The 114051-nt window shown below is 67.5% G+C and carries 109 protein-coding genes and 1 tRNA gene (3 of these 110 running past the window's edge); 39 read left to right on the top strand and 71 right to left on the bottom strand.

Annotated features, from left to right (window positions below; all coding sequences use genetic code 11):
• The 5 genes from pstA to MJO54_RS19970 form a co-directional block, all read right to left on the bottom strand.
• On the bottom strand, positions 1-457 hold the start of the coding sequence (gene pstA / locus MJO54_RS19950; RefSeq protein WP_046286419.1) for a phosphate ABC transporter permease PstA. 458 nt of this gene lie to the left of the window's left edge; only the first 457 of its 915 coding nucleotides appear in the window; its start codon is at positions 455-457; its stop codon lies off the left edge, out of view.
• Complete coding sequence (gene pstC / locus MJO54_RS19955; protein WP_396873654.1) at positions 454-1434, bottom strand: phosphate ABC transporter permease subunit PstC; 981 nt, start codon at positions 1432-1434, stop codon at positions 454-456. Before pstC ends, pstA begins: the two co-directional genes overlap by 4 nt.
• A gap of 49 nt (positions 1435-1483) precedes the next feature.
• Positions 1484-2602 carry a phosphate ABC transporter substrate-binding protein PstS gene (gene pstS, locus MJO54_RS19960; protein WP_046286420.1) on the bottom strand — a complete coding sequence of 373 codons (1119 nt, stop codon included), beginning with the start codon at positions 2600-2602 and terminating at the stop codon, positions 1484-1486.
• Between the two features lie 111 nt (positions 2603-2713).
• Positions 2714-3682, bottom strand: coding sequence for a mycothiol synthase (mshD, locus tag MJO54_RS19965; protein WP_240175375.1), 969 nt, complete (start codon positions 3680-3682; stop codon positions 2714-2716).
• Positions 3679-4458 carry a winged helix-turn-helix transcriptional regulator gene (locus tag MJO54_RS19970; RefSeq protein ID WP_046286422.1) on the bottom strand — a complete coding sequence of 260 codons (780 nt, stop codon included), beginning with the start codon at positions 4456-4458 and terminating at the stop codon, positions 3679-3681. The genes mshD and MJO54_RS19970 overlap by 4 nt, the downstream gene beginning before the upstream one ends.
• 61 nt (positions 4459-4519) lie before the next feature.
• Between MJO54_RS19970 and lmeA the strand changes: the two genes are divergently transcribed.
• The 7 genes from lmeA to MJO54_RS20000 all read left to right on the top strand — a co-directional run bounded on the left by lmeA (position 4520) and on the right by MJO54_RS20000 (position 8434).
• Positions 4520-5311, top strand: a complete 792-nt coding sequence (gene lmeA, locus MJO54_RS19975; RefSeq protein ID WP_434085418.1) for a mannan chain length control protein LmeA — start codon at positions 4520-4522, stop codon at positions 5309-5311.
• Positions 5308-5733, top strand: a complete 426-nt coding sequence (locus MJO54_RS19980) for a thioredoxin family protein (protein ID WP_240175376.1) — start codon at positions 5308-5310, stop codon at positions 5731-5733. The genes lmeA and MJO54_RS19980 overlap by 4 nt, the downstream gene beginning before the upstream one ends.
• Positions 5734-5741: 8 nt before the next feature.
• Positions 5742-5852: a putative leader peptide gene (locus MJO54_RS23785; RefSeq protein WP_350355691.1), complete on the top strand. Its 111-nt coding sequence runs from the start codon at positions 5742-5744 to the stop codon at positions 5850-5852.
• An 88-nt stretch (positions 5853-5940) separates the two neighbouring features.
• Entirely contained in the window at positions 5941-6405 is a 465-nt protein-coding gene (locus tag MJO54_RS19985; RefSeq protein ID WP_240175377.1) for a DUF4395 domain-containing protein, read from the top strand.
• Between the two features lie 41 nt (positions 6406-6446).
• The gene (locus tag MJO54_RS19990) at positions 6447-7280 is read left to right on the top strand and encodes a sulfurtransferase (protein ID WP_046286425.1); all 834 of its coding nucleotides are present in this window, start codon (positions 6447-6449) and stop codon (positions 7278-7280) included.
• Between the two features lies 1 nt (position 7281).
• The gene (locus MJO54_RS19995; RefSeq protein ID WP_046286426.1) at positions 7282-7584 is read left to right on the top strand and encodes a DUF1416 domain-containing protein; all 303 of its coding nucleotides are present in this window, start codon (positions 7282-7284) and stop codon (positions 7582-7584) included.
• A gap of 172 nt (positions 7585-7756) precedes the next feature.
• Complete coding sequence (locus tag MJO54_RS20000) at positions 7757-8434, top strand: heme-binding beta-barrel domain-containing protein (RefSeq protein ID WP_046286427.1); 678 nt, start codon at positions 7757-7759, stop codon at positions 8432-8434.
• Positions 8435-8499: 65 nt separating this feature from the next.
• Here MJO54_RS20000 and MJO54_RS20005 read toward each other — a convergent pair whose 3' ends face one another.
• Entirely contained in the window at positions 8500-9369 is an 870-nt protein-coding gene (locus MJO54_RS20005; RefSeq protein ID WP_046286428.1) for an aminodeoxychorismate lyase, read from the bottom strand.
• 35 nt (positions 9370-9404) lie between these two features.
• Between MJO54_RS20005 and ygfZ the strand changes: the two genes are divergently transcribed.
• Both ygfZ and MJO54_RS20015 read left to right on the top strand, forming a co-directional pair.
• Positions 9405-10484, top strand: a complete 1080-nt coding sequence (ygfZ, locus tag MJO54_RS20010; RefSeq protein ID WP_240175378.1) for a CAF17-like 4Fe-4S cluster assembly/insertion protein YgfZ — start codon at positions 9405-9407, stop codon at positions 10482-10484.
• Between the two features lie 136 nt (positions 10485-10620).
• Positions 10621-10788 (top strand): DUF3073 domain-containing protein, encoded by a 168-nt coding sequence (locus MJO54_RS20015; RefSeq protein ID WP_082108471.1) that lies wholly within the window; start codon positions 10621-10623, stop codon positions 10786-10788.
• Positions 10789-10876: 88 nt separating this feature from the next.
• On the opposite strand, the gene purM is transcribed toward MJO54_RS20015, so the two are convergent.
• The 8 genes from purM to MJO54_RS20055 all read right to left on the bottom strand — a co-directional run bounded on the left by purM (position 10877) and on the right by MJO54_RS20055 (position 18347).
• On the bottom strand, positions 10877-11962 hold the full coding sequence (purM, locus tag MJO54_RS20020) for a phosphoribosylformylglycinamidine cyclo-ligase (RefSeq protein ID WP_046286889.1): 1086 nt from the start codon (positions 11960-11962) through the stop codon (positions 10877-10879).
• Between the two features lie 57 nt (positions 11963-12019).
• Positions 12020-13249: an acyl-CoA dehydrogenase family protein gene (locus MJO54_RS20025; protein ID WP_046286888.1), complete on the bottom strand. Its 1230-nt coding sequence runs from the start codon at positions 13247-13249 to the stop codon at positions 12020-12022.
• On the bottom strand, positions 13246-14388 hold the full coding sequence (locus tag MJO54_RS20030; RefSeq protein WP_240175379.1) for an acyl-CoA dehydrogenase family protein: 1143 nt from the start codon (positions 14386-14388) through the stop codon (positions 13246-13248). Before MJO54_RS20030 ends, MJO54_RS20025 begins: the two co-directional genes overlap by 4 nt.
• 23 nt (positions 14389-14411) lie before the next feature.
• On the bottom strand, positions 14412-15266 hold the full coding sequence (locus MJO54_RS20035; protein WP_064889489.1) for a TauD/TfdA dioxygenase family protein: 855 nt from the start codon (positions 15264-15266) through the stop codon (positions 14412-14414).
• A gap of 41 nt (positions 15267-15307) precedes the next feature.
• Positions 15308-15643, bottom strand: a complete 336-nt coding sequence (locus tag MJO54_RS20040) for a hypothetical protein (protein WP_240175380.1) — start codon at positions 15641-15643, stop codon at positions 15308-15310.
• Entirely contained in the window at positions 15640-16875 is a 1236-nt protein-coding gene (locus MJO54_RS20045; RefSeq protein ID WP_240175381.1) for an aromatic ring-hydroxylating dioxygenase subunit alpha, read from the bottom strand. The genes MJO54_RS20040 and MJO54_RS20045 overlap by 4 nt, the downstream gene beginning before the upstream one ends.
• Positions 16872-17630, bottom strand: coding sequence for an SDR family NAD(P)-dependent oxidoreductase (locus MJO54_RS20050; protein WP_240175382.1), 759 nt, complete (start codon positions 17628-17630; stop codon positions 16872-16874). The genes MJO54_RS20045 and MJO54_RS20050 overlap by 4 nt, the downstream gene beginning before the upstream one ends.
• A 114-nt stretch (positions 17631-17744) precedes the next feature.
• Positions 17745-18347: a TetR/AcrR family transcriptional regulator gene (locus MJO54_RS20055; RefSeq protein ID WP_046285884.1), complete on the bottom strand. Its 603-nt coding sequence runs from the start codon at positions 18345-18347 to the stop codon at positions 17745-17747.
• A 99-nt stretch (positions 18348-18446) separates the two neighbouring features.
• Between MJO54_RS20055 and MJO54_RS20060 the strand changes: the two genes are divergently transcribed.
• Both MJO54_RS20060 and MJO54_RS20065 read left to right on the top strand, forming a co-directional pair.
• Entirely contained in the window at positions 18447-19601 is a 1155-nt protein-coding gene (locus tag MJO54_RS20060; RefSeq protein WP_240175383.1) for a spirocyclase AveC family protein, read from the top strand.
• Entirely contained in the window at positions 19598-20821 is a 1224-nt protein-coding gene (locus tag MJO54_RS20065) for a cytochrome P450 (protein WP_240175384.1), read from the top strand. The genes MJO54_RS20060 and MJO54_RS20065 overlap by 4 nt, the downstream gene beginning before the upstream one ends.
• Before the next feature lie 8 nt (positions 20822-20829).
• Here MJO54_RS20065 and MJO54_RS20070 read toward each other — a convergent pair whose 3' ends face one another.
• From MJO54_RS20070 to MJO54_RS20115, 10 genes are all read right to left on the bottom strand, one after another.
• Positions 20830-21282, bottom strand: a complete 453-nt coding sequence (locus MJO54_RS20070) for a MarR family winged helix-turn-helix transcriptional regulator (RefSeq protein ID WP_046285886.1) — start codon at positions 21280-21282, stop codon at positions 20830-20832.
• A 14-nt stretch (positions 21283-21296) separates the two neighbouring features.
• The gene (locus MJO54_RS20075; RefSeq protein ID WP_434085419.1) at positions 21297-22556 is read right to left on the bottom strand and encodes a metal-dependent hydrolase family protein; all 1260 of its coding nucleotides are present in this window, start codon (positions 22554-22556) and stop codon (positions 21297-21299) included.
• Positions 22553-22873 carry a hypothetical protein gene (locus tag MJO54_RS20080; RefSeq protein WP_240176013.1) on the bottom strand — a complete coding sequence of 107 codons (321 nt, stop codon included), beginning with the start codon at positions 22871-22873 and terminating at the stop codon, positions 22553-22555. The genes MJO54_RS20075 and MJO54_RS20080 overlap by 4 nt, the downstream gene beginning before the upstream one ends.
• A 15-nt stretch (positions 22874-22888) precedes the next feature.
• The gene (locus tag MJO54_RS20085; protein WP_105294643.1) at positions 22889-24154 is read right to left on the bottom strand and encodes an aromatic ring-hydroxylating oxygenase subunit alpha; all 1266 of its coding nucleotides are present in this window, start codon (positions 24152-24154) and stop codon (positions 22889-22891) included.
• A gap of 131 nt (positions 24155-24285) precedes the next feature.
• Positions 24286-25803: an amidophosphoribosyltransferase gene (purF, locus tag MJO54_RS20090; RefSeq protein ID WP_046285888.1), complete on the bottom strand. Its 1518-nt coding sequence runs from the start codon at positions 25801-25803 to the stop codon at positions 24286-24288.
• A gap of 51 nt (positions 25804-25854) precedes the next feature.
• On the bottom strand, positions 25855-26259 hold the full coding sequence (locus tag MJO54_RS20095) for a sterol carrier family protein (RefSeq protein ID WP_064889495.1): 405 nt from the start codon (positions 26257-26259) through the stop codon (positions 25855-25857).
• 3 nt (positions 26260-26262) lie between these two features.
• Positions 26263-27105, bottom strand: a complete 843-nt coding sequence (locus MJO54_RS20100) for an alpha/beta fold hydrolase (RefSeq protein WP_064889518.1) — start codon at positions 27103-27105, stop codon at positions 26263-26265.
• Between the two features lie 54 nt (positions 27106-27159).
• The gene (locus MJO54_RS20105) at positions 27160-28863 is read right to left on the bottom strand and encodes an alpha/beta hydrolase (protein WP_105295850.1); all 1704 of its coding nucleotides are present in this window, start codon (positions 28861-28863) and stop codon (positions 27160-27162) included.
• Between the two features lie 12 nt (positions 28864-28875).
• On the bottom strand, positions 28876-31170 hold the full coding sequence (purL, locus tag MJO54_RS20110) for a phosphoribosylformylglycinamidine synthase subunit PurL (protein ID WP_105295849.1): 2295 nt from the start codon (positions 31168-31170) through the stop codon (positions 28876-28878).
• 22 nt (positions 31171-31192) lie between these two features.
• Positions 31193-32461, bottom strand: coding sequence for a M18 family aminopeptidase (locus MJO54_RS20115; RefSeq protein ID WP_065153042.1), 1269 nt, complete (start codon positions 32459-32461; stop codon positions 31193-31195).
• A gap of 52 nt (positions 32462-32513) precedes the next feature.
• Here MJO54_RS20115 and MJO54_RS20120 point away from each other — a divergent pair, with 52 nt between their 5' ends.
• Together MJO54_RS20120 and MJO54_RS20125 are read left to right on the top strand one after the other, a co-directional pair.
• Complete coding sequence (locus MJO54_RS20120; RefSeq protein ID WP_275564471.1) at positions 32514-33533, top strand: Dyp-type peroxidase; 1020 nt, start codon at positions 32514-32516, stop codon at positions 33531-33533.
• The gene (locus MJO54_RS20125; protein WP_046285917.1) at positions 33530-34327 is read left to right on the top strand and encodes a family 1 encapsulin nanocompartment shell protein; all 798 of its coding nucleotides are present in this window, start codon (positions 33530-33532) and stop codon (positions 34325-34327) included. Before MJO54_RS20120 ends, MJO54_RS20125 begins: the two co-directional genes overlap by 4 nt.
• A gap of 28 nt (positions 34328-34355) precedes the next feature.
• Here the strand turns inward: MJO54_RS20125 and purQ are convergent, their stop codons facing one another.
• Both purQ and purS read right to left on the bottom strand, forming a co-directional pair.
• Complete coding sequence (gene purQ / locus MJO54_RS20130) at positions 34356-35030, bottom strand: phosphoribosylformylglycinamidine synthase subunit PurQ (protein ID WP_046285918.1); 675 nt, start codon at positions 35028-35030, stop codon at positions 34356-34358.
• A complete protein-coding gene (gene purS, locus MJO54_RS20135) occupies positions 35027-35266 on the bottom strand; it encodes a phosphoribosylformylglycinamidine synthase subunit PurS (protein WP_046285919.1) in 240 nt (79 codons plus the stop codon). The genes purQ and purS overlap by 4 nt, the downstream gene beginning before the upstream one ends.
• An 86-nt stretch (positions 35267-35352) precedes the next feature.
• On the opposite strand from purS, the gene MJO54_RS20140 reads away from it, so the two are divergent.
• Positions 35353-35991 carry an MBL fold metallo-hydrolase gene (locus tag MJO54_RS20140; RefSeq protein WP_046285920.1) on the top strand — a complete coding sequence of 213 codons (639 nt, stop codon included), beginning with the start codon at positions 35353-35355 and terminating at the stop codon, positions 35989-35991.
• 102 nt (positions 35992-36093) lie between these two features.
• Here the strand turns inward: MJO54_RS20140 and MJO54_RS20145 are convergent, their stop codons facing one another.
• The 6 genes from MJO54_RS20145 to MJO54_RS20170 all read right to left on the bottom strand — a co-directional run bounded on the left by MJO54_RS20145 (position 36094) and on the right by MJO54_RS20170 (position 43396).
• Complete coding sequence (locus MJO54_RS20145; RefSeq protein WP_105295848.1) at positions 36094-37749, bottom strand: FAD-binding dehydrogenase; 1656 nt, start codon at positions 37747-37749, stop codon at positions 36094-36096.
• A gap of 19 nt (positions 37750-37768) precedes the next feature.
• Complete coding sequence (locus tag MJO54_RS20150; RefSeq protein WP_065153040.1) at positions 37769-38482, bottom strand: DUF2334 domain-containing protein; 714 nt, start codon at positions 38480-38482, stop codon at positions 37769-37771.
• 61 nt (positions 38483-38543) lie between these two features.
• Complete coding sequence (locus MJO54_RS20155) at positions 38544-39887, bottom strand: DUF2254 domain-containing protein (RefSeq protein ID WP_064889507.1); 1344 nt, start codon at positions 39885-39887, stop codon at positions 38544-38546.
• Positions 39887-40375 (bottom strand): glutathione peroxidase, encoded by a 489-nt coding sequence (locus MJO54_RS20160; protein ID WP_046286064.1) that lies wholly within the window; start codon positions 40373-40375, stop codon positions 39887-39889. Before MJO54_RS20160 ends, MJO54_RS20155 begins: the two co-directional genes overlap by 1 nt.
• Positions 40376-40385: 10 nt before the next feature.
• Positions 40386-42503, bottom strand: a complete 2118-nt coding sequence (locus tag MJO54_RS20165) for a S9 family peptidase (protein WP_105295847.1) — start codon at positions 42501-42503, stop codon at positions 40386-40388.
• The gene (locus tag MJO54_RS20170) at positions 42500-43396 is read right to left on the bottom strand and encodes a phosphoribosylaminoimidazolesuccinocarboxamide synthase (RefSeq protein ID WP_064889669.1); all 897 of its coding nucleotides are present in this window, start codon (positions 43394-43396) and stop codon (positions 42500-42502) included. The genes MJO54_RS20165 and MJO54_RS20170 overlap by 4 nt, the downstream gene beginning before the upstream one ends.
• A gap of 130 nt (positions 43397-43526) precedes the next feature.
• Between MJO54_RS20170 and MJO54_RS20175 the strand changes: the two genes are divergently transcribed.
• Positions 43527-44162 (top strand): hypothetical protein, encoded by a 636-nt coding sequence (locus tag MJO54_RS20175; protein WP_064889667.1) that lies wholly within the window; start codon positions 43527-43529, stop codon positions 44160-44162.
• Positions 44163-44225: 63 nt separating this feature from the next.
• Positions 44226-45092, top strand: coding sequence for a PDDEXK-like endonuclease domain-containing protein (locus MJO54_RS20180; RefSeq protein WP_064889665.1), 867 nt, complete (start codon positions 44226-44228; stop codon positions 45090-45092).
• A gap of 39 nt (positions 45093-45131) precedes the next feature.
• Here MJO54_RS20180 and MJO54_RS20185 read toward each other — a convergent pair whose 3' ends face one another.
• The 3 genes from MJO54_RS20185 to MJO54_RS20195 are packed head-to-tail and all read right to left on the bottom strand — an operon-like array spanning position 45132 to position 48268.
• Complete coding sequence (locus MJO54_RS20185; RefSeq protein ID WP_240175386.1) at positions 45132-46355, bottom strand: cytochrome P450; 1224 nt, start codon at positions 46353-46355, stop codon at positions 45132-45134.
• Between the two features lie 5 nt (positions 46356-46360).
• Complete coding sequence (purB, locus tag MJO54_RS20190) at positions 46361-47779, bottom strand: adenylosuccinate lyase (RefSeq protein ID WP_065153036.1); 1419 nt, start codon at positions 47777-47779, stop codon at positions 46361-46363.
• 6 nt (positions 47780-47785) lie between these two features.
• Positions 47786-48268, bottom strand: a complete 483-nt coding sequence (locus MJO54_RS20195) for a hypothetical protein (RefSeq protein ID WP_131812797.1) — start codon at positions 48266-48268, stop codon at positions 47786-47788.
• 177 nt (positions 48269-48445) lie between these two features.
• Between MJO54_RS20195 and MJO54_RS20200 the strand changes: the two genes are divergently transcribed.
• Positions 48446-49117: a TetR/AcrR family transcriptional regulator gene (locus MJO54_RS20200; RefSeq protein WP_065153034.1), complete on the top strand. Its 672-nt coding sequence runs from the start codon at positions 48446-48448 to the stop codon at positions 49115-49117.
• Positions 49118-49157: 40 nt separating this feature from the next.
• On the opposite strand, the gene pntB is transcribed toward MJO54_RS20200, so the two are convergent.
• From pntB to MJO54_RS20215, 3 genes are all read right to left on the bottom strand, one after another.
• Positions 49158-50579: a Re/Si-specific NAD(P)(+) transhydrogenase subunit beta gene (gene pntB, locus MJO54_RS20205; protein ID WP_046286056.1), complete on the bottom strand. Its 1422-nt coding sequence runs from the start codon at positions 50577-50579 to the stop codon at positions 49158-49160.
• Between the two features lie 35 nt (positions 50580-50614).
• Entirely contained in the window at positions 50615-52138 is a 1524-nt protein-coding gene (locus MJO54_RS20210) for a Re/Si-specific NAD(P)(+) transhydrogenase subunit alpha (RefSeq protein ID WP_105295843.1), read from the bottom strand.
• A 138-nt stretch (positions 52139-52276) separates the two neighbouring features.
• Entirely contained in the window at positions 52277-52909 is a 633-nt protein-coding gene (locus tag MJO54_RS20215; protein WP_165604580.1) for a TetR/AcrR family transcriptional regulator, read from the bottom strand.
• A gap of 76 nt (positions 52910-52985) precedes the next feature.
• On the opposite strand from MJO54_RS20215, the gene MJO54_RS20220 reads away from it, so the two are divergent.
• A complete protein-coding gene (locus tag MJO54_RS20220; protein ID WP_046286853.1) occupies positions 52986-53828 on the top strand; it encodes an alpha/beta hydrolase-fold protein in 843 nt (280 codons plus the stop codon).
• A gap of 259 nt (positions 53829-54087) precedes the next feature.
• Positions 54088-55860, top strand: a complete 1773-nt coding sequence (locus MJO54_RS20225; protein ID WP_064889649.1) for a hypothetical protein — start codon at positions 54088-54090, stop codon at positions 55858-55860.
• Between the two features lie 18 nt (positions 55861-55878).
• On the opposite strand, the gene MJO54_RS20230 is transcribed toward MJO54_RS20225, so the two are convergent.
• From MJO54_RS20230 to MJO54_RS20290, 8 genes are all read right to left on the bottom strand, one after another.
• Positions 55879-56475, bottom strand: a complete 597-nt coding sequence (locus MJO54_RS20230) for a hypothetical protein (protein ID WP_052741372.1) — start codon at positions 56473-56475, stop codon at positions 55879-55881.
• 30 nt (positions 56476-56505) lie between these two features.
• The gene (gene purD / locus MJO54_RS20235; RefSeq protein ID WP_046286851.1) at positions 56506-57774 is read right to left on the bottom strand and encodes a phosphoribosylamine--glycine ligase; all 1269 of its coding nucleotides are present in this window, start codon (positions 57772-57774) and stop codon (positions 56506-56508) included.
• Between the two features lie 129 nt (positions 57775-57903).
• On the bottom strand, positions 57904-65415 hold the full coding sequence (locus MJO54_RS23675) for a PE family protein (RefSeq protein WP_275564472.1): 7512 nt from the start codon (positions 65413-65415) through the stop codon (positions 57904-57906).
• A 591-nt stretch (positions 65416-66006) separates the two neighbouring features.
• The gene (locus tag MJO54_RS20270) at positions 66007-66882 is read right to left on the bottom strand and encodes an SDR family NAD(P)-dependent oxidoreductase (RefSeq protein WP_046286452.1); all 876 of its coding nucleotides are present in this window, start codon (positions 66880-66882) and stop codon (positions 66007-66009) included.
• Positions 66879-67304, bottom strand: a complete 426-nt coding sequence (locus MJO54_RS20275; protein ID WP_046286453.1) for a carboxymuconolactone decarboxylase family protein — start codon at positions 67302-67304, stop codon at positions 66879-66881. The genes MJO54_RS20270 and MJO54_RS20275 overlap by 4 nt, the downstream gene beginning before the upstream one ends.
• Complete coding sequence (locus tag MJO54_RS20280) at positions 67304-68182, bottom strand: NAD(P)-dependent oxidoreductase (protein WP_046286454.1); 879 nt, start codon at positions 68180-68182, stop codon at positions 67304-67306. Before MJO54_RS20280 ends, MJO54_RS20275 begins: the two co-directional genes overlap by 1 nt.
• Before the next feature lie 47 nt (positions 68183-68229).
• Positions 68230-68982 (bottom strand): SDR family oxidoreductase, encoded by a 753-nt coding sequence (locus MJO54_RS20285; RefSeq protein ID WP_046286455.1) that lies wholly within the window; start codon positions 68980-68982, stop codon positions 68230-68232.
• A 31-nt stretch (positions 68983-69013) separates the two neighbouring features.
• A complete protein-coding gene (locus tag MJO54_RS20290) occupies positions 69014-70483 on the bottom strand; it encodes an aldehyde dehydrogenase (RefSeq protein ID WP_240175387.1) in 1470 nt (489 codons plus the stop codon).
• A 183-nt stretch (positions 70484-70666) separates the two neighbouring features.
• Between MJO54_RS20290 and MJO54_RS20295 the strand changes: the two genes are divergently transcribed.
• The 10 genes from MJO54_RS20295 to MJO54_RS20340 all read left to right on the top strand — a co-directional run bounded on the left by MJO54_RS20295 (position 70667) and on the right by MJO54_RS20340 (position 80013).
• The gene (locus MJO54_RS20295; protein WP_046286457.1) at positions 70667-71305 is read left to right on the top strand and encodes a TetR family transcriptional regulator; all 639 of its coding nucleotides are present in this window, start codon (positions 70667-70669) and stop codon (positions 71303-71305) included.
• Complete coding sequence (locus MJO54_RS20300) at positions 71302-72528, top strand: cytochrome P450 (RefSeq protein ID WP_105295456.1); 1227 nt, start codon at positions 71302-71304, stop codon at positions 72526-72528. Before MJO54_RS20295 ends, MJO54_RS20300 begins: the two co-directional genes overlap by 4 nt.
• Positions 72529-73356 carry an SDR family oxidoreductase gene (locus MJO54_RS20305; protein ID WP_105295457.1) on the top strand — a complete coding sequence of 276 codons (828 nt, stop codon included), beginning with the start codon at positions 72529-72531 and terminating at the stop codon, positions 73354-73356.
• Between the two features lie 62 nt (positions 73357-73418).
• Positions 73419-74774 (top strand): lanosterol 14-alpha demethylase, encoded by a 1356-nt coding sequence (locus tag MJO54_RS20310; protein WP_046284265.1) that lies wholly within the window; start codon positions 73419-73421, stop codon positions 74772-74774.
• A 19-nt stretch (positions 74775-74793) separates the two neighbouring features.
• The gene (locus MJO54_RS20315) at positions 74794-75003 is read left to right on the top strand and encodes a ferredoxin (protein WP_046284264.1); all 210 of its coding nucleotides are present in this window, start codon (positions 74794-74796) and stop codon (positions 75001-75003) included.
• 2 nt (positions 75004-75005) lie between these two features.
• Positions 75006-75551, top strand: a complete 546-nt coding sequence (locus MJO54_RS20320; protein ID WP_105295458.1) for a nuclear transport factor 2-like protein — start codon at positions 75006-75008, stop codon at positions 75549-75551.
• Between the two features lie 25 nt (positions 75552-75576).
• Positions 75577-76659, top strand: coding sequence for an NAD(P)H-dependent amine dehydrogenase family protein (locus MJO54_RS20325; protein ID WP_064889176.1), 1083 nt, complete (start codon positions 75577-75579; stop codon positions 76657-76659).
• A 46-nt stretch (positions 76660-76705) separates the two neighbouring features.
• Positions 76706-77446 (top strand): glucose 1-dehydrogenase, encoded by a 741-nt coding sequence (locus tag MJO54_RS20330; protein ID WP_046284273.1) that lies wholly within the window; start codon positions 76706-76708, stop codon positions 77444-77446.
• Positions 77447-77514: 68 nt separating this feature from the next.
• Positions 77515-78765: a cytochrome P450 gene (locus tag MJO54_RS20335; protein WP_396876899.1), complete on the top strand. Its 1251-nt coding sequence runs from the start codon at positions 77515-77517 to the stop codon at positions 78763-78765.
• Between the two features lie 120 nt (positions 78766-78885).
• Positions 78886-80013 carry an NDMA-dependent alcohol dehydrogenase gene (locus MJO54_RS20340; RefSeq protein WP_064889177.1) on the top strand — a complete coding sequence of 376 codons (1128 nt, stop codon included), beginning with the start codon at positions 78886-78888 and terminating at the stop codon, positions 80011-80013.
• 74 nt (positions 80014-80087) lie between these two features.
• Here the strand turns inward: MJO54_RS20340 and MJO54_RS20345 are convergent, their stop codons facing one another.
• Positions 80088-80618, bottom strand: a complete 531-nt coding sequence (locus MJO54_RS20345; protein ID WP_046284260.1) for a YceI family protein — start codon at positions 80616-80618, stop codon at positions 80088-80090.
• Positions 80619-80740: 122 nt separating this feature from the next.
• Here MJO54_RS20345 and MJO54_RS20350 point away from each other — a divergent pair, with 122 nt between their 5' ends.
• A complete protein-coding gene (locus MJO54_RS20350) occupies positions 80741-81145 on the top strand; it encodes an HIT family protein (protein ID WP_046284259.1) in 405 nt (134 codons plus the stop codon).
• 3 nt (positions 81146-81148) lie between these two features.
• Here MJO54_RS20350 and MJO54_RS20355 read toward each other — a convergent pair whose 3' ends face one another.
• Both MJO54_RS20355 and MJO54_RS20360 read right to left on the bottom strand, forming a co-directional pair.
• Positions 81149-82612, bottom strand: coding sequence for a sensor histidine kinase (locus MJO54_RS20355; protein ID WP_046284258.1), 1464 nt, complete (start codon positions 82610-82612; stop codon positions 81149-81151).
• Positions 82613-82675: 63 nt separating this feature from the next.
• Positions 82676-83395, bottom strand: a complete 720-nt coding sequence (locus MJO54_RS20360; RefSeq protein ID WP_046284257.1) for a response regulator transcription factor — start codon at positions 83393-83395, stop codon at positions 82676-82678.
• A gap of 108 nt (positions 83396-83503) precedes the next feature.
• On the opposite strand from MJO54_RS20360, the gene MJO54_RS20365 reads away from it, so the two are divergent.
• Positions 83504-84247, top strand: a complete 744-nt coding sequence (locus MJO54_RS20365) for a hypothetical protein (RefSeq protein WP_046284256.1) — start codon at positions 83504-83506, stop codon at positions 84245-84247.
• A 47-nt stretch (positions 84248-84294) separates the two neighbouring features.
• Here MJO54_RS20365 and MJO54_RS20370 read toward each other — a convergent pair whose 3' ends face one another.
• Positions 84295-84702: an HNH endonuclease gene (locus MJO54_RS20370; protein WP_046284271.1), complete on the bottom strand. Its 408-nt coding sequence runs from the start codon at positions 84700-84702 to the stop codon at positions 84295-84297.
• A gap of 46 nt (positions 84703-84748) precedes the next feature.
• A tRNA-Thr gene (locus MJO54_RS20375) sits at positions 84749-84824 on the bottom strand.
• Between the two features lie 291 nt (positions 84825-85115).
• Between MJO54_RS20375 and MJO54_RS20380 the strand changes: the two genes are divergently transcribed.
• Positions 85116-86366 carry a hypothetical protein gene (locus tag MJO54_RS20380; protein ID WP_065153259.1) on the top strand — a complete coding sequence of 417 codons (1251 nt, stop codon included), beginning with the start codon at positions 85116-85118 and terminating at the stop codon, positions 86364-86366.
• Between the two features lie 30 nt (positions 86367-86396).
• Here MJO54_RS20380 and MJO54_RS20385 read toward each other — a convergent pair whose 3' ends face one another.
• From MJO54_RS20385 to lipP1 (MJO54_RS20400), 4 genes are read right to left on the bottom strand one after another with little or no spacing between them, the layout of a single operon-like run.
• On the bottom strand, positions 86397-87257 hold the full coding sequence (locus tag MJO54_RS20385; RefSeq protein ID WP_105295459.1) for an alpha/beta fold hydrolase: 861 nt from the start codon (positions 87255-87257) through the stop codon (positions 86397-86399).
• 56 nt (positions 87258-87313) lie between these two features.
• The gene (locus MJO54_RS20390; protein WP_046284253.1) at positions 87314-88072 is read right to left on the bottom strand and encodes a glucose 1-dehydrogenase; all 759 of its coding nucleotides are present in this window, start codon (positions 88070-88072) and stop codon (positions 87314-87316) included.
• Positions 88072-88869 (bottom strand): SDR family NAD(P)-dependent oxidoreductase, encoded by a 798-nt coding sequence (locus MJO54_RS20395; RefSeq protein WP_105295460.1) that lies wholly within the window; start codon positions 88867-88869, stop codon positions 88072-88074. Before MJO54_RS20395 ends, MJO54_RS20390 begins: the two co-directional genes overlap by 1 nt.
• A 19-nt stretch (positions 88870-88888) precedes the next feature.
• Positions 88889-89872: a LipP1 family hormone-sensitive lipase gene (gene lipP1 / locus MJO54_RS20400; protein WP_234821592.1), complete on the bottom strand. Its 984-nt coding sequence runs from the start codon at positions 89870-89872 to the stop codon at positions 88889-88891.
• Positions 89873-90109: 237 nt separating this feature from the next.
• On the opposite strand from lipP1 (MJO54_RS20400), the gene MJO54_RS20405 reads away from it, so the two are divergent.
• Entirely contained in the window at positions 90110-91528 is a 1419-nt protein-coding gene (locus MJO54_RS20405; protein WP_105295461.1) for a wax ester/triacylglycerol synthase family O-acyltransferase, read from the top strand.
• On the opposite strand, the gene MJO54_RS20410 is transcribed toward MJO54_RS20405, so the two are convergent.
• Positions 91508-92554, bottom strand: coding sequence for an acyl-CoA dehydrogenase family protein (locus MJO54_RS20410; protein WP_133165013.1), 1047 nt, complete (start codon positions 92552-92554; stop codon positions 91508-91510). The two genes, MJO54_RS20405 and MJO54_RS20410, sit on opposite strands and share 21 nt — an antisense overlap.
• Positions 92555-92713: 159 nt before the next feature.
• On the opposite strand from MJO54_RS20410, the gene MJO54_RS20415 reads away from it, so the two are divergent.
• Positions 92714-93793, top strand: a complete 1080-nt coding sequence (locus tag MJO54_RS20415) for an acyl-CoA dehydrogenase family protein (protein WP_240175388.1) — start codon at positions 92714-92716, stop codon at positions 93791-93793.
• Between the two features lie 15 nt (positions 93794-93808).
• Here the strand turns inward: MJO54_RS20415 and MJO54_RS20420 are convergent, their stop codons facing one another.
• From MJO54_RS20420 to MJO54_RS20430, 3 genes are all read right to left on the bottom strand, one after another.
• Positions 93809-94660, bottom strand: coding sequence for an IclR family transcriptional regulator (locus tag MJO54_RS20420; protein ID WP_046284248.1), 852 nt, complete (start codon positions 94658-94660; stop codon positions 93809-93811).
• Between the two features lie 107 nt (positions 94661-94767).
• The gene (locus MJO54_RS20425) at positions 94768-95661 is read right to left on the bottom strand and encodes a type IV toxin-antitoxin system AbiEi family antitoxin (protein WP_105295464.1); all 894 of its coding nucleotides are present in this window, start codon (positions 95659-95661) and stop codon (positions 94768-94770) included.
• 144 nt (positions 95662-95805) lie between these two features.
• Positions 95806-96582 (bottom strand): glucose 1-dehydrogenase, encoded by a 777-nt coding sequence (locus tag MJO54_RS20430; protein ID WP_046284247.1) that lies wholly within the window; start codon positions 96580-96582, stop codon positions 95806-95808.
• Positions 96583-96714: 132 nt separating this feature from the next.
• Here MJO54_RS20430 and MJO54_RS20435 point away from each other — a divergent pair, with 132 nt between their 5' ends.
• On the top strand, positions 96715-98313 hold the full coding sequence (locus tag MJO54_RS20435) for a flavin-containing monooxygenase (protein ID WP_046284246.1): 1599 nt from the start codon (positions 96715-96717) through the stop codon (positions 98311-98313).
• Positions 98314-98496: 183 nt separating this feature from the next.
• Here the strand turns inward: MJO54_RS20435 and MJO54_RS20440 are convergent, their stop codons facing one another.
• The 3 genes from MJO54_RS20440 to MJO54_RS20450 all read right to left on the bottom strand — a co-directional run bounded on the left by MJO54_RS20440 (position 98497) and on the right by MJO54_RS20450 (position 101480).
• Entirely contained in the window at positions 98497-99207 is a 711-nt protein-coding gene (locus tag MJO54_RS20440; protein WP_350355692.1) for a 2-keto-4-pentenoate hydratase, read from the bottom strand.
• Between the two features lie 205 nt (positions 99208-99412).
• The gene (lipP1, locus tag MJO54_RS20445; protein WP_105295465.1) at positions 99413-100342 is read right to left on the bottom strand and encodes a LipP1 family hormone-sensitive lipase; all 930 of its coding nucleotides are present in this window, start codon (positions 100340-100342) and stop codon (positions 99413-99415) included.
• Between the two features lie 40 nt (positions 100343-100382).
• Complete coding sequence (locus MJO54_RS20450; RefSeq protein WP_105295466.1) at positions 100383-101480, bottom strand: histidine phosphatase family protein; 1098 nt, start codon at positions 101478-101480, stop codon at positions 100383-100385.
• Positions 101481-101657: 177 nt separating this feature from the next.
• On the opposite strand from MJO54_RS20450, the gene MJO54_RS20455 reads away from it, so the two are divergent.
• Positions 101658-103895: a molybdopterin-dependent oxidoreductase gene (locus MJO54_RS20455; RefSeq protein ID WP_105295467.1), complete on the top strand. Its 2238-nt coding sequence runs from the start codon at positions 101658-101660 to the stop codon at positions 103893-103895.
• Positions 103896-103904: 9 nt separating this feature from the next.
• Here MJO54_RS20455 and MJO54_RS20460 read toward each other — a convergent pair whose 3' ends face one another.
• Positions 103905-104759, bottom strand: coding sequence for an SDR family oxidoreductase (locus MJO54_RS20460; protein ID WP_105295468.1), 855 nt, complete (start codon positions 104757-104759; stop codon positions 103905-103907).
• Between the two features lie 61 nt (positions 104760-104820).
• Here MJO54_RS20460 and MJO54_RS20465 point away from each other — a divergent pair, with 61 nt between their 5' ends.
• Positions 104821-105696 carry an NAD(P)-dependent oxidoreductase gene (locus MJO54_RS20465; RefSeq protein WP_046284241.1) on the top strand — a complete coding sequence of 292 codons (876 nt, stop codon included), beginning with the start codon at positions 104821-104823 and terminating at the stop codon, positions 105694-105696.
• On the opposite strand, the gene MJO54_RS20470 is transcribed toward MJO54_RS20465, so the two are convergent.
• Both MJO54_RS20470 and MJO54_RS20475 read right to left on the bottom strand, forming a co-directional pair.
• Positions 105693-106514 carry an SDR family oxidoreductase gene (locus tag MJO54_RS20470; protein ID WP_046284240.1) on the bottom strand — a complete coding sequence of 274 codons (822 nt, stop codon included), beginning with the start codon at positions 106512-106514 and terminating at the stop codon, positions 105693-105695. The genes MJO54_RS20465 and MJO54_RS20470 overlap by 4 nt on opposite strands.
• A 91-nt stretch (positions 106515-106605) precedes the next feature.
• Complete coding sequence (locus MJO54_RS20475) at positions 106606-107535, bottom strand: enoyl-CoA hydratase (RefSeq protein ID WP_240176014.1); 930 nt, start codon at positions 107533-107535, stop codon at positions 106606-106608.
• Positions 107536-107634: 99 nt separating this feature from the next.
• Between MJO54_RS20475 and MJO54_RS20480 the strand changes: the two genes are divergently transcribed.
• On the top strand, positions 107635-107808 hold the full coding sequence (locus MJO54_RS20480) for a hypothetical protein (RefSeq protein ID WP_109403096.1): 174 nt from the start codon (positions 107635-107637) through the stop codon (positions 107806-107808).
• Positions 107809-109359, top strand: a complete 1551-nt coding sequence (locus MJO54_RS20485; RefSeq protein WP_239652112.1) for an alpha,alpha-trehalose-phosphate synthase (UDP-forming) — start codon at positions 107809-107811, stop codon at positions 109357-109359.
• 90 nt (positions 109360-109449) lie between these two features.
• Here MJO54_RS20485 and MJO54_RS20490 read toward each other — a convergent pair whose 3' ends face one another.
• Positions 109450-109989, bottom strand: coding sequence for a hypothetical protein (locus MJO54_RS20490; protein ID WP_240175389.1), 540 nt, complete (start codon positions 109987-109989; stop codon positions 109450-109452).
• 18 nt (positions 109990-110007) lie between these two features.
• Complete coding sequence (locus tag MJO54_RS20495) at positions 110008-110496, bottom strand: mammalian cell entry protein (protein ID WP_240175390.1); 489 nt, start codon at positions 110494-110496, stop codon at positions 110008-110010.
• Complete coding sequence (locus MJO54_RS20500) at positions 110493-111164, bottom strand: Rv1363c family protein (RefSeq protein WP_240175391.1); 672 nt, start codon at positions 111162-111164, stop codon at positions 110493-110495. The genes MJO54_RS20495 and MJO54_RS20500 overlap by 4 nt, the downstream gene beginning before the upstream one ends.
• Positions 111161-112858, bottom strand: coding sequence for an MCE family protein (locus MJO54_RS20505; protein ID WP_240175392.1), 1698 nt, complete (start codon positions 112856-112858; stop codon positions 111161-111163). Before MJO54_RS20505 ends, MJO54_RS20500 begins: the two co-directional genes overlap by 4 nt.
• A gap of 6 nt (positions 112859-112864) precedes the next feature.
• On the bottom strand, positions 112865-114051 hold the 3' portion of the coding sequence (locus tag MJO54_RS20510) for an MCE family protein (protein ID WP_047320551.1). It continues 1 nt past the right edge of the window; only the last 1187 of its 1188 coding nucleotides appear in the window; its start codon straddles the right edge of the window (only 2 of its three bases are visible, at positions 114050-114051); the stop codon is at positions 112865-112867.
• Positions 114049-114051, bottom strand: partial view of an MCE family protein gene (locus MJO54_RS20515; RefSeq protein WP_047320552.1) — the 3' end only. Its footprint extends 1332 nt past the window's final position; only the last 3 of its 1335 coding nucleotides appear in the window; its start codon lies beyond the right edge, outside the window — the gene reads right to left on this strand; it ends in the stop codon at positions 114049-114051. Before MJO54_RS20515 ends, MJO54_RS20510 begins: the two co-directional genes overlap by 4 nt.

Below are 114051 nucleotides of genomic sequence, written 5' to 3' on the forward strand. Positions count from 1 at the left end.
GGTGAAATCCCAAGGTGGCCACCCACAACGCGTAGACGAACAGCGCTGCGACGATCGACGGCACCCCGGTGAGGATGTCGACCATGAAGGTCGCGAGCTTGCCCAGTCGGGTGCCGGCACCGTACTCGACGAGATAGATCGCGACGAAGATCCCGATCGGGATCGAGATGGCCGCGCACAGCAGTCCTTGCAGCAGGGTCCCGATGATCGCATGGTAAGCGCCGCCGCCGGCCACGAACGCCGTCATGCCGGCCTGCGAGTGGGTCCACCAGGAACTGGTGCTGACGGCACCGAAACCGAAGTCGAACACCGAGTACATCACCCACACCAGGGGCACCAACGCCAACGCCATCGCGGCGGTGACCAGCACCGTCGCAATCGAATTGGCAACCCGGCGGCGCAGGCCTACCCCCGCAAACGTGCGCAGCTTGACGGGCCGGTCCAGCAACGCGGTCATGAATGCACCTTCTGGGTGATCGCGACGCGCGCCAGCGCGTTGACGATAAGCGTCAGCACGAACAGCACCAGGCCGGCCGCGATGTAGGCGCCCGCCTTGTACTGGTCGTTGAATTCCGATGCGGTGGCGGCGATCTTGGTGGCGAAGGTGGAACCGCCGTCGAACAGCGACCAGTTGAACGCCTTCTGGGTGGAGCGCAGGATGATCAACAGCGCGACCGTCTCGCCGAGCGCCCGACCCAAGCCCAGCATCGCGGCACTGATATAGCCGGAGCGGCCGAACGGCAGCATCACCATCTTGACCACCTCCCAGCGAGTCGCGCCCAACGCCAGGGCGGCTTCGACCTGGCCGCGGGGCGTCTGAGCCAGCACCTCGCGGGTGACCGCGGTGATGATCGGCAGGATCATCACCGCCAGCACGATTCCGCCGGTGAAGATGGTGCCGCCGCCCGCCACCGACGCGTTGCCGTCGGCGAACAGGAAGAATCCACCGAGGTGTTCGTTGAGCCATAGCGCGGTGCCGCGCAACTGCGGGGCCAGCACGTACAGGCCCCATGCTCCGTAAATGATCGACGGCACGGCGGCCAGCAGTTCGACCATGTAACCCAGGGGCCCGACGAGCCGCCTGGGCGCGTACTCGGCGAGATAGATCGCGACGCCCAGAGCAACCGGCATCGCCAGCAACAGCGCGAACAGCGAGACGAACACCGTCACCTGCAGCATCTCTGCGATGCCGAAGTGCATGGCGGAGGTGTTGGTGGTGACCCAACTGCCGCCGTAGGTGAAGAAGTTCTCCCGGTTGCGCTGCAGCGCCGGTATCGCCCGCAGCAGCAGAAAGCCTCCGACGGCGCTGATCAAGACGATGATCAGCACCCCGGAGCCTTCCGCGACCAGACGGAACAGCCGATCTTGCAGGCGGCTGCCGGTGGAACGCAGCGCCGTCGGGGTCACCGACGGCGTCGATGCAGGCGCAGACACAGACGAGTCGGCGATGCTTGACACCCCCTCATCGCTTGCACCACCGCGGCTACTGGATCGCGTCGATGGCGGCACTCAAGCGCCGTTTCAACTGGTCCGGCAGCCGGACGTAACCGGCGGACGACAGCTCGTCCTGGCCGCTGGTGGAGGCCGTCCTCAGGAAGGACTTCACGGCCGCCGACGTGTCGGGGTCGTAGCCCTTGGAGCAGACGATCTCATAGGTCACCAAGACTAGCGGGTAGGCAGCGGCCTGCTTGGTGCCGTAAAGCGACCTCAGGTCCAGCCGCATGTCGTTGCTGTCCTCGGAAACGAATCCGGCCGACTGAATCGCGACACCGGCCGATTCGTCGGTGGCGGCGACCACTCCAGAGCCCGAGTCGATCATCGCCGACCGCAGGTTGGCCTGGTCGGCGAAGCCCTTCTCGACATAACCGACGGCACCGGGCGTGCTCTGCACCGCCTGCACGACCCCGGCCGACTTCTGCGCGCCCTCACCGACGCCGCCCTGGAACTCGCTGCCTTCGCCCTTGGTCCAGGTCTGCGGCGCCGCGGCGCTGAGGTACTTCTGGAAGTTGTCGGTGGTGCCCGACGAGTCCGAGCGATAGATCGGCGTGATGGCGATCGCGGGCAGTTCCTCGCCCGGGTTGAGGGCCACCAACGCGGGGTCGTTCCAGCTGGTGATGGCTCCGCTGAAGATCCGGGCCAGCACGTCACCGTTGAGGACCAGGTTCTCCACCCCGTCGAGGTGGTAGGCGATGCTGACCGGCCCGAACACCAGCGGCAGATGCCATGCCGGGTTCTGGCCGCAGCGGTCGGCCGCCTCGGCGACCTGCGCCTCGCTCAGCGGCGAGTCCGAACCGGCGAAGTCGACGTGCCCGGCGATGAACTGCTCGCGCCCCGCCCCCGACCCGGTCGGGTTGTACGACAGGTTCTTGCCCGAGCACTCTTTGCCCCACACCTGGTTGAACACCGCGATCGCGTTCTGCTGAGCCGTCGACCCCTCAGCGGTCAGCGTGTTCTTGCCGGCGCACTCGGCGGAGTCGGCTTTGCCGGAGGTGGTGCCGGTGCCGGACGGGCTCGCGGTGTTGTCATCGCTGCCACAGCCACTGAGCGCCAGACCGGTCATCGCGGCCGCTACCAGCGCAAGACCCGCCTTTGTGCGTTTCATCAGTTCTCGCTTTCTCGCTTCCGGTTCAAATCTCTCCGGGAACGTATGCGGCACTTATGGATGGCAACCACATGGCAGATGAACGGGCGGTGAATAGATTCCAGTGCCCCATCAAGGCTGATCCACTGCGGCGTAAGCGGTGTCGACACTGTGCACCACAAAGCCCAACTGCTCGTAGGTGCGCAACGCCGCGGTGTTGTCCGCCTCGACGTAGAGCAGCACGATCGGCGCCTCGACCTCGGCAAGCCGATCCGCCAGATAGACCAGGCCAATCTCGGTCAGCACCCGGCCCAGACCGCGGCCCTGGGCGGCCGGGTCCACTCCCACCACGTAGACCTCCCCCAGCGGTTCAGCGAGCCTCGACGAAGGAGAGGCGAAGCTGGGATCGCTGCGTGCACCCAGCGGTTCAGCGCCCGGTTTGCCGGAGTGGATCTTGGTCCAGTGAAACCCCAGCAACACGGGTCCGTCGAACGCCAGAAAGAGTCCGGCCGGATCGAACCATGCCTCGGCGCGGCGCTGTGCCAGGTCCTCGGCCGTCCAGCCGCCCTGCTCGGGATGCCAGGAGAACGCGGCGTTGTTGACCCGCAGCAATTCGGCGTCGTCGCCGGGGCCCGCATAGGTGCGAATCGTCACCCCGGGCGGAACCTTCGTGCCAACGCGGAGGTCCCGCAGCGATCGGCGCATCTGCAGCAGCTCACGCACCGCGGTCAGCCCCAACGCCTCGGCAGTGGCTCGGGCGGCGGGCAGGGTGCCATGCGCCCAGAACCGGGCGCCGCCGTCGGTTCGGGCCAGTGCGGCGCTGGCCATCGCGGCCCCGATACCGCGCCGCCGGGCTTGCGGCGCCACCACCAGCTCCGCCATCGGCGCGGCGTCCTCCGAGCCCGCGGTCAGGTTCAGATAACCCAGTACCGTCGCGCCGTCATTGGCGACCAGATGGTCGGTGCGGGACGCGGCGAGCTCCCGCAGTACCTGCTCCCCGACCGGGGCGACGCCGTCATGGTGGCCGGCAGCGGTGATCAGCTCGCGGATCTGCCGCTGCTCGTCATCGGTCAGTGCGGCATGCCATTGCGAGGCGGTCACTGACTGGTCAGCGGCTCGGGCGCACCGCCGTCGGCGCCGTCGAGGTCGTCGACCATCTCGTCGTCGCCCTCGTCGCCCTCGTCGTCGGAGGCGGCCGAGGAGTGGCCCCGCACCGGCCGGACCGCTTTGTAGCCGACGTTGCGGACCGTGCCGATCAGCGACTCGTATTCCGGCCCGAGCTTGGCGCGCAACCGCCGGACATGCACGTCGACCGTGCGCGTACCGCCGAAGAAGTCATAGCCCCAGACCTCCTGCAACAACTGCGCCCGGGTGAAGACCCTGCCGACGTGTTGGGTGAGGTACTTCAGCAGCTCGAACTCCTTGTAGGTCAGGTCCAGCGGACGGCCCCGCAACCTCGCGGTGTAGGTGCCCTCGTCGATCACCAGCTCGCCGAGCTTGGTCTGTCCCGAGGCCTGCTCGGCGGCCGGCGCGCCGCGGCGTCCCGTCAGCAGCCGCAACCGGGCGTCGGTCTCGGCGGGTCCGGTACCCGGCAGCAGAATCTCGTCGATACCCCACTCGGCGTTGACCGCAACCAGTCCGCCCTCGGTCACGATCGCGACCACCGGGACCGATCCAGCGGTGGCGCTCAGCAGCCGGCACAGTCCACGTGCCGCGGCCAGATCGGTGCGCGCGTCGACCAGAACCACCTCGGCCGAACCGGCCTCAAGCAGCGCAGAAACCTCGGGCGCCGCTGTCCGCACAGTGTGCGCAAGCAGGGACAGCGACGGCAACACCCCGTCGGGGTGCAGGTCAGCGGTCAACAGCAGTAGCTCCAATAGAGGCCCTCCAGCGTCCCAGGTGATCTAACGATAGCGTGCGACCTGCCAGAATGACCGAGTGCGCAGGGTGCTTATCGGTATGTCGGCCGCGATCGCGGCCCTGGTCTTGGTGGCCGTCGGGGTCGATTTCGGAGCAAGCGTCTATGCCGAGTACCAGTTGTCACGGGCGGTACGCCGGGCCACGGACCTGCGCGCGGACCCGTTCGTGGCGATCCTGGGCTTCCCGTTTCTGCCGCAGGCGCGCCGCGATCACTACACCGAAGTGGAGATCAAGGCCCCGGCCGTCGAACAGCCGATGATCGGCAAGTCGATGCTCGAGGCCACCATGCACTCGGTCGACTTGACCGAAGCAACTTGGCGGTTCCGGCCGCACGCCCCGATCCCGGTGGCCAGGCTGGAGAGCCGGATAATCATCGGCTCCGTGCATTTGGGCCGCTACCTGGGCATCCGCGACCTCATGGTGGAGGCGCCGCCGGCCGAGACCAACGACAACACCGGCGGCACCACCGAATCCGGAATCTCGAGCAGCCACGGGCTGGTATTCACCGGCACGCCAGCGGGTTTCGGCAAGCGGGTGAGCGTGGCCGTCGACCTGTCCATCGGTGGGGCAGACCACAGCACGTTGGTGATCACCCCGACCGGCATCCTTACCGGGCCGGACACCGCCGACCAGACTGTGCCCGAGGAGCAGCGCGCCGCGGTGCTCACCGCGTTCAGTGGCAGCCTGCCTCAGCAGCGGCTGCCGTTCGGGTTGATCCCGACCAGTCAGGGTGCGCGCGGCTCCGATGTGATCATCGAGGGCATCGCCGATGGAATGACGGTCACCCTGCCGGAGTTCCGCCCACGATGAGCATCGTCGCGATCTTCGCCGCCCTGGTATTCGCCGGTGCGATCGGGTGGTGGCTGAACCGACGGGCCGGCGTGTTGCGACAACTGCCCGGCACCGAGACTGGCGACGGCGACGCCGCCGGTTCCGATGCCGCCTTTTTGGAGCTGGAACCGGGACGCCCGGCAGTGGTGCATTTCTCAGCGCCCTGGTGCGGACCGTGCGCCGGCGTGCGCCGGGTGGTGGAGAAGGTCTGCGATGATCTCGGCGGTGTCGCCCATCACGAAATCGACATCGACGCCAACCCCGATGCGGCGCGCAGGTTCTCGGTGCTGTCGCTGCCGACCACGGTGATTTTCGACGCCGAGGGGCGCCAGCGGTACCGCGCCACCGGTGTGCCGACGTCGGCGGACCTGCGTTCTGCGCTGGAACCTCTGTTGGCTTGACGGCCCCAATGTTGGGTAGTCTGTACGTCGTGTTCGCCCGCCTCGAGCTTGTGCTCACCAAGCGCCGCACAGTCGACCTGTGCCGCACCGCGGGCTGCTGTTGTTGTCGTTGTCGCTGAGACGCGCGTTTTCGCGTCGCTATCGGAGCGCCCGGGAAGCCGTGGCATGTCTCCACCAGCCACTCGCCACGACAGCCAGGAGCATTTCATGCGGGACATCCACACCGACACCGCCCAAATCCAACAGGTAGACGTCCGGGGTCCCCGGTTCACCGCCTGGATCACCACCGTCGTACTGGTGGCCGTCCTGCTCATCGCCGGGTCCAGCCCGATCGGCGCGGCCATTCTGCTGGCCGCCCAAGCCGTCGTCTTCGCGATCGGCGCGACCGCGGGCCCTCGCCGGCACCCCTACGGATTGCTGTTCGCCCGGCTGGTGGCACCGCGACTGGGGCCGGTCACCGAGCGTGAGCCGGTGGCGCCGCTGCGCTTCGCCCAGCTCGTCGGCCTGGTGTTCGCCGTGATCGGGATCGCCGGGTTCGCGTTCGCCCCGGCAGTCGGCCTGGTCGCGACGGCCTTTGCCCTGGCGGCGGCCTTCCTCAACGCCGCCTTCGGCATCTGTCTGGGCTGCCAGCTCTACCCGCTCGTCGTACGCCTGCGACCGGATACGGCGTAGCCACAGCATCTCCCCTGGAAGTAACCGGAAAGGACTCCCCCATGGCACGCTCTGACGTCCTGGTCTCCACCGACTGGGCTGAGAGCAATCTCGACGCGCCCAACACGGTGTTCATCGAAGTCGACGAAGACACCAGCGTCTACGACATCAACCACATCCCGGGCGCCATCCGGCTGGACTGGCGCAAAGACCTACAGGATCCGGTACGCCGCGACGTCATCGACGAGGCCGCGTTCTCCAAGCTGCTCTCCGAGCGCGGCGTCGCCAACGACGACACCGTGATCCTCTACGGCGGCAACAACAACTGGTTCGCCGCCTTCGCCTACTGGTACTTCAAGCTGTACGGACACGAGTCCGTCAAGCTGCTCGACGGCGGCCGCAAGAAGTGGGAGCTCGGCGGTCGTCCGCTGTCGAGCGAAGCCGTCAATCGGCCCGCCACGTCCTACACCGCCAAGCCGTTGGACGAATCGCTGCGGGCCCGCCGCGACGAGGTGGTCGCGGCGATAAACACCAAGAACCTCGTCGATGTGCGCTCCCCCGAGGAGTTCTCCGGCAAGATCCTGGCTCCCGCCCACCTGCCTCAGGAGCAGAGCCAGCAGCGCGGCCACGTCCCGAGCGCGATCAACGTGCCGTGGAGCCGCGCCGCCAACGAGGACGGCACCTTCAAGTCCGACGAGGAGCTGGCCAAGCTGTACGCCGACGCCGGCCTGGATGGTCAGAAGGAGACCATCGCCTATTGCCGTATCGGTGAGCGTTCGTCACACACCTGGTTCGTGCTGCGTGAGCTGCTCGGACATCGCAACGTCAAGAACTACGACGGTAGTTGGATGGAATACGGCTCCCTGGTGGGCGCCCCGATCGAATTGGGAAGCTGATATGTGCTCTGGACCCAAGCAAGGGCTCGCCCTGCCTGCCAACGTCGACCTGGAGAAGGAGACCGTGATCACTGGCCGCGTGGTGGACAGCTCCGGCGCGTCCGTCGGCGGTGCCTTCGTCCGACTGCTGGACTCCTCGGACGAGTTCACCGCTGAGGTCGTGGCCTCGGCCACCGGTGACTTCCGGTTCTTCGCCGCTCCAGGCGCCTGGAGGGTGCGTGCCCTGTCCTCGGCCGGTAACGGTGACGCCGTGGTGACGCCCTCCGGGGCGGGCATCCACGAGGTCGACATCAAAGTCGCCTGACGACTCGCACTACCCGATCGCGGCGTCCCGCTGCACCCGGCTTCGCCGGCCTTGCGAACGCCGCTAGACTTCCCCCCGTGGTGTTGTTCTTCGAGTTGATGCTGGTGGCGGCGACTGGCCTGATCACCTGGTTCGCGCTGTACACGCTGTATCGGCTGATTACCGACGAGATGTGAGTGCCTCCGAGGGGGGTACGCCGGATGCCGGCGAGCGCCAGGTCGACCGGGGTTCCGGCGACCGCGCGGTAGCGGCGGCCGCTGAGCGTGCCAAGCAGACCGCGGCACGCAACATTCCGGTCTTCGACGACCTGCCGTTCACCGATACCGCCAACCTGCGCGAGGGTGCGAACCTGCACGACGCCCTGTTGGCGCTGCTGCCGTTGGTCGGGGTGTGGCGCGGTGAAGGCGTGGGCCACGGCGCGCAGGGTGACTACCGGTTCGGGCAGCAGATCGTGGTGTCCCACGACGGCGGCGACTACCTGAACTGGGAAGCGCGGTCCTGGCGGCTGTCCGACGACGACGAGTCCAGCCAACCGGCCCTCCGCGAAACCGGCTTCTGGCGGTTCGTGGACGATCCGGACGACCCCGACGAGTCGCAGGCCATCGAACTGCTGCTGGCGCACTCCACCGGCTATGTGGAGCTGTTCTACGGGCGCCCGCACGGCCCGGCCTCCTGGGAGCTGGTCACCGATGCGCTGGCCCGCAGCAAATCGGGTGCGCTGATCGGCGGGGCCAAGCGGCTGTACGGGATCGTCGAGGACGGCGACCTGGCCTATGTCGAGGAGCGGGTGAACGCCGACGGCGAGCTGGTGCCGCACCTGTCGGCGCGCTTGTCACGCTTCATCGGCTGATCTTTTTGCGTTGACTCTGCGCCCACCAAGCAAAAGTTCGAGTGCGGCGCCTGGTGGACGCAGAGTCAGTGACCGATCGCGGTGTCGACCAGTCCGGCGAATTCCTGCTCGGACACCCGCGGTTGTAGCGCCCGGCCGTCCAAGGTGTGCACCCGTGCGGCCAAGGTGATGCTCGACACCAGCCAGAGATCTTGCGCCGCAGCGAGATCCGACAGTCGCAACGGGGCGTATTCGCATTGGTAGCCCGCGGCGCGGGCCACGTCGAACAGTGCCTCCTGGGTGGTGCCGCGCAGGATCGGGTGCGACAGCGGCGGGGTGATGAGCCGTCCGGGCTCCACCAGCACCACCGTCGAGCGCGGCCCCTCCAAGACGTAACCGTCGGAGCTGATGAAGATGACGTCGTCGGCGCCCTGTTTCGCGGCGTACCGCAGCGCCGCCATGTTCACCGCATAAGACAGCGTCTTGGCGCCGGCCAGCAGCCACGGCAGCTCCAGCCCCTGCGCCGACAGACCACGGTCCAAGGTGATCACCGCCACGCCCTCTCGGCGGGCCGCTGCGATGCGTTCCGGCAGCGGGGTCAGCATGACGTATGCGGTTGGTGCCGAACCGGTTTCTCGGCCCCGGCTGTAGATCATTCGCAGGGCGCCCTCGCCCGTTCCGGCCCACTGCTGCACCGCCTCGTCGACGGCACGACGCCAGTCGTCCAGGTTCGGCGCCGGCAGGTCCATCAGCTCGGCGGAGCGCGCCAGCCGGGCCAGGTGAGCATCGAGCAGGCAGGCGGCGCCGTCGCGCACCAGCAGCGTCTCGAAAACCCCGTCGCCGCGCAGCGCCGCCAGATCGTCGGCGTGCAATAGCGGCGAGCCGGCTGCGGCAAGCCCACCGCCCACGGTGACGATCGTCACGACGCTGTCTTCCACATCGGCCTCCGGTGCCATGGACCGTGAGCGTAGCGGCTCCGTAGAGTTGATCCGTGTCCGCCGTCCCCGCACCTGATTCCGGCCCCGACGCGGGCGCTGTCTGGCATTACGGCGACCCGTTCGGCGAACAGCGCAGCGCTGAAACCGCAGCCGTGTTGGTCGATCGGTCCCACCGGGCGGTGCTCGCGCTGAGCGGCGCGGACCGCAAGACGTGGCTGCACAGCCTGTGCACCCAGCACGTCGCCGATCTTGCCGACGGCGCCAGCACCGAGAACCTGACCTTGGACGCCAAGGGCCACATCCAGAACCACTGGGTCCAGACCGAGCTGAATGAGCGGACCTACCTCGACACCGAGCCATGGCGGGGCACGCCCCTGATCGAACACCTGCGCAAGATGGTGTTCTGGGCCGACGTCGCCATCGAGCCGGCGGACCTTGGGGTGCTGTCGCTGTTAGGCCCCGACCGGGATGCTCCGGCTGTCCTCGACGCGTTGGGGCTGGCCGCTCCGCTCGGGGCGACGGCGGTATCGGTCGGTGATTCCGGGGGTTTCGTTCGGCGGGCGCCGGGCCACGATGCGCTGGAACTGCTGGTGCCGCGCGCCGAGAAGAGCGAGTGGCAGCGGCGGCTGACCCAGGCCGGGGTGCGACCCGCCGGAATATGGGCCTACGAAGCCCACCGCGTGGCCGCCGGGCGCCCACGGTTGGGCGTGGACACCGACGAGCGCACCATCCCGCACGAACTGAACTGGATCGGCGGGCCGGGCGTCGCCGCGGTGCACCTGGACAAAGGGTGCTACAGCGGGCAGGAGACGGTAGCCAGGGTGCATAACCTGGGCAAACCGCCGCGGATGTTGGTGCTGTTGCACCTGGATGGATCGGTGGACCGGCCCTCGACAGGCGATCCGGTCACCTCAGGCGGGCGCTCGGTGGGCCGGCTGGGCACGGTGGTGGACCATTTCGAACTGGGTCCGATCGCGCTGGCGCTGCTCAAACGCGGACTCCCGGCCGATACTCCGCTGCTGACCGGCGCCGACTCGGAGGTCAGTGCGGTGATCGACCCGGAATCGATGCCGCCGCCGGACGAGCGCGGCGCGGGACGGCTCGCCGTCGACCGGCTGCGGGGCCGGCTTTGATAGTGGTCACACCGGCGCAGGGCAGGTCGGCAGCTCCGCGATCGGCACGGTAAGCTGTCGGCAGGACAATAAACACATTCAGATCGGAGCCGCCTGCTCGTTGGGCCGCTCCGTTATTGCGCGAGGGGGTCCCCCCATGGGCCGCGGCCGGGCTAAGGCGAAGCAGACCAAGGTTGCTCGAGAGCTGAAGTACAGCTCACCGTCGACCGATTTCTCCCAGCTCCAACGTGAGCTGGCTGGGTCTGAGGTCAACGACTCCGACGGTGACGACTCCTGGAATGGCGACGACGACTGGCGCCGTTGAGCGCCAGGCGTACCGCCGGTCCTGACTGGCCCCGATAGGGCTGGACTTGATGGGGCTGGGCAGACCCGCTAGGGCCTAGAACCTCGGCCTAGAACCTCGGGTGCTCCCCGACCAGCGTGGCCCCGTCTCCCGGTTCGGCGTTCTTCCCCGGCTTGGCAACTGTGCCGAGCGGCCAGCAGTCGACGTGGCGGGCAGTCAGGATGGCCAGCGCGCGGTCGGTGTCCTCCGGCGCGACGATGGCAACCATGCCGACGCCCAGGTTGAACGTCTTCTCCATCTCCGCGCGGCTCACCCGTCCACGCTGGGCGATCATCGCGAACACCGGAGCCGGCGTCCAGGTGCCACGGTCCACCTCGGCAATCAGCCCGTCGGGGATGACGCGGGCGAGGTTACCGGCCAAGCCGCCGCCGGTCACGTGGCAAAACGTCCGCACCTGAGTTTCGGCGGCCAGCGCCAGGCAATCCTTGGCGTAGATGCGCGTCGGTTCCAGCAGTTCCTCACCGAGGGTGCGACCGAACTCCTCGACGTGGCCGGCCAGGTTCATCCGGTCGATGTCCAGCAGCACCGCCCGCGCCAACGAGTAGCCGTTGGAGTGCAGGCCCGAGGAGCCCATCGCGATCAGCACGTCGCCGGGGCGGACCCGATCAGGGCCCAGCACGTCGTCGGCCTCCACCACGCCGACACCGGTCGCGGAGATGTCGTAGTGGTCGGGTTCCATCAGGCCGGGGTGCTCGGCGGTCTCCCCACCCAGCAGCGCGCAGCCAGCCTGCACACACCCTTCGGCGATGCCGGAGACGATCGCGGCGACGCGTTCGGGCACGGTGCGGCCGACGGCGATGTAGTCCTGCAGGAACAGCGGCTCGGCGCCGCAGACCACCAGGTCGTCGACGACCATGGCCACTAGGTCGATGCCGACGGTGTCGTGCTTGTCCAGTGCCTGGGCGATGGCCAGCTTGGTGCCCACGCCGTCGGTGGAGGACGCCAACAGCGGCTCACGGTAGTCGTTGCGCAGGGCGAACAGGCCGGCGAAGCCGCCGAGGCCACCCCGCACCTCCGGCCTGGTGGCCTTGGCGGCCAACGGTTTGAACAATTCGACGGCCCGGTCACCGGCGTCGATGTCCACTCCGGCCGATGCGTAGGTAACGCCCTGGGAGCTTGATTCTGCTGAGGTCATCGCGGTAAAGGCTACCGGTCGCCGACTGCGTTCGGTATTGCGCTCGACGTTACGGGCTCAGAGCCGGTTGTGGCGGACCTGATTGAACGGTACGCCGCGGTCGGCGGCGTACTCGCGAGGCAGGCCCAGAACGCGCTCGGCGATGACGTTGCGCGCCATCTCGTCGCTGCCGCCACCGAGGCCCACGGTCTGTCGTGACAGATACCGCCGGCCGGCTCTGAGCAGGTGCGCCTCGTCGTCCACCACGGCCAACGGACCGGCGACCGCCATGGCGGTGTCGACCTCCAGGTAGGTCACATCGGAATGGAACAGCCGGATGATCGAAGCCGCGGCCGGCGGAAGTTCACCGCTGCGCATGCCGCGCCCGGCGTAGTCGATGAGCTTGTCGCGCACCATGCGCCGGGCCAGCACCCGGCCGATCTGGTCCTGGGTCAGCGGGTCGTCGGCGGTGCCGGCGTCGTGCGCCAAGGTCAGGAAGTCGCCGGCAGCCATCTCGGTGCGCTCGGGGCCGCGCCCGCTGGCGAACTCCGAACCCTGCCCCACCGCCCGCCGCTCGTGGTAGAGCAGCCGCGACGCGACGTCCCAGCCCTTGTTGACCTCGCCCACCACCGTGTCGGGCCCGAGCCGCAACCCGTCGAAGAACTCTTCGCAGAACTCGTTGGAGCCGTCGACCTGCTCGATGCGGCGCAGCGTGACGCCGGGCGCGTCGATCGGCACCAGGAACATCGTCAGGCCGTCGTGCTTGGGCACCGTCGAATCGGTGCGGGCCAGCAGCAACCCGAAGTCGGCGGCGAACGCACTGGTGCTCCACGTCTTGGCCCCGCTGACCACCCAGTCGTCGCCGTCGCGCTCGGCGCGGGTGATCAGGCCGGCCAGATCGGATCCGCCGCTGGGCTCCGAGAGCAGCTGCACCAGCACCTCGTCACCGCGCAGGGCCGCGCTGATGTGGCGGCGCTTCTGTTCCTCACTGCCGGTGTCGAGCAGGGTGGCGCAGCAGATGGTGAAGGTCGGGACGTTGAGGATCAGCGGCATCTCGTAGCCGGCGGACACCGCGTCGAAGGCCTTCTGGTAGCTCAGGCCCAGGCCGAGGCCGCCGTATTCGCGGGGGAAGCAGATCCCGGCGAAGCCGCCGTCGTACAGCCGCCGCTGCAGTTCGCGTGCGCGCTGCCAGGCGCCGTCGTCGTCGCGACCGTTGCGCGGGGGGTGCTGCGGGTCCAGGCGCGGCATGTTGGCGGCCAGCCAGTCGCGTGCCGACGCGGCGAAGGCCTCAACGGTGATGTCGGTCATGCGGCGGGCTCCGTGCTGTTGGCGGCCGCGTAGATGGCCTGGTGGTGCTCGGCGGGAGTGCCGAGCAGATTCCGGTACAGGGTGGCCCGGCGCAGATACAGGTGCAGGTCGTGTTCCCAGGTGACGCCGATCCCGCCGTGCAGTTGCACGCACTCCTGAATCAGCCGGCCGGCATGTTCACCGAGATAGGACTTGGCCGCGCCGGCCCACATGGCGGCGTCGGGATCCCGCGCGGCGACCTTGTCCACCGCACCGGCGGTGATCGCGCGGCAGGCGTGCAGCCACATGGTCATGTCGGCGAGCCGGTGTTTGATCGCCTGATAGGACGCCAGCGGCCGGCCGAAGCTGTACCGGTCGCGGGCCCACGCGACGGTCATGGTCATGACGGCGTCCAGGATTCCGGCGGTTTCGGCGCACACCAGCACGATCCCGACCTGGGTCTGCCGGTCGATGAGCGCACCGGTCTGTGCCGCGGTGCCCACTACGGCGGACGCGTCGATTTCGGTATCGCTGAATTCGATCCGCGCGTACTGCTTCACCAGATCGATGCCGGGTTGCGGCGTGACCTGCACTCCGGCGCTGTCGGTGCGGACCAGGAACTGGCGCAACGCACCGTCGTCGGTACGCGCGCCGATCAGCACCAGATCTGCTCGGTCTCCGGCCTCCACCCGATCCTTGACCCCGTTGAGCCGGTAGCCGCCGGCGATACTGGTTGCGGTCAGGCCCGGCTGGTGAGGACGAAAGCCCCGACCGGGCTCGTCGGCAGCCCAGGTCGCTACCGCCTGCCCCGCAATCAGCGCCGCAATGACCCGCGCATGGGTGTCCCGGTTGTCGGCGTCGACGAGACCGGCCAGGACCACGCTCACCGGGTACAGCGGCCCGGGCGCCACGGTGCGCCCGATCTCGGTGGCGATCGCGGCCAGATCGCGCAGGCCGCAGCCCGAGACACTGCCGCCACCGAGCTCCTCGGGCACCAGCAGGCCGGCCCAGCCGAGATCGGCGGCCTGCCGCCACCATGCCGCGTCGTAGGAGCCGCCCCGTGCATGCAGGCCGCGGTAGTCGCTCAGCGCGGCGGTCTTGTCCAGAAATGCCCGCGCCGTGGCGACGAAAAGCTCGCTCTCCGTTGACAGATCGGTCATGTCCTCTCCTTCGAAAACCGCGGTCACCGGATGGGCTCGTCACCGAGCACCGTGGTGCGCAGCATTTCCCGCGGGGAATCCGGGTCATAGGGGGCGGCCCGGTGCAGGACGCCACGGTTGTCCCAGATGACGGTGTCCCCCACCGACCAGCGGTGACGATAGACCCGATCGGCCACGGTGGCGCGGGTGAGCAGTTCGTCCAGCAGGGCACGCCCCTCGTCCAGGTCCATGCCGACGACGTAATCGGCGGAGGCGCCGAGTACCAGTGATCGGCGCCCGTTGCGGTGCGTCCACACCAGAGGATGTTCGTGGGTGGGCCGGGCCCGCCACCGGGCCAGCTCTTCCGGGGACGGGTCGGGGGTGACCCGCCGCTGGGAAGCCTCTAGCGAGTGGACGACACGCAGTGCGCCATAGCGCCGCTTCTCGTCGTCGGCGAGTAGGTCGTAGGCGGCATACGAGCTGGCGAATTCGGTCTCGCCGCCCCGTTCGGCTACCTGCACCGCCGAGAGCACGGTGGCTTTCTGCGGGTATTCGTCGCCGGTCGGCGTGCACCCGTCGATGTGCCAGTCGAAGGTGGCGCGCAGGTAGCTCGCCGAGGAGTTCTTGGACCGGTTCAGTGTGACCGGGTAGATGCCCGCGACCTCGTGATGGCCGTCGGCGGAGTAGTCGACACTGCCCAGCAGGCCGCAGAACGCAACCTGGGCGCGGGGGTCGATACGCAGGCCCCGGAAGACCAGGACGCCGTTGTCTTCCAACGCCTCGAGCACCGCGGCCCCCAGGCTGTCGTGATCCTCCGCGGCAGCGAGCTGCCGCGGGTCGACGCCGAGCACCTCGGCACCGACTGAGGACGTCAGCTTGTTGATGGTGAGCAGACTCATCGGCCTGTCCTTTCTGACAGAGGATTTCGCGCTGGTGGCCGTTACGGGATGGGCCAGCCGGTGCGGATCATGACGGCGTCGGCGGCGTCGACGGGGGCGGGCTGCTGCATGATCTCCACCGCCATCGCCACCATCACCAGGGAATAGATCAGGTGCAGCAGGTTGAGCGCGTCCTCGGGAAGTTCGTCCAGGGCGAACTTGTCGCAGTGGTCGATCGCTTCTTCCAGCCGCGGAAAGAACGCGTCGTAGAACTGCCGCAGCTCACCGATAGTGCTGGACAGCCGCTGATTGAAGCGTTCGGTTTCGGTTGGCAAGCACCAGGTTTCAGCGAAGCGCTCGAGCTCGGCGAAGGCGCTGGGCAGCCGGGGAGCGCTCATTGCGCCGCTCCTACGCCGGCCTGCGAGCGCCGGTGGTCGTCCACCCAGTCAACGACTACCTTGTGCAGGTGACGCACCAGGATCTCCTGATCGTTGAGTGGGAAGTCGTCGACGATGCCGTACTCCAGCGCCGCCTGGGTGCCGCCGAGCATGCCGGCGTCTTGCAGCGCAAACTCCTTGAGTACCACCGACGCCACCTCGTGCTCGATGCGCTCGCGCACGCTGCGGGCCGGGTGGAAGTAGGTGTGGGCCTCGAAACGGTGGGTGTTGTGCGAGGTGGGCCAGTACCGGTAGAGCAGGTACCAGCCGCCGTAGAGGAGGATCTCGGTGTTGGGGAAGATCTGGAAATTGCTGATTCCCCACGGTTCGATGCCGCCCGGATTCAGCCCGGCCGGCAGTTCACCGATGTCGGGCGTCTCCCAGGGACCGACCAGCCCGCTGCGGGTGGCCCGCTCGATCGGGTACATGTACTCCGGGGGCAGCAGCCATCGGCGCCGGCCGGCGGTGGAGACCAATCGGTGCGGCCCGTCGAGTTGGAAATGGCCGCAGGTGAATCCGGCACCGGGCACCCGGACTTGGGGCGGCACTTGCTGGGAATGCAGCGCCGGAACGTGGTAGTACTCCTGGAACGCGTCGGCGAAGATCTTCCAGTTGCTGTTGTTGTGGGCCACCCAGTCATAGCGTTCGGTCAGCTTCTCGAACGGGTAGCCGTCGAGGCCGGTGATCATCGGCCCGAGGAATTCCCGCAGGCCCTGATGCGGCTCGGTGTCGAGGTTGACGAAGATGAAGCCGTTCCAGATGTCACAGTGCAGCGTCATCAGGACCGCGGTGTCTGCACCGTCGAATTCGTGCGTGCGGCGGCAGCGTTTGCAGGTGATCGCGTCGACCTGTCCGGCGATCTCGCGGTCCGGAAACTCGTGCCAGACGAGTTTGGTTCCGCACCGCGGGCAGACGTTGTGGAAGGCACGGATTCCTTGGCCGGTGTGGACGAGAAGCACCGACGCCCGGGCGGCTTCGATCTCCTTGGTGGCATAACTGCCGCGTTCGGGAAGTTCCTCGATGCGCCCGATGTTGAGCCAGGCACGTTTGAACACCGCTTCGCGTTCGAGTTCGAAGAACTCCGGCGAGGTGGAGTCGGCGAAAGAGATCGGGCCGGTGCCCAACTCCGGGTAATGCTCCGTCCACGAGCCCTGGGCGGTCCGGCCGGTTCGCACCGAATGTTGTTCTGTCACAACACCGCCCCTCCGTTGACACCGAGTACCTGACCGGTGATGAATCCGGCCTCCTGCGAACACAAGAACCCGACCGCCGCGGCGATGTCCGCGCCGGTGCCCAGCCGTCCCATCGGGATACTGGCCGCGATCTGCTCGTTCGGTGGCAGGTATCCGGCCGCTTGGCCCTGGTGCTGCATGGGCGTCTCGATGCCCGACGGCGGGATGTTGTTGACCGTGATGCCTTGGGTGGCGTATTCGCGAGCCAGCGATTTGGTCAGGGTGATGACCGCTCCCTTGGACGCGGCGTAGTGCGCGGCGAACGGCGATCCGCGCTGGGCGCTGGACGAGGAGATCATCACGATGCGCCCCCACCCGGCGGCGACCATGTCCGGCAGCGCGGCCTGGCAGCAGTGAAACGTCCCGGTCAGGTTGACGTCGATGATCCGAGCCCAAGCCTCGGGCGTGATGTCGGCGAAGGCCGAGTAACCGAAGAGCCCGGCGCTGGTGACCAGCGCGGCGACCGGGCCGAGTTCGCTGCGCACTCCTGTGAAGGCCTCGCCGACGGCGGCCCGATCGGTGACGTCGACCTCGACGCCCAGCGCGGTCGCGCCCTGGCCCAGCACGTCGTCGGCAACCCGCTGCGCGGCTTGGCCATTGACGTCGAGAACGGCGACGCGATAGCCGCGCCGGCCCAGTTCGTGGCAGGTGGCCTCGCCCATACCCGAGCCCCCACCGGTGACCACGGCGACCCGCTGCGGCACCTCTGTGGTCATTACATCCCCTTCGGCGTCGATCGGCGAATCGCGACCCTGGACGTCCCCGCCCGGAATATTATCAAGTACTTGTTATTGATCTCAAGTGTTGAACTTCGGATCTGCCGGGCGGCGTCAGGGCAGCTTGATCATCGAGACGTACATCGCCACCACCGGCCGGTAGAGGTCGATCCCGTCGAGTTCGCTGGCCAGTACGGCCGAGTCGCTGGTGGCGACGAGAACCTGCGCCAGGGTCAGAGCCGGGATCAACAGCGTTCCCCCGAGCCGTTCGACGCCCTCGACGATGAAAGTCGCCAGCTGCTCGACGACCTCCGCCCGCTTGGCGGCGACGCGATCTCGAGCTTCGGGGTTGCGCAGCAGGTACAGCGTGAACTCGTACCCGAGCGCGGCATGCTCCGCGCCCCGGTCCCGACTCAGCCGGTGCCAGCGCTCGGCGATCTCGTCGAGCTCGCGCACCCCTACCTGCGTCGCGTTCGCCATCACCTCGGCGAAGTTCTCGAAGTACCGGCGCCAGTACCGATCGCTGACCGCCAGGAAGAGCTCGTCTTTGGCCGCAAAGTGCTTGTAGATGGCGCCCTTGGTGTAGCCGGCGGCCTGGGCGATGTCATCGAGAGTCGCCGTGGTGAAGCCCTTTTCGGCGAAGACTTCCTCAGCGGCGTCCAGCAGCAGCGACCGCGTGCGCTCGAGCCGGCGCTCACGGGTCCACTGCTCCACCATGGGCCAAATTGTCCCACAGAATCTGCGCTACCCCTTGGCATCCTAGATACTGGTAAGTATATTTTGCCGGGCTGGGCCATCCCGGAAGGAGACCGCACCATGAGTAGCGGCTTATCGAGTCAAGAGGTCGAGTCCGTTCCCACTGGACCGGAGCCAAGCGGCCATGGAAGTGGCGGGCCCATCAAGGTATGGGCGACGGCCGGCGGCGCATTGCTGACGCTGCAGCTCTACGTGTGGACCCGGTGGATCACCGGGCCGTTTTTTGAGCGCGTCCCCGGCGGGCCGAACGATCCGCCGATGTACATGAAGGTGCCCCTGATGGCCAACGCCATCGTGCTCTGGGTCGGCCTGCCGGTGGCCGTGTGGTGGTTCTTCATCCGTCCGTGGCGCCGCGAACGCCGAATCACGTTGGACGGCTTGCTGTTTGTCTCGATGGGCCTGATGTTCTTTCTAGATCCGTTGCTCAACTACTTCAACACCTGGTGCACCTACAACACCTGGCTGTTCAACCGGGGTTCGTGGACATCGCACATCCCGGGTTGGGTGTCGCCCGAGGAGCCCGGCCGCCAGGTGGCCGAGCCGCTGCTGACGAACATTCCCGGGTACGCCTACGGCGTGCTGCTGATCACCATCGCAGGGTGCTGGATCATGGGAAAGATCAAGGCGCGCTGGCCCACTATCAGCAATCTGCGACTCATTGCGATCACCTACGCGATCTCGTTCATCTTCGATTTCGTCATGGAGGGCTTGGTCCTGCTCCCGATCGGTTTCTACACCTACCCCGGCGCCATCCGATCGGTGTCGATTCACGCCGACACCTACTACCAATGGCCCATCTACGAGGGGCTGATGTGGGGCGCGGTCCAGGCGGCGCTGTGTTCGCTGCGCTTCTTCACCGACGAGCACGGGCGCACCGTCGTCGAACGTGGTCTCGACCAGGTGCGAGGTGGCTTGGCCCGTCAGCAGTTCACCCGGTTCCTGGCGGTCTTCGCCGGGGTCAGCGCGTGCTTCTTCGTGCTTTATATGGTTCCGGCGCAATGGATCGCCCTGCACTCCGACCCGTGGCCGGCCGATCACCAGAAGCGGTCCTACTTCACTGGCGGGATCTGTGGCGACGGCACCGACCGGCCCTGCCCGAATCCTGTTCTGCCACTGCCCACCAACCGCTCCGGCTACATCGACGTCGACGGTCACTTGGTGATGCCCGACGGAGTCGCCGTGCCACCCGTGGTGCCGTTCGAGCGCGGAGAGTGAAGAACGCCGTGGCCGTCACCATCGCCCCGGACGTGTACTACGACCCCTGGGACGTCGGGCTCAACGCCGATCCCTATCCGATGTTCACGCGTCTGCGGGCCGAAGCACCGCTGTACTACAACGAAGTTCACGACTTCTATGCCGTGAGCCGGTTCGCGGACGTCAATGCGGCCCTGATCGATCACAAGACTTTCAGCTCAGCCCGCGGCGTGGTGTTGGAGATCCTCAAGTCCGGGATCGAGATCCCTTCGGGCATGCTGATCTTCGAGGACCCGCCGATCCATGACATCCATCGCAGCCTATTGGCCCGGGCGTTCACTCCGCGCAAGATCAATGCACTCGAGGCCGCCATTCGTGACTTCACCGCCCGGTGCCTGGACCCGTTGATCGGCGCGGACCGAATCGATTTCGTGAAAGACCTCGGCGCGGTGATGCCGCTGCGGGTGGTGGGCATGCTGTTCGGCATCCCCGAGGACTACCAGCGGCGCGTTCAAGAAGACGGCGACAAGCATGTGCGCACCCAGCGCGGCGGGCAGTTGACCGACAATCCCGACGGCGCGCTCACCGACGGACAGGTCTTCGCCGACTTCATCGACTGGCGCATCGACCATCCGGCCGACGACCTGACCACCGACCTGCTGCAAGTCGAATTCACCGATGAGACCGGCAGCACGCGGCGACTACGCCGCGAGGAATTGCTGATGTTCATGAACGTCGTCGCGGTGGCCGGCGCCGAGACCACCACCCGGCTGATCGGCTGGATGGGCAAGTTGCTGTCCCAGCATCCCGATCAACGCCGTCTGCTGGCCGAAGACCGCTCTCTGTTGCCGAACGCCATCGAGGAGATCCTGCGCTACGAACCGCCGGCACTGCAGGCAGCGCGCTACGTCACCCGCGACATCGAGTTTCACGGCCAGGTGATCCCCGAGGGGGCGGCCCTACTGACTCTGATCGGCGCGGCCAATCGTGATGAGCGCCGGTTCGGAGCGACTGCCGCGTCCTTCGACGTCAGCCGGGCACCGCGTCAACACCTCACCTTTGGGGTCGGCGCCCACTACTGCCTCGGCAACGCCCTCGCTCGTCTCGAAGGCCGGATCGCCCTCGATGAGATTCTCAATCGCTTCCGCGACTGGGAGGTCGATCTCGACGCGGCGATCTTCTCGTCCTCCTCAGCTGCCCGTGGCTGGGACACTATGCCCGCGCTGCTCCGCACTGCGTGACGGTGTCCTTAGGGCTCCACGTGGTCGGCGAACAGGGTGTGGCCGGTGCCCTGCTCGACGACCCGGGCCAGCAGCGCCCGCAACGTCTCCTGTTCTTCCGGGCTCAGCACACCGAACACCTGATCGTGCGCGGCGAGCGCGTCGGTGACGACCGCCGAGGTCACCGCGCGCCCCTCCTCGGTCAGGTAGGCCCGCAGGATTCGGCCGTGGTGGGGATCCTGCTTGCGCTCCACCAGTCCGCGGCGCTCGAGCGCATTCAGGGCCAGTTGCACACCCTGCGGAGTGATGAGCAGGCGACGTGCGAGTTCGGCGCCGGACAATCCCGGTTCTCCGGCGAGTTGGCGCAACAGACCGATCTGGGCGGTACTCACCCCGTGGTCGCTGATCGCCTCGTTCACGGTCGTCAGCGAGTAGTAGAAAGCCTGCTTGAGCAGCCACAGGATGTTGTTGGTGAGATCCATGTCCTGCTTCCCTATCAACTGCGTTTGCAGACTCGGCCGTCCTTCATGACAAATCGCACGTCTCCGGTTGTGCCGATGTCCCGGGTCGGGTCGCCCGGTACGGCGATGATATCGGCGCAGTAGCCGGGGGCCAGCCTGCCCAGTTCGTGGGCGGCGTCGATGAGATCGGCACTGACCACGGTGGCCGCCCGCAGTGCCTGGATGGGCGTCATACCGCGCTCCACCAGTGCGCACAGCTCTTTGGCGTTCTGGCCATGCGGGATTGCCGGCGCATCGGTGCCACAGGCGATGCGTACACCGGCCTCGATCGCCCGGGGCAACATGGCTTTGGCCCGCGGAAACACCTCGGCCGCCTTCTTGCGCAGTTCCGGAGCGATCCGGTCGACGGCCATGGCATCCGTCAAATAGGTGGTGGAGACCAGGAAGGTGCCGTGGTCCACCATCATCGCCAGGGTCTCGTCGGTGGCCAGGAACCCGTGCTCGATGCAGTCGATGCCGGCCCGGATGCACGCCCGAATCGCGGTGTCGCCGATGGCATGTGCGGCCACCCGCACCCCGGCCCGATGCGCCTCGTCGGCGATTGCGGCCAATTCGGCGTCGGAGTACTGCTGGGCGCCCGGGGCGGTGCTGTGTGACATCACCCCGCCGGAGGCCGACACCTTGATCAGCTTGGCGCCGTGGCGGATCTGGTAGCGCACGCAGGCGATCACATCCGGCACGCCGTTGGCGATGCCCTCGGCGACCGACAGCGGCATGACGCCGGGCGCGAGCCGTTGGAAGACCGTCGGATCCAGGTGGCCGCCGTAGGGCGTGACGGCATGGCCGGCGGGGTAGATCCGCGGACCCACGTGCCAGCCCTGATCGATCGCGCGCTGCAGCGCGACGTCAAGCAGGTAACCACCGGTCTTGACCATCAGCCCCAGGTTGCGGACGGTGGTGAAGCCAGCTTCCAGGGTGGTTCGTGCGTTAACCGCGGCTCGCAATGTGCGGTAGGCGGGATCGTCCTGCACGCCGTGCAGCGGGGTGGGAAGCCCCTCGGGACTGCCCGGCCCGCCGATGAGCAGGTTGAGCTCCATGTCCATCAGTCCGGGCAGTAGCGTGACGTCACCGAGGTCGAAGTCGTCAGCCGAAACCGGAAGGGGCGACTCGGGATTGACGGCGGCGATCCGCCCATCCTCGACTACCACTACGGCGGGTGAGTGCACCACACCGGCGTCGACGTCGAGCCATCGATCGGCGCGCACCACACACTTCTCGCGCACCGGTCGGCTCACGGGAACGGCTCGGCGATGCACTCGATGACCGCCGCACCCGAGTCCGGAACGCGCGGTTGTTTCCAGGCTTCGGCCGGGAAGGCCACCGTGATCATGGAATACAGCAGGTGCATCAGGTTCAGTACATCCTCGGGCATATCGTCGAGGCTGAACTTGTCGCAGTAGGCCAGCGCATCTTCGGCGCGTGCCGTGACGGCGTCATAGAACGCCTGCATGTCTGACATGGAACTGGTCAGGCGTTTGGCGTAGCGCTCTGGTTCAGATGGCAGGCACCACTGGTTAAACGGTTCGAGGTCGGCGAATTCCTTTGGCAGCATGGCGGTCACGATGTCTCAAACCTTGGCCGTAGTGCGCTCGTGCTCGGCGATCCACGCGGCAGTCTCGGCGTGAAAGTGCCGGATCAGCACCTCTTGGTCGTTGAGCAGGAAGCGATCCACCACCCCGGTACCGATCATCGTGTGGGTGGCCTCCAAGGTGCTGGCGTCCTGCAACCCGTACTCCTTGAACGACACCGCCGCGAGTTCTTGGGCGACCCGCTCGCGCGGAGTCCGCGGCTGCGGAAAGTACAGCGTGCCTTCGAAAATGTGTGAGTCGTGCCCCGTCGGCCAGTAGTGGTAGGTCAGATACCAGCCTTGGCCCCAGAACAGGATCGTGAAGTTGGGGAAGATCTGAAACGAATCCAGGCCCCACGGATCGCATTTCGCGGGATTGAGGCCGTCGGGCATCGGGCCGATATCCGGCGGATCCCAGGGCCCGAAAAGCCCGCTCTGGCAGATGTCCTCGATCGGCTTGCGCATCTCCGACGACATCTCCCAGGCTCGAACACCTGAGGTGCTCACCAGGCGGTGCGGGCCCTCGATCTGATAGTGCGGCGCCTCGAAACCGGCCTGTTCAGCCGCCACCCGAAAGGCCGTCGGCGTCTGGTTCCCGTGCAGTACCGGCGCGTGATAGAACTCCTGGAACGCGTCGAGGAACAGCTTCCAGTTGGAGTTGACCGACGAGCGGTATTGCCATCGGGATGTCATCTGCCCGAATGGGTAGCCCTCCAACGCCGTAACCATGGGCCCGAGGAAGTCGCGCAGCGACTGCTCCGGAGTGGCGGCGAAGTTGACGAAGATGAATCCCTCCCAGACGTCACAGTGCACGGCGACCAAGCCGTAGCGACTCTTGTCGAGGTCGAAGAACTCTTCCTCCTGCTGAACGAAGGCCAGATTGCCATCCAAGTCGTAGCGCCAAGCGTGGTACTTGCAGGTGAACTGGCGGCAGTTCCCGCTCGTCTCCTCCAACGGCATGGTGTCCCACACCAGCTTGTTGCCTCGGTGCCGGCAGACGTTGTGATACGCCTTGATCTCGCCAGATCCGGTTCGCACCAGGATGATCGAGGTGTTGACCACCTTGAGTTCCCGGGTGAAATAGCTGCCCTTCCGCGGAACCTGCTCTACCCGACCGACATTCAGCCAGGCACACCGGAAGATCGCCGCGCGTTCCTTCTCATAGACATCGGGACTGATGGAATCGCGGTACGACACCGGTTCGGTACCGAGCTCGGGGTAGTGCTGGGTCCAGCTACCTTCGGGCGGCTTGGGAAAACGCGCCACAACCACTCCTGTCCTCACGCCGGGTCACGAGTCTTGTTGGCGCCGACGCTATCGAGCGGCACGTTCAGTGTCAAGTAGTTGATACTTGGGCGGGAAGTCAGCTTCAGGAGTTTCCTGAAGCTGGCTTCGGGCTAGGGCTGGCTCAGCGCGGCGTCGTTGTCGCTCTCGGCTTTGCGCGCGGTGTTGCTCAGCATCTGCTCGACGACGTTCTTGCCCAGGGCACTGTCATCGGGCAGCTCGATCGGGTAGCTGCCGTCGAAACAGGCACAGCACAGCCGCGATTTGGGCTGCTCGGTGGCCGCGATCATGTCTTCCTGGCTGACGTAGCCGAGGCTGTCGGCGCCGATGGCGCGTCGCACCGCTTCGACCATCTCGGTCTCGTCCTCGACGGCGTTGGCGATCAGCTCGGCCGGCGAGGCGAAGTCGATGCCGTAGAAGCACGGCCACTTCACCGGCGGGGAGGCGATCCGCACGTGCACCTCGACGGCACCGGCCTCGCGCAGCATCCGCACCAGGGCGCGCTGGGTGTTGCCCCGCACGATCGAGTCATCGACGACGATCAGCCGCTTGCCGCGGATGATCTCCCGCAACGGGTTGAGCTTGAGCCGGATACCGAGCTGACGGATGGTCTGCGACGGCTGGATGAAGGTCCGCCCGACGTAGGCATTCTTGGTCAGGCCCTGTCCGTAGTCGATACCGGACTCCTGGGCGTAGCCCACCGCGGCGGGGATGCCGGACTCCGGCACGCCGATGACCAGGTCGGCCTCCACCGCGTGCTCACGGGCCAGCCGCCGGCCGATCTCCACCCGGGTGGCGTGCACCGACCGGCCGCCGATGGTGCTATCGGGCCGGGCCAGGTAGACGTACTCGAAGACGCAGCCCTTCGGGGTGGGGTTGGCGAACCGGGTGGAGCGCACCCCGTCGGCGTCGATCGCCAGCAGCTCGCCGGGCTCGATGTCGCGGACGAAGGAAGCGCCCACGATGTCGAGCGCCGCGGTCTCGGAGGCCACCACCCAGCCGCGGTCGAGCCGGCCCAGCGACAGCGGCCGCACGCCCCACGGGTCACGGGCCGCGTACAGGGTGTTCTCGTCCATAAAGGTCAGGCAGAACGCACCGCGCGCCGTCGGCAGCAGTTCCAGCGCCGCCTGCTCCAAGGAGGCGTCGGCGGCACCGTGCGCCAGCAGCGCACCCAGGATGTCGGAGTCGGTGGTGGCCACGCCGGGACGGCGGGTGTCGATCAGGCCCAATTCGCGGGCCCGGCCGGCCAGTTCGGCGGTGTTGACCAGGTTGCCGTTGTGACCCAGCGCCACGCCGGTACCGGCGGCGGTGTTGCGGAACACCGGCTGGGCGTTCTCCCAGGTGGTGTCGCCAGTGGTGGAGTAGCGGCAGTGCCCGACCGCCACGTGCCCGGGCATCGCCAACAGCGTCTGTTCCTCGAACACCTGGCTGACCAAGCCCAGGTCTTTGAAGACCAGCACCTGCGAGCCGTCGCCGACGGCGATGCCGGCGGCCTCCTGGCCACGGTGTTGCAGCGCATACAGGCCGTAATAAGTGAGCTTCGCTACTTCTTCGCCGGGAGCCCAAACTCCGAAGACGCCGCACTCTTCACGGGGTGCATTCTCGAGGTCTACTACCTGCTGGTCCGGCACGTTTCAGCTGCTCCAGGGGGACGGGCCACAGTGACGACGTTCAGTCTACGGTCAACATGCGTCAAGTTTCACCAACGGCAACCAATCGGCGATCTCGGCTGCTCGTGCACCCGATAGCCGCAGCTTTCCGGCCGCGGTCGCCGCGCTGGTCTCCAGCAGCCCGGCGGCCAGCAGCAGCCAGCTGCGCGGATCGGTCTCGACCACGTTGGGCGGGGTGCCGCGGGTGTGCCGCGGTCCGGCGATGCACTGCACCGCGACGAACGGCGGGATCCGCACCTCGACGCTGGCACCGGGGGCCAACTCGGCCAGGGTGCGCGCGGTCAGACGGACCGCGGCCGCCAGCTCGGCGCGGTCGGGGGCGGGCACGGTGTCGTCGTGCAGCCACGCCGCGAGCGCCAGTACAGCTGCGCGCGTCTGCGCGGGGTCGGGCTGTGAACGTGAGCGGGCGGCGGCCACGGGTCAATCGGTGGGGTGCGCGGCGAACCAGCCCAGCAGCAGATCGGCGAGCCGGTCCGGTTCGGTGTCGGGAATCCAGTGTGAGACGCCAGCCATGACCTCGAAGCGATAATCCGCGTCGACGTATCGGGCGGTGTTACGCGCCGCCTTGGGCTTCAGCGCGATGTCGTCGTCGCTCCAGACATACATGGTCGGCACCGAGATCTGCTGGTTGCTGTCACGCAGATTCGACAGCGGCAGGGCCCGGTACCAGTTGAGCCCGCCGGTCAGCGCGCCCGGTTCGATCATGGCCTGCGCATCCCGTTCGGCCGCGGCCGAACTCTGCCCGCTTCGCCGTAGCGCCTTGGCGGCCACGGCGCCTTTCCCGCGCGTGAGCAGCCACTCCGGCAGCCACGGCAGCTGGAAGAACCCCATGTACCACGACGCCAGACCTTGGCGGCTGGTGATGAACGACTTCAGGAAGGCAGCGGGGTGCGGTACCGACACCGGCGACACCGTGGCGAGCCGCTCGGGCAGTTCGGCCGCCACTCCCCACGCCACCGCGGCACCCCAGTCGTGGCCCACCAGGTGCACGCGCTGCGCGCCACTGGCGTCGATCAGCGCGCCGATGTCGGCGACGAGTTCGGACATGCGGTAGTCGCGCCGCCGCGGCGGCCGGGCACCGGGTGAATAGCCGCGCTGGTTGGGCGCCAGGCATCGGTAGCCCGCGGCGGTGAGCCGGTCGATGACGGCGTTCCAGCTGTCGTTTCGCTGCGGGAAGCCGTGCAGCAGCACCACAACGGGACCGTCGGGCGGCCCGGCGTCGCGAACGTCGAAGACCAGGCCGTCACGGGTGTAGCGCTGCATGGGTGAAGCATCCCGCATGCCGTTAGGCCGCGGTAGCTTGCCCCGGCCGATTGCCTATTCGCCCCGCAGCGCCGCGCGCACCCGCTCGGTGTCGCGCGGCGTCCAGCCGTCGGGTGGCAGCACCGCCACCCAGCCGTCCAGGATGGTGTCGGCGTAGTTGTGGCCGTGCCCCGCGGGCATCTGCTCACCGTGGAACAGGTCCGCGCTGACCTGCCAGAACGTCACCACCGGGTACCAGCGCATGGAGGCCGTACGGTCCGGGCCGGGCGCTTCGGTCAGCCAGTCCGGCCGCGCGAACAGCAGGTCCGTCGACCACCACACCACCGGGTCGGAGGCATGTTGCAGGAACAGCACCCGGGTGCCGTCCCACGGCGGCGCGGCGATCCGAGCGATCTCGGCCGGCACCGTGCCCTGCGAGAACCGCACCGTGCGGCCGTTGTCGTAGCGCGGCAACACGGCGGTGCTGCCGGGGTCGCGCCGCACCAGCAGCGCGTGCCAGAGCGGGCTGGCTTGCGGCGGCCCCACCCACAACACGGACTCATAGCCCATGTCGGCGATGTCGGGCAGCCAGTCGAACGCCGCCTGCCCGGCCATGGACCCCAAGCTCTCGCCGTAGAGCACCAGCTTGGGCCGGTGCCCGACCGGAAGACCTCGCCACCGCTCGGCGATGGTGCGCACCAGCAGCCGTCCGGAGTCCATCGATTTGCGCTGGTCGGCCAGGAAGGAGATCCAACTCGGTAGGTAGGAGTACTGGACGCCCACGATCGCGGTGTCGCCGTTGTAGAGCATCTCCAGCGCATCGGCCGCGGCCGGATCCACCCACCCGGTGCCGGTGGTGGGCACCACGACCAACACCTGCCGATCGAAGGCGTGGGTGCGGTCCAGTTCGTCGAGCAGCAGCTGCATTCGGGCCTGGTCGTCGCCGGCGCTGTGCAGCCCGGCATACACCCTGATGGGTTCGCGGGCGGGCCGTCCGTTGATCCGGGTGAGCTCGGCGGCGTGCACTCCCCCGGCGACGAAGCTGCGGCCCTGACTGCCCAGGGTGGCCCACGGGGCCAACGAGTCAGGGCTGCCGGATCGCTCCGGTTGCAGCGGCTGGATCGTCCCGGCCACGGTGGCACTGTCCTCGGGCTGGAACACCGCGCTGGCGCCGGCGAAGAAACCGCGGATCAGCACCCCGTTGATCAAAGTGGTCAGCAGCACGACGACGATCGCGCTGCCGATGAACATGGCGACTTCGCGGTGCAGGTGCCACCGCCGGATCAAGGCCCGCGCCAGCAGCCGACTCGCGTCGATCAGCACTCGCACAGTCGCCACCAGCGCGGCGGCGACCCCGATCGCCACCCCGAGGGTGCGCAGGTAGCCCAGTGTTGCCGGGCCTTCGATGCCCAGCAGCTCGGAGACCTGGCGCTGCCAGCCGGCAGCCGGGATCAGCATCAGAACGCACGCGGCCGGGGCCGCCACCACCACCGTTGCCTTGAGTGCGAGCAAGGCCGGGCGCGGGGGCGGCCACCAGCTGGCGCCACGCAGGAGGAACCGTTCCACCATGGCGCCGATCAGCACGCCCAGTCCGTAGCCGAAGGCTGCGTTGATCCCGCCGATCAGCCCCTGAAACACCCAGTCGCGCGGCAGCAGCGACGGGGTCAGCGACAGACAGAAGAACAGCGCACCGAACGCCACTCCGACGAACTTGAGCCGCAGCAGGCTCCACGCCCACACCAGCAGCGGGTGTTTCGCCGTTGCCTCGGCCGTTTCCATGCCGCTGGGGCTTTATCCGAACAGCCCCGGCAGCACCGCTTCGGAGGTGCTGCGCAGTTCGGTCAGCGACACACTGAACTGGCCCTGGACCTCGATCTCCTGCGAGGCCTGGTCCACAACGCCGACACGGGTGACCGGCAGACCGCGCGCCTCGCACATCGAACGCAACCGGCTCTCCTCAGTGCGCGGCACCGCCACCAGCGCCCTGCCCGCCGACTCGGAGAACAGGAACACGAACGGGTCGGCGTCTTCGGGAAGCAAGATGCGGCAACCGGTTTCACCGGCGATCGACGACTCGACGACGGCCTGGATCAGCCCGCCTTCGCTCAAGTCGTGGGCAGCCGAGATCAGGCCATCGCGCGATGCCGCGCTCAGCACCTCGGCGAGCAGCTGCTCACGTTCCAGATCGACCTTCGGCGGCAGTCCACCCAGGTGATCGCCGGTCACCTGCGCCCAGATGGACCCGTCGAACTCGTCGCGGGTGTCGCCGAGCAGGATCAGCGTCTCGCCCGGTTCGACGCCGAATGCCGTGGGAATACGGCGGCCGACGTCATCGATGACCCCGAGCACCCCGACGACGGGGGTGGGGTGGATCGGCGTGGCGCCGGTCTGGTTGTAGAAGCTCACATTGCCGCCGGTCACCGGAATCCCCAGTGCCGCACAGCCATCGGCCAGACCGCGAACGGCCTCGGCGAACTGCCACATCACCCCGGGGTCTTCCGGAGAACCGAAGTTCAGGCAGTTGGTGACGGCGATCGGCGTGGCACCGGTGACAGCCACGTTGCGGTACGCCTCGGCCAGCGCCAGCTGCGCCCCGGCGTAGGGGTCGAGCTTGGTGTAGCGACCGGACGCGTCGGTGGAGATCGTGATCCCGCGCCCGGAGTCCTCGTCGATGCGCAGCATCCCGCCGTCGGCGTGCTCGGCCAGCACGGTGTTGCCGCGCACGTAGCGGTCGTACTGTTCGGTGATGAACGCCCGGCTGCACAGGTGCGGGCTGCCCAGCAGCGCAAGCAGAGTCGCGCGCAGCTCCTCCCCGGTGGCCGGCCGCGGCAGCTTGTCCGAGCGGTCCGCGTTCAGCGCGTCCTGGGTGTCGGGGCGCGCGACCGGGCGCTGATAGATCGGGCCTTCGTGGGCCACGGTGCGCGGCGGCACGTCGACGACGGTCTCGCCGTGCCAGGTGATCTGCAGCCGGTCGCCGTCGGTCACCTCACCGATCACGGTGGCGAGCACGTCCCACTTGGCGCAGACCGCCATGAAAGCGTCCACGTTCTCCGGGGCGACCACAGCGCACATGCGTTCCTGCGACTCGCTGGACAGCACCTCGGCCGGGGTCATGTTCGCCGCGCGCAGCGGCACCTTGTCCAGCTGAATCGCCATGCCGCCATCGCCGGCAGACGCCAACTCAGAAGTGGCACACGACAGTCCGGCACCGCCGAGATCCTGGATGCCGACCACCAGCTTGGCGGCGTAGAGCTCCAGGCAGCACTCAATGAGCACCTTCTCGGTGAACGGGTCGCCGACCTGAACCGACGGAAGTTTCTTTCGGCCGGCACCACTCTCGTCACCGCCGAAGGTGTCCGATGCCAGCACCGACACGCCACCGATGCCGTCCAGGCCGGTGCGCGCCCCGAACAGGATGATCTTGTTGCCGGCACCGGAGGCGAACGCCAAGTGCAGGTCTTCTTTCTTCAGCACACCGACACACAGCGCGTTGACCAACGGGTTGCCGGCGTAGCAGGGGTCGAAGATGGTTTCGCCGCCGATGTTGGGCAGCCCCAGCGAGTTGCCGTAGCCGCCGATGCCGCGCACCACCCCGTCGAGCACCCGGCGGGTGTCAGGGGCGTCGGCGGCGCCGAAACGCAGCTGGTCCATCACCGCGACCGGGCGCGCGCCCATCGCCATGATGTCGCGCACGATGCCGCCCACCCCGGTGGCCGCGCCCTGGTACGGCTCGACATAGGACGGGTGATTGTGCGACTCCACCTTGAAGGTGACCGCCCAGCCGTCACCGATGTCGACGACGCCGGCGTTCTCGCCGATGCCGGCCAGCATGGCTTTGCGCATCTCGTCGGTGGTGGTCTCCCCGAAGTAGCGCAGGTGCACCTTGGAGGACTTGTAGGAGCAGTGCTCGCTCCACATCACCGAGTACATGGCCAGCTCGGCGTCGGTGGGGCGGCGGCCCAGGATGTCGCGGATGCGCTGATACTCGTCGTCCTTGAGACCCAACTCGGCGAACGGTTGCGGGTGCTCGGGCGTTGCAGCGGCGTGTTCGACGGTGTCCAGCGTGGTCGGGGGCGTCACGGGCACAGTCTATGGCACCGATTTCGGCTCAGTCCGGCGCCAGGAACGCCGCCAGGGCCGCCGCGTAGGAGGTCACGTCGCGCGCGCCCATCAATTCCCGTGCCGAATGCATGGCCAGCTGCGGAGCGCCCACGTCAACGGTGGGGATCCCGGTGCGTGCGGCGCTCATCGGGCCGATGGTCGATCCGCAGGGCAGGTCGGCCCGATGCTCGTAGCGCTGCAGCGCCACCCCGGCCGCCTCACAGGCCAATGCGAAGGTCGCGGCGGTGCGGCCGTCGGTGGCGTAGCGCAGGTTGGGCTGCACCTTGAGCACCGGGCCGGCGTTGACCGCGATCTGATGGCCCGGTTCGTGACGGTCCGGGTAGTTCGGGTGGGTGGCGTGCGCCATGTCCGCCGAGGCCAGCGTGGAGCCGGTCAGCCGGCGCAGGAAGTCCTCCCGGTCACCGCCGGCGGCCAGCGTGATCCGCTCCAGGATGGTCAACAGCAGATCGGACTGGGCGCCGTGATCCGACGTCGACCCGACCTCCTCGTGGTCGAACAGCACCAGCACCGGCAGGTAGCGGCCGGGCTTCGCGGCAATCAGAGCCTCGAGGCCGGCGTAGCAACTGGCCTGGTTGTCCAGCCGCGGCGCGCTGACGAATTCCCGGCCCAGCCCGGTCACCGCCGACGGCGCCAGGTCGTGGGTCATCAGGTCGAAACCCAGCACGTCGCGCGGTTCCACGCCGGCACGGTCGGCCACGTAGCCGAGGAAGTCCGGGGACCGGCCGTCTCCCCAGACCGCGTTGACGTGGCGCTGCGGATCCAGCTTGACCGCGGCGCGGTCGTCGGCCAGGTGGATGGCCAGCTGCGGCACCCGCAGGATGGGCTCGTCGATACGGACCAAGTGGTGGCTGATGCCGGAGCTTTCGGCACCGCTGCGCACCGAGAGCCGGCCGCTGATCCCCAGGTCGCGATCCAGCCAGGAGTTCAGCCAAGCGCCGCCGTAGGGCGCCAGGGCCACCATCTGCCAGCCGGCGACCTCGCGGGCGGGGTGCTGCTTGACCCGCAGGTTCGGGCTGTCGGTGTGCGCGCCGATGATCCGGAACGGGGTGTGGCCGCCGTGCTCCGGACTATTCCACGCAATCAGCGAACCGGCCCGGACGGTGAAATACCGTCCCGGCGCCTGCGGCCACCGGTCGGTTTCGGCGACCTCGGTGTAGCCGGCGGCACGCAGCCGTTCGGCGACCGTGGCGCAGGCGTGAAACGGCGACGGTGAGGCGTCGATGAACTCGCATAATCCGGTTGCGGTGGCCGCCATGGGGTTAAGTCTTTCGCATCCGGACGCCGATGGGGGCGTTAGGGTCGATAGCGTGCCGTCCGTTCAGCCAGTCACCGCTCCCCTGACCTGTGCGGCCATTTTTCTGGTGGCCACCATCAACGACGGCGGCGAGCAGGTGGTCCACGACGCGTTGCCCGACCTGGCGGGTTTCGCCCGGGCGATCGGCTTTCGCGACCCGTCCAAGCGGCTGTCGGTGGTGACCTCGATCGGCTCGGATGCGTGGGACCGGCTGTTCGCCGGGCCCCGGCCGGCCGAGCTGCATCCGTTCGTCGAGCTGACCGGTCCCCGCCACACCGCCCCGGCCACGCCCGGGGATCTGCTGTTTCACGTCAAGGGCGAGACCCTGGACGTGTGCTTCGAGCTGGCGGGGCGGATCGTCAAGGCGATGGCCGGTGCGATCACCGTGGTCGACGAGGTGCATGGCTTCCGGTTCTTCGACAATCGCGACCTGCTCGGGTTCGTCGACGGCACCGAGAACCCGGTCGACGATGAAGCGGTGGCGGCCACCGCGGTCGGTGACTCCGATCCCGACTTTGCCGGTGGCTCTTATGTGCACATCCAGAAGTACCTGCACGACATGGCCGCCTGGGAGGCGCTGCCGGTCACCGAGCAAGAACGTGTGATCGGCCGCACCAAGGCCGACGACATCGAGTTCGACGACGCGGTGAAACCGGCCAACTCGCACATCGCGCTCAATGTCATCACCGACGAAGACGGCAACGAGCTGGACATCGTGCGGCACAACATGCCGTTCGGCTCGGTGGGCTCCGGCGAGTCCGGCACCTACTACATCGCCTACTCGCGGACGCCCCAGGTCACCGAGCAGATGCTGCGCAACATGTTCCTCGGCGACCCGCCGGGCAACACCGACCGCATCCTGGACTTCTCCACCGCGGTCACCGGCGGACTGTTCTTCACCCCCACCGCCGACTTCCTCGACGATCCACCGCCGCTCCCGGGAGCCGCGGCACCCACCCCCTCCGAGCCCGTCGAGACCACCGGCGTTCACGGCTCACTGAACATCGGCAGCCTGAAAGGAACCTCGCAATGAACAACCTGTATCGCGATCTGGCCCCGGTCACCGAAGCGGCCTGGGCCGACATCGAGCAGGAGGCGACCCGGACCTTCAAGCGGCACATCGCCGGGCGCCGGGTGGTCGACGTCAGCGAGCCGGCCGGCCCGACGGCGGCCGCGGTGGGCACCGGTCGGCTGACCGGTATCAGCGCCCCGGCCGACGGCGTCGAAGCGCATCTGCGCGACAGCAAACCACTGGTGCGCCTGCGGGTTCCGTTCACCCTGTCACGGGAAGAGATCGACGATGTCGAGCGGGGCTCGCAAGATCCCGACTGGGACCCGGTGAAGGCCGCGGCCAAGAAACTGGCGTTTGCCGAGGACCGCATCATCTTCGGTGGATACCCGGGCGCCGCGGTGGAGGGCATCCGCAGCGCGAGCTCGAACCCGGAGCTGACGCTGCCGGAGGACCCACGCGGCATCCCCGACGTGATCAGCCAGGCACTGTCGGCGCTGCGTCTGGCCGGGGTGGACGGCCCGTACTCGGTGCTGTTGTCCGCCGACGCCTACACCAAGGTCGCCGAGACCTCCGATCACGGCTATCCGATCCTGGAGCACCTGCGCCGGCTGGTCACCGGCGACATCATCTGGGCGCCGGCGATCGACGGTGCGTTTGTGCTGACTACGCGGGGCGGCGATTTCGACCTGCGGCTGGGCACCGACGTGTCGATCGGCTACCTGTCGCACGATGCCGAGAACGTGCAGCTCTACCTGCAGGAGACGCTGACTTTCCTGTGCTACACCGCCGAGGCCGCGGTCGCGCTGACCTGTTGACGCTAGACGGTCTGAGGGGCCGAGCCCGTCAGACCGACAGCACCGCGTCCAGGGCGGAGTAGAACAATCCCAGCCCGTCATCGCTGGGCCCGGTCAGGGCCTCGATAGCGTGCTCGGGGTGCGGCATCAGCCCGACCACCCGGCCGTTGGCCGAGCTGACCCCGGCGATGTTGCGCAGCGAGCCGTTGATGTTGTCGAGGTAGCGGAACACCACCCGGCCTTCGCCTTCGAGCTCGTCGAGCACCGCTTCGGAGGCCACGTAGCGGCCCTCACCGGACTTCAGCGGCACCAGCAGATCGGCGTCGGCGTCGAACCGGGAGGTCCAGGCCGTCGAGGTGGAGGTCACCCGCAGCCAGACGTCGCGACAGACGAAATGCAGGCCGACGTTGCGGGTCAGCGCTCCGGGAAGCAGACCGGCCTCGCACAGCACCTGGAAGCCGTTGCAGATGCCCAGCACCGGCATGCCTTGGCCGGCGGCCTTGATGACCTCGCCCATCACCGGGGCGAACCGGGCGATGGCCCCGCAGCGCAGGTAGTCGCCGTAGGAGAAGCCGCCGGGCACCACCACAGCGTCGACGCCCTTGAGGTCGGCGTCGGCGTGCCAGAGGCTGACGGGCTCGGCACCGACGAACCGGACCGCGCGGGCGGCGTCGACGTCGTCGAGCGTGCCGGGGAAGGTGATGACGCCGATCCGGGCGCTCACGAGGTCTCCCGGCTGACGGTGAAGTCCTCGATCACCGTGTTGGCCAGCAGCGATTCGGCGATCTCGGCCAGTGCGGCGTCGTCGATCGAATCGTCGACTTCGAGCTCGAAGCGCTTGCCCTGCCGCACATCCGACACTCCGGCGTGTCCGAGCCGAGAAAGCGCTCCGACGATCGCCTGTCCCTGCGGGTCAAGGATCTCGGCTTTGGGCATCACGTGCACAACCACCCGGGCCACGGGTGCTCCCTACTGTCGACGGGGGAATCGGTCGGGTCAACAATACCGATGCCCGTCGGCGGCGCCGGAGAGCACAATCTTTAGGTATGCAACTGACCCACTTCGGCCATTCCTGCCTGCTCGCCGATTTCGGCGGGACCACGGTGCTGTTCGACCCCGGCAACTTCTCGCACGGCTTCGAGGGCATCACCGGTCTGGCGGCCATTCTGGTCACTCATCAGCACCCCGATCACGCCGACGTAGCGCGGCTGCCGGCCCTGATCGACGCCAACCCGGGTGCAGTGCTCTACGCCGATCCGCAGACCGCCGCCCAGCTGGGGCCGCCCTGGCGGGCGGTGCACGTCGGGGATGCCTTCGACGTCGGGCCGCTGCGGGTGCGCGGGGTGGGCGGGCAGCATGCGGTGATCCATCCGGAGCTGCCGATGATCGACAACATCTCCTACCTGATCGGCGATGACGCGCATCCGGCCCGGCTGATGCATCCCGGCGACGCGCTGTTCGTACCCGGCGAACCGGTGGACGTGCTGGCTACCCCGGCGGCGGCGCCGTGGATGAAGATCTCCGAGGCCGTCGACTACCTGCGCGCGGTGGCGCCGCGGGCCGCGGTGCCGATCCACCAGGGCATCATCGCCACCGACGCCCGCGGGATCTATCACGGCCGGCTGGCCGAGATGGGCCGCGCCGACTTCCAGGTGCTGCCCGAGGAGAGCGCCGTCACGTTTTGACCGCCGAGCAGTCCCCCGCAAGCGGGAGGTGCCCCCAGTGAAAGCCCCCATTTTCGGGGCGTTTTAGGGGCTTTCACGTCTGCTCGCCGGGAAGGACCCGCCTCAGGCGATATCGCTGGCGGCGCCCCGGCCGGCGGCCCGACCGGAGAAGATGCACCCGCCCAGGAAGGTGCCCTCCAGCGCCCGGTAGCCGTGCAGACCGCCGCCGCCGAAGCCGGCCACCTCGCCGGCCGCGTACAGCCCGTCGATCGGCTTGCCGTCCGCACCCAGCACCCGGGAGTCCAAGTCGGTTTCCAAGCCGCCCAATGTCTTCCGGGTCAGGATGTGCAGCTTGACCGCGATCAGCGGGCCGGCGGACGGCTCGGTCAGCCGGTGCGGGGCAACCACCCGGCCGATCCGGTCACCCAGGTAGGACCGGGCGCCGCGGATCGCGGTGATCTGGCCGTCCTTGCTGAATCGGTTCGCCACTTCGCGATCGCGCGCGGTGACCTCGGCCTCGACCGTCGCGTAGTCCAACGGCACCACGTCGGGCAGGTCGTTCATCGCGGCGACCAGGTCACGCAGCGACGAGGCGTGCACGAAATCCACCCCGCGGTCGATGAACGCCTGCACCGGCGGGGGCGGCCCGGACCGGGCTCGTGAGGCGGCCAGCTGACGCAGGCTACGGCTGGTCAGGTCGGGATTCTGCTCTTGGCCCGAGAGCGCGAATTCCTTCTCGATGATCCGCCGGTTGAGCACGAACCAGGTGTAGTCCTGACCGGAGCGCGCGATGTGTTCCAGCGTGCCTAGGGTGTCGAATCCCGGATACAGCGGCCCGGGCAGCCGCACGCCGGCGGCGTCGAGCCACAGCGGTGACGGGCCGGGGATGATGCGGATGCCGTGGCCCGGCCAGATCGGGTCGTAGTTGGTGATGCCCTCGGTGTAGTGCCACATCCGGTCCCGATTTATCACCCGGCCACCGGCTGCCTCGGTGATGCCGATCATCCGGCCGTCGACATGGGCGGGCACCCCGGCCAACAGTTGCGCGGGCACCCGGCCCATCCGCTCCGGCCAGTTCTGTTTCACCAGCTCGAGGTTGCCGCCGATGCCGCCACTGGTGACCAGCACCGCCGGAGCACGGAACTCGAACTGTCCCACGGTGTTCCGCGATGACGCCACGCCACGTTCGGCGGCCGAGGGTTCCAGCACACTGCCCCGAACCCCGGTCACCCGGCCACCCTCGACGATCAGCTCGTCGACCTGATGCCGGAAGGCGAACCGGACCTTTGAACGGCCCCGCAGCCGGCCCGCGAAGATCTCCACCAACGCCGGTCCGGTTCCCCAGGTGATGTGGAAGCGGGGCACCGAATTGCCGGGCCCGGTGGCGCCGTAACCGCCACGTTCGGCCCAGCCCACCAGCGGAAAGACTTTCAGCCCGCGGGCCCGCAGCCAGCTGCGCTTCTCACCCGAGGCGAAGTCCACGTAGGCGTGTGCCCATTGCCGCGGCCAGTGGTCGCACTCCCGGTCGAAGCCGGCGGTGCCCAGCCAATCCTGTAGCGCCAGTTCGTGGCTGTCGCGGACCCCAAGCCTGCGCTGCTCGGGGCTGTCGACGAAGAACAGGCCGCCGAACGACCAGAACGCCTGTCCGCCCAGGTTCGCGCTGTTCTCCTGGTCGACGATCAGGACACGCTGACCACGTTCCACCAGTTCGCAGGCCGCCACCAGGCCCGCGAGACCCGCCCCGACGACGATCGCGTCAGCGTCCGTCTTACCGCTCATGGCGTCCCAGGGTAACGACTCAGGCGCTCAGCTCCGAGGTCACATCGACCGGCGCCAGCGGCCAGCCGTAGCGCTCCGGCCGGCAACCGTGGCCCAGCGCGGTGTCCACCGCCTCCAGCATGGCCGCCGTCACGCCCGGCTTTGCCAGCTGCCGCGCACCTACCGACAGCCGCACCACCCCGCCGCGACGGGCGATGCGCTCGCTGCTGGCCACCACCATCCGGCACCACCAGGGCGCGCTGAGAAATCCCGCGCCGACGCCGAGCACCCGGGCCCGCACGGTGTGGTCCAGTACCAGGTCGGTGATGCCGTGCAAACCGGCCAGAAGCCGGAAACCATTGCGCGGCAATGCCCTAACGGTGCCTGGCGACACGGTCCAGCCAGGCGCGGCGAACAGCCGGGTGCGCAGGCCCAAGTGCTCCAGGACGCGGTCGGCGCCAAGCAGCCGCAGATTGGCCTCGTGGGCGGGCAGCGTGGCGAACTCGCCGCGGCGCTTCTTGGTGGCGGCCTCGTCGAAGCCGTGCAGCACGATCGCCGCACCGTCGGCACGCCGCTGGGTCAGCCACTCGACGGTGCCGGGGTCGCGGTCGAGCCGGTAGCCGCCACCCAATCGCGGGGCCACCAGCAGCGACACGTCGACGCCCCGGGCATCCAGTTGCGCACAGAAGGCCTCGGCGTCGGCCTGGGTGTGCGCCCCGATCCCGGAGACGGAGACGATCAGTTGTCCGGTCACGACACCAGTGTGACCAGCGCAGGTGTCCAGCCGGTGACATCGAGGAGGACGTCAGATAGCACTACGGAATCGCCCGCCGGCGGCTGTGGTCGGCCGGATCGGTGGTGTCGGCGGCGATCGCCTTGAGCCGGGCGAGATCACGGGGGTGCAGATCCGGCGCCATCTCCAGCGATTCCAGAAGCAGGTCGGTCTGTTCGCGCAGGGCGGGCAGGTGCTCCGGGCGGCCGTATTCCTTGACGTGCGCAACCAGCATCCGCAACACCCGCAGGATCGCCGCCGCCACCATGGGCTGACTGGGCGCAACCTGGCGAAGTTGGTCGAAACCGTGCCCGATGTACTCCTTGGGATCGAGATCCCAGGGCCGCAACAGTATTCGCCCGTCCGGCCCGGCCACCGCCCGCGGCCGCGGTTGTACTGTCAGCACCCGGCGCAGCAGGCTGCCCACCCGCAGCGTCGCCTCCACCGCGGTGGTCGGGTCGTTGATCGCCGAGCTGAGCGCACGCAGCCCGATATCGACCAGCTGCCGGAAGGCGAAGTCGACGTCTTCCTGCATGGTGCGGCTGTCACTGACGACGACGGCCCGGGACAGCTTGTCCCGCACCCGATCCGGATTGGCCGGCACCGGCCAAATGGTGACCAGCGGCTGGCCCAGGTGGATGTAGGCACCCACGCGGGTGTCCAACCGGATTGTGGTGCCGGCCGGGATGGCAGCCAACAGCCGCTGGGGGTCGACTTGGCTGACCCAGCCGTTGCCGGGTGAGGTCAGCCGCAACGCGTCCGGAGGAACATCCATGTCGGCTTCGTGGGCCGGTTGCTCGTGGGCGGCGGCGGCCGCGACGGCGTCGATCACCATCGAGCCCTCGGCCGCGATCTCGCGCACCACCTGTCCGACCTCCAGGCGGTGGGCCAGGTGATCGACGTGCGCGATGATCGTGATGACGGTGGCGATCGTCAGCACGACCGCGACCGTCACCGTCAACGGCGGCGCGGGCACCGGCGACGATCCATCGAGATCCGGCAGGCTCAGCACGCAGTACACGAACGTCGCGACCAGCAGGCCGATCACAACCTGGCTGAGCCGGTCCCGGATGAACCACCGCATCACGCGGGGTGAGAGCTGCGAACTCGCCAGCTGCAGACTGACGATGGTCAGCGAGAAGATGACTCCCGCAGTGGTGATGGTCGCGCCGGCGATGGTGGACAGCAGCGTGGTGGCCACGCCGCTGTCCATCTTCAGCAGGAAGCGCGGCGACGGGCCGATGTTGCGATCCGCCACCCGGGTGATGACGGCGAGCGCCATCCCGCCGAACACGATCACCAACGGCAGCGCGAACAGGCTCTCCCGGAACCGGTAGGCCAGCGCCGCCGCCCGCACGCTGGGGAAGCGTTCCGAGCGGGTATGCATCAGCCAGGCAGGACGGCTTCGATGGCGGCGATCACCTCGGGCGCGTCCGGCGCCGTGGTGGGCCGGAAGCGGTTGACCACGGTGGCCCCCGGGGCGAGCAGGAACTTCTCGAAATTCCACTGCACGTCACCGGCGGCGCCCTCGGCGTCGGCGGCCTTGGTCAGCTCGGCATACAGCGGGTGGCGGTCCGCACCGTTGACGTCGGTCTTGGCCAGCAACGGAAACGTCACCCCATAGGTGGTCGAGCAGAAGGTCTGGATCTCTTCGGCTGTTCCGGGCTCCTGGCCCATGAACTGGTTGCAGGGCACGCCCAGCACGGTCAGGCCGCGATCGCCGTAGTCCTGCGCGAGCTGCTCCAGCGCGCCGTACTGCGGGGTGAGTCCGCATTTGGACGCGACGTTGACCACGAGCACCGCGCGGTCGGCGTAATCGGCCAGCGAGGTGGAACGGCCGTCAAGGGTGGTCAGCGGGATTTCGGCGAGGCTCATGGCCGCGACGTTACCCGCAGCCGACAACCGCCAGCAGCCAGGCGTAGGAGAAGGCGATCTCTTTCCAGCGTTCATAGCGCCCGGAGATCCCGCCGTGGCCGGCGTTCATCTCGGTTTTCAGCAACACCGGGTTGGCGTCGGTCTTGGTGTGCCGCAGCGCCGCGACCCACTTCGCCGGCTCGACGTAGTACACCCGAGTGTCATTCAGCGAGGTCATCGCCAGGATCGGCGGATATTCCCGGCGGGCGATGTTCTCGTACGGCGAGTAGGACTTCATGTAGAAGTAGACGTCCTTGTCGTCCAACGGGTTTCCCCACTCGTCCCATTCGATGACGGTCAACGGCAGCGACGGGTCCAAGATGGTGGTCAGCGGGTCGACGAACGGCACCTGCGCCACCACGCCGGCGAACAGGTCCGGCGCCAGGTTGGTCACCGCCCCCATCAGCAGGCCGCCGGCGCTGCCGCCCATCGCCACCAGATGCCCGGGCCGGCAGACCCCCGCATCGATCAGGTGACGGCCCACAGCGACGAAGTCGGTGAAGCTGTTCTTCTTCTCCAGCAGCTTGCCGCGCTCGTACCACAGCCGGCCCATCTCACCGCCGCCGCGAACGTGGGCTACGGCGAACACCATGCCCCGGTCCAGCAGCGACAACCGAGCGATCGAGAACTGCGGATCCTCGCACGCCTCATAGGCCCCGTAGCCGTAAAGCAGTGTGGGAGCTGGGAGTTCGATACCGGCCCGGTGCACGACCGACACGGGGATCCGGGTGCCGTCCTCGGCGTAGGCCCAGTCGCGGTATTCAACGTAGTCGGTGCTGTGGTATTCGCCCAGCACCGGTTGTTCGCGCAGCAGGGTGCGTTCCCCGGTCGCAAGGTCGATGTCGTAAACCCGCACCGGGGTGATGAAGGACGTCGCACCGACCCGCAGTTTCGGGGCGTCCCAGTTCGGATTGGTGGCCAGACCCGACGACGTCAGCTCGGTGTCGAAGGTGATCTCCTGCGGCGGTTGGAGATCACCGTCCGCGCCGATCGGCCACAGTTGAATGCGGGGCAGGCCCTCGGCTCGGTACCCGACCACCAGGTGGTGGGCGAAGGCGTCTACCGCATCGAGCCGAACGTCGTCGCGTCCGGCGATCAGGGTCTGCTGCGCCGTTGGATCGTTCACCGGCGCCTGGACCAGCGTGAAGTTGACCGCTCCGTCGTTGTGCAGCATCAGGAATTGGTCCTGGCCGCCGATAATCGCGTGCTCTACGGCGTACTCGACGCCTTCGCGCCGAGGCAGCACCACGGTGAACTCGGCGTGCGAGTCGGCCGCGTCGGCGTAGCGCACCTCGGTGGTGATCGACGAACCGGCCGCGATCAACACGTAGGCGTCGCTGCGGGTGCGTCCCACCGACAACCAGAATCGTTCGTCGTCCTCGTGGTAGACCTGCTCGGAAGACCCTGCGGAAGCCCCGATTCGGTGGCGCCACACGGTATCCGGGCGCCAGGCCTCGTCGACGGTCGTGTAGTAGACAGTCTGGTTGTCGGTCGCCCAGGTCACCCCGGCGCCGATCCCGGCGATCTCGTCGGGAAGCAGCTCACCGCTACGAAGATCCTTGAACCGCAGCGTGTACCGCTCGTCGCCGACGACGTCGACGGAGTAGGCCAGGAGGTGACTGTCCGGGCTGACGCTGGCGGCGCCGAGCGCGAAGAAGTCGTGCCCTTCGGCCTCGGCGTTCTGGTCGAGCAGCACCTGTTCGCCGGGGATCTCGGTGGCCTCGTCGAGCTGGGGCGGATCCCAGTCATCGGGGCTGCTGATCGGACAGCGGCAGTGCACGCCGTACTGCTTTCCTTCGAAGGTGCGCGCGTAGTACCACCAGTCGCCGCGACGGGCGGGCACCGACAGGTCGGTCTCCTTGGTGCGGGCCTTGATCTCGTCGAAAATGGCCTGTCGCAAGGGTTCCAGGTGCGCCGTGGCGGCGTCGGTGTAAGCGTTCTCGGCTTCGAGGTGGGCGATGACGGCGGGATCAGACTTGTCGCGCAGCCACTCATAGGAGTCGACGAAGACGTCCCCGTGGTGAGTGCGGGTGCTGTCGACGCGCTTGGCCGAGGGCGGTCCCGGAAGGGTCTGCGACACGTCGGTCATGCTCCGGGGCCGACCCAGTCGTCGAACGAAAGACCTGAAATACGTTCGTAGGCCTCGACGTAGCGGGCTCGAGTCGCGGCGATGATGTCGTCCGGTAGCGCCGGGGGCGGTTGGTCTCCAGAGCGGTCCCAACCGGATTCCGGGCCGGTGAGCCAGTTGCGGACGAACTGCTTGTCGAAGCTCTGCTGCACGACCCCGGCGCGATAGTGGTCGGCCGGCCAGTACCGCGACGAGTCGGGCGTGAAGACCTCGTCGGCCAGCACCAGGTTGTCGTGTTCGTCGATGCCGAACTCGAACTTGGTGTCGGCGATGATGATTCCCTTGGTCAGCGCGTGGTCGGCTGCCTGCACATAGGTCGCCAGGGTGCGGTCGCGCAGCTGGCCAGCGCGTACCGGCCCCACCAGGTCGATCACCTGCGCGAACGAGATGTTCTCGTCATGCTCACCGATGTCGGCCTTGGTCGCCGGGGTGAACAGCGGATTGAGGAATTTGCTGGCTTCCACCAATCCGGGCGGCAAGGAGATACCGCACACGGCGCCATTGCTCTGGTAGTCCAGCAGGCCCGAGCCGGTCAGGTAGCCGCGGGCCACACACTCCACCGGCATCATCTTCAGCTGGCGCACGACCAGCGCGCGGCCGAGCACCTCGTCGGGGATGCGCGGGTCGTCGGGCGGCCCGGCCAGGTGATTGGGGGCGTCGACGAGGTCGAAGAAGAAGACACTCATCGCGGTCAGGATGCGGCCCTTGTCCGGGATCTCGCTGTCGAGGATGTAGTCGAACGCCGAGATCCGGTCGGTAGCGACGAACAGCAGATGCTGCTCATCGATCCGGTAGAGTTCGCGGACTTTGCCGCTGGCCAGGTGCTGGTAATCGGAGAGCGCGGGTCGCGACATTGCGTCAGCCTAGCGGGGACCGCAAGACCGGCGAAGCCGGGCGCAGCGGGTCACCGCCATCAACACAGCGGGGACCGCAAGACCGGCGAAGCCGGGCGCAGCACGCCGCCGGGTGTGTTGGGATCGGATGATGACCTCCCGGTTGCTGCCCTACGCCACCTCCCCCGGCCGCCTACTGGCCCAGCTGTTCAGCGACCTCGTCGTCGCGGCCTGGACCTCGCTGTGGGTACTGGTCGCGCTCGCCGTCCACGGCGCGGTCACCACCATCGCCGGTGTCGGCCGGCAGTTCGAGCGCGGCGCCAACGGTGTGGCCGACAGCCTGGCCTCGGCCGGCAAGAGCGCGGACCGTATCCCGCTAGTCGGCGACGCGGTGAGCAAGCCACTCACCGCGGCCGGGCACGCTGCGGTCGACATCGCCGGTGCCGGCCACAACCTCGACACCACCGCCGGCTGGCTGGCCTACCTCCTGGCGGTCGCGGTCGCGGCCCCGCCGATTCTGGCGGTGGCGATGCCCTGGGCCGCGCTGCGGCTGCGGTTCTTCCTGCGCAAGCGGGCGGTGCTCACGCTGGCCGCCACCCCGGCCGGTGAGCAGCTGCTGGCACTGCGGGCGCTGACCAACCGACCACTAGGCAAGCTGACCGCGGTCAGTCCCGATCCTGTTGGGGCATGGCGACACGCAGACCCCGCGGTGATCGGCGGCCTGGCCGCCCTGGAACTGCACTCCGCGGGCCTGGCCCGGCGATCTCGGCGCGGTCTGGCCCGCTGAGCGGGAGAAATCGCGCCGAAATCGCAGGGAACCGCGGACGGGTCAGGCTACGTCCGACCTGGTATGGACCACTATCTACGGCGTCATGACGGGGTGATCACCCGCTCGCAGGCTTTGGAATGCGGCCTCTCCAGCTCCGCCATCGGCCGCCGACTCCAATCCGGACGCTGGCGGCGCTGCGGGCCTGGTGTGTACTTCGCCGACGATCGTCCCTTCACCACCGCCGCACGCATTCGAGCAGCGGTGTGGAGCTATGGGCCCAATGCCGTCGCCAGCGGTTTGGCCGCGGCCTGGTGGCACCAGCTGACCACCACCTCACCGAATTTGGTCGAGGTCACGGTGCCTCGGAATTCCCATGGGCGGGCTCATCGAGGCACCCGGCTCCGGCGCCGGGACCTCTTTCCCGCGGATGTGGTCGAGCGCAGGGGGCTGTTGGTCACCGGACTGGACCTGACGACAGTCGAAGCCGCTGCCCGTCGTGGAGGGGGCCCCAAGGTGATGGATACCGCCCTGCAGCGTCACACCGAACTACCCCGGCTGTGGCGGGCCCAGCTGCGAAACGCAGGCCGGCAGGGATCCCCTGCGGCCCGGCGGATGCTGCAGGCAGCGCAGAGCGGCGCCCGTTCACAGGCCGAGCGAATACTGGTCCAGCTGTTGCGCGATGCCGGCATCACGGGATGGGTGGCGAACTATCGACTGGGCAGCTACAAGATCGACGTTGCCTTTCCCGATATCGCAGTTGCGATCGAAGTCGACGGCTGGGCTTATCACAGCGGCCCGGATGAATTCGAAGGTGACCGGGTGCGGCAGAACCAGATCGTGTTGCGCGGTTGGACGGTGCTCCGGTTTACCTGGCTGGACTTAGCCACTGCCCCGCACCGTGTCATTGCCGAGATTCAGTGGGCGATTCGGCGCGCTACTGCCCGCTGAGCGGGAGAAACCGCGCCGAAATCGCAGGCGATCAGCAGATCAGGGCCGCAGTTCCACCATCATGTGCCGCATCCCGGTGTGCCGGTTGCTGCGGGTCCACTCCACCGGTGCCACCACCGCCAATTCACCGAACCGGCCCAGCAGCTCCTCGTAGAGCACCCGCAGTTCCAGCCGGGCCAGGTGGGCACCCAGGCAGAAGTGGGCGCCGTGACCGAACCCGATGTGTGGGTTGGGTTTACGGGTGATGTCGAACTGTTCGGCCCGGTCGAAGACCGCTGCGTCACGGTTGGCTGAGCCCTCCCACACCAGCACCTTCTGACCGGCGTCGATGGTCTGCCCGCCGAGCACTGCGCGCCGGGTTGCGGTGCGCCGCTTCGACGGCGCCGGTGACGTCCAGCGCAGGATCTCTTCGATGGCGGTCGGCAGCAGATCGAAATCGCTACGCAGCAAACGATATTGGTCTGGGTACTGCGATAGCGCCAGCAGCCCGCCGGCAATGGCGTTGCGGGTGGTCTCGGCGCCGGCACTGAACAGTAACTGGAAGAACAGATACACCTCGAGATCGCTGAGCTCAGGGTCGGTCGAGTTGGCCACCACCGAGAGCATGTCGTCGGCGGGCTCGGCGCGCTTGGCCGCGATCAACTCCCGTCCGAAGGTGTAGACCCGGTTGCCGGCATCCTCGATGGACAGCCGCGACACCACCGCCTTGCGTGAGCCGCGAAAGTCGAAACTGGGCTCGATCGCCTCGAACAGCCAATGCCGGTCGGCCTCGGGAACGCCTAACAGGATGCAGATCATCTGCATCGGCACCTCGGCGGCGATGTCGACCAGGAAGTCGAAGGGAACCCCGGGCTCGACGGCGTCGAGCAAAGCCCGCGCCCGGCGCCGCAGGTCGGTCTCGACACGGCGGATCATCCGTGGAGTCAGTCCGGAGCTGACCAGCCGTCGGACCTGCGCGTGCCGCGGGTCGTCCATCATGTTCAGCAGCTGTCCGGCGATCGGCAGGTCCTGCAGCACGGTGCCGCCGAACGGCCGGTCCCCGCCGGTGACCGACGAATAGGTCTCGGCATCGCGCAACACCTCAAGCGTTTCGGCGTGCGTGGCAACCGACCAGAAGCCGTCGCCGTCGGGAGTGTGGGCGGTGGGTTCGTGCCAGTACACCGGGGCGACGCGGCGGTGCAGCGCGAACAGCTCGTGGGGGAAGCCGTCGGCAAAGTTGTCCAGATCGGTGAAGTCGATGCTCGCGAGTTCCTGGACTTCCATGGCGGTTACAGGATCGCGCCCGGGCTATAGGCAGCCCCGCCCGGATACCGCTCGACGAGTTCGGCCACCTCGGCCGCCACCCGATCAACCTGGTCGGCGGCCGCGCCGGTGAAGGCCTGCCGGTCGGCGACGGCCGCATCCAGCGCGGCCCGGTCCAGTGGCAGCCGGTCGTCGGCGGCCAGCCGGTCGAGCAGGTCGGGTTCGGCGCCCCGCTCGCGCATCGCCAGCGCGACGGCCACCGCGTGCTCTTTGATCACCTCGTGCGCGGCTTCGCGTCCCACCCCGGCACGCACCGCGGCGATCAATACCTTGGTGGTGGCCAGGAACGGCAGGTAGCGGTCCAGCTCGCGGGTGATCACCGCCGGGTAGGCCCCGAATTCGTCGAGCACGGTCAAGAATGTCTCGGTCTGCCCGTCGACGGCGAAGAAGGCGTCTGGCAGCGCGACGCGGCGCACCACCGAGCAGAAGACGTCGCCCTCGTTCCACTGCGCGCCGGCCAGTTCAGCAGCCATCGAGGCATAACCGCGCAACACCACCTGCAGCCCGTTGACCCGCTCGCAGCTGCGGGTGTTCATCTTGTGCGGCATCGCCGACGAGCCCACCTGGCCGGGCGCGAATCCTTCGGTGACCAGTTCGTGGCCCGCCATCAGTCGGATCGTCTGCGCCAGCGAGGACGGGCCGGCGCCCAGTTGCACCAGCGCGGAGACCACGTCGTGATCCAGCGAGCGGGGATAGACCTGCCCGACGCTGGTCAGCACCGCCGAGAACCCGAGGAATTCGGCGACTCGGCGTTCCAGCTCGCTCAGTTTGGCGGTGTCACCGTCGAACAGATCCAGCATGTCCTGCGCGGTGCCCATCGGCCCCTTGATGCCGCGCAGCGGGTAGCGGTCGATCAACTCACGCACCCGCCGCAGCGCGAGCAGGGTCTCCTCGGCCGCCGAGGCGAATCGCTTACCCAACGTGGTGGCCTGCGCGGCGACGTTGTGGCTGCGCCCGGCCATCACCAGGTCGCGGTAGGCCGCGGCGTGACTGACCAGGCGCGCCGCGACCGCGACCCCGTGGTCGTGGACCAGTTGCAGGGACTGGCGAATCTGCAGCTGCTCGACGTTCTCGGTCAGGTCCCGGCTGGTCATGCCCTTGTGGACGTGCTCGTGACCGGCGAGGGCGTTGAACTCCTCGATACGGGCCTTGACGTCGTGGCGGGTCACCCGCTCGCGGGCTGCGATCGACGCCAGGTCGACGTCACCGAGGACAGCCTCGTAGTCGGCGATCGCCTGTGCGGGCACCGGCACACCCAGCTCGGACTGGGCGCGCAGTACCGCCAGCCACAGCCGACGCTCGGCAATGATCTTGGCCTGCGGCGACCAGATGTCTGTCATGGCGGTACTGGCGTAACGGGTGGCCAGCACATTGGGAATGCTCACGAGCAGCTAGCTTACGGTCGTGCGCTCCGGTGGAGTCTGACTGGCCTGGGCAGCGGGCACGGCTTCCACGATGACCGGGCCTCGGCCCTCGGACAGCGATATCGCGGCATCGATCAGGTACTCGCCGACGACCTGGACGGCACGCCACGGGGGCAGCGGTTCGCAGATGAAGGCGGGATTGGTTCGGGTGGCCCGGCGCATCACGTTCTGACATCCCTGCGCGAACTGCACGCGCTGCACTGTCGCGTCGTCAGCCCGGCTGATCAGCGGGTAGGGATTCTGGGTGTAGCGAATGCACGCGCCGTTTCGGTCGATGCCGTAGCCGGCCAGCAGGCCGTCGTAGGGGTCGATGGTGAGCGGCCAGAAGGGCGACGCGAGGTCGAAGGAGCGCACGATCTCTCGCCGCGGCCCGACGGGGACGTGCCGGGTAAGGGATCGGGTGCGGCACCGGGTGGCGATGTCGTAGGGGCGCACTCGCTTGTTACGCATGAGTTCCAGAAAAACGTCGACCGCTATTCGAGCTGCCGGCGGCCACTCGCCGTGCGCAAACGCGGCATTACTCTCGTTGGCGCGGCCAACGGTCAACATGGCGACTCCACATGTCGAGAAAAACAGACAGGCTCGTAGTCTGACACAGACTGTCGGTCGGTGAGTACGCTTTGGCCGATGAGTAACGGGAGGCCGACCCGGCGGGACATGCACGCCGAGCTCACGCGGACCGCGGTGCTCGACGCCGCCCGGACCCTTTTCGTTGCCAAGGGCTTCGAAGCGACCTCGGTCGATGAGATCGCGCAGGCTTCGCACTCCAGCAAGGGTGCCGTCTACCACCACTTTCGCGACAAGCAGGCGATCTTCGCCGAGGTGTTCAGGCTCAGCCAAGCCGACGTCATGCAGGCCGTATTACCGGGCGCCCTGGAGTCCATGCCCGACGACGCCAGCCCGTGGGACCAGGCGCTGTTGGCGATCAGCGCGGTGCTGCGCTGCTACGTCCACAATCACGACGCACGGGTGTTGCTGCGGGAATCAGCCAGCGCATTGGGTTGGGACCGCAAGCAGACCGTCGACGAGGAGCTGGCGCTTCCGTTGCTGCGCGGGGTGCTCGGCGAGCTGATCGAGACCGGCCAGATCGTGGCCGTGCCGGTCGGCGTCACCGCCGAACTGCTGTACGCCCTGCTCAGCAAGACGGGGCCCATCATCGCCGCCGCCGCCGATCCCGCCCAGGCGGTCAACGAGATCGAGCCGGTGCTGTTCGCGTTGTTGAACGGCCTGCATCGCGAGCCGTCGCAGCCGGCCGGCCAAGCCAAACGCTTGGGTTTCGCCCGGCCGCAAACGCCCTGAGTACGGGCGCCGCGGCACTGGCTGCGCCGATGACGAGCCCTTACAGCGCGTGCAGGATGTCTTCGACCCGGTCCTTGGCGTCCCCGAACAACATCGCGGAGTTCTGCCGGAAGAACAGCGGGTTCTGCACGCCCGCGTAGCCCGAAGCCATGGAGCGCTTGAAGACGATCACGTTGTCGGCGTCCCACACGGTCAGCACCGGCATACCCGCGATCGGGCTGGACGGGTCTTCGGCGGCGGCCGGGTTGACGGTGTCGTTGGCGCCGATCACCAGGACCACCGACGTGTCGCCGAAGTCGTCGTTGATCTCGTCCATCTCCAGCACGATGTCGTAGGGCACCTTGGCCTCGGCCAGCAGCACGTTCATGTGGCCGGGAAGTCGGCCGGCGACCGGGTGGATGCCGAAGCGCACGTTGACGCCGCGGTCGCGCAGCTTGCGGGTCAGTTCGGCGACGCCGTACTGGGCCTGCGCGACGGCCATGCCGTAGCCCGGGGTGATGATCACCGAGTCGGCGCCGCCCAGCAGCTCGGCGACCCCTTCGGCGGTGATCTCACGGTGCTCGCCGTAGTCCTTGTCCTCGGCGGGGCCGGCTTCGATCCCGAAGCCACCGGCGATCACCGAGATGAAGGACCGGTTCATCGCCTTGCACATGATGTAGGACAGGTAGGCACCCGAGGATCCGACCAGCGCGCCGGTGATGATCAGCAGGTCGTTGGAGAGCAGGAAGCCCGAGGCGGCCGCGGCCCAGCCCGAGTAGCTGTTGAGCATCGAGACGACCACCGGCATGTCGCCGCCGCCGATCGAGGCCACCAAGTGCCAGCCCAGCGCCAGCGCCAGCAGGGTCACCACGATCAGCAGCCACAGCTTGGGCTCGTACACGAACCACACCGTCAAAGCGACGAATGCGACCAGCGCGCCGATGTTGAGGAAGTTCTTGCCGGGCAGCATCAGCGGGTTGGACTTCATCCGCGCCGAGAGCTTGAGGTTGGCCACGATCGAGCCGGTGAACGTCACCGCACCGATGAACACGCCGATGAACACCTCGGCCGAGTGGATGCCGAACAGCCCCTGGGCGGCCAGTTCGCGTGCGTCGGCGCTGCACGGGCTGTTCTCGACGTGCAGGTAGCCGTTCCAGCCGACCAGCACGGCGGCCAGGCCGACGAACGAGTGCAGCAGCGCGATCAGCTCGGGCATGCCGGTCATCTCGACGACCTTGGCGCGCCACAACCCGATCGCCGCACCGACCACGGTGGCCCCGATCAGCAACGCCAAGCCGACCGGATTGATGTCGTGATGCACCGCCAAGGTGATCGTCGCGGCCAGCGCCACCGCCATCCCGAGGATGCCGAAGCTGTTGCCGGCCTTGGACGTCTCGTGCTTGCTCAGCCCGGCCAGGGCCAGGATGAACAGCAAGGCCGCGACGATGTATGCCGCCGAGGCGGCGGTCTCAACTGAAAACATAAGCGGGGTCTACTCCAAGTCGGGGTGCGCAGCGCCTAGCTGCGAGAGAACATGGCGAGCATGCGGCGGGTCACCGCAAAACCACCGAAGATGTTGATGCTGGCCAGCAGGATCGCCGCGGCGGCCAAACTCGTGATGGCCGGGTCGCCGTGGCCGATCTGCAGCAGCGCGCCCACCACGATGATTCCCGAGATCGCGTTGGTCACCGACATCAGCGGGGTGTGCAGCGCGTGGTGCACATGGCCGATCACGTAGTAGCCGATCACGATCGCCAACGCGAAGACGGTCAGGTGCACCTGCAGCGCCGCCGGCGCCAGCGCGACCAGCGCGAACAGCACGGCGGCGGCAGAGACCACCACGCCCAGCCGACGCCCGGCCGACATCGGTTCCTTGTTCGTCTGCGCGACCACCGGAGCTTCGGCGACCTTGGCCGGGGCGGCCGAGACCTGCACCGGCGGCGGGGGCCACGTCGACTCGCCATCGCGCACCACGGTCATCGACCGCTGCACCACGTCGTCGAAGTCCAGCACCAGCTGGCCATCCTTGCCGGGTGTCATCAACTTCATCAGGTTGACCAGGTTGGTGCCGTAGAGCTGCGACGCCTGCGCGGGCAGCCGGCCGGCCAGGTCGGTGTAACCGATGATCGTCACGCCGTTGTCGGTGACGACGGCCTGGTCCTTGACGGTGCCCTCGACGTTGCCGCCGTTGGCCGCAGCCATGTCGACGATCACGCTGCCCGGCTTCATCGACGCCACCATGTCGGCGGTGATGATCCGCGGCGCGGGCTTACCCGGGATGAGCGCGGTGGTGACGATGATGTCGACGTCGGCGCACTGGTCGGCGTAGAGCTGCGCCTCCCGGGCCTTGTAGTCGTCGCTCATCTCCTTGGCGTAGCCGGTGGCCGATACCTCGGTCTCGGTCGATTCGATTGACAGGTATTCCCCGCCGAGCGAGCGAACCTGGTCGGCCACCTCGGGACGCGGGTCGGTGGCCCGCACGATTGCGCCAAGGCTGCCGGCGGCGCCGATCGCGGCCAAGCCCGCCACCCCGGCGCCCACGACCAGTACCTTTGCCGGCGGCACCTTGCCTGCGGCGGTGACCTGGCCGGTGAAGAACCGGCCGAAGACGTGGGCCGCCTCGATCACGGCGCGGTAGCCGGCAATGTTGGCCATGGAGCTCAGTACGTCCAGCGACTGCGCCCGCGAGATCCGGGGAACCGCGTCCATCGACAGCGCCGTGATGGGCCGGCGGGCCAGATCTTCCACCCGATCCGGGTTCAGGGCCGGGGCCAACAGGCTGACCAGCGTCGCGCCCGGCTTCATCCCGTCCAGCTGCTCGGTCGAGGGGGCGTTCACACCGAAGACGATGTCGGCGGCGCGCGCATCGCCGATGGTGGCGCCGGCCTCGGTGTACGCCTCGTCGGAGAAGGACGATGCTTCTCCGGCACCGGAATCCACTACGACGTCGTAACCGAGCTTGGTCAGTGCAGCAACCGTCGTCGGCGTCGCCGACACACGCGTCTCACCGGGCTGCGCCTCGGATAGGACACCGATATTCATGACGTAGCTCTCCACATTCGCATCTCTTCGCCGTCTTCCGGCGCTTACGGCGCATTTCCAAGCGCCTCCGAACCCTTCATTACCCGCCAGTAGCTAAGGAGCGACAAAGGGATCGAGGCAGCATACCGTGTGGGCTTCTCAGGCCGACACTGCGCGCTGGTCCAGTGGAGCGAGCATATCGATGACGTCGACGACCGCGGCCCGGGCGGCCGCCCGCGGGCCCTGCAGGTCATCGACGAGCGCCGCCATCACCGCGCCGTCGACCATGCAGACCAGGGAATAGGCCATCTCGACTCGCGTGATCCGTCCGGAGCGTTCGACTGCCTCGGCGACCGCATCGGACCGTTGGTGCAGGATCCGGCGCTGAATGTCACGCAGCGCCGGGTGGCGAGAGCACACGATGTAGCGCTCATAGCGGGAGATGAGCTGCTCGGTTACTTGCGGATCGCTCTCCGGGTTCTCTTGCGACCCCACCAACAGCTCCACGAGGATGTCCGCCGTGGTCTCGGCACTGCGCCGGCGGCGGGACAGCTCGGTGATGCGCGCCCGCAGTTGCGCGACCTCCAACATCCCGATGTGTTCCACCGCGTGGGCGATGAGGTCTTCCAGTGACGAGAAGTAATAGGTCGTCGACGCCAGCGGCAGGCCGGCCCGCTGCGCCACGGCGCGGTGGCGTACGGCATCGAACCCACCCTCACGCAGCAGCTCGGCGGCGGCGCTGATCAGCGCATACCGCCGCCGCTCGCCCTTGGGCGTCACTGCTGTCATCACGTCTAGAGATGCTGCCAGCCCAGGTAGCGCAGCATCATGCGTTTCCGCCTTTTCGGACAAACAGCGCCCCGCTGGCATGATGGCCGCCATGCCGGAGTTGAGCCGACGAGCGGTACTGCGCGCCGGGGCCATGCTGGGCACCGCGGGCGCACTGGGGGCGCGTTCACTGTTGGGTGCGCGACCGACGCAGGCCGCCCCGCCGCAAGCCGCACCCACGATGACGACGGGCTCGTTCGCCTCGGCGGCGCGCGGAGGAATCACCACCAACTGGGCCATCGCCCGGCCTCCCGGCCAGACTGGGGCCTTGCGTCCGCTGATCGCGCTGCACGGCAAGGGAAGTGACGCCGCGACAGTGATGGCCGGTGGCGTCGAGCAGGGCCTGGCCGAAGCAGTCGACGCCGGGCTGCCCCCGTTCGCGGTGGTCGCCGTTGACGGCGGCGGGAGCTACTGGCACCGCCGCACGTCCGGGGAGGACTCGGGGGCAATGGTGACCGACGAGTTGTTGCCACTGCTGGCCGAGCAGGGCCTGGACACCTCCCGGGTGGGATTCCTCGGCTGGTCGATGGGCGGCTACGGCGCCCTGCTGCTGGGGGGCCGGCTCGGCCCGCGCCGAACGGCGGCGATCTGCGCGGTCAGCCCGGCACTGTGGCTGACGCCCGGAGCGACGGCACCGGGTGCGTTCGACGGCGCGTCGGACTTCGCGGCCAACTCGGTATTCGGGATGCCGGCATTGGCCTCGATACCCATCCGGGTGGACTGCGGAAACGATGACCCGTTCTATTCGGCGACCCAGGCGTTCATCGCCCAGCTACCCAATCCCCCGGCGGGCGGTTTCTCCCCGGGCGGGCACGACGGCTCGTATTGGAGCTCTCAGCTGCCGGCCGAATTGACCTGGATCGCCCCACTGTTGACCGCCTAAGCGTTCTTCAGTCTCCGAACACCGCTGGGACGAAAAGCGAGCAACAACCCCGCGCTCGGCCGACCGCGAATCTGGGTTGATGTCCCCTAATTCGGCCGCATTGTCTCCTAAATCGTCGAATTTGTCCGGCATCTGAGCCGTGCAGAACCTTGTGTGACGCAGAACACGCGAGGTAGCGTCGAAAAGTACTCACCGGTAACTCAACTGATTCTGAGTGCCATTAAATGCCAGTCCAACCGAACCAATTGGAAGGCCTGTGATGACAAATCGACGACTCCAGACGGCCACCGTTGCTGCCACCGCCGGCGGTGGGCTGATCACCGCAGCACTCATGCAAGCCGCGCTGGGCGCTGCCGCCCCGGGCGACAACGCCTTCACCATCGACGGCACCGTCTTCGACCCGATCACCTCATCCGGCACCAAGGGCTTTGACCCGGTCGGCCCTCTCAGCCTGGCTCCCCCGCTGCTGGGCCTCGGTGGCGGGTCGGTGAGCATTGGACCCACCAGCTTGGACCTCGCCCCGCAGATCTTCGATTTGTACAACGGCACCGAATCGCTCGGCAGCATCAGCACCAACGAAACCGTCGCCAACCTGCTGGGCATGTCCAACACCGCATTCACCGTCCTCGACATCACCCCGGCCGATGGCGTCGAGGCCTCGGCGCTACCCGCGAAGGGAACGGTCTACGACGTCCTCAACCTGGGCAATGGCTTCTACAACGTCTATGTCGCCACCCCCGGCGCGAACGGCACCGTTACCGACACCCTGGTGACACCATTCGGCAACACCGACCTGAGCGCGCTGTTCGCCGACATGAACGCCGCCAACCCACTGCAGCCGGGTGACGCGTTCACCCCACTGCAGGTTGGAGACAGCAGTATCGGCGCCGACGCCTTCACCATCGGCGGCTTCACGTTCAACCCGTTCAGCACCGGGGAGGACGGCACGGTAACCGAGGGCTTCACGCCGGTCGATTCCCTCGCCGGCTTGCCGCCGCTGCTGAATCTCGGCGGCGGCCAGCTGGTGTTCAGCCTGGGCTATCCCGAAACCCAGCCGCAAGCCTTCGCCCCGCAGGACTTCGAGGTCTACGGGAGCAGCGGCAGCGAGCTCGGCAGCGTCCAGACTGCGGTGGACGTGGCGAATCTGTTGGGCATGACGAACACGCAGTTGATCATCCAAGGTGTAACCCCTGTCGATGGCGTGGAGGCCTCGCAGCTGCCGGTACTGGGGTCGGTTTACGACGCCTTCAACCTCGGTGGCGGCTGGGTCAATGTCTACACTGCGACGCCGGACGTCACCGTCGACGGCGTCGTCACCCCCGGGACTGTCCATGACACCTTGGTCACGCCGTTCGGCAATTTGAACCTGGACTCGCTGTTCGGCGGCATCAATGCCGCCAACCCGCTCGACCCGGGTGACGCGTTCACCGGGCTGCAGGTCGGCGACCCGAGCCTTGGCGATGACGCATTCAGCCTCGGCGGCTACATCTTCGACCCGACTCTGGGCTTGACCGGCTCGGACGAGGGTTTCAACATCGTGCCGTCGCTGCTCGGCGTCGGGCCGCTGCTGAGCCTCGGCGGAGCCTCGGTGGGCATTGGTGGCGGTACACCGATCGACTTCGCCCCGCAGGTCTTCACTGTCTACGACGACTCCGGTTCGAGCCCCACCGACCTCGGGAGCATCACCACCGGCGTGAATGTGTCGAACCTGCTGGGGATGGCCAACACCGAGTTCACCGTGGCAAGTGTCGCCGCTGCCGACGGGGTGGACGCCGCGCTGCTGCCCGCGGCCGGAACGGTCTACGACGTCCTGAACTTCGGCGGTGGTTGGCAGAACATCTACATCGCCACACCGGGCGACGACGGCACCATCACCGACACGTTGGTGACGCCGTTCGGCAACATCGACCTGAGTTCGCTGTTCGGCATCTTCAACGCCGCCAACCCGCTCGACCCGGGCGACGCCTTCACCGGTCTCGACGACGTCGGCGCCATGTTCGCAACGGACCCACTGGCCCTGTTCGGGCTCTGATCGGTAACCCCAGCAGGGTTACTGGCAGAGCTTGCCCAGCGCCGTGATGTGCGAATCGAGGTCATGCCCCAGCTGCTCGCGCTCCGTATTCGGTTGCCCGACAAGGTAGCTGAGGTTCAGACGCTCCAGCGCACCGGCCATCTTCTGGGTGGAGTCCACGATGTCTTGCGGCGTCGCGGGGTCCGCCTCGAGCCGGCCACGCAGGTAGGCCGCACCCGCAGTGAGCGACAACCGCGCGTTGGCGGCCACCGCGAGCTGGGCGACGGGGTTCTCCGGGTCCGGGTTCTTCATGTGCATGTTGTTGGCCACCGCTTGGCGAGCAAGCACGACCGCACCGCACACGTCCTTCTTGGCGTCGTTGACCTGCTCGCTGCTGAACTTGGCAGAACCCCCGGCGGACGAGCCACCGGACGGCCACAACGCAGCCACGGCCCCACCACCGATGAGGCCGGCAACCAGTCCGACCGCCGCAGCGATCAGCAGGGGACCGGTGCTCGACTGCGCCGGGGCCGGGGCCGGGGTGGGAGCTGGCCGCCGTTTCGCCGTGCCGGCACTTTTCGCCGGGGCATCCTGCTCTTCGGATCCAGTGGACTCCGGTTCATTTAGGTCAGCCATGGCACCCAGGATAGCGGTAGCCTCCTGCGGTCAGATCTGGATCTTCCCCTCGGCGGCAGCCGCGCCGATGTCGCTGCGGAAGTGGCTTCCCGGCAAGCGAATTGAGTCGAGGATCCGGTAGGCGTCGGCACGCGCGGCATTCAGGTCGTCTCCGACGCCCACCACCGACAGCACCCGCCCGCCGGAGGACACCACCGCCCCATCGTCACGGCGTGCGGTACCGGCGTGCAACACCCCGTCGCCCTCGGCGCCCACAATCACGTCTCCGACACGCGGCCGGCCGGGGTAGTTCTCCGCTGCCAGCACCACGGTCACTGCCGCCGCATCCCGCCAGCGCAACACCCCGAACTCACTCAGCCCGCCGGTAGCGGCGGCATGCAGCAACTGCCCGAGCGGCGACTCCAGCAGTGCCAGCACCGCTTGGGTCTCCGGATCGCCGAAGCGGCAATTGAATTCGACCACTGCCGGCCCGGTCGACGTCATCGCCAGACCGGCGTACAGCAATCCGGTGAAGCGGCTGCCGCGCCGGAGGAGTTCGGCCGCGACGGGCTCGACGACGTCGGTGACAATGCCGGCCGCAGCCTCGCGAGACAACCACGGCAACGGTGCGTAGGCGCCCATGCCACCGGTGTTGGGCCCGCTGTCGCCGTCGCCGACCCGCTTGAAGTCCTGTGCCGGCAGCAGCGGCACCACGGTGGCGCCGTCGACGATGCAGAACAGGGACAGTTCGGGGCCGTCCAGGAAGGATTCCAGTAGCACTGGATGCCCGCTGTCGAGCAGGCCGGCGGCATGCGCCCGGGCGGCAGCCCGATCCGCCGTGACGACGACACCCTTGCCGGCGGCCAGCCCGTCGTCCTTGACCACCCAGGCCGCCTCCCCGGCATCGGGACCGAACCGGGTCAGGGCGGCGTCCAGGTCAGCGGGGCTGTCGACGATCTCCGAGCGGGCGGTACGCACGCCGGCGGCGGCCATCACGTCCTTGGCGAACGCCTTGGAGCCTTCGATGCGGGCGGCATCCTGCGACGGCCCGAAGCAGGCGATCCCGGCGGCACGCACCGCATCTGCCACACCCAAGACCAACGGCACCTCTGGCCCGATCACCACAAGGTCGGCCTCGACGTCGCGGGCCAAGGCGGTGACCGCCGACGCCGAGGTGATGTCGATGTCTCGTTGCTCCGCCACCGCCGCAGTACCGGCGTTGCCGGGGGCGATCACCAGGTGATCGACCTTGGGGTCATTGCGAAGGGCTAGGAGTAACGCATGTTCCCGGGCGCCGGAACCGATCACCAGGACGCGCATGGGCGCTACTCCTCTCTGAGTTCGCCTCGCTTCGTCATCGGCGAGGCGCGAGACAAAGGATATATAGCGTCAATCCCTGCGGATGGCGCTGCATACCTCTGGCCGCGTACTGCCCGGCCGGTAAACGGGTCAGGCCGGGGCGCCCGATGCGCCAGCCTGGCCGCCAGAACCGGCCTGGCCGCCAGAACCACCTGTCCCAGCGGCTCCGGCCGTGCCGCCCGCGCCGCCCACTCCTGGGCTGCCGCCGTTGACCCCGGAGACTCCGTTGGCACCGTTACCGCCGACGCCTCCGTTGCCGCCGTCGCCGTTCTGGCTGCCCTGCGTAGTCGCACTCCGGCCGTCTAAGGCGTCCGGGCTGCTGGTGCCCGCGTCTCCACCGGCCCCACCGGCGCCGCCGATGCCGCCGGTGCCGTTGTTGCGATAAATATCGCCGTCCGCACCCGCTCCGCCGTCGCCGCCGTAGGCACCGTTGCCGCCGATTCCACCAGTGCCGATGCTTCCGGCGTTTCCGCCGTTACCACCGCGCCCGCCGTTACCGCCGTAGCCGTTGTTGGCGTCGATCCGGCCGGCCCGGCCGTTTCCACCGGTACCGCCGTTACCGCCGGAACCAGCCTGGCCAGTGGCAGCGCCGGCATTGCCACCGTTACCGCCACTGCCACCGTTTCCGCCGTAGCTGTTGTTGGCGGTCGAGGTGCTGTCAGCGCCGTTGCCTCCGTCGCCTGCATTGCCGCCACTGCTGACGATCGGTCCGGCAGTGCCGACCGATCCGTTCTGCCCGCCGTTGCCGCCATTGCCGCCATTGCCGCCGTAGCCGTTGTTGTAGCCCAGCTGACCGTCGTGGCCATGACCACCGTTGCCGCCGTTACCGCCGGCGCCGGCCTGGCCAGTGCTGTTCGCGGCGCTTCCCCCGGAGCCGCCGTTGCCGCCGTTGCCGCCGTAGCCGTTGTTGTAGCCGACTTGGCCGTCCGCACCGTCTCCACCGGCCCCACCGGTACCGCCGTTGCCCACCTGGCCGGCTGACCCCACCGTCCCGGCCAGCCCCCCGGTCCCGCCGCTTCCGCCGTTGCCGCCGTAGCCGTTGTTGTAGCCGACTTGGCCGTGGGCACCGGCGCCACCATCGCCGCCGACACCGCCGTTGCCGGCCGTACCGGTGCCGTTGCCAGCGTTGCCTCCGAGACCACCAGTTCCGCCCCTGCCGCCTTGGCCGTTGTCGTACGTCACGCTGCCGGCCGCGCCGGTTCCGCCCGCACCACCGTCGCCGCCGTTGCCGGCTACACCGCCGTGGCCGACAGTCCCGGCCACTCCACCGGTTCCGCCGTTGCCGCCCTGAGCTCCGGTGCCACCGTTGTAGCCGCGCACGCCGTCAGCGCCATCGCCACCGGTACCACCAGTACCGCCGTTGCCGACCTGACCGGCGACTCCTCCGGCGTTGCCGCCGTTACCACCGGTCCCACCGGTGCCGCCGTAACCGTTGTTGACGCCGAACTCGCCCGTGGCACCCGCGCCGCCGGCACCGCCGTTGCCGCCGTCACCGACCTCGCCGTCCGAGCCCATGACCGACCCGCCCAGGCCACCCTTCCCGCCGGTGCCACCGTTACCGCCGTTGCCGCCGCGGCCGCCGCCGGACTGCATGCTGGTGGCATCCGCGCCGTCGGCTCCGTTGCCGCCGGTGCCGCCCGTGCCGCCGTTGCCGTGATCGCCCCCGTTGCCGCCGTTGCCGCCGGCGCCACCGTTGGCCGCGGTCTGGCCCGCGGTGGCCGGCGGAGCCGGCGTGTAGCCAGCGCCGCCATCGCCGCCGTTTCCGACAATGACGCCGGAGGGGGCACTGCCGGAGGTACCGGCTTGGCCACTGCCGTTCGAGCCGACTCCCGCCGTACCTGCGGCGCCACCGTGCCCGACGTTGCCGCCGTTACCGCCGTTGCCGCCGGTGGTGTGGGTGGCGATCCCGGATGCACCGTTGCCGCCGTCGCCGGGGTTGGCGCCATTACCCCCGCTGCCGGCATTGCCACCTGTGCCCTGCGCTCCGGCGTTGCCGCTGCCGTTGTTCAGTGCGCCGGCCGCACCACCGTCGCCACCGTTTCCACCCTGACCGCCGGATCCGCCGTTGCCGCCGTTGCCGCCGTTGCCGGTCCCGCCGTTGGCGAAGCTGCCGGTAGCTCCGTCATTGCCCTTGCCACCGGCACCACCGCTAGCTCCGTGACCGCCGTTTCCTCCGGAACCCGCATTGCCGGCCTGGGTGCCGCTCGCACCGCCGGCGCCACCCTGACCGCCGGATCCGCCGGCGCCGCCGGCGTTTCCTGACGCCCCTGGATTCTGGGCGTCGGCGCCCTGAGCACCAGCGGTCCCATCGCCACCGTGGCCACCGTTACCGCCATTGCCGCGGTCACCGCCATTGCCGCCAGCACCACCGTTACCGCCGTTGGTGCTCGCTGCAGCGTGGTCGTCGCTGCCGGCGTCGTAGCCGTTTCCACCGTTGCCTCCGTTGCCGACGACATCGGTCACACCGCTACCGGCCAGCCCCTCTTGGCCCGCAGTGCCAGTACCGGCGCTGCCGCCGGTCCCGGCCGCGCCACGCTCTCCACCCGCGCCGGCCGCACCGGCGTTACCGCCATTACCTCCCTTACCGCCTGCGAGGTGAGCGGCGTCACCGGTCTTGCCATCGCCGCCATCGCCGGGCGTGCCGGCGCCGCCGCCATGACCACCATTGCCGCCGCTCCCGTTGGCGCCTGCCACGCCGCCGACTGCCGTGGAAGCTCCACCGTTGCCGCCATGGCCGCCGGCACCGCCGGCACCACCGTTGCCACCGTCGCCGGCATTGCCGCCGTGGGCACCCGCCTCGGCGTTCGCGTCGCCGGCTGCGTCGTAACCGTCGCGGCCGTCGCCACCGTTGCCACCCTGGCCACCGTTGCCGCCGTTGCCGCCGGCGCCGCCGACTGCACCGGTTCCCCCATGACCACCGGCCCCTGCTGCGCCGCCCCTGCCGCCTTCTTGACCGTTGTCGCCGAGGTTGACTGCGTTGAGGCCCTGATAGCCGTTGCCGCCATCGCCGCCGTCACCACCGTTACCGCCGTTGCCCTGCGTGCCGTCGAACCCGCTGGCACTGCCGTCGGCGTTCCGGCCGCCGGCTCCGGCCGCGCCACCGTTGCCGCCGTTGCCGCCGTTGGTCCCGGCGCCGCCGTTGCCACCAGGCGCGGTCGCCTGGGTGCCATCAACACCGTCAGCGCCCCGACCACCAGTGCCGCCGTTGCCGCCAACACCGGCGGTGCCGTCACTGCCGGCAGCGGCCTGGCCGCCCCGACCCGAGCCACCTACGCCACCAACACCGGCATCGCCACCAGCGCCACCCGCGCCACCGGCCTCACCATCAACCGAAGTGTTGCCATCACTTAGACCATCACGGCCCGCCGCCCCATCGGTGCCATCCGCACCACTGCCGGCGTTACCACCAACACCACCCAGGCCCGCCAAACCATCACTGCCGGCCGCACCATCAGCAGCCCGCGTGCCATCACCACCAACACCACCAGCGCCCGCAGTGCCCGCCACACCACCGGCACCACCATCGCCACCAGCACCACCAGCGCCACCATTGCCGCCATCAAGACCAGCACCGGACTGCTCAAACCCACTACCCCCGCGACCACCGGCACCACCATCGCCACCGTTGCCACCACTGCCCGCGTTACCACCCACGCCACCAACACCGGCAACACCACTGTTGGCACCAGTACCGGCAACACCACCAGAACCGCCCGCACCACCATTGCCACCACGCGTACCAGCAGTGCCATCGCCACCGTCGCCCCCGGCACCACCGTTGATCGAACCCGCCACACCCGCAGCACCCTCAGAACCAGCACCACCACTGGCGCCGACCCCACCATTAGCGCCATGACCGCCGGCACCACCGACACCACCATTGCCGCCATCACCATCAGCAGCGCGGCTAACCCCATCCGCGCTCAGACCACCCTGACCACCATTGCCACCAGCACCACCATTGCCCCCGGCAGTGCCATCGATTGCGCCGTTGGTGCCGTCAACACCGTCAGCACCCCGACCACCAGTGCCGCCGTTGCCGCCAACACCGGCGGTGCCGTCGCTGCCGTGGGCGGCGGTGGTGCCGTTACCACTGTCGCCGCCGGTACCGCCGGTGCCGGCGTTGCCGCCCTTGCCGCCGTCTTGTCCGGCATATCCGCTGGTGTGGTTGGCGTCGCCGTTGGCGCCGTTAGCACCATCAGCGCCGGCACCACCATTGCCGGCGTTGCCACCGACACCACCAACACCGTGGGCGCCGGTGGAGCTACCGGTGCCGCCGAGTCCACCGGCACCACCAGCACCACCATTGCCACCGCGGGTGCCATCGGCACCCGGGGTGGCCCCATTATGGCCGTTGAAGCCACTGCCCCCACGGCCACCAGCACCACCAGCACCGCCAGCACCCTGCTCGGCCGTGGTCACACCGTCAGCTTGCAAGCCACCCGCGCCACCGTTGCCGCCGGCGCCGCCGGCACCACCAGCAGTCCCATCAGGGTTTTGGGCGTTGCCGTTGAGACCATCGAGGCCGGTACCACCCAGGCCCCCGGCACCGCCCTTCCCGGCGGCACCGTCACTGCCGTTGGCGGCGGTGGTGCCGCCACCACTGTCACCACCGGCACCACCGATACCGGCGTTGCCGCCGGCGCCACCGTCTTGCCCGGCATACCCGGCCGTGTGCTCGGTGGTGCCGTTCGCGCCGTTGGCCCCGTTAGCGCCGTTGCCACCATTGCCGGCGTTACCACCGACCCCGCCAGCACCGTGAGCACCCTCGATCGTGCCGGTACCCCCGGCACCGCCGGCACCACCAGCACCGCCATTGCCACCACGGGTGCCCTCAGAGCCCGGGTCATCACCGTTAGCGCCGTTGAGGCCGTTACCGCCGCGGCCACCGGCGCCACCGGCACCACCATTACCGGTCGCGGCTTGCGTGGTGCCGTCGGCCTCTAGGCCGCCCTGGCCGCCGTTTCCGCCGGCGCCACCGGCGGCGCCGGCCGTGCCATCAGGGTTCTCGACGGTGCCATTGACCCCATCAAGACCCGTACCACCGCGGCCACCGTGACCACCAATCCCGGCGACCCCATCAGCACCACTGGCCGAGGCGCTGCCACCACCACTGTCACCGCCGGCACCACCTTTGCCGGCGTTGCCACCATGGCCGCCGTCTTGGCCGGCGAACCCGCCCGCATGCTCGGCATCACCGTTGGCGCCGTCGCCACCATCAGCACCGTGACCACCATTACCACCATTGCCGCCCAGGCCACCGACACCGTGAGCACCGTCGATCGAGCCGTGCCCACCGGCACCGCCGTTGCCGCCGGTACCCCCATCACCCGCATGGGTGCCGTCCCCACCCGGGACCGCACCGTTGACACCGTTGAACCCATTACCGCCGGCGCCACCATCACCACCAGCACCACCCACACCTTGGGCGGCCTGCGACCCATCCGCGAGCACACCCCCGACACCACCATCACCACCGGCACCACCGTGGCCACCCGCAGTGCCATTAATAGCCTCGGCGACACCATTAGTGCCCAAGAAACCGTTACCACCGGCACCACCATTGCCGCCGGTACTGCCCGCACCATCGAGCCCGTCAGCACCCGTGCCGGTGCCGTCACCGTTGGTGCCGCCGATGCCGCCGGCACCGAAGTCCCCACCCTTGCCGCCGGCACCACCATCACCGGCATCCGGGTGCTCGGCGCTGCCGGCCGCACCCGCACCACCGGCACCCGCGGTCCCGGCGTTGCCACCATCACCAGCCGCCCCGCCCGCACCCGCGCTACCGGCGGTGCCATGCGCCGCAGTACCGGCCGCACCCCCGGCACCACCATTACCGCCGGCCCCACCACTACCGGCGTCACCACCGGCACTACCCGTGCCATCACCGCCATTAGCGAACGAACCGGTGGCGCCATCAGCGCCGGAGCCCCCGCCTCCCCCGGCCGCGCCCTTACCCCCAGCACCACCGTTGCCGGCGTTACCGGCCACCGCACCACCGGAGCCGCCGGCACCACCATTGCCGCCATGGCCACCATTGCCACCGGAGATCCCCGAGCCACCCGCCGTGCTGGCATCAGCACCAGCAAGACCGGTGAAGCCATTACCGCCCACACCACCAGTGGCGCCGTTGCCGTGCGCACCACCATCACCACCGGCACCGGCATTGCCCCCGGATGCGCCCTCACCATTAGCCAACACCCCGGTACCGTGACCGCCGTTACCGCCGACCCCACCATGGCCACTGACCCCTGCCGGAACCAGGCCATCAGCACCCGGACGGCCCGCGTTGCCCCACATCCAGGACATGAACTTCTCACCGGCAGCACCACCAGCACCGGCGATCGTGCCGACCTGCCCACCCGCGCCACCATCGCCACCATTACCGCCACCAAGGGCACCGTCACCACCAAGGCCACCGGCGCCACCATCACCGGCCAGGCCCGCGTTACCGCCGACCCCACCATTGCCGGCCGCACCGAAGTGCCCACCCACACCACCAACACCGCCACGGCCGCCGGCGCCACCATCGCCACCCAGCCCACCGACACCACCATTGCCGCCCAGAGCATCGAGGCTGATCGCGCCGGCGCCACCAGCACCACCGGTGCCCCCGGTGCCCCCGGCGCCACCGGCCCCACCCACGCCGCCGATACCGAGGACGAAGCCGGCCGCACCGCCCGCGCCACCATTGCCACCCAGGCCACCAGTGAGGCCCTCGGCGCCCGCAGTGCCATTAAGGGCACCCAGCACCCCATCAACCCCGGCCACACCGGTCGTGCCCGCCGCGCCCGCACCCCCAGCACCACCAGTGCCACCAAACCCGAACAGGCTGATCACATCACCGCCGGCACCACCATTACCGCCAGCAACCAACACATCCAGTGACGCCCCACCCGCACCGCCGGTGCCGCCATCACCGAACAACCAACCCCCCGCACCCCCAGCGCCACCATCGCCACCATCGGCACCCACACCACCAGTGCCGCCATTGCCGAACAAGCCCGCAGCACCACCGGCACCCCCCACCCCGCCAGCGATCCCAGCCACCCCCGCAGCACCAGCACCACCATCACCAAACAAAAACCCGCCATCACCAAGGTTGCCGAACCACCCCGACGACCCCAACAACGAATCATTGGCCCCGGCGAAGCCATCAACACCGTTACCGATCAACTCCCGACCGAACAAGTCCACAAAAGGCTGATTGATCAAGTCCAAAAACTGCTGGTTACCAGCAATAAAGTCCTGCGTCAGGTTGTACAACGGCAGATACAAGTCATCGTGATAGAACGACGCCACCGCCACATCGAACTGCTCAAACGCCTCAAACAAGAAGCCGCCCGCATCCGCCGCCCCCGGATCGGCCCACCCCGACCACAACACCGAACCCGGATCCGACAACTCCGACCAAAACACCGGATCCAAGAAATCAAAACCATCCGCCGACGCCACCGGCACCGACCCTGCCCCAAACGCCAGAAACGCCGCCACAACACTCGACGCACCCACCACACGCCGACCAGACGAACGAAGAACATCGCCGCACACCTGCTGGCCCATCGAACGGCCAAGGGCCTTGCTGTTGTGCTGACGAGTCACGTCTTACCTGCTCCCGGAACGGCGTGTCCTCAACCTGAGGAAGCGGACAGATTCCGCGAAGACGGAAGCTACCGACGAGTAGCGGGACCCGCCACTCGAAAACGGAGAGAAGTGTCTTGTCGTGGAAAACTCGCGACCTAAACAGCCCTAAAACGCCTGGTCGCGTTCACATCGGGAATGAAGTCCATCACTATGGACTAAAAAAGTGAAATCACTCATAGGCTTACTAACGGAAACGTCAATTTAGCCCGAGAAAGGTGGCCCCGATCCTTCGAAGTCCGACAAATTCGGGCCGCGCCTGAGGCGCCGCGGTGACCCGGCGGCGACTTTCGTCCACTTGTGCGCCATCTTCGCCACCAGGGGATTCGGCCGCTGTTCCGGGCCGAGCAGCGAAGATGAGGCTGCCAACGTCACCGCTAGCACGCCCCTGCGCCAGCCACACCTGGCTCTCAGATCCCGCCGGGTCGCGCTTCGCAGTGGACCAGACAACCACGCCCCAGAAGCACCGAACGAGTCATGCCAGGTGCGATGACACACGAAAGCCGCTGTACATCCGTGGCGACAGCATCAAGAAGCGACGGCCCCGCTGTGTCAGCGGCTCGCCACCATGGTGTGCAGTTCGTCGACGGTCCAGGGCGAAAAACGCTGGTGATCGCGGTATCCGAGTACCGCGGGGACCGGCCGTTCGAAGCGGCCCAGGAAGCCTCCCGAGGCCAGGAACACCGATCCGCTCACTTCAGCTGACAGGTCGCTGGCCAGGTAGGCGTACAGCGGGGCGACGTAGTCGGCCGGGGCCGGGTCCAGTGAAGCCCGCATGCTGATCTCATCCAACAGGCCTCTGGCGTTCAGGTCGCGGATGTGGTTCTCATAGTCGTCTCCGGTGGACAACCGGGTCTTCGCACCGGGGCAGACCACATTCGCCCGCACCCCGTGGGGCGCGAGCTCCGCGGCCACCGCCACGGTAAGGCCGTTGATCGCGCCCTTGCCGGCGGGATACCCGGTGCCGCCGTAATCACCGAGAAACGCCACCGACCCGCTGTTGATGATCGAGCCGCGGCGCTGCTCGACCATGATCGGCGCGGCCGCCCGGCAGGTCTGAAAAGCGGTTCCCAAATGTGCGTCGAGCAGATCCTGGAATTGCTCGGTGGACACCGACAGGATCGAGGAGCCAGGGGGTTCGGCGACGCCGGCGCAGTTGATCAGCGCGTCGACGCTGCCGTACTCCTCCCGACAGGCCTGGACCAGCGCTCCGGCGGTCGCCTCGACATGGGCCGCACCGGCCAGGCCGACGGCGCGCCCACCCGCTGCGATGATCGCCTCGGTGGTGTCCTGCACCGCTCCCGGGTCCCGGCCGTTGACCACCACGCCGGCACCGCACGCCGCCAGCAGCTGCGCCACCGCTCGCCCGATGCCGCGGCTGCCGCCGACCACGACGGCTGCCCGTCCGGCGAGCAGGGTGTCGGTCACTCGCCCTTCTGCTTATCCAGCACGGCGGCGACGTTGGCCTTCTTGTCCTCGCCCTTGCCCGCGGCGGCGGCCTTGTTGCGCTTGGCAATCACCTTCTCCACCACGGCGTTCAGCCCGGATCCGCGTGGGAAGCCGACGTAGTGGGTGATGAAGATGGCCATCTCGCGCAGCTCGTCCTCGGTCAGCTCGCCGTTGTGCAGCGCGGCGTTGACCTGGATCTCGGCCAGGTCCTTCTCCCCCACCGCGGTGACCACCGTCAGCGTCATCAGCCGCTTGTCGCGCATGGAAAGCCCCGGGCGGCTCCAGATCCGGCCGAACAGGTGATCGGCGGTGAGCGCGAAGTACTCACCCGGCATGTCGGGCATATCCCAGGCGTAGACCTCGTTCATCTTGGCCAGCCCGGTACGGCGCAGTTCGTCCATCAGATCTCTCCTAGTCCTTCCGAGTGCGGCACGCCCAGACCGGCGGCGAGTTCGGCGAGCGCCACCTGGGCGAGCGGCAGGTCGACTCCGGTGGCCTGTCCCAATCCCAGTGCGAGGCTGAGGTCTTTCTCGCCGAGTCCGCGAGTGTGGCTGAGCGGTTGATACAGGAAATCTTCCGGCTGCAGAGGGGTGGTGGTGTCGCGGAACATGACCGCACCCGGACCACCGGTCAGCGCATCGGTGTGGCGAACCACCCGGCCCAGCGCTTGCAGATCGAGTCCGGCCGCCTCGGCCAATTTCATGGCTTCACCGGCCGCCGCGTACGCGGTGAACGTCAACATGTTGCGCGCCAGCTTCATTCGGGTTCCCGCGCCGGGCTCCCCGGCGTGGATCACCAACGATGCCCACTGCTTGAATGCCGGCTTGATCTGCTCGTAGACCGCGCGATCGGCACCGACCATGGTGGCTAATTGGCCCTTCTCGGCCGCCCCGGCACCACCGCTGACCGGTGCGTCGACGACGTGAATGCCCTGTGGCTTGAGTTCCTCGGCCAGCTCGGCGGCCGTGGTGTCGGCGATCGTCGAGTGGATCGCGATGACGGTGCCCGGCTTCGCCGTGGGCACCAGTTCGGCGACCACCTGGCGGACCTGGGCATCGTCGAGCACGGTGATGCTGATGATGTCGGCGTTCGCCCCGACCTCGGCGACGCTGCCGGCGACGCCGGCCCCGGCCTCGGCCAGTGGCGTCATCGCCTCGGTCCGCAGGTCGAATATCGTTACGCCACCAGGCCAGTCGACCAGACGCTTGGCCATCGGCGCACCCATATTGCCGAGGCCGATGTAGCCGAGGCGGGGTTGTTCTTCCGGGGCTACAGTCATAAGTTCCGATTCCTCCTCATCGCTTCGCTCTGCGTCGTCACCGGTGGCTATGAGCGGATGATCTGTCCGCCGTCGACGTTGAAGATCTGGCCGGTGATCCACGACGCCTGGTCCGACAGCAGGAACAGGCACATCGGGACGAGATCCTCCGGCGTGCCCATCCGGGCCAGCGGCAGCTGCTGGACCATCTGCTTGACGATGGCCTGCGGGGTGGTGACCCGGTTGGCCTCGGTGTCGATCGGGCCGGGTGCGATCGCGTTGATCCGGATGTTGCGCCAGCCCAGTTCGCGGGAGAGCTGCTGGGTCAGGCCGTTGACCCCAACCTTGGCCAGACCGTAGAAGTTCGAGTACACCCATGCCGCAGTGGAGGACTGGTTGACGATCGCGCCGCCGCCCCGCTTGGCCATGTGCTCGTAGACCGCCCGCGTGCAGATTAGTGCGCCGTCCAGATTCACCCGCATGAAGTTCTCGTAGTAGTCCCACGGCACGGTCAGCAGGCCGTCGAGCTTCATCCCGCCGAAGATCGCGGCGTTGTTGACCAGGTAGTCGATTCCGCCGAACTCGGCCACGGCCGCGTCCGCCATGGCCTGCGCCGATTCCAGGTCGGAGACGTCGACGCGCACCGCGATCGCCTTGCCGCCGTCGGCGACGATCTGATCCGCCACCGTCTTCGCGCCGTCGATGTTGATGTCAGCCACCACCACCGCGGCACCCTCGGCGGCGAGTGCCTGGGCGTAGGCCTGCCCGATACCGCCACCGGAGCCGGTGACGATAGCCACCTTGTCGTCGAATTGACCCATCTGCTTGTTCTCCTTGATCCGGTACTAGTCGTTAGTTCGCTGCTGTCGCAATAGCTTTGATTTCCAGGTACTCCTCGAACCCGGCGACGCCCATCTCGCGGCCATTGCCGGACTGCTTGTAGCCACCGAACGGCATATCCGCGGAGTACCAGACCCCGCCGTTGACGTTGACGGTGCCGGCCCGCAGTCGCGCCGCTACCCCCGCCGCCCGCTCGGCGTCGGCGCCATAGACGGTGGCGGACAACCCGTAGGGCGAGTCGTTGGCGATGCGCACCGCGTCGTCGTCGCCGTCATGCGGAATCACGGTGAGCACGGGCCCGAAGATCTCCTCGCGAGCCACCCGCGCCTCGTTGGTCAGCCCGGCGATCACGGTGGGCTCGATGAAGAAGCCGGCGGGCTGATCGGCGGGGCGACCGCCGCCGCAGGCGAACGTGCCGCCCTCGGCGATCGCCAGATCCAGGTAGCTCTGCACCCGGTCACGCTGGCGCGCGGAGATCACTGGGCCGCAGATGGTGCCGGCCTTCGACGGGTCACCGGCCTTGATCGAGCCCATGGTGCCGGCCGCGATGGCGACCGCCTCGTCGTAGCGGGCCCGGGGCACCACCAGACGGGTGGTGATCGCGCAGCCCTGCCCGGCGTGCAGGCAGACCGAGAATCCCGCCACCGAGCACGCCGCGGCCAGGTCGGCGTCGTCGAGTACCAGGAAGGCGGACTTGCCACCCAACTCCAGGAACACCTTCTTGATGGTGGCAGCGGCGTCGGCCATCACGCTGCGGCCGGTGGCGGTCGATCCGGTGAACGAAACCAAGTCCACCCGTGGGTCTTTGGCGAGCGTGGCACCCAGCGCGTGGTCGGTCGAGGTGACGATGTTGACCACACCCGGCGGAATGTCGGTCTTCTCCGCGATCAGCTCTCCGAGCACCGCGGCGACCCACGGAGTATCGGGTGCGGGTTTGAGCACGACGGTGTTGCCTGCGGCCAGCGCCGGACCCAGCTTGGCCAAGTTGATCTGATGCGGGAAGTTCCACGGCGTGATGGCGCCGACGACGCCCACCGCCTCGCGCACCACCGAGCGTCGCGTGGGGATACCCATCGGCGACGCCTGACCGAGATCCTGTGTCCACTCGTAGTTTTCGGCGGTGTCCGCGGCGAAGCTGAGGTCGTTGATCGGCCCTTCCAGCTGCGCGCCGGCAGTCAGCATCCGGGGCGCGCCCACGTCGGCGATCGTCAGATCGCGAAGCTCCTCGACATGCTCGAGCATCGCGTCTCGCAACTGACGTACGCAGCGCACCCGCAGTTCGGTGTTGGTCGACCAGTCGGTCTCGTCGAATGCCCGGCGCGCTGCGCCGATCGCGCGATCCATGTCGGCGGCGTCGGCGTTGGCCGCCTCACCGAGCACCTCTTCGGTGGCCGGGTTGATTGTGGCGAAGCCGCCGGCTCCGCCCGAGGTCAGCTTGCCGTCGATAAGCAGCCGGCTCACGCCGTCAGCCAGTAGCGCCATCGTCTCACTCCCGCAGCTTGGTCGCAGTCCCCCGTGAAGAAACACTGCGAAAATGGACACATGTCCGTTATCACCGGCTCGAACCCTAGACCCAGAGTTGGCGCCCCCGCAACCCTCTTGGCCTGAAACCGTTGTTTCCCAGGGGACTTGCCTAACAAATCCACCTTCAGCTACGTTGGACACGTGTCCAGCGAATCGGTGGCGGCAGTCACATCGACGAACGCTGCCTTTCCCGACCCCGCAACTCCTGGCGCCACACCCGCTCCCCGGAACCGGCGCCAGGAGGAGACCTTCCGCAAGGTGCTGCGCGCGGGCGTCGAAATGCTGCGGGAGAAGTCCTACGCAGACCTGACCGTGCGCGCCGTCGCTGCGCGCGCCAAGGTCGCCCCGGCGACCGCCTACACCTACTTCTCCTCCAAGAACCATCTGATCGCCGAGGTGTATCTGGACCTGGTTCGTCAGGTCCCGTACTTCACCGACGTCAACGAGCCGATGCCGAGTCGGGTCAACCAGGCGCTGCGGCACCTGGCACTGGTGGTCGCCGACGAGCCCGAGGTCGCGGCGGCCTGCACGGCGGCACTGCTCAGCGGCAACAGCGACCCAGCGGTCCGCACGGTGCGCGACCGGATCGGCGCGGAGATCCACCGCCGCATCGTCTCGGCGTTCGGCCCGGACGCGGACCCCCAGAAGGTCTCTGCCCTGGAGATGACCTTCTTCGGCGCTCTGGTCAACGCCGGCAGCGGCGCTTTCACCTACCACCAGATCACCGATCGGCTGGCCTACGTCGTCAGCCTGATCCTCGAATCAGGAGCACCACGATGAGCCTGCAGACGGAGACTTCCAAGCCACCGGTCCTCAACCCCTACGACTACGACTTCCACGAGGACCCGTTCCCCTACTACCGGCGGCTGCGCGACGAGGCCCCGGTGTACCGCAACGAAGAGCTCGATTTCTGGGCGATCTCACGTCACCAGGACGTGCTGCACGGGTTCCGCAACAGCGAAGCGCTGTCCAACCGGGACGGGGTATCCCTGGACCCGGTCTCCCGCGGCCCCCACGCCCAGCTGGTGATGTCGTTCTTGGCGATGGACGATCCGCAGCACCTGCGGCTTCGCACCCTGGTGTCCAAGGGCTTCACCCCGCGCCGGATCCGCGAGCTCGAACCCCAGGTGGTTCGGCTGGCGCGCCAGCATCTCGACAGCGCGATCCAGCCCGGCTCCGACGGCACCTGCTCGTTCGACTTCATCAATGACTTCGCCGGCAAGCTGCCGATGGACGTCATCTCCGAGCTGATGGGTGTGCCGGAGGCCGACCGGGCCCGCATCCGGGAGCTCGCCGACGGGGTGCTGCACCGCGAAGACGGGGTGACCGATGTGCCCCAGTCGGCGATCCAGGCGTCGGTAGATCTGATGACCTACTACAACGCGATGATCGCCGACTTCAAGAAGAACCCGGCAGACAACCTCACCTCCGCACTGCTGGAGACCGAGGTCGACGGCGACCGGCTTGGCGACCAGGAGATCCTGGCGTTCTTGTTCTTGATGGTGATCGCCGGCAACGAGACCACCACCAAGCTGCTCGGCAGCTCCGTCTACTGGGGCCATCGCAACCGCGACCAGCTGACGTCGGTGTTCGCCGACCGCTCCCGGATCCCGCTGTGGGTCGAGGAGACCCTGCGCTACGACACCCCGAGCCAGATCCTGGCCCGCACCGTCGCGGAGGACTACACGCTGCACGGCACCACCATTCCGGCCGACTCGGTGGTGCTGTTGTTGCCCGGTTCCGGAAACCGTGACGAGCGGGTCTTCGACGACCCCGACGCCTTCCGGATCGGACGCGACATCGGTTCCAAGCTGCTCAGTTTCGGCAGCGGCGCCCACTTCTGCCTCGGCGCACATCTGGCCCGGATGGAGGCCCGGGTGGCGCTCGACGAACTTTTCAGCCGGATCAGCGACTACCAGGTCGACGAGGCCAACGCCGTGCGGGTGCATTCATCCAACGTGCGCGGCTTCGCCGACCTCCCGATCACCGTCAAGGAGGCATAAATGCCACGTTTCGACCCATCCCCGGACCGGCGGCCCGCCATCGTCACTGGCGCATCCTCCGGTATCGGCGCCGCCACCGCAGAAGAATTGGCGCGCCGCGGATTCCCCGTCGCACTCGGTGCCCGACGTACCGACAAACTCGCCGACCTGGTCAGCAAGATCCGGGACAACGGCGGCGAGGCGGTCGCGTTCCCGCTCGACGTCACCGACGCCGACTCCGTGAAATCCTTTGTGGCGTCCAGCATCGATGCGTTGGGCGAGATCGAGTTGCTGGTCTCCGGTGCCGGCGACATGTTCCCCGGACGCATTCACGAGCTGCCCACCGAGGCGTTCAACGACCAGATCCAGGTACATCTGATCGGCGCCAACCGGCTGGCCACCGCGGTGCTGCCGGACATGGTCGCCCGCCAACGCGGCGACGTGATCTTCGTCGGCTCCGACGTGGCATTGCAGCAGCGTCCGCACATGGGCGCCTACGGCGCGGCCAAGGCCGCGCTGGTCGCGATGGTGCACAACCTGCGGATGGAGTTGGAGGGCACCGGAGTACGCGCTTCCATCGTCCACCCCGGTCCGACCCTGACCGAGATGGGCTGGAAGCTGTCCGCCGAGCAGGTGGGTCCGATGCTCGAGGACTGGGCCAAGTGGGGCCAGGCTCGGCACAGCTACTTCCTTCGGCCGCAAGACCTGGCTCGCGCCATCGCATTCGTCGCCGAAACTCCGCGCGGCGCGCACATCGTCGACATGGAGGTGCAGCCGGAGGCCCCGCTGCGCGACACCGACTCCGATCGCCAGAACCTGCAACTGGGCGAGGAAGGAATGCCGAAATGAGCCGCGACATCGACGATGCCGCCAGCGGAGCTCGCGTAGCTGGCGGAGGAGGAGTGGCGCCAATGGCGCTAGCCACTGAGGTTCCCCGGGTCTCCGGGGGCGAGGCCGAGCACGGCCACCTCGAAGAATTCCGCACCGACCCGATCGCGTTGATGCAGCGCGTGCGCGACGAATGCGGCGACGTCGGCTGGTTCGACCTGGCCGGGCGCAAGGTGGTGCTGCTGACCGGCGCCGAAGCCAACGAGTTCTTCTTCCGCTCCACCGACGACGAGCTCGACCAAGCCGCGGCCTACCCGTTCATGACCCCGATCTTCGGCAACGGCGTCGTGTTCGACGCTCCGCCGGAGCGACGCGCGGAGATGTTGCACAACACCGCACTTCGCGGCGAACACATGAAGCGTCACGCCAGCACCATCGAGCACGAAGTACGCCAGATGATCGCCGACTGGGGCGACGAGGGCGAAATCGACCTGCTGGAGTTCTTCGCCGAGCTGACCATCTACACCTCGACCGCGTGCCTGATCGGACGGAAGTTCCGCGAAGAACTCGACAACCGATTCGCCCAGCTGTACTACGAACTGGAGAACGGCACCGACCCGCTGTGCTACGTCGACCCGTACCTGCCGATCGAGAGCTTCCGTCGCCGCGACGAGGCCCGCGTCAAGCTGGTCGAACTGGTGCAGGGCATCATGAACGGCCGACTGGCCAACCCGGAGTCCGACAAGAAGCGCCGGGACATGATCGACGTCATGGTGTCGATCCCGGACGAGAACGGCAACCCGCGGTTCTCCGCCGACGAGATCACCGGGATCATCATCTCGATGATGTTCGCCGGGCATCACACCAGCTCGGGAACCAGCGCATGGACGCTGATCGAGATGCTGCGCCACCCGGAGGCTCACGCCGCGGTGATCAAAGAACTGGACGAGCTGTACGCCGACGGTGGCGAGGTGAGTTTCCATGCGCTGCGCCAGATTCCGAACCTAGAGAACGTGCTCAAAGAGACCCTGCGCATGCATCCGCCGCTGATAATTCTGATGCGGGTTGCCAAGGGCGAGTTCGAGGTCTGCGGCTACCCGATCCACGAAGGCGACATGGTGGCGGCTTCGCCGGCGGTCTCCAACCGGATTCCGGAGAACTTCCCCGAGCCCAACGACTTCGTTCCGGAGCGCTACAACGAACCGCGCGAAGAAGACGTCATCCACCGCTGGACGTGGATCCCGTTCGGGGCCGGTCGGCACCGCTGCGTGGGGGCGGCTTTCGCCACCATGCAGATCAAGGCGATCTTCTCGGTTCTGCTGCGCGAGTACGAGTTCGAGATGTCACAGCCGCCGGAGACCTACCGCAACGACCATTCCAAGATGGTGGTGCAACTGGCCCGCCCGGCCAAGGTGCGCTACCGCCGGCGCAGCAAGTAGAAGCCGAGGGAGCGCTGAAATGGGTAGCTACACAGTGAAGGTGGACCTGGACCTGTGCCAGGGCCACGCGATGTGCGAACTGGAGGCGCCCGACTACTTCCAGGTGCCCAAGCACGGCAAGGTCGAGATCCTCGACTCCGAACCACCCGACTCCGACCGCCGCCAGATCCAGGCAGCCGTACGGTCTTGTCCCACCCGAGCGTTGTCCATCGAAGAGAAACAGGATTGAACATGGCGTCTTTTTCCCGCGAACAGCTCGATGACTGGGTCGAGCGCTGGTTGCAGGCCAACCGCGACGCCGAAGCGGCCGGCGACTGGCGGCCGCTGGCCGACTTCTACGCCGATGACGCCACCTACGGCTGGAACATCGGCCCGAAAGAGGACGTCATGTGCGTCGGGATCGACGAGATCCGCGACATCGCACTGGGTCTGGAGATGGAAGGGCTGGACAACTGGCAGTACCCCTACCAAAAGGTGCTCATCGACGACAAACAGGGCGAGATCGTCGGGTTCTGGAAGCAGGTCGCGACGGACGCAGACGGTGTCGAGTCGGAGATCTACGGCATCGGTGGCAGCTGGTTTCGCCTCAACGCCGACGCGAAGATCGAATGGCAGCGTGACTTCTTCGACTTCGGTCACGTCCAGAAGCTCTACCTGGACCTGATGACCGCCGGCAAGCTCTCCAGCGGAATGCAGAAGCGAATCGAGCGCAGCCTGGCCGGCGAGAAGCTGCCCGGCTACTACCCGCTGGGAACAGCTCCGGTTCCACTCTGGTAGAACACCACTCACTCCAGGAGAACTCGTGGCCATACGCGTCGCCCTGATCGGTACCGGCAACGCCGGGCGCATCGCCCTGCGCGGCCTGATCACCAATCCCGCCTACGAGCTCACCGGAGTGTGGGTCTCGACGGCAGCCAAGGTGGGCAAGGATGCCGGCGAGCTCGCCGGTCTCGACCTTCGCACCGGCATCACCGCCACCGACGACTTCGAGACGATCATCGACGCCAAGCCCGAGGCCGCGGTCTACTGCGCGATGGGTGACACTCGGCTACCCGACGCTCTCAAAGACGTCTGCCGCCTACTGGCCGCCGGCATCAATGTCATCGGAACCGCCCCGGGGGTGCTGCAGTACCCCTGGGGCGTCATCCCGGACAAGTTCATCGCGCCCATCGAAGATGCGGCCCGACAGGGCAATTCGAGCGTCTACGTCAACGGTGTCGATCCCGGTTTCGTCACCGATATGGTCCCGCTGGCCTTCGCCAGCACCTGCCAACGCATTGAGCAGATCCGTTGTCTGGAGATCGCCGATTACGCGACCTACGACGGCGCCGAGGTCATGTTCGACGTGATGGGCTTCGGCAATTCGCTCGACAACGTGCCGATGCTGCTGCAACCGGGCATCTTGAGCATCGCCTGGGGCGCGACAATTCGCGAGCTGGCTGCCGGGTTGGGCGTGACCCTGGACGCCATCACTGACTCATCGGAGCGCGAGCCGGCGCCCGAGGCCTTCGATATCGCCGCCGGCCATATCCCCAAAGGCGGTGTCGCCGCACTCAAGTTCGAGATCAACGGCATCGTCGACGGCAAGCCGCTGATCGTGGTCGAGCACGTCACCCGGCTGCGCAGCGACCTGCGGCCGGACTGGGCTCAGCCGGCACAGCCGGGCGGCTCCTATCGCGTGGAGATCACCGGCGAACCCTCCTACACCGTCGACATCTGCCCCACCAGCGGGCACGGCGATCACAACTACGCCGCGATCGCGGTCGGTGTTGGCCGCGTGGTCAACGCGATTCCGGCCGTCGTCGCCGCACCGGCCGGCATCGTGACCACCCTCGACCTGCCATTGGTCGGCGCGCCCGCCGTCATCGCGGGAACCGGCGACTGAGACACCGAAGACAACCACCAGCACTGGACTGAAAGGCGGAATGCGCATGGGGCGTGTAGACGACAAGGTAGCCCTGATCAGCGGGGGTGCGCGCGGTATGGGCGCGGCTGACGCCCGGATGTTGGTCGACGAGGGCGCCAAGGTGGTCATCGGCGATGTGCTGGACGAAGAGGGCGCGGCGCTCGCGGCAGAACTGGGTGACGCCGCCCGCTATGTGCATCTCGATGTCCGGGACCCGGAGCAGTGGGCCGCCGCGGTGAGCGTCGCGGTCGAGACGTTCGGGAAGCTGAACGTGTTGGTCAACAATGCCGGGACCGTCGCACTGGGGCCGCTGCGCAAGTTCGATCTGGACCAGTGGCACAACGTCATTGACGTGAATCTCAACGGCACATTCCTGGGGATGCGCGCCTCCATCGATTCGATGATCGCCGCCGGCGGCGGATCCATCATCAATGTGTCCTCGATCGAGGGTCTGCGCGGTGCACCTTTTGTGCACCCCTATGTGGCCTCGAAATGGGCGGTGCGCGGACTGACCAAGTCCGCCGCTCTCGAACTGGCCCGCCACAACATTCGGGTCAACTCGCTGCACCCCGGGTTCATCCGCACCCCGATGACCGAGCATCTGCCAGAGGACATGGTGACCATTCCGCTGGGGCGGCCCGGCACCTCCGACGAAGTCGCGACCTTCGTGCTGTTCTTGGCCAGCGACGAGTCTTCCTACGCCACAGGCTCGGAGTTCGTCATGGACGGCGGTCTGGTCACCGATGTTCCGCACAAAAATGGTTGACACTCGGTCATACACCTAGCCATCATGTGTATGCCCGAGCGTGGTTCATGCTCCAGTGACAACCAAAGGTGTTCGTCTTGACATCAACGCAATCAGCTTGTCCGTTCGGTTCGGGTTTCGATTTCACCGACCCGGACGTCCTGCTCCACGGCATGCCGATCACCCAGTTCGCAGAGCTGCGCAAGACCGCGCCGATCTGGTGGAACGAACAGCCGTCACACAGCAACATCTTCGATGACGGCGGCTATTGGGTCATCAGCAAACATCAACACATCAAAGAGATCTCGCGTGACAACGACGTGTGGTCAACCAACGCCAAGGGCGCGGTCATGCGCCTGCCCGACGGCATCTCCGCCGACCAGCTGGATCTGACCAAGGCGTTGTTGATCAACCATGACCCGCCCGAGCACACCCGACTGCGCAAGCTGGTGTCACGACTGTTCACGCCCCGCTCCGTGAGTGCGCTGGAGGAGAAGCTGGCCCAGTCGGCGCGCGACATCGTCGCTGCTGCAGCCGAGAAGGACAGCGGCAATTTCGTCGACGACATCGCAATGCAACTGCCGCTGTTGGCGATCGCCGATCTGCTCGGGGTTCCCGAGGCCGATCGGGAGAAGCTGTTCCACTGGACCAACTCGATCATGAACACCGACGACCCCGATTTCGACTCCGATCCGGCGATGGCCAACGCCGAGTTGATGGGCTACGCCTACACCATGGCTGAGGAGCGGCGGCGCTGCCCGGCCGACGACATCGTCACCCGACTGGTCCAGGCCGACATCGACGGTGAGTCGCTCGGCGAGACCGAGTTCGCATTCTTCGTCATCCTGCTGGCGGTGGCGGGCAACGAGACCACCCGCAACGCCATGACGCACGGCATCAACGCGTTCGCGGAAAACCCCGATCAGTGGGAGCTCTACAAGAGGCAGCGGCCCGAGACCGCCGTTGACGAGATCGTGCGCTGGGCTACCCCGGTGCACTGCTTCCAGCGCACCGCCAAAGTCGACACCGAACTGGGCGGGGTGGCCATCGGCAAAGGGCAGCGGGTCGGGTTGTTCTACAGCTCGGCCAACTACGACGAAGAGGTCTTCGACCGGCCGTTCAGTTTCGACATCCTGCGTGATCCCAACCCGCACCTGGCGTTCGGCGGGCAAGGCACCCACTACTGCATCGGCGCCAACCTGGCCCGGATGGAGATCCGGCTGATCTTCGACGAAATCGCCAACCAGCTCCCGGATATTGCGAAGCTGGCCGAGCCGCAACGACTGCGTTCCGGCTGGATCAACGGCGTCAAAGATCTACAGGTCGCCTACCACGGCTAGGCCGACCCCAAGGGTTCGAAGGGGTTCCAACGAACCTTCCCGCCGCCCGGTAGTCGGTTATAGGCTCCGAGCAGGGGACTGCCGGACGTCGGAGAAATTCAAAATGAAAGCAGGTTCGCGGTGAAGACAAAGGGTGCGTTGCTCTGGGAGTTCAACAAGCCGTGGTCGGTCGAAGAGATCGAGATCGGTGACCCCCAGAAAGACGAGGTCAAGATTCAGATGGAGGCGGCCGGCATGTGCCACTCCGACCACCACCTGATGACCGGCAGCATCCCCATGGCCGGCTTTCCGGTCCTCGGCGGGCACGAGGGCGCCGGCATCGTCACCGAGGTCGGTCCCGGGGTGGAAGACATCGCCCCCGGCGACCACGTGGTGCTGTCCTTCATTCCGTCCTGTGGCAGCTGTCCGACCTGTCAGTCCGGATTGCGCAACCTGTGCGACCTGGGCGCCGGACTGCTCAACGGCGTGGCGGTCAGCGACGGCACCTTCCGCGTCACCGCGCGCGGCGAGGGCGTCTACCCGATGACGCTGCTGGGCACATTCTCGCCGTGGATGGTGGTGCACAAGTCTTCGGTCGTGAAGATCGACCCGTCGATTCCGTTCGAGGTGGCCTGCCTGGTCGGCTGCGGCGTCACCACCGGCTACGGGTCGGCTGTCCGCAGCGCCGATATCCGCCCGGGTGAGGACGTCGCGATCGTCGGTGTCGGCGGGGTCGGCATGTCGGCACTGCAGGGCGCGGTCAACGCCGGCGCCCGCAACATCTTCGTCATCGACCCGGTGGACTGGAAGCGCGACCAGGCGCTGAAGTTCGGCGCCACGCATGTTTACCCCGACATCTTCGCCGCGATGGGCGGGATGATGGAGGTCACCCACGGAGCGATGGCCCGCAAGGTGATCGTCACCGTCGGCGAGGTGCACGGCGCCGACGTCGACAACTACATGGTCTTGACCGCCAAGGGCGGCACCTGCGTGCTCACCGCGATGGGGTCCATGCTCGACAACCAGGTGACGCTCAACCTGGCGATGCTGACACTGCTGCAGAAGAACCTGCAGGGCACCATCTTCGGCGGCGGCAACCCGCAGTACGACATCCCGCAGCTGCTGTCGATGTACCAGGTCGGCAAGCTGAACCTCGATGACATGGTGACCCGCCAGTACAAGCTGGAGCAGATCAACGAGGGCTACCAGGACATGCTGGACGGCAAGAACATTCGCGGCATCATCCGCTACACCGACGCCGACCGCTAAGTCATCGGTTGACTCTGCGCTGACCAGGCAACCTACTCGCACTTTTGCCTGGTAGGCGCAGAGTCAACGAAGGACTAAGCACGCCGGAAGACCAGGCTGGCCTTGAGCCTGGTCCGGTTGCCGACCATGCCCAGGAAGTTGCCTTCCACAGCGAACTGCTTGCGGGTGACGATCGCCTCGGTGGTCAGCCGGACCCCACCGTCTTCGAGCGGGGAAACCTCGACTTCCAGCGGCAACGGTCCGGTGATGCCCTTGACGGTCAGTTCGGCGTCCAGTCGGGCAACATCGCCGCCGGCCGGCTCCCCGCCGGTGACCACGACGGTGATGTCGGGGTAATGGTCGGTGTTGAAGAAGTTCGATCGGCGCAGGTCGTGGTCACGGGTGCCCAGTCCGGTGTTGATTGAGGCGGCCTTGATATCGACCCTGCCCGTCACCGTCTTGTCGTCCTTGATCTCGCCGCTGCCGCTGAATTCGGTGAATGCGCCCCGGACCTTGAGCGCGCCCCACATGGTTCCGTTCTGGAACCGGATACTTGACTGCCCGGGATCCAGATTCCAGGTTCCCACTGCCTTAGGACTGCTGAGAAATGTTGCGACAGATGACATCTCATCTCCTCTTGCCTCTGGCGTGACAAGCCCGCACCACGGATATTCAGGGGTATCAACTCGTCCTCGATAATACGCAGCAGCGGCCGTTTAATCTGGCACTCGGCGCATATGCTGGACCCATGACCACCGTGTTCACCAAAATCATCAACCGGGAGCTGCCGGGCCGATTCGTCTACGAGGACGACGACGTCGTCGCCTTCTTGACCATCGAACCGATGACCCAGGGCCACACCCTGGTGGTGCCCCGCGCCGAGATCGACGGGTGGCAGAACATTGACAACGCGGCGCTCAACAAGGTGATGGCGGTGGCGCAGAAGATCGGCAAAGCGGTGTGCGCAGCGTTCGACACCGAGCGGGCCGGCATGATCATCGCCGGCCTAGAAGTTCCCCACCTGCATGTCCATGTCTTTCCGACCCGCAGCCTGTCCGACTTCGGCTTCGCCGGCGTGGATCGCAATCCGTCAGCGGAATCGCTCGACGAGGCGCAGGCCAAGATCAAGGCCGCGCTGGCCGAACTGGACTGAGACTCAGACGATCTCAGCGGGCAACTCGGCCGCACGAGCCGAGGTGTCGGCAAGGCGCGGCAGCGACACCCGGAACGTGCAGCCCTGGCCCGGCGGCGAACTGACGGTCACCGAGCCGTGGTGCGCCCGGGTCAGCGAGTCGACGATCGACAGCCCCAACCCGGTGCCGCCGCTGGCCCGCGCCCGCGATGAGTCGGTCCGGAAGAACCGTTCGAAGACCCGCTCCACATCCTGCTCACTCATCCCGGGCCCCTGGTCGACGACCTCGAGGATGGCGTCGTCGCCCTCGGTGCCGACCCGCACGGTGATCGCGGTCCCGTCCGGGGTGTGCTGCAGTGCATTGGACACCAAGTTGCTCAGCACCTGCCGCAGCCGCGCTTCGTCGCCGAGCACTTCCGGGGTCCCGGGGCCGTCGAAGACCTCGAGTTCGATGGTGCGATTCGGTGCGATGGCCCGGGCATCGTGCACCGCGTCGGTGGCCAATACCAACAGGTCGACCCAATGGCGCTCCAGCGGACGCTGAGCATCGGTTCTGGCCAGCAGCAGCAGGTCCTCGACGAGCAGGCCCATTCGGCGGGCTTCGCTTTCGATGCGTGACATCAGCAGCTCCACATCGCGGGCCGCGCCCTGCCGGTACAGCTCGGCGAAACCGCGAATCGTGGTCAGCGGGGTGCGCAGTTCGTGGCTGGCATCGGTGATGAACCGCCGCATCCGTTCCTCGGAGATACGCGCGCTCTCCGCCGAGTTCGCCGACGAGGCCACGGCCTCCTGGATCTGCGCCAGCATGCCGTTGAGGGCCAACGTGAGGCGTCCGACTTCGGTACGCGGATCACGTTCGGGCACACGACTGTCCAACTGACCGGCAGCGATTGCGGCCGCGGTCCGTTCGACCTCGGCCAGCGGCCGCAGGCTGCGGTTGACCACCACGTAGCCGGCGGCGCCCAGCACCAGCAGCACCCCGACGCCGATCGTCACCCGCCACCAGGCCAGGTAACGCAGCGTGGCCCGGGGATCGGACAGATCCCTGGCCACAGTGATCAGCCTGCCGTTCTCGCCGTGCACCGACAACGCCCGCCACTGCACGCCCGATCCGTCGACGGAGCCGATCGTGATCGGCACCGACCCCACGTCGTTATCCGGCGGCAGCAACGGCTCGGCGTTCTGGTCGTTGACGACGGTCCAGATGCTGCCGTCGGGGTCGACGTCACGGACATAGAAGCTCGTCGGTGGCCGGCCGGGATTGGGGTCCTCCCCCTCCCTCGACGGCAGCCGCCCGCGCTGTTCCAGCGCCCAGCCGTGGGCGGCGTCGATAAGCGTGGCGTCGATCCGGCCGATCAGCCGGTGCCGCAAGATCGTGGTCACGGCGTACCCCTGCGCCAGCAACCCGATGGCCACCATCGCCAAGGTGGCAGCGACCAGGCTGACTTTCAGCGGCAAGATGTCCCGAAGGGGTTTGACCGTCCCCATATGTTTCGACCTATAACCCGTTTCCGGCCCTCACCGGCCACAGTCGTTCGTCGCGGCTCGCGTTCATCGCGGCTCGCGCAACACATAACCGACCCCACGCAGCGTATGGAGCAGGCGCTTCTCGCCGGTGTCGATCTTGCGCCGTAGGTAGGAGACGTAAGACTCCACCACGTTGACGTCGCCGCCGAAGTCATAGCGCCACACGTGGTCCAGAATCTTCGGCTTGCTCAACACCGTGCCGGCATTGATCACAAAGTAGCGCAACAGCGTGAACTCGGTGGGCGACAACGAGACCGGCTGCCCCGCCTTCCACACTTCGTGGGTGTCCTCATCGAGTTCGATGTCGGCGAACGTGAGCCGGGAGTTGCGCGGTTCCTGGGCGCCCTTGCCCGCCCGGCGCAGGATGACCCGCAGCCGCGCCACCACCTCCTCCAGGCTGAACGGCTTGGTCACGTAGTCGTCGCCGCCGAGGGTCAACCCGGTGATCTTGTCCTGCAGCGAGTCCCGCGCGGTCAAGAACAGGGCCGGGGCGTCGATGCCGTCGGCACGCAGTCGGCGCAGCACCCCGAATCCGTCCATGCCCGGCATCATCACGTCGAGGATCACCGCGTCCGGACGAATCTCGCGTGCGCGGTCCAGCGCTGCCGGCCCGCTGGAGGCCGTGTAGACCTCGAAACCCTGGAATTTCAGACTGACCGACAGCAGCTCCACAATGTTGGTCTCGTCATCGACGACCAGCACGCGGGCCTCCGGTGCAGCGTCATGCGCAGGTGTTGCTCCCATAGCGTCAATTCCCTCGCGGTCCGGTGAAAACCACCTGGATATCGGCTGTATGTTTACTGTCAATCAAACTAGCTGATACCCGCTCCCAGTGCCCCCTAGACTGGCCTGGTGAGCCTGGTCAAACAGCTTATTGCCCTGTCCACCGCCCCGGCGCGCGTCGGCCTGTCGATCGCCGATGCCAGTCTCGGCGTCGCCACGACGGCGCTCGGATTAGCCCGCCAGGCTCTCGGCGATGCCGGAAAGCAGGGCGCAAACAGCTCGATGGCACACATGCTGGGCCTGGACGACACCATCGCCCGGGCCAACCGGCTGGCCAAGTTGATGGATGACGATGCGCCGCTGGGGCGTGCGCTGGCACCGGGCGGGCCGGCCGACCGGCTGCTGGCGCCCGGCGGCCTAGTCGACCAACTGACCGGGCCGGGCGGAGTGATCGACCGGCTCACCGCCGAGGGTGGCGGGCTGCAGCGGGCCCTGCAACCCGGCGGCCTGGTGGATCAACTGACCGACGAAGACGGACTGATCGAACGACTGCTGGCCGAAGACGGCTTGGCTGATCGACTGCTGTCCGAAGGTGGGCTGATCGACAAGCTGACCGCGCGCAACGGGCCCCTGGAGCAGCTCGCAGGTGTCGCGGACACGCTGAGCCGGCTGGCCCCCGGGATGGAAGCCCTGGAACCGGCGATCGAGACCCTGCAGGAGGCGGTGATAGCGCTGACGCTGGTGGTCAATCCGCTGAGCAACATCGCCGAACGCATCCCCCTGCTGCCACGCCGATCCAGCCGGCGTTCGTCGGCCCGGACGGTGCGCTCCCAACGGGTGATCGACCACGACCCGACCGAACCACAGAGTTGAGCCCGCCGGCGACGGCCCGCCACGACCCGACTTAGGAGGCAGGAGCCTCAATACGACAGGCCATCGGCGTACCGCTGTCGCCGGCAATAGCGCCCCTTGCCGCGATTCCTCGCCTTGTACGTCGGCAGCTGGCTGTCACAGTTGGGACAAACGAGGCGCAGATTCTCACGACGATTGTTGCTTGCATCTCCATCAATGTGGTCGATGATCAGCGTCAAAGTCACGCCGTTCCAAGTGCCCTCGATGCCGCAGATCGCACAACAACCGCCCTGCTGCTCGATGAGGTAGTCCCGGACATAGTTGCCGAGGTACGACGTGCGACCGCAGGCTCCGGTGTCGAGCCAGGCTTCCAAGAGCTGGCGTCTGCGGTGTGACTGTTGACATGCATTGCTGCAGAACACCCTTAGCCGACGGCCTTCAAAGTCGACGCCGCACCCAAGACAGGTCACCGTCATGAGACGGACGCTATCCAGCAGTACCGACAAGAACGGCGCCACCGAATGGAGCCGCGTGAGAGACTCGAACTCTCGACATCCGCTTTACAAGAGCGACGCTCTACCAACTGAGCTAACGCGGCCGGGGACGGCTCAATGAGCCATGGCGATTGTACGACGGGGTGATGCCGCCCGATCCGCCCGCTCCCACCGGTCTACCTTGCCCCGCCGGTAAGCAGCCGGACGCAGCAATCAGACGTCGTTGCCCGGTCCGTTTCGCCCGACATGGACGCCTGGTACAGCAAACTCGCGGACCCTTCACGCGTTGAGTGCCGGATATCCCACTTCACGTTTCCTGCGCTTTTTCTTACGAAAACCCGTATAGGCTCTCAGGCTGCAGGCAGTTCATTCGACTTTTTGGGGGAAGAAGAACCATGCAGCTGACGCTCAACCCGTTTATCACCGGCAGCCTCGCGATCACCAGCGCCGCCCTCGTCGCCGTCGCACCCGCAGCGCCGCAACTGGAGATCCTCCAGCACCGGCCGGTCGAACTCACCGCGGTCGCCTCGTCCGCCGCCGCCACCAACCTCGGCTTCATCGTCATCGACGACGGCACCGTCGGGTTATTCCCCCTCGGCCCGATGGCCGACATGCTCGGCTTGGGGAACGTCACGCTGGCGCAGATCGTCAATTTCTTGGGCATGGGCGATGACCAGCTCAGCGACTTGCTCCCCGGCCTGATCAACGGCCTCGGACTGGGCCACACCACGGTGGGGACGCTGGTCAGTGGTCTCGGACTGTCCGACATCGGACTGGCCGGTCTGCTCAACGGACTGGTCGACGGGCTCGGCTTGGACAGTGTCACGCTCGGCGGTCTGGTCGACGGCCTGGGCCTGGGTGGCCTGAACGTCGGCGCCCTGGCCCTTGGCCTGGTCGACGGCCTCGGTTTGGGCGGCGTCACCCTGGACCAGTTGGTGACCGGCCTGGGCTTCGGTGACATGGAGCTGAAAGACCTGGCACCGATCCTCACCGCCTTGGGCTCCGCCGTGCCGGGCCTGAACAACGTCACGTTCGGCGACGTGGTGAGCGGGCTGGGCATGAGCAACGTTCAACTGAGCACGATCCTCACCGACCTCGGCGGAAACGCCATCTTCCTCAACACCTTGCTGGGGTGGGTAGGGGTGATCCCGGGCCTCAACAACATCACCACCCTGGGCGGCCTACTGGAACTCGCCGGCCTCACCAATGCCGCGGTCTTCCCCGGCGTGGTGAATCTGCTGACCGACCCCGCCGCCGGTGTCGGCGGCATCAGCCTCAGCAGCGCACTCGATGTCCTGGGGCTGGACGGTGTCACCCTGAACCAGCTGCTGCCCACGCTCCCGCTGAACATGTCCGTCGCCAGCCTGCTGGGCGGACTAGGCCTGGACGACAGCACCCTCGGCGACTTGCTCGGTTCCGGACTGATCCCGTCGGGTGCCACGGTGGGCGGCCTGGTCGATTCGCTCGGCCTTTCGAGCACCACCCTCGACTCCCTGATCGCCGGGCTCAACGGCTCAGGACTGAGCCTGCTCAACGACAGCCTGAACGACCTGCTCACCAATGTCGGCGTCGACGACGCCACCATCGCCGACCTGCTCACCGGGCTCGGCCTCTACGACCACGCCCTGTTCAGCTTCAGCTTCTAAAGGCCAGCTGCGCGGGCCAGATAAACCGCGTCAGTCGCGGGTCAGGTATTCCAGCACCACGCGGGTGAAGGCGTCCTTGGCCTCGATCATGGTCCAGTGCCCGCAGTTGGGGAACACGTGCACCTCGGCGTCGGGGATGGTCCGCATCGGGATCAGGGCCATGTCCAGCGGGCTGACCCGGTCGTCGCGGCCCCAGGTGACCAGCGTCGGCGTCTTGAGCCGGTGCATCATCGCCCAGGGCAGCGGACCCTTGGACGCCTGCATCATCTTCACCATGTTGGTGAAGGCTTCCTTGCCGTACATCCGCCGGGCGCTGGCCAGGGTGTCGGGGTCAGTGGCCAGAGCCCACCGCTCCTCGATGAGCTCGTCGGTGACCACCGAGGGGTCGTAGACCATCGAGTGCAGCCAGCGCACCAGCGCGTCGCGGCTGGGGTTGTCGACGAAGTCCTGCAGCAACCGGATGCCCTCGGCCGGTCCCGGGCTGAGCAGGTTGGTGCCGATGCCGCCGATGGTCACCAGCTTGCTCACCTTGTCGGGGTTGCCGATCGCGTAGCCGATCCCAACGCCGCCGCCCATCGAGTTGCCCACGATGCTGAACCGGTCCAAACCCAGCGCTTCAACGAAGGCCGGCACCGCGCCGAATGCGGTCACCATTGGATGCCCGCCGAAGTCGTCGCTGACCCCGAACCCGGGGAACTCCAGCACCAGGCAGCGGAAGTTCTCGGCGAACGCCGGCAGCACGCCGCGGTAGTTGCGCCATCCGGTCACGCCCGGCCCGGAACCGTGCAGCAGCAGCAGCGTCGGCCCGTCACCGGCTTCGTGGTAGCGCAGCACCCCTTGCTCGGTGGTGACCTCGCGCAGGGTCTCGTCGTGGCTCAACTCGGCCGGCATGTGTCTCCTCAAAGATCCTGAAAGTCTTTAGACACGCTAACGCCGGGGCCCGCCGGTCACGGTGCCGGGGTCGGGATCTTGCCCGCGCTCGCCCCGCCGTCGACCGCCAGTTCGGCTCCGGTCACATACGCCGAGGCATCCGAGGCCAAGAACGCGACCACGTCGGCGACTTCGGAGGGCAGCCCGATGCGGGTCAGCGGCGCTGCGGGGTGTCGCCCCGGCCCGGGCCGGACGCGCAGGTGCGCGACCATCGGGGTGTCGATCATGCCGGGGTGTACTGAGTTGACTCGAATCCCGTAGGGCCCCAATTCGATTGCGGCGACCTTCGTCATGCCGCGCAGTCCCCACTTCGACGCCCCGTAGGCGCTGTAGCCGGCTAGACCCTGTAGCCCGGCTTGTGATGACACATTGATCACCGACCCGCCGCCACTGGCCTGCATCGGCTCCACCACCGCCTTGACACCCAGAAACGCCCCGATGAGGTTGACCCGCAACATCGCGTTGAAACCCGCGGCGGACTGCTCGATGAGCGGAATCGACTGGCAGATCGCGGCGTTGTTGACCAACACGTCCAGGCGCCCGAATTCGCTGACCGCAGTCTCGACCACGCTCTTCCACCCGGCCTCGTCGCCGACATCGTGGCGCACGAACCGAGCCCCGAGTTCGGTGGCGATGCGCTCCCCTTCGTCGGCCAGTACATCGGTGAGCACCACGTGGGCACCGAGCTCGGTGAACAACCGGGCCTCAGCGGCGCCCTGCCCGCGTGCGGCCCCGGTGATGATGGCGACCTTCCCGGTCAGATCCACACCGGCCATCAGTCGCGATCCTGATCGATACCGGTCAACATCAGTTCCGAAACGCGCCGAGGGAACTCGGTGAACTTCGCCATCGGAACGATGTTTCGCGGCATGATGACGTGCCGGCGGTTGCGTTCGATCGCCACCGCGATGGCCTCCGATACCGCCACCGGGTCAAGCGATTCGCGCGGAATCATCCGCCACCGAATGGACCGCTCGATGGTGCGTCGGGCCGGGCCGAATGCCCGGATATGGTCGATCATGTCCGTCTTGACCTCGCCGATCTGCACCAGCGTGGTGCCGACCGGCTTGCCCCGTAACTCCCCGCGGATGCCGGCGGTGAAGTGGCTCAGCCCCGCCTTCGACGACCCGTACAGCGTCAGTCCAGGCCCCTGGGAGATGGCGCCCATCGACGACACGTTGACGATATGGCCGCGACCGCGCCGCACCATCCCCGGTATCACCTGGCGGCACAGTTCCATCGGCGCCGCCAGGTTGACCTGCAGCAGATTCCGTACCTGTTCAGGGCTCGCCTCGTGAAACCTGCCGACGTGGTCGACGCCTGCGTTGTTGATCAAGATGTCCACCGGACCGTCTGCCTCGACCCGGTCGATGAGGCCCTCCACTGCCGACGGGTCGCCCAAGTCGGCCGGATAGGCCTTCCCGCCCAGTTCTTTGGCCAATACATCGAGGGCGGCACCGTCGCGCGCCGCCAGTGCCACTGCGCAGCCATGCGCGGTCAGCACTTCGGCGATGCGCTTGCCGAGCCCACGGCTGGCGCCGGTGACGAGCACCCGGCTGTTCTGCAGTTTCATCGCGCCCTTTCTTCTTCCGCTAGGTCTGTGAGAGATGGTCAGATGTCTTGTTGCCTAAGGCATTGCGCAGGACGACACACACGTCTTCGTTGGCTTCACGAGCCAACGGCAGGTGGTCGGCCAGGTTGAAGAAGCCGTGGAAGCCCTCGTCATAGCGCCGTACCGTGGCCGGAACCCCAGCGCCGCGAAGCCGGCCCGCGAAGTCTTCGCCTTCCTCGCACAACGGGTCCAGCGCTCCGGTCACAACGTGCGCGGGTGGCAGCCCGGCGAATTCGCCGAGAATCGGCGAGGCCAGCACATTGCTACGGTCGCCTTCACGGCCGAGATACTGCTCGGTGAACCACTGCATATGCGACCCGGTGAGTACGCCATTTTTGGCGTGCTCGCTGGCCGTCGACGACTTCCGTCGCTGGTCGACGACGGGGTAGATCAGCACCTGCAACGCGATCTTCGGTCCGCCTCGATCACGGGCCAGCATGGCCACCACGGCGGCGAGATTGCCGCCGGCACTGTCCCCGGCGATCACCAGCCGCGCCGCGTCGGCGCCGAGTTCGTCGGCGTGACCGGCCACCCATTCGGTGGCAGACCAGGCGTCATGCACGGCCGCCGGGAACGGGTGTTCAGGCGCCAACCGGTAGTCGACCGACACCACCACGGCCCCCGATCCGTTCGCCAGGCGTCGGCAGCACGAGTCGTGCGAGTCCAGGTCGCACAGCACGAATCCGCCGCCGTGGAAGTAGACCAGCACCGGCGGCCGTTCGCCGGATTCGCCCGCACTGGCCGGGTAGTAGATCCGCACCGGCAGCGACGTCGCTCCATCCGGGCCCGGAATGAGGCGATCCTCGATGCGCGCCACCGGAACCGGGACAGCCGGCCGGCGACTGGCCTTCAACTTGGCCCGGACCTCAGCCGCGTTGCCATTGCCGGCAGCGATCGACGCGAACGCCGCACCCATCCGATCGGCGGTCTCGCGCTTCATCGAGTCGGGGGTCGGTCGGCTCATCGGGCACTCCCTTCGAGTGAGCGGTCCGTAACGCCAGCCGCCCTGGTCCAGGGGGTTTTCTCCGGCTTCACAAGCTGCACCATAGGGCGGCATTGGCCGCACCTGAGCCGCTGCGTCTCACTGGGTGAGACAAACGGTCTTCCCTGACACAGCTGCATGCCACAGTGACTCAAGCCACACACCGCGGCGCCGTGGAGGCGACGTGCGTGCCAGCCAATCCATCCAGTGAGGTGAGAAATGCGCCGCCTGAAAGGCGAGGACAACAGTTTCTTCGCATGGGAGAACGAGGTGCAGCCGCAGTACACGATCAAGGCGGTCGTGCTCGATCCGAGCCAGGGGCGTGAGGCGGTCACCTTGGAGACGGTCCGGGCCGCGGTTCCGGCGCTGGTGCAACACGTCGAACCGCTGCAGTGGCATTTGCTGATGCCGCGCCTGGGGTTCGGCCGGCCCTGGTGGCTCGCGCGCCCCAGCGTCGACCTCGACTACCACGTCAAACACACGACAGCGGCGGCACCCGGCGGTGACTGTGAACTCGCGGCGGTGATCGGCGAGATCTTGGAATCCGATACCGAGCGGCACCGCCCGCCCTGGCAATTGTGGTACGTCGATGGTCTCGCCGACGGGCGGGTGGCTTTCGTCCTGAAGGTTCACCACGCCATCGCCGACGGCATGGCCTCCCTGCGTCTCCTCGAGACCATCTACAGCACCGACCCGGACGCTCCGGTTCCCGCGCCGCCGTCCACGCCGCCGGCGGTCGAACGGCGCCCCGCGCTGTCGACGTGGCTGCCGATGGTGTTGCGCCACCAGGCCGACGCCGCACTGAACTTCCCGCGCATCATTGCCCGCAGTGTGCGCGTCGCCGGCATCATGCGCCGTCGCCAAAAGTCCGGTAAGCCCGGATACGCCGCTGCGTTCTCCGCACCCGGTACGCGGTTCAATGCACCACTGACGACCAGCCGCAGGTTTGCCTACCACAGCTGCGACATGTCGACCATCAAACAGGTCGGCAAGGCTTTCGGCGTCACGGTCAACGATGTGTTCCTAGCCGTGTGCAGCGGTGCGCTGCGCGAGTTCCTGGACCGCAACGGCGAACTGCCCGTCGAGACTCTGACCGCGGTGGTGCCGGTGTCCATGCGCCCTCCCGGTGCTGGGACCGACTGGGGCAACCACGTCGCGCGGTGGAACGTGGTGCTCGCGACCGATATCGCCGATCCGGTCGAGCGTCTTCGTGCCATCGCCGACGCCACAACGACGGCCCGCGAAGTGCAAGCGGAGCGAGATGCCCTGCTACAGCACGACTGGATGGAGTACTGGCCGCTGTTCTGGTTCTATTCACGCGCGTTGCCACTGGTCAGTGAGCGGATGACCCGCCGACCCACCTTCAGCCTGATCGCATCCAATATGCGGGGCCCACAGCGCCGCCTGTACTGGGCCGGAGCACCGATCGAAAAGCTCATTTCGACTGGCCCGGTGGTGTTCCCCATGGGCCTGAACTTCACCGGGTGGAGTTATGAGGACCAGATGACTATCTGCACGCTCGTCTGCGGCGACCATGTCTCCGACGCGTGGCAGATCGCGGACGGCCTGCCACGGGCGCTCGCGGAGTTGGCGGCCCTGGCACCGGCCGCACCCGAGTCAGTCGACGAAGCCGTCTGACAGGCCCTCCAGCAGCCGCGCTGTCAGCCCGAAACACGCGTGCGTGCCCTGCCACAGCCGGGTGACCGGATCCGAGGAGGCCAGCGCATGCCGCCGGCTGCTGGCCAGCAGATCATCGGCCGCATCACGTGCTCGTGCGGCGGCCTGCAGCTGTTCCGATGCCGCCAGCCGCGTCGCCTCGCCGTCGGCAGTGCCGGCGGAGCCGGCGATCGGTGGCAGCGTTGCACTGAGCTGGAGTCTGGCGGCGTCGATATCGCAGGCAGCACGACCCACGTCGGCCGTCGACGATGGCCGATCCATCACCTCCTCGCTGCCGTAAGAGGCCGACAGCCGCTGGCGGATCTCCCCGACGTGCCGGTGCCACACCCCGTCGGCCGCGCCGATCACCGTCGCTGCCGCACCCGCGCCGGGCAGCGCCGACGCGGAAGACGGGAAGATGCGGTGTGCCGGCACGGCAACGTCAGACACCGTGACGTCACAGATGGCGGTCCCGAGCAGTCCGGACGAGTTGCGCGTCGGCTCGGTGCTCACCTGCGCACGGGGCAGCAGCACCCGGTAGCGGCCACCGTCACCGTCAGCGGTCAACAGGAGCCAATCCGCGAGATCCGCGCCGCCGACCCCGTGCCAACAGCCGGTCAGTCGGGATTCCGGGCCGGCTCGCACCAGACGTCCCTCCGAGCAATAGCCCGGTGCGATCAGCGCCGTGCTGTCATCGCCCCATACTTCGTCGGCCGCAACGCCGGGCAGGCTGCCGACCTCGTGGGCGGCAGCGTTGAACATCGTGGTAACCCATCCCAGCGATGCGTCCAGCGCAGCCAGCTCACCGACCGCCGCGACGAACTCCTCGGCCGTCACCGCCGGGCCCCCGTAGCGCACCGGTTGCAACATTCGCCATCCGCCACACTGCTGCAGCACGGCCGTCAATTGTGGTGTCGACGGCCGCTTTTCGCCTTCAACAGCGAGGACCGGCGCCACCACACCGAGAATCTCGCGCGCGACGCTGTGCACAGTCGACGGCCGGGTCATTCCCACCTCCTTGTGCGCGATGAGGAATGGTATCCAAGTTTGGCTGAAAGGAAGCGGCTGTTGTGCCGCAGTTCATTAGGCTGATCGCATGAAACGGCTTTGGGGACCTGACGCGCTAGGCCCGAACGCCGCGGAGCTGCAGCGCCTCGTCGGCCTCGCATGACCGTCGAGGCGGTCCACGCACTACTTCCCGCGATCGCCGAGGCGGCGGCCGATGTCGACCGCACTGGCGCGGTCGATGCCGACATCATCGCCGGCCTGCACGAGGCCGGGTTCTTCGCGATGCTGCGGCCTACCGCATTCGGTGGGGTGCAGGCCCACCCGGACGAGTACCTGACCGCCAGTCGCGACATCGCGGCGGCATGTACCTCCACGGGTTGGCTGGCCGCGATGTTGGGTGTGCACGCCTGGCACCTAGCACTGTTCGACGAACGCGCGCAGCACGATGTCTGGGCCGACAACCCACGAGCGTTGCTCTGCGAGTCCTACGCGCCCACTGGGCGGCTGGAACAGGCCAGCGGAGGATTTCGGCTCTCCGGCCGGTGGAGCCGTTGCGCGGGCGCGCAGCACGCCTCGTGGCTGATGGCCGGGGCAGTGCTCGTCGGCGAGGACGGCGCCGCCCAGGACTTCACCGTCGCTCTGGTGCCCCGCGAGGACTTCACGATCGAGCCGAATTGGAACGGCCTGGGTCTACGCGGTATCGGCGCTGACGAAGTGGTGGTTTCCCGTGCCATCGTGCCCCACTACCGCACGTTCGGGGTCAGCCAGCAGCCACGCGTCGGCCTGGCACCGCTCTACCGACTTCCGCAGACGGTGTTGTACACCCACGCCGGGACGGTACCGGTGATCGGTGCCGCGCTCGGGCTGCTTGCCGCACGTCGCCCGTCCTTCGGCGGCCCCCTGGACGCAATAGCGACCGCGAGTGCCGGAGTGCACCTGTCGATACGGCAAATCGAGCGCAATATAGGCGAATTCATGAGTTGCGCGGACCACGACGTATTCCCGGACGCCGCGCTGTTGTTGCGCGGCAGACGAGACCAGGTGGTGGCGTTCGAACGTGCGGCGCAGGTGGTGCGCTGGTTCGTCGAGCGGTCGGGACCGGACCTCGACGGGTTGGTGGAGCGGGTCTGGCGTGATGTCCAGACTGCCCGCATGCACGTGTCCAACGACGCCGAACGGGTGCTGTCGGTCGTCGGTCAGTTCGCGTTCGGTTTGAAGGTCGACGAATTCATCTTGTGAGCTGCGACCGCCGAGCTACACCCACGCGTCGGAGGTCAGGGTGCGAAGCACCCGGGACAGCATGGTGTCGGTTTCGCTCACCGGAGCTTGTGAACCCCGCACCGCCGCTTCGGGATCGGGTCGGCCCAGATAGTGGGAGATGCGGCCGACGGCGCGCATCACGAACGGCGCGGTGCGCTGCAATCGGTGCATCGGCAACGTACCGGTCAGCGACAAGCCAGCCACTTCCCCATCGCTGGTGCGGATCGGGGCGGCGACACTGCACAGACCGACCGCCAATTCCTCGTTGTCGTAGGCCAGGCCGTGCCGGGACCGGATTCGGGTCAGCTCTTGATGCAAGGTGTCCAGGTCCGCGATCGTGGCCCGGGTGAGCTTGCTCAGCGGCCCGCTGAACACCGAGTCGACCTCTTCCGCCGGAAGCTGCGCGAGCATCGCCTTGCCCAGGGCACTGGCGTTCGCGGGGGTACGGCCGGCGACCCGGGTCGGCAGCACGACTGCGCTGCGTCCGGCCACCTTGTCCAGATAGACGACTTCACCGCCGAGCAGCACGCCCAGGTGGACCACCAATCCGGTATCCGCGTGGAGCCGTTCGAGCGTCCGCGAGGCGACGGCACGCAGCTGGGAGTACTCGACCATCCGGGTCACCGGAAGTGATGAGGCCGCCAGCGTGTATCCCTCGGAGCGGTGGCGCAGCAGCCCGGCGGAATGCAACTGGTTGAGGATGCGATGAACCGATGAACGTGGCAGCTGGGTGCGCGAGACCACTTGATCGAGCCGCAGACACTCGCCGGGCTCGAACACGTTCATGATCAGCGCGACCCGAGCAACCATCGACGTCGGCGCGTCCCCGCGGCCAGCAGCTGCCATAGCTCCACACTCCCATGCAGCTGGCGGCCGAGGGGCCTAAACCACGCCGCCGCCACCGACGAAACTGAAGCAGCGCAGCCGAATCGCGAGAAGCGACCTGCGTAAGTTCAGTCTCGCGAGAGCCGGATTCGCTCGCAACGTCTTCGCGGCGTCAGCTCGCCAGTCCAGCCACGCGATGTCAAGGCACGGTAGGTGCGGTCGATAACGTTGTCGCGCCGGTCCTCCGCGATCACCTTGATGTTGAGCCAACCCAGCTGCGCCAACGTTTGCTCACGGCGGTGGCCCCGGACGTACTCGCGGCGATCGGTACGGTGTTGATCTCCGTCGTACTCCACTGCGACCTTGAAATCCTCCCACCCGGTGTCCAACATGGCGACCAGCCTCCAGTCTTTGTGTACCGGGATCTGCGTGACCGGGGGCGGAAAGCCAGCATCGACGAGCACTAGCCGCAGCCAGCTCTCCTTCGGCGACGCCGCACCACCGTCAACGAGCGGGAGTAGTTCCCGCAGCTGTCGCAATCCGCGGGCGCCCGGGTACCGCTTCGCCAGCTTCCGGACGTCGGCGGCGCTAAAGGGTGTCGCGCGCATCAGCGCATCCAGCCGGGCCAGCGAGTTTCCGCGCGGAAGGTGGCGGCCCAGGTCGAAGGCGGTCCGCGCAGGCGTGGTGACCGGTAGCCGGCAGGTATAGGTGAGCTCGTCCTCGGCGGTCGTCTCGTTCCGGACTTTGATCCCCCGCGGTGGGTGGGTGTTGTCCCAGATCAACTCGATCGGGATGTCGTCGTCGACCCACTGCGCGCCGTGCAGGGCGGATGCGGCGACACCAGCGACGGTCGCACGTCGCCGTGACCACAACCAGGCGCCGACGGTACGGTCGCGTAGCGTGGCCCGCTGCCGCTTGGGCAGATAGACGTCAGGAAAAAGCCTGCGGTACCAGCGCGCCAGTTCATGACGGGTGACCTCGCCGCGCGCAAGGGCTTCGCTGCCAACGATGAGGTTATTCATGCCGCAGAGCATGTGCTCCGGCAGGTGCCGACGCTATTCACCCACCGAGCGACACCGCCCTGCACCGCCCAGACGGAACTCACGCAGGAGAAGCACAAGAAGCCACCTGCGTGAGTTCAGTTTCGGCGCAGATCCGACGCAGCCTTATTGGCCCATCGCGTATTTCACGGTGGGACCCGCAGTCCAGCCGCCGTCCACAGCGATCTCAGCGCCGGTCACGTAGGCGGCGTCGTCCGACAGCAGATAGGTGACCGCACCGGCGATCTCGTCGGGCACACCCACCCGCCCCATCGGGGTGTTGGGATAGTTGCCCTCGCCGAGTTGGATGCCGACTTCGGCGGTCATCGGGGTGTAGGTCATGCCGGGGTGCACCGAGTTGACCCTGATCCGGTCGGCGCCCAGTTCGGTCGCCGCGATCTTCGTCAGTCCGCGCACGCCCCATTTGGAGGCGCCGTAACCCGCGGTGAGCGGGAGGCCCATCAGACCGGCCGCCGACGAGATGTTCACGATCGAGCCGCCGCCGGCGTCTCGCATGGAGCCGATCACGGCCTGAACTCCGTTGAACACGCCCACCAGGTTGACTTCCAGCACGGTACGGAAATGGTCAACGGGTTCATGCTCGATGAACTGTCCGGTCGCGATGCCGGCGTTGTTGACGAGGCCGTTGAGAGATCCGAATTCGGCCTTCGCGTAGGAGACCGCTTCGGCCCACTGCGCGGTGTCGGTGACGTCCAGGTGCGTGTACCGCGCATTCTGCCCAAGCTCCTTGGCCAGCTCGGCACCCTCATCGTCGAGCAGATCGGCGATGACCACCCTGCCGCCCAGCTCGACGATGCGGCGGGCGAACGCCGCGCCGAGCCCTCGAGCACCGCCGGTGACCAGGGCGACCACGGCCGAGAGTCGGTCCGAATCCGGTTTCATGGCAACAATCTCCTTTTCCTCACCAGCCTCACCTAGTGCACACAACCACACCGGGAAATCACGCCCGGCTCAATTCCCACCCAGCGGGACAAGCCCTGTTCCAGGGCCCGACGGCGTCGGTAGCTTCCTCCCATGACCAGCTCCGTTGATGTCGTAGTGATCGGTGCCGGCTTCGGCGGGCTCTACGCGATACACCGATTCCGCCGCGACGGTTTATCGGTACAGGCGTTCGAGGCCGCCGATGGCGTGGGCGGCGTCTGGTACTGGAACCGCTACCCCGGGGCGCGCTGCGATGTGGAAAGCGTCGACTACTCGTACTCGTTCGACGATGACCTGCAACAGGAATGGGACTGGACCGAAAAGTACGCCACCCAGCCGGAGATCCTGGCTTACCTGAACCACGTCGCGGACCGTTTCGACTTGCGGCGGCACATCCGGTTCGGCACCCGGGTCACCGAGATGATCCTCGATGAAACGGCGCTGCGCTGGGAGGTCCGCACCGACAGCGGCGACGTCGTGTCAGCCAAGTTCTGTGTGCTGGCGGTGGGCCCGCTGTCGAATGCGAACATCCCGGCGATCGACGGGCTCGACACCTTTGGCGGGCAGATTTATCACACCGGGCGCTGGCCGCACGAAGGCGTCGACTTCACCGGAAAGCGGGTCGGCGTGATTGGTACCGGCTCCTCCGGTATTCAGGTGATTCCGCCCATCGCGGAGCAGGCCGCACATTTGAACGTGTTCCAGCGCACCGCGAATTACAGTGTGCCGGCCGGCAACATCCCACTCGATGACGCCACCAGGCAGGCCCAGAAGGCAAGCTATGCCGAACGCCGACAGCTGTCGATGGACAGCGGCGGGGGTTCACCACACCGGCCCCACCCGAAGCTGGCGGTACAAGCCTCCGCCGAAGAACTGCGTGACGCCTACGAGAAGCGCTGGCAGCTCGGCGGCGTGCTGTTCGCCAAGACTTTCCCCGACCAAACCACCACCATCGAGGCCAACGACACCGCACGGAGGTTCTGGGAGGAAAAGGTCCGCGCCGTCATCGACGATCCGGCGACGGCGGAACTGCTGATCCCCAAGGACCACCCGATCGGCACCAAGCGAATCTGCACCGACTCGAACTACTTTCAGACATTCAATCGGGACAACGTATCCCTGGTGGATCTGCGTGCCACGCCAATCGAACGGATCGATGCCGCGGGTCTGCACACGTCCGATGGGCACTACGAGCTGGATGCGCTGGTGTTCGCGACCGGGTTCGACGCGATGACCGGATCGGTGGAGAAGTTGCGGGTCGTGGGCCGCGACGGCCAGACCCTCAATGAAGCATGGGCCGATGGCCCAAACACCTATCTGGGATTGGGGATTCCGGGCTTCCCGAATCTGTTCAACCTCACCGGTCCCGGCAGCCCCTCGGTATTGGCCAACATGGTGCTGCATTCGGAGCTGCATGTCGACTGGATCGCCGACGCCATCGGCTATCTGGGCGCCCACGATGCGATCGCGCTGGAGGCACGCCGGGACGCCGCCGTCGAATGGGGTGCCGAGTGCTCGCAACGCGCGGCAGGGACCCTTATGACGCAAGCGAACTCGTGGTATCTGGGCGCCAACATCCCGGGCCGGCCGCGGGTCTTCATGCCCTTCATCGGTGGATTCGGCGTGTACGGGCAGATCATCGCCGCGGTCGCCGAGGCCGGCTACAAAGGATTCGACGTTATCGAATCCTGAGCCGGCGGTTCAGCGAGCCTCAACGAAGGAGAGGCGAAGCTGGGACCGCAGCATCAAGCCCCGCGGTTCAGCGAGCCTCAACGAAGGAGAGGCGAAGCTGGGACCGCCGCATCAAGCCCCGCGGTTCAGCGAGCCTCAACGAAGGAGAGGCGAAGCTGGGACCGCCGCATCAAGCCCCGCGGTTCACCAGAATTCGACAGAAACGCTTCCGATACCGGCCAGTTCGGCTCGAAATCGATCGCCCGCACCGACATCGAAGGCATCGGTGCACGCCCCGGACAGAATGGTGTGACCAGCTTCCAAACGCACCCCGGCACGTGCGACAGTACGGGCCAGCCAGGCCACGGCCGCGGCCGGATTGCCCTGCACCATACCGGTGTTTCCCCGGGTGACGACGACCTCGCGTCCAGCGTGACCGGAGTAGAGCACCGCGTCGATGTCTGTCAGGTTCACGGCCCCCGGCGGACAGCCCTGCCAACCCAGCACGAATCGCGCGGCGCAGGCATTGTCCGCGATCGCGTCGACAATGCCGATACGCCAGTCCTGGATGCGGCTGTCGATCACCTCGATCGCTGCGGTGACGTAGTCGGTGGCGGCGAGCACATCGCGTTCGGTGCAAGTGTGTCCAGGCAGCCGGTCACCGAGCACAAATGCGACCTCGACTTCGATCCGGGGTTGGTAGCGTCCGGACAGCTTCACGGTATCGCCGTCGCCGGCCATCATGTCGGTGAGCAGGTGGCCGTAACACGGCTCGTACACCCCGATCATCTGCTGCATCATCGGGGAGGACAGGCCCACCTTGTGCCCGCAGATCGCCGATCCGGCGTCGACTCTGCGCGCGATGTTGCGCCGCTGAATCGCATACGCGTCATCGATATTCAGCCCCGGGGACATATCACACAGGGACTCGATAGGGCGGCCCAGCCGTTCTGCTCGCCACAATGAGGTTGCCGCGGCCGCGCGTCCGGACGCCTCGGCGATGCTGATCACTGGCGACACGATGGTTCTCCCCTGAACGGTCGGTGGGTCAAGTGTGCGAAGCACGGTGGAGCGGTTCAAGCGCAAGTCCCGCTCAGCGGTACGTGGACGGGGCCGAACCTCAGTCCCTCAGGAACTCCGCAATGTCGGCCCACAACGTCTGCCGGGCGCGCTGCGCCAGCTGCAACATCGGCATGGTGAAGAACCCGTGGATGGCACCCGGATAGTCGCGGTGGGTGGTCGCAACGCCCGTGGCTGCCAGTGCCGCCGCATAGGCCTGCCCTTCAGAACACAGCGGGTCGCAGCCTGCGGTGATCACCACGGCCGGGGGCAGTCCGGGGCGTACGTCTTGGATCGGCGAGGCGTAGCGGTGGGTGCGGTCGGTGATGCCGGGCAAATACTGGTCCCAGTACCAAGCCATGGCCGCGGCGGTGTTGTAGAAGCCTTCCCCGAACCGCTGGTAGGACGCGGTCGTGAAGTCCGCGGCGATCACCGGGTAGATCAGTGCCTGACAAGCGATCTCCGGCCCACCGTGGTCGCGGGCCATCATCGCGGTGACCGCGGCGAGATTCCCGCCGGCACTGTCCCCGGCGATCACCAGCCGGCCCGGATCCGCGCCCCACTGCTCGGCGTTCCGCGCCGCCCACGCGGTCGCGGCGTAGACGTCGTCGGCAGCCGCCGGCCAGCGCGCCTCCGGCGCCAGCCGATAGTCGACTGACACCACCACCGCGCCCAGCCCGTTCGCCATCGCCCGGCAGAGTCCGTCGTGAGAGTCCAGGTCGCAGAACACGAATCCGCCGCCGTGGGCGAATACCACCACCGGCCGCACCGCATCTGGGGCCGTTGCGGGCTGGTAGATCCTGACCGGGATTGGGCCCGCGGAGCCGGCCACGGTGCGCTCTGCGACACCGCCGACCGGCTCCGGCTCGTCGGGCAACTGCAGGCGGGCGCGAATTGCCGCCCGCGCTTGCGGACCAGTCATCGTCTCGACGCGGGGAAATCCCGCATTGAGCGCAGGCAACAGTTCAGCGATCTGAGGATCGAGGTTCACGAGCAGCTCGTCGGCGGGCCGGCCGTGATGTCTAGCGCGATCAAATCGCTGCAGCGAGATCGGCCAGCGATGCGGCGATCTCGGTGGAGACGGGCGCATCAGGACTCGAATCGAACGAATCCATCACGATGTTCCATACCGTCTGCGGGAACTGCACCATCTCATTCCAGACGTCGGTGAAGCCGGTCGAGAAGGCATCCGTGATCTGCGTAGTGTCCATGCTCAGCAGCGCCTGCTGGATGTGGAACATCGCCATCTGGGGCACCGTCATCAGATCCCGGAACGCAACGAACAGCTGCGTCGCGGTATCTGCCGGCGCCACGTCGATCCCGTCCCAGCTGACCAGCGTCCACCCGTCGGTGGGATTGCCTTCCAGCACCACCTGGCTGGTGTTGGTCAGCGGGTGGGTCCAGATCAGCGACGGGTCGGGATTGTCGACGTTCATCTGCACCCACGCCATGATTGCCGCGCCATGCGAGAACGCCACGTCCTGATAGTTGGGGTCGTCGGCGTTGATGCTGGTGTCGTAAATCTGTTGGACGGCCCCGCTGAATCGGTCTTCGAACGCCATTCCGTTGTAGTCCGAGGAACCCAGCAGCGGCACCCAGTACAGCCCGTAGGTCCACGCAATCGGGGCAGCCAGGTACATGAAAGCCATGTTCTTGAACTCATCCCCGGTCGACGCCTGGATGCCTTCCCATATGCCGGCACTGATCTCGTTGAGACCGGACAGGTTGGTGACGTTCATGCCCATCAGATCGGCGAACGGCGCCGCGGTCTCCTGGGTCCGGACCAGCCCGGATGCGAAGATCCCGTCTACGCCCGTCGAGCCGTACTGGTCGTAGAGCTGCTGACCGACCTGTTCCGCCTGCAGCTGGCCGTTGTAGGCGGCCGGGTAGGGGTCACCGGTCAGGTGTGCCCCGGGCGCGAGGGTCCCGTTGATCAGATTCACGTTGTCCGTCGAGGTGCCGTGCCGGACAAACTCCAGCAGGATGTCCTGGGCCTCACCGGCGGTGAGCTGGACCTCCGCGGCCGATGCGCCGGCTGGCGGCGCGGCCACCGGGGTGACGGTGACCATGCCGCCGCCGGCCAGGACGGCACCGGTGACGATCAAAGAGCGGGCGACAACATGCGGCATGGCAGTCTCCGTTTCTGTCGTTTCAACACTGAGCTGTGATCGGACTCACAGCGCCGGACGCTAGCTGATGCAAACATGAGGAAAGAACCAGTTGTCTCAGTGAACGGGATAATGATTTTGTCCACTGAGCGGGACGACCCCGGCCAAGGTGACCGCGAAACTTCTAGCATCGCCGACATGACGCTTGGGCCATTGGCCGACACAGGCAAAGACGGTCGCCACCTGCTCACCTGTCCGCTCTGCGAAGCCATGTGCGGCTTAGAGATTCACGTCGATGGCGGCCGAGTCTCCCGAATCAGCGGCAATCGCGACGACGTCTGGAGCCGTGGTCACCTCTGCCCGAAAGGCGCCTCACTCGCCGCGGTCCACGAGGACCCCGACCGCGTCCGAGTGCCGATGATCAAGGTGGACGGCGAGTGGCGCCAGGTCAGCTGGGATGCCGCCTTCCGCCGCTGCACCGAACTGCTGCAACCGATCATCGCCGAATACGGCATCGCGGCCGTGAGCTCCTACATCGGCAATCCGACAGCGCACACGTTCTCCCTGGGCCGCTACATCGGGATGCTGCTGGGCATGTCCGGCATCCCGACCAGCTACTCATCGGGCACGGTGGACCAGTGGCCCAAGAACCTGACCTCGCACCTGATGTACGGGGGCTGGTGGGCCATTCCGGTACCCGACATCGCCCACACCGACCTGCTGGTGATCATGGGCGCTAATCCGGCGGTGTCGCAGGGTTCGCTGCTGGCCGCACCGAACATCAACGCGATCATCGCGGACATCCGCAACCGCGGAACCGTGATCGTCATCGACCCGGTCCGCACCGCCACCGCCGCCAAAGCCGACGAATGGCTGCCGATCACCCCCGGCACCGACGCCGCCCTGCTGCTTGCCGTGATCCACACCCTGTTCGACGAGGATCTGATTCGGCTGGGCGCTGCTGGCGAGTATGTCGACGGCATCGACACCCTGCGGGCGATCACCGCGGACTGGACGCCGCAGCGAGTGGCCCCGGCAACGGGGATCAGTGCCGACCGAATTCGGCAGTTGGCGCGGCAATTAGCCAACACCGATAAGGCGGTGGTGTACGGCCGAATCGGCTTGTGCACCCAGGAATTCGGGAGTCTGGCGAGCTGGCTGGTTGATGTGGTCAACATCCTCACCGGCCATTTCGACCGCCCGGGCGGCGCGATGTTCCCGCGGGCGACGGCGTGGTCGCTGACCACCCAACAACTGCCCGGTTTAGAGGGGGGCCGGCCGGAATTCGGCCGGTGGCGCAGTCGCGTCCGCGGCGCCAAAGAGGTGCTCGGCCAGACCCCGGTGTCGTGCCTGGCCGAGGAGATCACCACCCCGGGTGAAGGACAGGTCAAGGCGCTGATCACGGTCGCGGGCAATCCCGTGTTGTCCAGTCCGGCCGGCCACCAGCTCGATGAGGCGCTGCCGACGCTGGACGCCATGATCGCGGTGGACTGCTGGCTCAACGAGACGACCCGGCACGCCGACGTGTTCCTGCCCGGGCTTTCACCGCTGGAGCAACCGCACCATGACGACCTGTTGCTGCAGTTCGCCATCAGCAGCGTCAGCAACTACTCGCCGGCGGTGTTCTTCCCCGACGACCCCGACCGTCCCGACGAGTGGGAGATCCTGATCCGGCTGACCGGTCTGTGCACCGGGACTCCCGCCGAAGCTGTCGATGTCACCGCGCTCGACGATGGCTTCTTCGACGTCATGTGTTACCTACAGGGCTTGACCGGACCCGAGATTCGCGCGCGCTATGACCACGGCGGACCGGAACGGATCTTGGATCTGACGCTGCGCACCGGGCCGTTCGGCGATCGGTACGGCGAGAACCCGGACGGGCTGACACTCGACATGGTCAAAGCTCACCCGAACGGGATCGACTTCGGCCCGATGGTGCCGCAGGTACCCGACATCCTGAGCACGCCGGAGAAGAAGGTGCGGCTGGCGCCGCAGTATCTGCTCGACGACCTGCCCCGACTGGCTGCGCGGCTGGATCGCCGGGCCGATGAGTTGGTGTTGGTCAGTCGGCGCCACCTGCGCTCCAACAATTCCTGGATGCACAACTTCACGCCGTTGATTAAGGGCAAGGACCGCTGCACCTTGCTGATCCATCCTGACGATGCGGCAGTGCGCAACCTGACGACCGGGGACAGCGCCGTAATCGCTTCGGCGACTGGGCGCGTCGAAGTTCCCGTCGAGGTCACCGACGCGATCAAACCCGGCGTGGTATCGATGCCGCACGGCTGGGGTCATGGCAGGGCCGGCACCCGTCTGACGGTGGCCAACGGCTCGCCGGGCGTGAACAACAACATCCTGGCGCCGCCCACATTCATCGACGAACCGTCGGGCAACGGCGCGGTGAACGGTATCGCGGTGACCGTCGAACCGGCCTGACGGTTACGACTACGACGGCGCCCGAAACGACCTCATCCGCAGCAGGTAGCGCGGCACCCCCGAGATACCGAGACTGCGCGGCCAGTCATCGCTGCGGAAGTAGGCGTCGGTGCCCCCGTCGACGAAGATGACGCTGCCGCAAAGGAAGTCGGCGGCGTCCGAGAGCATGAACAGCATCCAGTCGGCCAACAGTGCGGGATCCCCGTAGCCGCCGACCGGCACCGGGAACGACTGAACGGCCTTGGCCTGCTGCGGTATCGCCAACAACTCGTCGAGCAGTGGAGTCTGAATCGCCCCGGGTGCTAGCACGTTGAGTCGGATACCGGCTGCGGCCCACGCCGGGGTCACCGCGTGCCGGCGTGCCCAGCGGGTCACCGCGATCTTCGATGCACCGTAGGCCATCGACGGCGCCGCCGGACCGAGCAGCTTGACCGTGCGCACCGCCCGCGCCGTCTTACCGGCGAGCAGGGAACGCACGGCTCGACGAGGGACGACGGGGATCGTCGTCGATGAATTACTGCCGATCACAACAACTTTGGCGCGTTCAGCGGCGGCCAGCGCCGGCCGCCACGCCTCGAGTAGGTCCACCACCCCACGGAAGTTCACCTCGAAGATGGTGCGGGCCATGCCTGGTCCCGGCTTCGGGCCCAGCCCTGCCGCCAGAACGGCGCCATCGAGACGGCCCCCACACTGGGCCAGCACCTGCTCAGCGGCGGCGGAGCGTCCGGTCGGGCTCGACAGGTCCGCGATGACGTCGGCGTCGCGCAGGTCGACCCCGATGACGGTGTTGCCGGCCGCCCGCAGCTTGTCCGCAGCCTGCCGGCCCATGCCGGATGCCGAGCCGGTTACCGCGTAAACACCCACGAGACTTCCTCCTCTGGCCGTTGCCCTCCGTCATACAGACATACAGGGCAAGGTAGACATCATGCACGTCGGATTCATCGGACTCGGCAACATGGGCGGCGGCATGGCCGCCAACCTGCTCAAGGCGGGTCACGCCGTCACCGCCTACAACCGGTCACCGGCCAAGGTGGCCGCCCTGGCCCAGCAGGGCGCCACGCCGGCACGCACGGTGGCCGACGCCTGCCGCGGCGACGTGGTGCAGACCATGCTGGCCGACGACGAGGCCGTCGAGAACGTCGCGCTCGGCCCGGACGGGATTGTGGCGTCGTTGCCGCCCGGCGGCACCCACATCTCGTCGAGCACCATCAGCGTGGCGCTGGCCCGTCGGCTCACCGCCGCGCACGCGGAGGCGGGGCAGTCCTATATCGCCGCACCCGTCTTCGGCCGGCCCGACGCCGCCGCTGCGGCAAAGCTTTTCGTAATCGCGGCGGGCGCGCCGGCGGCACTGAACCTGGTGGCGCCGCTTTTCGACGCGGTCGGTCAGCGCACCTTTGTGGTGTCCGAGCAGCCGTACACCGCCAACCTGGTGAAGCTGTCCGGCAATTTTCTGCTCGCTACCGTCATCGAATCGCTCGGTGAGGCCATCGCGCTGGTGGAGAAGGCCGGGGTGGACCCGGCGACCTACGTCGACATCCTCACCTCGACGCTGTTCAACGCTCCGGCGTATGCGACCTACGGCGACCTGATCGCCCGCAAGAGCTTCGAGCCCGCCGGTTTCGCCGCCACCCTCGGGCTCAAGGACGTCCGGTTGGCGTTGCAGGCCGCCGAGGAGCTGACGGTGCCGCTGCCGCTGGGCAGCCTGCTGCGCGACCGCTTTCTGGCCCTGCTGGCCAACGGCGGCGGACAGCTGGACTGGTCGGCGATCACCACGCTGGCCGGGCGCGACGCCGGGCTCTAGCCCTGGACCACTCCGCGCAGCCCGTCGGCCCCGAACGCGGGCTCAAGCATGGACGAGAAGTCCGGGCCGCGGCGCAGCATCTGCCCGCCGTCGACGTTGATGACCTGACCGGTGATGTAGCCGGCCGCGTCACTGAGCAGGAACAGCGCCAGGTTGGCGACGTCCTCGACCTCGCCGGGCCGCGGCAGCGGCGTTGAGACGCGGTAGTCCTCGCTCAATGCGGGCGAGTCCAGGATGGGGGCGACCAGCTCGGTGCGGGTCAGGCCCGGGCGGATGCTGTTGACCCGCACCCAGGAGGCGCCCAGCTCGTCGGCCGCCAGCTGCATCATGTGGTCCAGCGCCGACTTGGTCGGGCCGTAGGCGCCGAACCAGCGGTGGGTGTTGCTGGCCGCGATCGAGGAGATCCCGACGAATGAGCCCCCGCCGCCGCGCACCAGCGCGCGGCCGGCGTGCTTAAGCAGGTACAAGGTGCCGTTGACGTTGAGGTCGACGGTGCGCCGCCACAACTCTGAGTCGATCTGGGTGATCGGTCCGATGGTCAGCGAACCGCCGGCGCAGTGCACCACGCCGTGCAGCCGGCCGTTCTTGGCCACCGCGGCATCGACAGCGGCGATCACGCTGTCCTCGTCGGTGACGTCGGCCGGCTGGTGCCGGACGTTATCGCCGAGCTCGGCAGCCACCTTCGCCAATCGATCGGCATCTCGCCCAACGATCAGGACATCGGCCCCGGCGGCAGCCAGCGCGGCGGCCACGGCCTTGCCGATGCCGCTGCCGCCGCCGGTGACCAGGTAGCTGCGGTCTTCAAAGGAAAGCTGCACACCGACCCCTCACGTCGAAACTGGAACAGGTTCTACCTATGGAACCACGCCTCAGGCGGCCGCCTCGGCCGAACGACGCAAGGCGCCTAAGTCAGGGTTGGTCGCGGCGGGCCACAGCGGTGGGCTTGGCGGTGCGCCAATCCTCGACGTCCGGCGGCAAGCCCAGCGGGGCGCGGTTCTCGTTGTGAGCAGCCCAATGGGCATGACCCAGTTGATGGATGTGGAAGCCGTGCCGCAGCGCCTCGGTGAAGCCCATCGCATCGGCGGCGCCGTTCACCGAATCCTTGATCAGCAGCGCGGCCATGGTGGGCAGCTTCGCGATGCGGCGGGCGAACTCCAGCGTCTTGTCCGCCAGCTCATCGGTCGGGAACACCTTGGAGACCATGCCCAGCCGGTGCGCCTCGTCGGCGTCCAGCGAGTCCCCGGTCAGCAGCAGCTCCTTGGCTTTGCGGGGGCCGAATTCCCAGGGGTGGGCGTAGTACTCCACACCGGGCATGCCCAACCGAACCCCGACGACGTCGGAGAACCGGGCGTTGTCGGCGGCCACGATCAGGTCGCACGCCCAGATCAACATCAGCCCGGCAGAGATGGCGTTGCCCTGCACCTGCGCGATGGTGATCTTGCGCAGGTCGCGCCACCGGCAGGTGTTCTGGAAGAAGAAGTGCCACTCCTGCAGATAGGTCTTCTCCACGACCGGCTCGCGGGTGGCGCCGTGGGACTGGAAGGTCGGGTGCTGTGCCGGTCCGGGGCGCCGCTCGAGCAACGTGGCTTCGGAGCCCAGGTCGTGGCCGGCAGAGAAGTTCTTGCCCCGCGCGGCCAGGATCACCACCCGCACGGTGTCATCGGCCTCGGCGCGGCCGAATGCCTCGTCAAGCTGCACCAGCAGGGTGCGATTCTGCGCGTTGTGCACGTCGGGGCGATTCAGCCAGATCCGGGCGATGCGCCCGTCGTCGAGCGTCTCGTAGTCGACCAGCCGGTCCGAGTTGTCAGGCTGCCCCGATGCGGTGTCCGATGTGACCATTGCCTCCGCCCTCGTCGTCATCGCATCACAGGCTACGGCGGCCGGCCTGAGCTGCCCGAGCCAGGTGTGACACAGCGCGCACTTCGCTAGAGTCAAGTCATGCCTGCAAAATCCGAACACGCCGACATCGAGGACGTGGAACCGCTGGCCGACAGCACCGCGCGCCAGGCCCGGCGAGTGGTAGCCGCCTACGCCGAGGACGCCGACGAGTGTCGGGTGTTCCTGTCCATGCTGGGAATCGGGCCCGCGACACCCGACAAGAACGGGGCGTAGATGCCGGAGTCGGGGGGCCCGGCCGCGCCGCATGAGCCCGGCGGTTCAGCGAGGCTCGACGGAGGAGAGCCGAAGCTGGGACCGCCGCATGAACCCGGCGGTTCAGCGAGGCTCGACGGAACAGCCGATGCACCCGGCGAGTCCGATTTCGTCGTAGTGGCCAACCGGCTGCCGATCGACATCGAGGTGCTCCCGGACGGTACGACGGCGTGGAAGCGCAGCCCCGGCGGATTGGTCACCGCGCTCGAGCCGCTGCTGCGTAAGCGCCGCGGCGCCTGGGTCGGCTGGCCCGGCAGCCTGGAGGCGCCCGACGGGCCGATCGACATCGAGGACCTGCGGCTGCATCCGGTGCCGCTGGACACCACCGATATCGCCGAGTACTACGAGGGCTTCTCCAACGCCACCCTGTGGCCGCTGTATCACGACGTGATCGTCAAGCCGATCTATCACCGGCAGTGGTGGGACCGCTACGTCGACGTCAACCGCCGTTTCGCCGAGGCCACGTCGCGAGCGGCCGCGCCGGGCGCCACGGTGTGGGTGCAGGACTATCAGCTGCAGCTGGTGCCCAAGATGCTGCGGGATCTGCGGCCCGACCTGACCATCGGCTTCTTCCTGCACATCCCGTTCCCGCCGGTGGAGCTGTTCATGCAGCTGCCGTGGCGCGCCGAGATCGTCGACGGCCTGCTCGGCGCCGACCTGGTCGGCTTTCACCTGGCCGGCGGCGCCCAGAACTTCTTGTACTTAGCCCGCAATCTAGCCGGGGCCGTCACCTCGCGAGGGTCGGTCGGGGTGCGCAGCCGATTCGGCGAGGTGCGGCTGACCGACCGCACGGTACGCGTCGGGGCCTTCCCCATCTCGATCGACTCCGGCGAACTCGATCGCAAGGCACGCGAGCGCGGAATCCGGCGGCGGGCCAAGGAGATTCGCGCCGAACTGGGCCATCCGCGCAAGATCCTGCTCGGCGTGGACCGCCTGGACTACACCAAGGGCATCGACGTCCGGCTCAAGGCGTTCAATGAGCTGCTGGCCGAGGGACGCGCCAAGCGCGACGACACCGTGCTGGTGCAGCTGGCGACTCCGAGCCGGGAGCGGGTGGAGAGCTACCAGATCCTGCGCGACGACATCGAACGCCAAGTCGGCCACATCAACGGCGAGTACAGCGAGGTCGGTCACCCGGTGGTGCACTATCTGCACCGCCCGGTCCCCCGCGACGAACTGATCGCATTCTTCGTGGCCAGCGACGTCATGCTGGTGACCCCGCTGCGCGACGGGATGAATCTGGTCGCCAAGGAGTACGTGGCCTGCCGCAGCGACCTGGGCGGCGCCTTGGTCCTGAGCGAATTCACCGGTGCCGCGGCGGAATTGCGGCAGGCTTACCTGGTCAATCCACACGACCTCGAGTGCGTCAAGGATGTCATCGAGGCGGCGGTCAACCAGACCCCCGAGGAGGGGCGCCGACGGATGCGGGCACTGCGCCGTCAGGTGCTGGCCCACGACGTGGACCGCTGGGCCCGATCCTTCCTCGGTGCGCTGGCCGACTCCGCGGAGTAACGCGGAGTAGTTCAGCCGACGGCGCCGACCCGTCCCCCGCAAGCGGGTGGTGCCCCCAACGCCCGGCTGGCGCCGCGCTTGCGGTCGACGCTAGCTACACAGATGCTGCGGGTTGTCCTGGCAGTTCAGCGGGTAGTGGATCACCGGGTTCGGCAACGGCGAGACGAACGTCAGGGTGAAGGCGCGCTTCTCCAAACCGGGCTGCAGACCACACACCGCGTTGTGCGAGTGGGTGTAGGTGCCGTTGAGCGAGGTGTCGAACTGGTACATCTCTTCGCTGCCCGCGGTGCTGCCGTCGGAGCACCGGGTACCCGCCAACAGCGGTGTCTTGTACGTCCACTGGCCGTTGGCCAGCCGGTAGGCCCCGGCCTGTCCGGGCGGGCCGTTGCTTTCAACCTGCAGCTTGCAGCCGACCGCCAGGTGCAGTGGCACCCGGCCGTCGCCGACGGTCGGGACGCACAGCGGATAGATCTTCCAGGTCGCGGTCTTGGCACCGTCGTTGTAGGTGTAGATGCCCTCCAGCGTGCCTTCTGGAATCGCATCGTCGTCGGCACCGGCCGGGACTGCGAGTCCGGTGGCCGCCGTCACCGCCGCAGCCAAGGCGACAAGACCACGAACAAGTTTCCCCATGGCGCTCAATCCTTTCAGCTAGATCGGCACGATGTTGCTGATCAGCCACTTGCGGTCGATCTTGCGGAAGTCCACCCGCAGCCGACTGCCCTCGTAGTACTTCTCCTTGGACTTGCCGGTCACGGTGCGGTTGACGAACACCAACACCGAACCCGAAGTCCGGCGCGCAGCCATGGCAGCGACGCCGACGACATCGACCTGGTTCACCAACTGCTTATCGCGCGCCTGCGGGATGATCTCGTTGATGGCACGAGCCTCGAATTCGCGGCGGTAGTCCCCCGTGAACATCGGGTACGTCTCGGTCAGGCTGCGTTCCACGGTCTTGTACTCATACCCAAGCACTTTCGGGATCTCGTCGGCGGTCAGTCTGACCAACTCCGAGCGCGCCGACTGCTCACCATGCGACTCGACCCGGTTCCAGTACAGCTTTCCCGCCGATGCGCCAAGACCCACGAACGCCGCGAGCAACCCCGCCAAGACGGCCAGCAACATCCACTTACGCGTCATCGGCTGCCGTCCGGCCACTTGAGGTCGTAAGCCGTCATGTTGCCCGCGTCGTCTTCATGCACGATCACCCGCAAAGCGTAGGGCTGCGACGGCTTGTTGACGCCATCGACATCGGTGGCGGTAGCCCGCATCGCCACCAACACCGACGCGTTGGCAGCGATGTTGTCGACCCCTTCCAATGCCGCGGCGTTGATGACGGCTTCCGAGCTGTGCTTGGTCTCGCGGAGCAACGCCTTGAGGTTCTCGGCGTTGGCGGCCATCGTGTCGCGCAGCGGTCCGCTGGTGCCCGCCACGAACAGATCTACCTGGTCACTGATGGTGTCGGGCGTATAGGTATACATGTTCAGCACCGTCTGGACCGCGGTGTCGACGAATCGCTGATCCCGCTGTTGCTCTGCGTCGGCATGCCGGTGTTGCACCCCGAGCGCGGCGACCATCAGTCCAAGCAGGACCGACGCCGCGAGTCCGACGGCGCCCGCCAGTTGCGCAGTCTTGCGGGCATTGGGCCGCCGCCGCGGCGGCGGTCCGGCCGGCCGGACCGCACGCACCGCAGCGCGGCTCGGTGCCGGAATCGTTACCGCACTCGGCGTCGTTTCGCCGGCATCACCTGCTGGTCCCGCAGCCCGCGAGGCCCGGCGCCGGACCTTCGCGTCGTCGGGTCCGCTCACGTCTGCCTCGGCGCGAGCATCAGATCAGCCCAGTTCTCGGCGGGCAGCCACTTGTCGGAGCCGGAGACGAACACTCCGCTGTTGCCTGCCGGATCCACGAACTTTCCGGACCGGTCGTAGCTGCTGTAGGCAACACCGTTGGCCTCGGCGGGCAACGGTCCCGGAGCCGGCCCGGGAGCTGCTGCCGGAGCGGGGTCACGGCCGTAGGCGGGCAGGCCACCGTTGCCCCCAGGACCGGTCGGCAGGTTCTGGTCCGGCGGCGCGTAGTACGGCCACGGCGCCGGCGGATTCGGCCCGAGCTCGTTCGGCGGGTACGGCAGCGGGAACGGCGGGTTGGGAGCCGGGCCGGGGCCCGCGGGCACGCCCGGCGGCAGCGCAACGACCGGCGGTCCCGGGTCGTAGTCCGCCGACGGCGGGATGTAGGGGAACTTGTTCATCGGCGTCAGCATCCGCGGATCGGTGATCGGAGTGTCATACGGGACGGGCGGCCCGCGCCACGCGTTGCTGCCGATCGGGACGAAGCCCCGCGGGTCGCGGCAGAGCTGGATGGTGGGCGCCCGCTTGCCGGGATATTCCATGCAGGGGTAGTTGCGGGCACCACGGACCGCGGTCGGATCGTTCTGCGCGGCCTTGCAGTACAGGTCCTTGGGCAGTTCCCGGACGGTTTCGTCGGCCGGTGTGCGCATTTCGGTGAACGGCAGGAAGCCGACCGTGCATGGCGGCGGGTCGTGCATGTCGATCTTGAAGTCCAGCTTCACGCCTTCATCCATCGGCACGCCGCCGGCGACGGTGATCAGTGCCGCCATCAGCGCGGGGAACACCACCAACGCCTGCTCAATGGAGTTACGGTATATGACCCCGACCCGACCGAAGTTGGCGATGCTGGCCGCCAGCGTGGGGAAGGACGCGCGGATTCCGTCAAAAGTGGTGTTGGCCTCGTCGGCGACGCTGGGCAGGGTCTGCAGCACCTCGCGGAGCTGCGGGTCGGCCTTGTGCACCTCGGTGGTGACCGCCGCCAGCGACCGTGCCAGTTTCCTGATGTCGTCACCGCTGCGGATCTGGGCGTCCAAGAAGGGCTCGACTTGGTCGACCAATGCCGAGGTCGCGTCGAAATTGGCGTTGGCCTCGTCGACCAGCTGCCGCGACGAGGCGATCATTCGCGCCAGCTCCTGCCCGGAGCCGTTGAACCCCTCGAACGCGCTGCGCAGCAGATCGCGAAGACGGCTGTTGGCGACGCTGTTGACCAGCGACTGCGCCTGGTCGAGCAGTCCGGCGATGTCCTGACCAATAGCGGTGCGGTCCTGGCCGATGCGCGCGCCGTTGCGCAACGCGCCTGCGGCCGCATCCCCGGCGGGTGGCACGAGGTCGATGTACTGCTCACCGATCGCGGACATGCTCTTGACGGTGGCGGTGACGTTCCCGGGGATCTTGGTACTGCTGTTGAGCCGCATTGCGGCGTCGACGCCGTGGTCGCTGAGTTGAACAGATTCCACCCGGCCCACCGTCACGCCGCGGTAAGTGACATTGGCGCTCTGGTAGATACCGCCGCCACCGATGAAGTCGGCGGTCACCTTGTAGGTGCCGATACCGATCCGGCTCGGCGCGTGCAGGTAGAGGATCGAGATGGCACCGACGGCCAGCACGGTGACCACGGCGAAGATCCCGAGTTGGATTCGAACGAGGCGGGTCAGCATCGCAGGTCATTCCTCATAGTGGGGAGCCGTTCCGGGCGGGATCTTGAACGGGTCGGCGGCCTGTCCGGACAGGTTCGCCATCTCTCCGATCAAGAAATCGGGCGGGTTCAGAACGTCGTGCATGTGCGGCATGTTCGGGTCGAAACCGCCGGTGGTGAACACGGTTTCGCCGAATCGACGCAGTGTCATGTCAAAGGTGACGTAGACGTTGAGGAAGTCGCCACGCACGGCGTTACGCAGATACATCGACGGGAACGGGAACGTCGGGATGAACGGGAACGCCGTCACCAACTCGTTGGCGTTGTCAGCGAACGCCTTGATGACCGGGTACAGGTCCTTGATGTCGGCGGCGAAGTCTTCCTTGGTCTCGCTCATGATCCGCGCTCCGACCACGGCCAGCCGCTGCAGCGCCCCGAACGCGTCGACGATGTTGCTGCGGTTGTCGTTGAGCACCGCCAATGCCGCGGGCATGGTGTCCAGCGCCCGCGCCAGGCTGGGAGCGCTACGGGCCAAGGTCGCCCCGACCCGGTTCAGCCCCTCAGCCGCCGCGACGATGTCGCGTGCCTGGCGGTCCAGCGAGGCGGTCAGTTCGGCCAGCCTCGGCACCAGCTCGGCAAAGGTACCGGCCCGGCCGGCGACCGCGGCGTGGGCCTCTTCGGTGATGTCTTGCACCGCACCGAGATTGCCCTGGTTGACCACCACACCCAACGACGACAGCACCTCTTCGGTGCTGGGGTAGCGCCCGGTCCGGCTGAGCGGAATCTCATCGCCTCGGGCGAGGGTGCCGACCGGAGGTTGGTCGGTCGGCTCGGCCAGCTCGATGTGCTGAGAACCCAGCAGCGAGGTCTGCGCGACGTTCGCGATGGCATTGGCCGGCAGGTGCACATTGCCGTCCAGCGACAGCTTGACCGCGGCGTAGAAGCTGCCGTCGGGCCGTTGCACGGCCCGAATCCCCGACACACTGCCGACCGTGACGTCATCGACCATCACCGGCGAGTTCTGCGGCAGCGTGGTGACGTCCGGCAGTTGCACCGTGATGCTGTAGGAGCCGCGACCATGGCCTGCGGTTCCCGGCATGTTCAGCGAGTTCAGCCCGCCGAACTGACAACCGGACAACACCAACGCCCCGGCACCGAGCACCGCACCGCGGCGGCCGACCCGGTGCAGCGCGCCGCCAAGAGACTTCACGCTCA

Source organism: Mycolicibacter virginiensis, from assembly GCF_022374935.2.
Taxonomy (GTDB): Bacteria; Actinomycetota; Actinomycetes; order Mycobacteriales; family Mycobacteriaceae; genus Mycobacterium; species Mycobacterium virginiense.

What these genes read in the sequence shown, in the direction of transcription:
- MJO54_RS20300 (WP_105295456.1), top strand. Translation starts at nt 71,302, where the DNA reads ATGAGCCTGCAGACGGAGACTTCCAAGCCACCGGTCCTCAACCCCTAC.
- MJO54_RS23785 (WP_350355691.1), top strand. Translation starts at nt 5,742, where the DNA reads ATGTTGGGTAGTCTGTACGTCGTGTTCGCCCGCCTCGAGCTTGTGCTC.
- MJO54_RS20210 (WP_105295843.1), bottom strand. Translation starts at nt 52,138, where the DNA reads ATGAATATCGGTGTCCTATCCGAGGCGCAGCCCGGTGAGACGCGTGTG.
- MJO54_RS20160 (WP_046286064.1), bottom strand. Translation starts at nt 40,375, where the DNA reads ATGAGCCTCGCCGAAATCCCGCTGACCACCCTTGACGGCCGTTCCACC.
- MJO54_RS20405 (WP_105295461.1), top strand. Translation starts at nt 90,110, where the DNA reads ATGCGCCGCCTGAAAGGCGAGGACAACAGTTTCTTCGCATGGGAGAAC.
- MJO54_RS20100 (WP_064889518.1), bottom strand. Translation starts at nt 27,105, where the DNA reads ATGCAGCGCTACACCCGTGACGGCCTGGTCTTCGACGTTCGCGACGCC.
- MJO54_RS20050 (WP_240175382.1), bottom strand. Translation starts at nt 17,630, where the DNA reads ATGACCACAGAGGTGCCGCAGCGGGTCGCCGTGGTCACCGGTGGGGGC.
- MJO54_RS20015 (WP_082108471.1), top strand. Translation starts at nt 10,621, where the DNA reads ATGGGCCGCGGCCGGGCTAAGGCGAAGCAGACCAAGGTTGCTCGAGAG.
- MJO54_RS20435 (WP_046284246.1), top strand. Translation starts at nt 96,715, where the DNA reads ATGACCAGCTCCGTTGATGTCGTAGTGATCGGTGCCGGCTTCGGCGGG.
- MJO54_RS20495 (WP_240175390.1), bottom strand. Translation starts at nt 110,496, where the DNA reads ATGACGCGTAAGTGGATGTTGCTGGCCGTCTTGGCGGGGTTGCTCGCG.
- MJO54_RS20145 (WP_105295848.1), bottom strand. Translation starts at nt 37,749, where the DNA reads ATGAGCGGTAAGACGGACGCTGACGCGATCGTCGTCGGGGCGGGTCTC.
- MJO54_RS20420 (WP_046284248.1), bottom strand. Translation starts at nt 94,660, where the DNA reads ATGGCAGCTGCTGGCCGCGGGGACGCGCCGACGTCGATGGTTGCTCGG.
- MJO54_RS20305 (WP_105295457.1), top strand. Translation starts at nt 72,529, where the DNA reads ATGCCACGTTTCGACCCATCCCCGGACCGGCGGCCCGCCATCGTCACT.
- MJO54_RS20195 (WP_131812797.1), bottom strand. Translation starts at nt 48,268, where the DNA reads ATGCGTAACAAGCGAGTGCGCCCCTACGACATCGCCACCCGGTGCCGC.
- MJO54_RS20030 (WP_240175379.1), bottom strand. Translation starts at nt 14,388, where the DNA reads ATGACCGATCTGTCAACGGAGAGCGAGCTTTTCGTCGCCACGGCGCGG.
- MJO54_RS20410 (WP_133165013.1), bottom strand. Translation starts at nt 92,554, where the DNA reads ATGACCCGGCCGTCGACTGTGCACAGCGTCGCGCGCGAGATTCTCGGT.
- MJO54_RS20360 (WP_046284257.1), bottom strand. Translation starts at nt 83,395, where the DNA reads ATGGGAGCAACACCTGCGCATGACGCTGCACCGGAGGCCCGCGTGCTG.
- MJO54_RS20370 (WP_046284271.1), bottom strand. Translation starts at nt 84,702, where the DNA reads ATGACGGTGACCTGTCTTGGGTGCGGCGTCGACTTTGAAGGCCGTCGG.
- MJO54_RS20430 (WP_046284247.1), bottom strand. Translation starts at nt 96,582, where the DNA reads ATGAAACCGGATTCGGACCGACTCTCGGCCGTGGTCGCCCTGGTCACC.
- MJO54_RS20425 (WP_105295464.1), bottom strand. Translation starts at nt 95,661, where the DNA reads ATGAATAACCTCATCGTTGGCAGCGAAGCCCTTGCGCGCGGCGAGGTC.
- MJO54_RS20450 (WP_105295466.1), bottom strand. Translation starts at nt 101,480, where the DNA reads ATGCCGCATGTTGTCGCCCGCTCTTTGATCGTCACCGGTGCCGTCCTG.
- MJO54_RS20155 (WP_064889507.1), bottom strand. Translation starts at nt 39,887, where the DNA reads ATGCATACCCGCTCGGAACGCTTCCCCAGCGTGCGGGCGGCGGCGCTG.
- MJO54_RS20285 (WP_046286455.1), bottom strand. Translation starts at nt 68,982, where the DNA reads ATGGGTCAATTCGACGACAAGGTGGCTATCGTCACCGGCTCCGGTGGC.
- MJO54_RS20465 (WP_046284241.1), top strand. Translation starts at nt 104,821, where the DNA reads ATGCACGTCGGATTCATCGGACTCGGCAACATGGGCGGCGGCATGGCC.
- MJO54_RS20165 (WP_105295847.1), bottom strand. Translation starts at nt 42,503, where the DNA reads ATGACCGACGTGTCGCAGACCCTTCCGGGACCGCCCTCGGCCAAGCGC.
- MJO54_RS19990 (WP_046286425.1), top strand. Translation starts at nt 6,447, where the DNA reads ATGGCACGCTCTGACGTCCTGGTCTCCACCGACTGGGCTGAGAGCAAT.
- MJO54_RS20230 (WP_052741372.1), bottom strand. Translation starts at nt 56,475, where the DNA reads ATGGCTGACCTAAATGAACCGGAGTCCACTGGATCCGAAGAGCAGGAT.
- MJO54_RS20185 (WP_240175386.1), bottom strand. Translation starts at nt 46,355, where the DNA reads ATGGAAGTCCAGGAACTCGCGAGCATCGACTTCACCGATCTGGACAAC.
- MJO54_RS20105 (WP_105295850.1), bottom strand. Translation starts at nt 28,863, where the DNA reads ATGGAAACGGCCGAGGCAACGGCGAAACACCCGCTGCTGGTGTGGGCG.
- MJO54_RS20380 (WP_065153259.1), top strand. Translation starts at nt 85,116, where the DNA reads ATGCAGCTGACGCTCAACCCGTTTATCACCGGCAGCCTCGCGATCACC.
- MJO54_RS20275 (WP_046286453.1), bottom strand. Translation starts at nt 67,304, where the DNA reads ATGGACGAACTGCGCCGTACCGGGCTGGCCAAGATGAACGAGGTCTAC.
- MJO54_RS20200 (WP_065153034.1), top strand. Translation starts at nt 48,446, where the DNA reads ATGAGTAACGGGAGGCCGACCCGGCGGGACATGCACGCCGAGCTCACG.
- MJO54_RS20395 (WP_105295460.1), bottom strand. Translation starts at nt 88,869, where the DNA reads ATGAAACTGCAGAACAGCCGGGTGCTCGTCACCGGCGCCAGCCGTGGG.
- purM (WP_046286889.1), bottom strand. Translation starts at nt 11,962, where the DNA reads ATGACCTCAGCAGAATCAAGCTCCCAGGGCGTTACCTACGCATCGGCC.
- MJO54_RS19980 (WP_240175376.1), top strand. Translation starts at nt 5,308, where the DNA reads ATGAGCATCGTCGCGATCTTCGCCGCCCTGGTATTCGCCGGTGCGATC.
- MJO54_RS20345 (WP_046284260.1), bottom strand. Translation starts at nt 80,618, where the DNA reads ATGTCATCTGTCGCAACATTTCTCAGCAGTCCTAAGGCAGTGGGAACC.
- MJO54_RS19995 (WP_046286426.1), top strand. Translation starts at nt 7,282, where the DNA reads ATGTGCTCTGGACCCAAGCAAGGGCTCGCCCTGCCTGCCAACGTCGAC.
- MJO54_RS20040 (WP_240175380.1), bottom strand. Translation starts at nt 15,643, where the DNA reads ATGAGCGCTCCCCGGCTGCCCAGCGCCTTCGCCGAGCTCGAGCGCTTC.
- MJO54_RS20280 (WP_046286454.1), bottom strand. Translation starts at nt 68,182, where the DNA reads ATGACTGTAGCCCCGGAAGAACAACCCCGCCTCGGCTACATCGGCCTC.
- pstS (WP_046286420.1), bottom strand. Translation starts at nt 2,602, where the DNA reads ATGAAACGCACAAAGGCGGGTCTTGCGCTGGTAGCGGCCGCGATGACC.
- MJO54_RS20220 (WP_046286853.1), top strand. Translation starts at nt 52,986, where the DNA reads ATGATGGCCGCCATGCCGGAGTTGAGCCGACGAGCGGTACTGCGCGCC.
- MJO54_RS20125 (WP_046285917.1), top strand. Translation starts at nt 33,530, where the DNA reads ATGAACAACCTGTATCGCGATCTGGCCCCGGTCACCGAAGCGGCCTGG.
- MJO54_RS20455 (WP_105295467.1), top strand. Translation starts at nt 101,658, where the DNA reads ATGACGCTTGGGCCATTGGCCGACACAGGCAAAGACGGTCGCCACCTG.
- MJO54_RS20315 (WP_046284264.1), top strand. Translation starts at nt 74,794, where the DNA reads ATGGGTAGCTACACAGTGAAGGTGGACCTGGACCTGTGCCAGGGCCAC.
- MJO54_RS20055 (WP_046285884.1), bottom strand. Translation starts at nt 18,347, where the DNA reads ATGGTGGAGCAGTGGACCCGTGAGCGCCGGCTCGAGCGCACGCGGTCG.
- MJO54_RS20310 (WP_046284265.1), top strand. Translation starts at nt 73,419, where the DNA reads ATGGCGCTAGCCACTGAGGTTCCCCGGGTCTCCGGGGGCGAGGCCGAG.
- MJO54_RS20035 (WP_064889489.1), bottom strand. Translation starts at nt 15,266, where the DNA reads ATGAGTCTGCTCACCATCAACAAGCTGACGTCCTCAGTCGGTGCCGAG.
- MJO54_RS20175 (WP_064889667.1), top strand. Translation starts at nt 43,527, where the DNA reads ATGACCTCCCGGTTGCTGCCCTACGCCACCTCCCCCGGCCGCCTACTG.
- purD (WP_046286851.1), bottom strand. Translation starts at nt 57,774, where the DNA reads ATGCGCGTCCTGGTGATCGGTTCCGGCGCCCGGGAACATGCGTTACTC.
- MJO54_RS20025 (WP_046286888.1), bottom strand. Translation starts at nt 13,249, where the DNA reads ATGACCGACATCACCGTTGAGGCCTTCGCCGCGTCGGCACGCGACTGG.
- MJO54_RS20385 (WP_105295459.1), bottom strand. Translation starts at nt 87,257, where the DNA reads ATGCCGGCCGAGTTGAGCCACGACGAGACCCTGCGCGAGGTCACCACC.
- lipP1 (WP_234821592.1), bottom strand. Translation starts at nt 89,872, where the DNA reads ATGAGCCGACCGACCCCCGACTCGATGAAGCGCGAGACCGCCGATCGG.
- MJO54_RS20475 (WP_240176014.1), bottom strand. Translation starts at nt 107,535, where the DNA reads ATGGTCACATCGGACACCGCATCGGGGCAGCCTGACAACTCGGACCGG.
- MJO54_RS20140 (WP_046285920.1), top strand. Translation starts at nt 35,353, where the DNA reads ATGCAACTGACCCACTTCGGCCATTCCTGCCTGCTCGCCGATTTCGGC.
- MJO54_RS20490 (WP_240175389.1), bottom strand. Translation starts at nt 109,989, where the DNA reads ATGGGGAAACTTGTTCGTGGTCTTGTCGCCTTGGCTGCGGCGGTGACG.
- MJO54_RS20005 (WP_046286428.1), bottom strand. Translation starts at nt 9,369, where the DNA reads ATGGCACCGGAGGCCGATGTGGAAGACAGCGTCGTGACGATCGTCACC.
- MJO54_RS20355 (WP_046284258.1), bottom strand. Translation starts at nt 82,612, where the DNA reads ATGGGGACGGTCAAACCCCTTCGGGACATCTTGCCGCTGAAAGTCAGC.
- MJO54_RS20485 (WP_239652112.1), top strand. Translation starts at nt 107,809, where the DNA reads ATGCCGGAGTCGGGGGGCCCGGCCGCGCCGCATGAGCCCGGCGGTTCA.
- MJO54_RS20440 (WP_350355692.1), bottom strand. Translation starts at nt 99,207, where the DNA reads ATGTCCCCGGGGCTGAATATCGATGACGCGTATGCGATTCAGCGGCGC.
- MJO54_RS20170 (WP_064889669.1), bottom strand. Translation starts at nt 43,396, where the DNA reads ATGTCGCGACCCGCGCTCTCCGATTACCAGCACCTGGCCAGCGGCAAA.
- MJO54_RS20350 (WP_046284259.1), top strand. Translation starts at nt 80,741, where the DNA reads ATGACCACCGTGTTCACCAAAATCATCAACCGGGAGCTGCCGGGCCGA.
- MJO54_RS20225 (WP_064889649.1), top strand. Translation starts at nt 54,088, where the DNA reads ATGACAAATCGACGACTCCAGACGGCCACCGTTGCTGCCACCGCCGGC.
- MJO54_RS20070 (WP_046285886.1), bottom strand. Translation starts at nt 21,282, where the DNA reads ATGGATCTCACCAACAACATCCTGTGGCTGCTCAAGCAGGCTTTCTAC.
- pntB (WP_046286056.1), bottom strand. Translation starts at nt 50,579, where the DNA reads ATGTTTTCAGTTGAGACCGCCGCCTCGGCGGCATACATCGTCGCGGCC.
- MJO54_RS20505 (WP_240175392.1), bottom strand. Translation starts at nt 112,858, where the DNA reads ATGCTGACCCGCCTCGTTCGAATCCAACTCGGGATCTTCGCCGTGGTC.
- MJO54_RS19985 (WP_240175377.1), top strand. Translation starts at nt 5,941, where the DNA reads ATGCGGGACATCCACACCGACACCGCCCAAATCCAACAGGTAGACGTC.
- MJO54_RS20290 (WP_240175387.1), bottom strand. Translation starts at nt 70,483, where the DNA reads ATGGCGCTACTGGCTGACGGCGTGAGCCGGCTGCTTATCGACGGCAAG.
- MJO54_RS20060 (WP_240175383.1), top strand. Translation starts at nt 18,447, where the DNA reads ATGAGTAGCGGCTTATCGAGTCAAGAGGTCGAGTCCGTTCCCACTGGA.
- MJO54_RS20115 (WP_065153042.1), bottom strand. Translation starts at nt 32,461, where the DNA reads ATGGCGGCCACCGCAACCGGATTATGCGAGTTCATCGACGCCTCACCG.
- MJO54_RS20480 (WP_109403096.1), top strand. Translation starts at nt 107,635, where the DNA reads ATGCCTGCAAAATCCGAACACGCCGACATCGAGGACGTGGAACCGCTG.
- MJO54_RS20320 (WP_105295458.1), top strand. Translation starts at nt 75,006, where the DNA reads ATGGCGTCTTTTTCCCGCGAACAGCTCGATGACTGGGTCGAGCGCTGG.
- MJO54_RS20415 (WP_240175388.1), top strand. Translation starts at nt 92,714, where the DNA reads ATGACCGTCGAGGCGGTCCACGCACTACTTCCCGCGATCGCCGAGGCG.
- MJO54_RS20390 (WP_046284253.1), bottom strand. Translation starts at nt 88,072, where the DNA reads ATGGCCGGTGTGGATCTGACCGGGAAGGTCGCCATCATCACCGGGGCC.
- MJO54_RS20180 (WP_064889665.1), top strand. Translation starts at nt 44,226, where the DNA reads ATGGACCACTATCTACGGCGTCATGACGGGGTGATCACCCGCTCGCAG.
- MJO54_RS20330 (WP_046284273.1), top strand. Translation starts at nt 76,706, where the DNA reads ATGGGGCGTGTAGACGACAAGGTAGCCCTGATCAGCGGGGGTGCGCGC.
- MJO54_RS20080 (WP_240176013.1), bottom strand. Translation starts at nt 22,873, where the DNA reads ATGCTGCCAAAGGAATTCGCCGACCTCGAACCGTTTAACCAGTGGTGC.